Consider the following 106,903-nt stretch of genomic DNA (forward strand, 5'->3'; position numbering starts at 1 on the left):
TTACAGGCAAAGGGATTTCTTCTATGATTGTAACGGATATGAGACAAATCCAATCGAGAAATCCGTTCAGGAATTGCAGGCTGACCAGCCGGAGCCATCTGAACGAGAGATAGAAGCCGTGAAGGAAATACTGCATGCCTTTCGCTGGGTTCATGACAGCCAGTCTTTTGAAGAGCTGTGCAGCCAACTGAGGAAGCTCAGGCTGCCAGCTTCAAAACTGATGCAGCTGCTCTACGGTTTTATTGTGGATTGGTCCCGGCTATTTAAAGCTCTTGCGAAAACGGGGATCACGCTGCCCGACACATTCTTGTGCTGGAGTGAGGTTGTTGCATGGATGGGAGGCTTCAGAGAAGTGGCGGCCACGTTATCCGGTCACCTGCAGCTCAGCAGGGAAGTGACTGTCAGCATCATGTCTGCCGTAAAAATCGCACATGACGAGCTTGAATTTCCGCTGTTCGCGGTTGATGTCGCGAAACGGGTCAATCTGAGCCGCAGCTATTTTAACCAATGCTTCAAGGCGATTGTCGGGTATTCATTCAACGAATATCTGCGCAGGGTACGAATAGACAAGGCGCGGGAATATCTTGCGCAGACTGCTAAACCGATTGTGTGGATTGCCGAGCATACCGGATATGCAGACGAGAAATATTTCAGCAGGATCTTTCGTGAACAGACAGGCTTGCTGCCGAGCGAATACCGGAATCGGCACAGACAAAGGTAGAGTGATGAACGGCATATAGGGGGAGGAATGAATGGTAAGCGCTATCATTTCCGTTCATTTCTCCCCCTATGTTTCGTTCTTGGCTCTACTCATTCACGATTCAGAACATGTTATATTGATGTTGCTTGACAATACTGACAACGCGACAGAAGGGGGAAATCAGCTTGGCCAAGAAATTTGTCCTGATTGCAATGACTTTGCTGCTGATCATGTTAAGCGCTTGCAGCGGCACGAATGGCAAGGAGACCGAATCCGCTGCGGGCAGCACAACGCCCGGCACTTCAGATGGAGACAATGAACCCGGCGATCCGTTTGGTAAATACCCCGAGACGATTACCCTTACGTACGGTAAATCCGTAGATCCTACAGACAAAAGTTTGCCTGCCGGAGATACACCGGAAATTAATCAGTATTCCCGTTATGTCAAGGAACACCTGAATATTGACACCAAGGTGACCTGGCAGGCTGCAACCGGTACGAATTATGATCAGAAAGTGAATCTGGCCATCTCCAGCAATGACCTGCCGGACGCGCTCGTAGTCAAGGACACCCAGTTGAGAGCGATGGTGAAATCCGGCCAGCTTGCTGACCTTACAGATGTATTTAATAAATACGCTTCACCGGCGATGAAAAGCTATATGGAGAAGACAAATGGTGTCTCGAGCGAAGCGGTTACTTTTGACGGAAAAATGTATGCGATTCCAAGCATACAGGTGCAGTCCGATGGTGTCCACCAAATGTGGATTCGCAAGGATTGGCTCGACAAGCTCGGTCTGCAGCCCCCGAAGACGATGGAGGAGCTTGAGAAGGTCGCGAAGGCGTTTGTCGAGCAGGACCCGGACGGCAACGGGCAGAAGGATACGATCAGCATTGCCGGACAGCAGAACGGGGACCGGTTGTATGCGAATTTTCTTGAATCCACGAATAATACGTATGGTCTTGATCCGATCTTTGGCGCCTATAAATCCTATCCCGGCTTTTGGGTGAAGGATGCTTCCGGCAATCCAGTTTACGGCTCCACCCTTCCGGAGACGAAGCAGGCGCTGGCCAAGCTGCGCGATATGTACGCGAACGGGCTGATTGACAAAGAAATCGGCATCCGGAAAAGCGCTTCTGAACCCGTTGTCAACGGCAAGGCAGGCATATTCTTCGGCCCATGGTGGATGGGGTACGGACCGATTGGGGATGCGATCAAGAATGATCCCAAGGCCAACTGGCAGTCCTATCTGCTGCCGCTGGATGCAGACGGACAGTTCAATGCCCACATGGGTGCGCCGTCCACGGTATTTGTCGTTGTCCGCAAGGACTACGAGCATCCCGAGGCGGTTATTAAAATGCTGAATCTGCTGATCCGTGATGAATCGAAGCTCGATATTACCGTCCCCATCGGCTACTATCCGCTGCGCGTCCCCATGTCTTATACGGACGAAAGCGAATATTCCGCCAAAGCGCTGCAGGATATTTTATCAGGGGCGAAAAAACCGGAGGACTTCACAGATCCGGGCTACAAGCTGCTCGCGGCTGACATTCAGAACGTGAAGAAGGTCAAAAAAGAGCCGTATGACAATATGGACATTCAATATTGGGATCCGCAGGCAGATCTCGGGATCTGGAGCCGCATATACTCGCTCCTCGTTGGAGCCGCTCCGCTGCAGCAGGACTACAACAAGGTATACAGCGTGATCTATTCGCAGACAAGAACGATGGAGAGCCGCTGGTCCAATCTCAAGAAGATGGAAGATGAGACCTTTTTGAAGATTATTATGGGCGCAGCTCCCATCGATGATTTTGATAAGTTCGTTGACGATTGGAAAAGGCAGGGCGGTGACAGGATTACGGAGGAAGTGAAGGATTATATGAAATAAAAACGATGCTGGCAGGGACGCGGCGGGCCAATCCGGCGCGTCCTGCTGGTCATGCAGACTGAAGGAGGTGCGAAAAGGTGAGAAACAGAGGTTTTGCCAAGCATTATTACATCATGCTTCTGCCCGGTTTCGTCTGGTTGCTGCTGATCAATATCATTCCCATGTTCGGGATTGTCATCGCTTTTCAGGACTTTAATCCCGGACAGGGGTTCTTCAAATCGGAATGGATCGGACTTGAAAATTTTGATTATATGTTCAGCCTGAACGATACGCGAGTTATTTTCTTTAATACCGTATTTATTGCCGTCATGAAGATCGCGGGTAACCTCATTGTGCCGCTTTTGTTCGCCATTATGCTGAACGAGCTTCGCTTAATGGTGGTTAAACGGTGGATTCAGACGATTGTCTACCTGCCGCACTTTTTATCCTGGGTGATTCTTTCCGGCATCCTGCTGGATGTATTCTCCTACACAGGACCTGTGAATGGATTGTTAAAGCTGTTTGGCGTGGAGCCGGTGCTTTTTTTCGCCCGTGCGGACCTGTTTCCCTTTATCGTTGCAGGCAGCGATGTGTGGAAAGAGTTTGGTTTTAACACCATTATTTATTTGGCGGCATTAACGGGTATCAACCCATCTCTATATGAGGCTGCTTCCATCGATGGGGCGTCCCGGCTACGCCGGATTTGGCATGTCACGCTTCCGGGGCTGAGAACGACCATTGTGCTGCTTGCTGTATTAAGTCTCGGAAACGTGTTGAATGCGGGATTTGATCAAATTTTTAACATGTACAATCCGCTGCTCTATTCGACAGGTGACATTATCGATACATGGGTATACCGTGAAGGGCTGTTGAACATGCAATACGGGCTCGCGACAGCGGTCGGGTTGTTGAAATCGGTGGTCAGCTTTATTCTGATCATCGTGTCTTACGTGCTGGCGTCGAAGTTTGCAAATTACCGGATATTCTGACAAAGGAGTCACCATATGATAAGAGAAAAGACACTGCGCTCCAGACTGTTCGATACCCTTCTTCTGATCGTATTGCTCCTGATCGCTTTTGTTTGTATTCTGCCGCTGTGGTATACGCTGGCTGTCTCTCTCAGCGAGAAATCGGCTGCGGCGGCAGGGCAGGTGTGGCTGTGGCCGGTAGGCTTTAATTTTAATTCATACCGGCAAATTATCGGCGACAGCTCCTTTTTTAACTCCTTCTGGATCTCTATCCAGCGCGTTGTACTGGGTGCGTTGATCACTTTTGTTGTCACTACCTTGATGGCATATCCGCTGTCCCGCAGCACCCGGGAATTCCGGCTGCGCAATGTGTTCATGTGGATTCTCGTTTTCACGCTGCTGTTTAATGGAGGTTTAATTCCCTGGTATATGACGGTGAAGGCGCTTGGATTGTATGATACGATCTGGGCACTCGTGCTTGGGGGCGGTGTTCCGGTGTTCAACGTCATCCTCATTGTGAACTTCTTCCGTAATTTGCCGAAGGAGCTGGACGAGGCGGCGCTCGTTGACGGAGCCGGTCCGTGGCGGATGCTGATTATGATGTATATTCCTTTGGCGGTGCCGGTGCTGGCCACGGTTACACTGTTCACCATCGTATACCATTGGAATGAATTTTTTCACGGTCTTGTTTTGACTTCCGGACAGGATCACTACCCGCTGCAAACGTTAATCCAGCAATTCGTTGTGGTCATTGATTCTGCCAATATGACGGAGGATCAATACAAGCGGTTAAATGAGCTTTCCAATCAAACGCTTAACGCGGCGAAAATTTTTATCGCCATGCTTCCTGTGCTTGTGGTATACCCGTTCCTGCAACGTTTTTTCATTCATGGAATTACGCTGGGGTCAGTTAAGGAATAGAGGAAAAATATCAAGAGGATAGATGGTTAAGAGGCCGCGGCACTGCGGCTTTTTTTGTGCGACGGAACTCGGCTTCTTATTAAACTTCCGCTAACGGATAGTTATGTTTAGTTGAAGTTAACTGTGTTACAATGGAAAAAACAGTTAATCCAAAGGAGGGGATGAAGATGTGGAGGAAATTACTGATCGCCTCGTGCTCAGCGTTTTTGCTCATTGCGGGTTCTTCCGTTCACGCTGAAAGTGTCGATTCTGTCATCCTGGGATATCCAAATGGAGAGGAACAAACGCTGAGAAGTGAGGAATACATATTTTTAAAGGGGAGCATTATGGTAAGCCCATACAAAGTAACGGGTGTTCTCCCATTTAGTGTGCCAGGAAAAGGGATTTGGTGGCTGCATGATGAGCAAACTGTTATTTTTGCATTCACCGATCCGGATGACTTTATTAAGGCAAGATTATCGATAAAAGCAGGCGAAAAAGAATTGATAGATGACGGTAAGAGCTATACTTTGCGCCAAGAAGCTGTTCTGCAAGACGGACGTGTATATTTGCCCATCAGGGAGATTGCAGAAGCATATGGACACGATGTTCAGTACACAAAAAGTGATGGAAAAATCAATATTTCTATTGAGCAATGAAAAATGGCATTTACGGTCTGTCTAGTCCAGCTTTAATCTATAGTAATAGAATGGAACGCCGGCTTGGGATAAAACGTTTGATTCCAACACTTGCATACAAGTATAATAGTTTTATTCGCAGCACATTAGGTAAGGTGAAAATATGAATTTACCCAACATATCCAAAAAGAGGAACACCCTGTCCGATCATGCCTATCATGTTATTCGGGGGGCAATTGTTACATTGCAGCTGGAACCGGGGCAGCTTGTATTTGAGTCTGAATTGGGCAATACATTAGGGGTAAGCCGCACACCGATAAGGGAGGCTTTCCGCCGTTTGTTAACAGAAGAGCTAATCGAGATCCTGCCGCAGCGCGGCGCCCGCATCGCATATATGTCCAAGAAGAAGATTGAGGAGGCTCGCTTTGTACGGGTGAGTCTTGAGGTGAGCGCTTTTAAAGAAGTGGCCAGGAAGTGGAGTACAAACGATGCCAGCTTCGAGAAGCCATATCAGCAGATCAAGGGCATCCTGGAGGAGCATCGAAAAATGATTGATCAACAACACTTCGATAAGTTCCTTGAGCTTGATGAGAGCTTTCATAATACGGTTTTGGAGTTAACGGGAAATTCCACCTTGGTATCGATCATTAATCAAATGCGCGGTCATTTAAACCGTATGCGGTATTTGGAGCTGCTGGAAACGAAGCATATGAATCAGCTTGTAAACGAACACGAGTCCATTTTCGAGGCTATAACAGCTAATAACGAAAAGGAAACGGAACGGTTGCTCAGAGAGCACATTACATCACTTGAAAATTTTACGCCTGATTTAATTAATAAGTACTCGCATTTTTTCCAATCGTAAAGTGATTCCCTAATCATTTTACGATTTTTTTTGTTTTACAAGGAGGTGCGTCGGCAGCAAAATTACGGCAAATTTAAACTTGTATACTAGAATAATGTATGCTAGTATTTCATTTGTGGTCGACCCAAAGGATTTACAGTTGCAACATCTTGAAAAAAGAAAACGCTTTACTTTGATTGGAATGAGCAATAGCAAACTCGAAATTCCATTATTGAAGGGAGTCAACAGCTCATGTTATCTAAAGGGCGTGGCATCGTTCTGGTTCTGCTGTTTCTGGCGGGGGTTATCAATTATCTGGATCGCTCGGCCTTCTCCGTTGCAGCTCCATTAATTCAGGAAAATTTTCAGCTGGATGCGGCTCAAATGGGGCTATTATTCAGCAGCTTCTTTATTGGTTACGCTCTCTTTAACTTTATAGGCGGTTTCCTGTCTGACAAATTCGGCCCGAAAAAGGTACTCGGTTATTCCATGACATTATGGTCGCTATTTGCCGGTCTGACTGCGGCTACCTTCAACTTCTCCTCTTTGTTTATTGCGCGTGTATTGTTTGGGATGGGGGAAGGCCCGCTTTCCTCATCGCAAAGCAAAATGGTCAATAACTGGTTTCCGAAGAAATACCGGGCCAGAGCTTTATCGATCTCCATGGCCGGAACCTCGCTTGGCGGAGCCATTTCAGGTCCGATCGTTGGGATTATAGCCTTGACGTGGGGCTGGAAAGTTTCTTTTGTCCTCATTACGATTATTGGCCTGATTTGGACCGTGTTCTGGGTCAAATGCGTTAAGGATGCTCCGCAGAACGCTGCAGACGATGAAGCTGATGAGGAGGTGCAGCATGCCCCGGCCGGCAAAACCAAAACGCCGCTCTCCTACTATTTGAAGCATCCGACAGTTTTGTTCACGTCAGTAGCGTTTTTTGCCTACAACTATATCTTGTTTTTCTTCCTGACCTGGTTCCCGAGTTATTTAATACAGGCCAGAGGGCTTGACATCAAGGAGATGAGCTTTGCCACGATGATTCCGTGGACGGTTGGATTTCTTGGTTTTGCCCTGGGCGGCTTCATTATCGATTTTCTTTACAAAAAAACGGGAAATGCCATGTTCTCCCGCAAGGTTGTATTGGTCACATGTTTGCTTGGCGCTGCGGTCAGTATCGGTTGTGCGGGTCTCGTTAACACAACGACCGCTGCAGTTTCATTGATGGCATCGGCGGTATTCTTCCTGTATCTTACAGCGATTACATACTGGGCGATTATTCAAGATACGGTTGAAAAAGAACGGGTCGGCGGCGTCGGCGGTTTCATGCATTTTCTTGCGAATACATCAGGCATCATAGGGCCGACGGCTACGGGAATGCTCGTGCAAACGACAGGCCATTTTACAAGCGCTTTCATTCTGGCGGGTGGCTTGGCGGTGATCGGGGCGTTATGTGTTGCTTTCTTCGTTAAGCCCATTAAGGTCAAAAAGGCAAATGCCGCCGCAGAACAAACGATGGCTTAAATAAATAAACCCAAATCATAAGTGATGGAGTGAGTGGATTGAAAGCGATACAAGTTGCAGAACCAGGGAAAATGAGACTGATTGAGAAAGAAATGCCACGTATTGTTCACGCCAACGAGGTGCTGATTAAGGTTCGCATGGTAGGCATATGCGGCTCCGACATGCACATTTATCACGGGACCTCTCCGGTAGCGACCTATCCCCGGGTCATCGGACACGAGATGGTGGGGGAAATCGCAGAAATCGGCGCGGATGTCAGCCGGCTGACGCCTGGAGATAAGGTTGTCATGGAGCCGATCGATACCTGCGGGCAATGTTATGCCTGCAAGGCCGGCCGCCCAAATGTGTGTGTCAAGCTGCAGGTGTACGGAGTTCACAAAGATGGCTCCTTCCAGGAGTATATTGTTCTTCCCGAGCATTTAGTGCATAAAGTGGACAATCGCCTGGCTTGGGAGGAGGCGGTTTTGGTCGAACCGTTCACGATCGGCGCTCAAGCGAACTGGCGTGGTGATGTCCGGGCTGGGGATTATGTTTTTATTATGGGAGCTGGGCCGATTGGCTTGTGTGCGCTGCAGGTCGCCAAAATCAAAGGCGCGGTATGCATGATTTCCGACCTGAGCGATGAGAAGCTTGCTTACGCCAAGAAAGTTGGTGCCGACTATACATTGAATCCGCTTACGGATAATGTAGCCGACGAGATCAATCGCATTACGGGCGGATTAGGTCCGAACGTAACGATTGATGCCGTTTGTACGGAAAAAACCTTCGAGCAGGCGGTAGAGTTGACCTCGGTGGCCGGACGGGTCGTCGTTCTCGGCTTTGGCGTAACCCCTTCGCAAATACCGCAGTTCCTCATTACCAAGAAGGAATTGACTATAGCGGGTTCCCGATTGCAATCGGGTAAATTTCCTGAAGTGATAGAATGGTTTAACAGCGGGAAGATCGATGTGAATGCTTTTGTCAGTCATCGTTTTGCGTTGGAGAATTTTCATGAAGCGATCAAGCTCATCGAAACCAGCCCTAACCAGATTCGGAAAGTAGTTCTGGAACTCCATACGAATTAGAGAAGTCTATAGTTAAAACTAATGAATACGGGTTGGGGAGACGATCCCCAGCCCTTTTTTTTCAAGGGGGATACACAGTGCTTCCAAAAGATCCTAGAATGACGGGTTTAGTGTCTCGTCATATTTTTCCTTCAGTGCTTTAATGTCTGCTCGGGGTGGTGAGCCAAACATGCGTGAATATTCTCGGCTGAATTGAGATGCACTTTCATAACCTACCCGGAATGCGACATCAGCGGCTTCTGCCGACTCGGATAACAGGATTCGGCGCGCTTCCTGCAATCTCAACTGCTTTTGCAGCTGAATCGGACTCATAGCGGTTGCTTCTTTAAAGTTTCGATGAAATGACGAGACACTCATTTTGGCCATGTCTGCAAGCTCCTCAACCCGCAAAGGTTTATCGTAATTATGGATAATTTCTTCAATTGCTTCCCTGATGCGATAGGTGCTGCTTCGCTCCATGGCAATTTGCCCCAGTGTCACTCCAAACTCTCCCTGCAAAAGCATGTACAAAATTTCCTTGGTATAGAGAGGAGCAAGATACGGAATATCTTGCTGTTTATCCAGTAATCGGGCTAATCTGAGCACCGCATCCATGAGGGATGACTCCATGCGGCCAATAAACACAGCCAGCTTGGCACTTTCCTTCTGGTTGACTTGAATAGCTGTATCATTTAAAACTTCTAAAATTTGCGACCGCGTAAATTCAATCTTGAAGCCCAAATAGGGAACGTCGGGAGAAGCTTTGATCACCTGGCTGACCAGCGGCAGCTTCATGGATGTAATAAGGTAGTTTGCAGCACCATATTCAAAGCGCTCTTGTGCCAGCAGCATTTCTTTCACACCTTGAGCAGTGGCACAGAATGCAGGATTGTAAATCCTGTAGACCGGCTCGGTTACATCCGTAAAACGCATAAAAAACAGAGACGGGATAGCCGTTTCATGCACTCCGTCCCGGTCTGAATGACGCTCAATCAACTTGGCGAGCTCATTCTGCTGTTTCAGCATTTCCTCAAGCATAGCATCCTCCTTATAGAGGTAGTTCAAAAAGTCATCTTTTGATCACGAAGGAAGTCAGGAAGCGGACTCGACATCGAATCTTGAATTCAGCCGGGCCTAAGCGGATGCTTCCGAAGCATGTTTCCTGCGGAAACATTTCAGGTGCTCACGTACCCCAAGTACGCTCCGCTCCTCAGTCCCTAGTTTCATCCAACTCAAGCGTTTTGAAAAAACGCACTTCGGAAGCATACGCCTCGGTGCTGAAAACCTGACTTTTTGAACACGTAATTATAGTTTTATCCTTTTTTTATTATAAGGTATTACTGGTCTGCAAAGTTAGTGGCAATGAGAGAATCAGGCAATCATTTAAGACAATTATGGTACCGGTCTTGTTTTCCTTTGCTGCACAATAAGGCTGTATCCAAAACATATTTAAAACTGGAGGGTTTCAAATGCGGAAAGTAATGCTAAACAATGGTGTTGAAATGCCGATCATCGGTTTTGGCGTTTATCAGATCAATGACGAGAAGGAATGTGAACAGAGCGTTTATGACGCTATTATGGCAGGCTACCGTTTAATCGATACCGCTTCCGGTTATCAAAATGAAGAAGCCGTCGGCAGAGCCATCAAGCGCAGCGGTGTGCCAAGAGAAGAACTGTTTGTTACGACCAAGCTCTGGATACAGAATGCGGGCTATGATAGCACAAAGAAGGCCTTTGCAAAATCACTGGAAAGATTGCAACTGGATTATTTGGATCTGTATCTGATTCACCAGCCATTTGGCGATGTGTATGGTTCCTGGCGTGCCATGGAGGAGCTGTATCATGAGGGGAAAATCAGAGCCATTGGTGTGAGCAACTTCCATACGGACCGTCTCGTGGATTTGATTCTTCATAACGAAATCACTCCTGCCGTCAATCAGGTGGAAACACATCCTTTCTGCCAGCAAATTGAAAGTGCTGCTCTTATGAAGGAATATAATGTGCAGATCGAGTCCTGGGGGCCTTTTGCTGAAGGCAGAAATAATATGTTCCGGAACGAAGTTCTGATGTCGCTGGCTGAAAAGCATCATAAATCCGTAGCACAGGTGATTTTGCGCTGGTTGACACAAAGAGAAGTGGTCGTCATTCCAAAGTCCGTCCATAAAGAAAGAATTATCGAAAACTTCAATATTTTCGACTTTGAATTAAGCCAGGAGGATATGGAGACGATCGCCAAGCTGGATACGAAGCAAAGCAGCTTCCTCTCATATCATGATCCGGAAACGGTGAAAATGCTAAGCAGTATTAAGCTGGACAGTTTGAAACTCGATGTCTGATTTGATGTCTTCAGCAACTAGAAATTATGTTGACATATCGAAAAATACGATATAATGATAGCATGAAACCAATTGATCCCATTGAAGTGTTCAAGGCATTATCTAATGAGGCTCGTCTGCAAATCCTGGAGTGGCTGAAAGATCCTAAAGCTCATTTTGCTGGACTCCAGGAAGGGGTTGACCTTCTCGACGTAGGGGTATGCGTCAGCCAGATCACAGCCAAGTTGAAGATGACGCAATCGACAACATCTCAATATTTGTCCATATTGCAGCGGGCAGGGCTTGTACATGCGACCCGAGTGGGAAAATGGACATATTACAGAAGAGATGAAGAAGCAATACAGCAAATTGCCTCTTATATTCAGCAGGACCTGTAATAAAAACTGAATTCTATTCCATGAATTCAGTTTTTATATAAATAACATATCGACAATTCGCGAAATGTTACTTTTTCATCATTTATATCGACATATCCCGAATTGTATTGATAATTATCTGATAAGGAGCTGTTTCATATGTCCAACCATTCCAACCTGTCCGACAATGCCAAGACGCTTGTGATTGTTGTCCATCCGAATTTGGAGTCATCCCGGATTAACAAACGATTGGCAACAGAGCTTGAGCAAAGAGGCAATGTTACCGTTCACCGGCTGTACGAGACGTATCCGGACGAAAAGATCGACGTTGCTCATGAGCAGGCGCTGTTGCTGGCACATGACCGGATCGTGTTTCAATTTCCATTGCACTGGTATAGTTCTCCCTCGTTGCTGAAGAAATGGCTGGATGAAGTATTTGAGCTTGGGTTTGCGCACGGCCGAGGCGGCGATAAGCTGAGGGGCAAGGAGCTCCTTGTTGCTATTTCTTCGGGAGGAGCTGCGAGCATGTTCCAGGCTGGCGGACTGCACAATTATTCCTACAGCGAGCTGCTGCGGCCGTTCCAGCAGACCGCCAATTATACCGGAATGACCTACCGCAGACCTTTTGTCGTAAGTGGGATTCGCGAAGTGACCGATGAACAGCTTGAAAAATATGCCGTGGAATATGCCGAATATGTGGAGGGGTATTGAGCAGGGATATTGCCCAAATTGGAACCTTTCTTTCTAGCTATGCCTTATTCGACATTTTCTCTTCGGATTGCTCTCTTGTCCATACGAATATAACATTATAGTTGACGCATCAACTTAAGCGTGATAAATTATTCTCAGGTTGATACATCAACCAAATGCTGTATTACAAAAATCGAAGGCTTCATCACAATCATTCCAATCAAAGAAAGGAACATTTATTATGGAAATTCGTGACAAGGTTGTTCTTATTACTGGGGCATCTGCTGGTATCGGTTTAGCCACAGCACACCAATTTGCCACCGCTGGTGCCAAATTGGCATTGGTAGCTCGTTCTGCCGACGTACTCAATCATCTCGCGGAGGAGTTAAAGAGCCAGGGAAGAGACGCTATAGCTTTACCTGCTGACGTGAGCGATCCGAAGCAGATTCAACGAGTCATTGAGGAGACGGTGCGGCACTTTGGCCGCCTGGATGTGGTCATCAATAACGTAGGTCAAGCTGTAGTTGGCGCGATCGCCGATGTCAATCCTGATGACTTCCGTAGTATTTTTGAACTTAATGTGATGGGACCATTAGCGGCTATGCAAGCTGTGATCCCTATCATGAGAGAGCAAGGAGGAGGACTGATCATCAATGTAAGCTCGGTGGTCTCCAAGATGAATATTCCTGGAATCGGAACCTATGCAGCTACCAAATCCGCGTTAAATATGCTCTCCGATACAGCACGAGGTGAATTGGCCTCAGAGCATATCCGGGTAATTTCCGTCTATCCGCGCGCAACCGCAACAGGTTTTGGCAAAAACGCACTGGGCGTCCGAACGCAGCATGCACCAGGTTCTTCCGGTCCATCTGATACTCCTGAATATGTTGCAGAAAAAATCCTGGCAGCGGCTTTAAATGAGCCGGATGAGCAATATATGGATTAATGATATTCGACAAATGAATCCGGGGAGAGCTGCAGGCCCGCCAAAGTGGGCCCGTTATGGTTAATGTTTTTGCCCCTGAGGAGTTGAACAGCAGGCATCCGAATTTTATACAAGAACAAAGCAATCTGATCCGGGAGTGCTCGATAACAAAAGTAAGCTGTAATAATAGAGAATTCAAATTGATCGATTTTGCTAAAACAACCCACTTGCTTCTTTAATTAACGGATGCCACTTTTATGAGAACCAGCTGACTAGGCGTTTTCGATCAGCCGCGCGTACAGAATGTAATCCATGGGCGCCGGCTCGAAGCCGTCCGTGCGCAGCAAGGCGTTGATCTGGCCGCGGTGGTATTGACCGTGCAGGGCGGCATGCAGCAAAATGTCCCGGACGGATGATTCGAACGGTGCTCCCGATTGGCTGCGGTACGCGATGGGCTTATCCAGCGAGTCCTCTTGAAGAGCGTCAAACCAAGCCCGGAAGCCGTTTCCGTTTGCCTCAATCAGCGCTTCACAGGAGGCAAGATCCGCCTTATCCGCCCATAGTTCGATCCCCTCACTGCTCTCACCGCGCAGCCGGGTCAGCCAAATGTTCTCCGCCTGGAGCAAGTGCAGGAACAGCGTGGCTGCCTTGCTGGCTTCATCCACCGGCGCCGCTTGCAATGCTTCAAGCAGCCTGCGGTTGGCCCAATCCATATGCGCGAACAGCGCTCGCATCGTTTTCATTGTTTTCGACCTCCGCCATTTTTTTATGCTTCTTCTTTTGGATTGTATCACATTTTCAAAAACCACTTCCCGCACATGACAGGCATGTTTACCGTATTCGAAGATTGATTTCCGAATCAAATATATAACTTGCAGGACAGAGAACGCTGGGACGTTCCCTGTCCTTTTTGATCTGTATATAATCGCCTGTATAAGTGGATAAATAAATCTAAAGATTAGTATTGACAAAATAGAAATAAAGAAATATGATTATCTCATAATAAAAATACTTTAAATAAAGATAAATGATTTGAAGGTTGTTTTACCGAGTAAATGCAATTCTGCACTAACACTAATAAAAACAGGAGTGAATTGAAATGAGTAAAAAAACAATGGGAATTCACCACATTACAGCGATCGTCGGACATCCACAGGAAAATGTTGATTTTTATGCCGGAGTATTGGGGCTGCGTCTGGTTAAACAAACGGTCAATTTTGATGATCCGGGCACGTATCACCTTTATTTTGGCAATGAAGGCGGCAAGCCTGGGACGATCATTACGTTCTTCCCCTGGGCTAATGCGTATAAAGGAACCATTGGCGATGGCCAGGTGGGGGTTACCTCTTATGTTGTGCCTAAAGGGGCAATGAAGTTCTGGGAGGACCGGCTTGAGCATTTTAAAGTTCCGTCTACAAAAATGGAGCGCTTTGGCGAACAGTATTTGGAGTTTGATGACCCGCATGGACTTCACCTGGAAATTGTGGAACGGGAAGAAGGGGAGCCAAACTCATGGAGCTTTGGCGGCATCACCTCCGATGTGGCCATCAAAGGTTTTGGGGGAGCGACGCTGTTATCCGCACACCCTGAACAAACGGCTGAATTGTTGGAGAAAGTGATGGGGCTTGAATTTATAGCAAAAGAAGGAGATATTGCCCGTTACCGCTCTTCCGCTGATATTGGCAACATTGTAGATCTTAAACTTTCTTCAGTGGGTCACGGCCAGATGGGTGTCGGAACGGTTCATCATATTGCATGGCGGGCCAAAGATAATGAGGATCAATTGGAATGGCAAAAACATATTGCTGAAAATGGCTATGGAGTGACAGCGGTGCGGGACCGGAACTATTTCAATGCGGTATACTTTAGAGAGCATGGTGAAATTTTGTTTGAGATCGCTACAGATCCTCCGGGATTTGCTCATGATGAATCGTTTGAAACCATGGGGCAAGCTTTGAAACTGCCGGTTCAATATGAGCCTCATAGAGCTGAAATTGAAGGAGTTCTGCTTCCTTTTGAAGTAAGAGAGCTTGACTAAACTGCGAAAGAGGTTGATCGTATGCTTTCCATAGACCCTGCAGCCAATACGGACCGGGAAAACTATAAGCTGCTTATAGGCAGCATTGTTCCCAGACCGATTGCCTTTGTCACGACGCTTTCCAAGGATGGCGTATTGAACGGCGCTCCATTCAGTTATTTTAACATCGTATCCGCCAACCCTCCGATGATCTCGTTGTCCATTCAACGCTCGGAGGGTGTACAAAAAGACACGGCCAGAAATATCAGTGACTTAAAAGAATTTGTCGTTCATATCGTTGATGAAGACAATGTCCGCCAAATCAATGAAACGGCGGCAAAGCTGCCGCCTGATCAAAGCGAGGTTCAATTGGCCGGTCTGACTCCAACAGACAGTGTCAAAATTAATATTCCAGGTGTAGCCGAAGCAAAAATCCGCATGGAATGCGTTTTGGAGCATTCGCTTGAACTGGGCGGGACAGATTCAAACGGATGCGACCTTATTATAGGCAGAGTAGTTCACTTTCATATTCAGAAGGACATTTATGATCATGGGAGAATTGATCCAAGGCGCCTAGGGGCGGTCAGCAGGTTAGCCGGACATGATTATGCGAAAATTGGAGAAATTTTCACAATTGAGCGACCTGTCTAGAGTAGGTTGTGGTCAGGAGAAGCATTTCAAGTTATGGCGTAGCTGGTAAAAGCTCATCTATTGCGGCGTACAGGGGAATTCGGTACAATTTATTCATGCTAGCCAAGAGTAAGCGGAAGGGGGGAGTAAAGAATGAAGCATGAATATTGTACGCCGACTCAGCACCCAAAATGGTTCGGACTGGCTGTTCAAGCGCTTGCCATATTGTCGCAGGAGGACGTAAACATAGCTTGTCCAAGTGTTGAACTCGCCAAATATCTTCAGTCGGAGCCTTCCCTGTTGCGCCGCATTCTATCCGTTCTTGTTAAGGAAGGGTATATCGGAACCCGGGAAGGGCGTGACGGCGGGTACCATCTTAAAAAATCGGCTGAATCCATTCGTCTGGTTGATGTGTACGATGTATTTCGAGCAGGCAGCAGCATTTCCTGCGGCATTATCGAGACAGCGGGCACACACCCGCTTGGTAAAAGCATGAAATCTGCCCTTGAGGATATTACGCAAGAAATGGAAGACAGCATGCGTGGAGTATTAAGCAAATATTCGATTGCAGATATCGCCAAACAACTGGAAGCAAAGATTTAGGTGAGCCCGGAAAAAAAGACAGTTGACAGCGGTTTGCTTAGATTTTATACTGTGCAATATAAGAAACAGTTTAGAGCAAGCCGCAAACGGTGTTATTTTTTTGTGGTGTACTGTGCGGTAAATAACACAGTTATAACCCTGATCAGCAGCAGGAACAATTTGGTGATCTTGCTGCGATTTATTTACAAACACCGGCTCCGCATGCGGACTTGGGCGTTAACTGGATCGTTTAGCTTGAAATTAACTGTGTCGAATCAACAACAGTATCGATCTAAGGGAGGATTTATCATGTCAACTTCAACTCAAACCGGTCAAAGCTCCGCTTTATTCGCCGATGTCATCCGTGAGCGCCGTTCTGTACGTGTTTATGACAAGTCGGTTCGCCTGTCTCATGAGGAAATTAAGGAGCTGCTGAAGGAAGCAACGCTTGCTCCTTCCTCCAGCAACGTTCAGCCTTGGCGTTTCCTGGTCATCGAGACGGAAGAATTGAAAGCGAAGCTGCTGCCCATCGCCTACAATCAATCACAAGTCACTGAGGCAGCTGCGGTGATCGCTGTGCTGGGGGATACGGAAGGATACAAGAAGCTCGGTGATATTTTCGGCGAATCCGTGAAAAAGGGCTATATGGCGGAGGATACCGCTAAATCATTTGTGGAAAGATCGATTAATGCGTATGGTTCAATGCCGGAGGAGAGATTGCACAAAGTCCTCCATATTGACGGCGGTATCGTTTCCCAACAGCTCATGCTGGTCGCACGCGCTCACGGCTACGACACCGTGCCTATGGGCGGTTATGACGCAGATCAGTTTAAGCAAGCTTTCGGCGTCAGCGACCGGTACGTTCCAATCATGCTGATTGCACTCGGTAAAGCGGCCAAACCGGGCCATCCGACAACCCGGCTGCCTATTGACGACATCACTTTCTTCAACGAAATGCCTGCAAACTAATTATTAGTGCGTGTTCAAAAAGTCAGGTTTTCAGCACCGAGAAGGTTGGATGAAGCAGGGACTGAGGAGCGGAGCGTACTTGGGTACGTGAGCACCGGAAGTCCCGGCTGAATTCAAGATTCGATGTCGAGTCTGCTCCCTGACTTCCTTCGTGATCAAAAGATGACTTTTTGAACTACCTTTATTAGTAAACGAAAGCAGCCGGTCACTGAGCTGCACCCCAATTGTTGGACATAACTAACAATGGAGGTACAGTTCATCACCCGGCTGTTTTTTGTGCAGCCACAGTTTGCGACTTACGAAAAGCTGCTTCGCACACGCACAAGCTCCCGAAAAACCTGCATTGCTTTGGTCTGATAGGGATTAGCCTGGGTTACGAGAGAGAACTGGCGAATGATTGGAGTTCCCGTTACTTTGGCGATACTTAGGGAACCAAGTGTAAGCTCCTTCCGTGTCGCCCAATGCGAGAGAAGCGTAATCCCAAGTCCGGCTTCGACCGATTCCTTGATCAGCTGTGTGCTTCCGAACTCCAGAAGATGTGCAGGTCTAAACTGAAGTGCTGCAAACATACGCTCTGCCGCTTCTCTCGTTCCAGAACCCTGCTCACGTACGATCCACGTCTCCTCCTGTAATTGGGCTAAATCTACGCTTTCTTGCCGGGCAAATCGATGGTCAGCCGATACATAAACGAACATGGCGTCTTCCGCGAAAGGCTCTGCATGGATTTTTTCCCGGTGCTTATCATTCCCTTCCACGATTCCGATGTCCAAATGGCGTCCGGCAACCAGTTCGGCAATATCTTTCGTATTGCCTATGGTAATCCTGGGCTGGATACGGGGATACTGATTCCGCAAATCAGCTATGATATGTGGAAGCACATACTCTCCGTACGTATAGCTGGCCCCTATGGTCAGCTCTCCGCTTGCCGTATTGGACAAATCGTCCACCAAATCCTTCATTCTCGTATATAGGCCCAGGATTTCCTTGGCATGATGATACACCAGCTCTCCCGCTTTATTTAAACGGACAAACTTGCTGTTCCGCTCCAGCAGCCTGGCTCCTACCGTACGCTCAAGCGCCTGGATGTATTGGCTGACTGCAGGCTGAGTCATATGCAGCTCTTCGGCTGCACGTGAGAAGTTCCCCATTTCAACAGTTGTTACAAAGACGAGAAGATGCTGATCCATTCTGAGATTTTCACCTCCCGATTTTTGTTGCTTCGATTATATCATTTTACTTATTCTAAGTATTTTTATTATTTATTTCTCTTATGATTCTAAAAGTCTTATGCTCATCTTGTAAAGATGACGGAGGTGGGAAAAATGTCCGGACAGCAGCAAGGAGTGGTTGGCGGGAGCAGGAAGCAGCAGAGCAAGTCCTTGTCCTTCGGGCTTTGGATAGCAGGTCTTTTGTTTACGTTGATCATTGCACTCATCGGTTGGGGGTTATCCATGCTTCCCGTTCTCGATCATGTCGGGCCCATGGCCTGTGCCATTTTGCTGGCGGTTGCCTACAGGCAAATTTGGGGGTATCCGTTGGCCATGCGGTGCGGTATTCAATTTTCATCGAAAAAGCTGCTGCGTCTTGCGATCATTTTGTATGGATTGAAGCTGAATATTGAAGTTGTTCTCCGGCAAGGGCTGGGTTTACTGGCTCGCGATATCGGGGTGGTTGTGCTGGCTATTACTGTAACCGTCTTATTGGCAAAATGGCTGAAAGCGGAGCCGTCCTTGTCCTTGCTGTTAGGGATTGGAACGGGAGTTTGCGGTGCGGCCGCGATCGCTGCGGTCTCGCCCATTGTGAAGGCGAAGGATGAAGATACAGCCATTGGCGTTGGGATTATAGCTCTGGTCGGTACGATTTTTGCCGTGATGTATGCGATTCTGCGCCCCATTCTGCCGCTGACAGCGACTCAATATGGCATTTGGTCGGGCATCAGCCTTCATGAGCTCGCTCAGGTTGCACTGGCGGCAGCGCCAGCCGGACAGGATGCCTTGGCCATGGCTTTACTGGCCAAATTAGGACGGGTGTTTCTTATCGTGCCATTATGTTTCATTCTGATCTTCTGGATGAAGCGAAAGGGAGCTCCTCATATGGCGGATAAGCAGATTGAGTTTCCTTGGTTTCTTGCAGGCTTTTTGGTCATGAGCATCATTGGAACCTATGTTCTGGGGAAACATGTCGCCGTATCGGCTGCTGTATTGAATGGCGTATCCAATGTCACTTCCTTCATTTTAACGATGGCGATGACAGGGCTCGGCTTAAATGTAAACCTGCAGGATTTGCGGACCAGGGCGCTGCGTCCATTGATTGCGATGGTGATTGCTTCCGTTCTGCTATCCGTCGTAGCTTTTTTCATTAGTTAAGACTCAAACAACGGTGTCGTTGAAGCATCAGCCGGGAGGTCAAGAGTTATGGATTCAACAAAAGTAGTGGTTAGTGTCCATACATGAAAGTAAAGGAAAGCGACAGTAAGGAGCGTAAAAGTTCCTGACTGCCGCTTTGTTTATTTGTCAAAAGTGTAAAATCGTTTTCCACTCCTAATCATCAATATTTTTTTAATTTTATGATGAAATCGACTAAACTAGGGCGTGTCTTCAAACTCAAGCAAGCCAGATCATAATGGAAGCCAGCGTCAAAAAGGCCTTGAACGTACACGCAATTTATCATAGCGAGTCGCAGGCAACGATAGTGTTATACTTTGTTAAAAAAGCATTCCACCAAATGCCGCTCTTTGTAGAGATCCCGATCATATTCCGGCTGAACATCCCTGCTAACGGTTGGTGAAATATGGATTTTACTTGACTATTCACTAATTGTTTCAGACGTCCGATATACAAGTAATCTACATCATAGAAACGTACATTGGAGGCCACAAAATTGCTCACAGCAAGACGTATGAGGAAAGCTGCATTATTATTTTTTTCGTTACTGCTGGTAACAAATCTTCCTGTCGTATTTTTACCCTCAACAGCTGGGGCTGCGGTTGCTTCAATATCCTCCGCAGAGAATTATTCCTGGACCCAGAAGTATCCGGCTGCGGTCCCGCAGGCAAGAACAGCACCCTTGATGGCTTACGATCCAAAGAGCGGGAAAGTTCTGATGTTCGGAGGTTATGTAGGCGGCGCATACAATCAGTTAAATGATACATGGACATGGGACGGGGCGAATTGGGTTAAACTGACCCCAGCCACAACTCCTCCCAGACGAAGCGGCGGCGGCATGGCTTATGATCCGATTTCCGAGCGGATTATCATGTTCGGCGGAGATAGTCCAACCGGTACACTGGGGGATACCTGGGCCTGGACCGGTTCCGACTGGCAGCAGCTAAGCCCTTCTACTAACCCCGCCCGCCGTGGGACGCCATATATGGCTACGGATGAAGCGAGTGGAAACATTGTGCTGTTTGGCGGGTATACCCCTTCCGGCCATTCAAACGAAACATGGATATGGAACGGGTACAATTGGGTATTGCAGGCTCCCGCATCCAGTCCTTCTCCCCGCTCCTTTGGGCAAATGGCTTATGACCCGGTCAACCGCAATTTGCTGATGTTCGGCGGAAATTCCAGCACTGGATTTCTGAATGACACATGGACCTGGAATGGCAACACGTGGACTCAAAAAACAGCAAGCAACCCGCCCAATACCCGTATGGCATATGGTTTAGCCTTTGATGGGGCGCATATCATTCTGTTTGGGGGCGAAATTCTGGGCTCGGGCGGACAAATGACAAATGATACCTGGTTCTGGAGCGGTACGGACTGGAGCCAGCAGGATCTGCCGACGAGCAATCGGGGGCATGTTGGCATGGTATATGATGCCAAGCACGATCAGGTCCTGTCTTTTGGCGGATACAGAGCGGCAGGTTCAATCATTAATGAAACCTGGACGCTGCAATCAGCCCCGATTGTAGCTACGGGGAATGCAGGTATGATTACGTCCGGTTACGCTGAGCTCTCTGGTGAAGTGGTGGTGCAGGGGAAAACTGCTGTAACCGAACGGGGAATTGAGATTTACGATGTGCAGAATCGTCCTACCCGGTATGCAAGCACAGAAGGCGGGACAGGGACTTTTACAATAAAAGCGGCCAATCTGACGCCTGGCACCAGCTATCAATACCGGGCATACGCCATAGACGCATATGGGATCACATATGCCGATGAGATGAAGAGCTTCCAGACGAAGGAAAAGCCCCCTATCACGCTGGATAGCCAGAATTACAGCCTGCAGGTGAATAAAACGCATCAAACCGTCGTAACAGCTGTTTATGAGGAAGAAAATACTCTTTATAACGTAACCGACGGGGTAACGTTTAGTTCCTCCGAGCCGGAAATTGCTTCTGTAGACCGTGGCGGTCTGGTGACCGGTCTGGCGGAAGGAAGTTCTGTCATTACGGCAGTCTATAACGGGATGTCTGCTGAGGCCATGGTAAATGTGATCTACATTCCTCCTGCAGTAACCAACTTGTCTGTAGATACCGGAGCTTATACCCTTGAAAAGGGGATCACCCAGCAAACTGTAACCAAAGCGGTATACGATGATGGGACCTATAAGGTGGTCAATGAAGGTGTTGTTTATACCTCATCCAACCCTGATGTGGCGTCTGTAGACGGGAATGGATTGATTACTGCGGCAGGTAAAGGCAGTGCAGTAATTACGATTGAATATGCGGGCAAATCAATTGAAATATTAGTAACGGTTACGGAAACAGAGCTTCCGGATAATCCAGGTGATTCGAACGGTGGTTCGGGGAATTCAGATGATTCGGATGATGGCAGCAACGGAAGTTCCGAGTCTTCGACAGGATCAGGCACTGGCTCAAGTTCTGCTGATGACTCCTCGTCTGCCGATGATTCATCTGTTATTAAAGACCCGACTACGAATGAACCGATAGCTGCGATTACACTGCAGGATAAAGACGGCGAGCAGATAGCCGCTATCGAGGTTGATAGTGACAAAGCCATCCCTGTGCTGGAAAGATCCAGACAGAACAAACTGGTGATTTCCTATCCGAAGCGTGTGGATACCGTGACCGCTCAATTGGATGGCAAGCTTGCTCAGTGGCTGGATCGTCAAGATGGTTCTATTGAAATTCATACAGCTTCAGGCAAGACGATCGTTCCTGCCAAACAGCTGAATACGGATGCCTTGGCAGCTCAAAACAGCGCAGCGGATCACCTTCAAAAACTTCACTATAATGTAACGATTTCCGGTAACGCGTCCGCGCAAATGCAGGCCATTGAGAAGGCTGCAGCCGCCCGGAAATTGACTCTGGCAGGATCGGCAATCAACTTTGCCGTGACGGCGGAGTATGAAGGTCAGCAAGTAACTGTCGCAAACTTTGAGAGCTATGCACAGTCTCTGATTCCACTGCCTGCCGGCTATGACCCAAGCCGAATTACAACCGGAATTGTTTATGATGAAGCGCAAGCATCGTTTATGCATGTGCCGACGAAAGTGGTGCAGGCAGACGGCCAGTACTATGCTCAGATTAACAGCCTGCTTAGCAGCGGGACATATGCATTGATCTGGAACGAGAAAAGCTTTACCGACACAGCAAATCATTGGAGCAGCGCAGCCATTGATAACATGGCTTCCCGGCTTGTCATTGAAGGCGTGAGCGAGTCGGCATTTGAACCGGACCGTGAGATCACACGCGCCGAGTTTGCCGCAATTTCTGTCCGCGCTTTTGGCCTCCAGGACCAGGTCCGTGCAGGTGTGACATTTAAGGATGTGGACAGCGATGCCTGGTACCAGCCCTATGTTAAGACGGCCGCTGCCTATGGCCTCCTGACCGGCTATGAAGACGGATCCTTCAAGCCTGGCCGGAATATCAGCCGTCAGGAAGCGATTTCTATCCTCGTTCGCGCTGTAAAGCTTGCAAATGTGGATACGACCGCAAGCGAATCATCTTCTATGTTGTCGTCCTACAAGGACGGGGGTCTGACTTCGGCATGGGCCTCCAATGCGGTAAAGTTTGCAGTAGAGCACGAAATTGTACTGGGTAATCATGCAGGCCTGCTTCATGCCCAATCTCCCGTAAGCAGAGCGGAAACGGCTGCACTGATGGAGAGAATTCTCAAGTTTGCGAACTTAATCTAAATCAATGAAAATCCCTGAATTGCTTTGCGAGGTAAAGCAATCAGGGATTTTTATTAACGCTTTATTTCTGAAGGACAGAAACTACCCGCGCTGACTCTATGAATATATTGAAGCACACGCCCTATGTAAATGTAAAAAATTAATCTTTTATTTAGTGAGGAGGAATTAGGCTACTACGAATGCTTATTTGCTCTGGAAGGTGAAGATATGGATGATTATTTAACTATCCAATAAGTATGAATGTATTTATGGCTTTTTGGGTCAAATCTTGATTTGGTAGATGCAGTGTGAATTATTAATATTTTTGAGACCTTGAGGGCGTGTAATCCTCAAGGTCTTTTTTACTCGGTATGATGACCAAAGCCAAAGAGCCTGACAGCGCGTACAAGCGTGTCAGGCTTTTTATTTTGAATCAGATACTCCTAAACAAAGAGTTTAAGCAGCTAGCTTGGAACCATAAAAGTCAAAGGCTGGCAACCATTAATTGCTTTGCAGCGCAGTCGCGTTTGCTTTCTCAACCTCTGTTTTGCTCAGCAGCAGGTAGCAAATCGTAAAGGAGAGCGCAATGGCAATGGCCATTCCGGAAATAGCATAGATAAAGTACGGGCCGAAGTAGGCCGGGATGCTAAAGATGCTGGACAGTACATATCCGTACAATCTTACGCCGAAAAAGCTGATGAACGCGGAAGCAACCGAGCTGGCGATGATGGCGGCCAGAAAAGCCTTTTTGTACTTGGACAGTACACCGAACAATGCGGGTTCCGTAATGCCCAGCAGGCCGGAAACGGCGGCGGACACGATAATGGTTTTTTCTTTGGGTGTCTTTACTTTGTAGTACACGGCAAAGGTTGCACCCACGATCGAGAAGTTCGCCATACACATCATAGGCATCAGCATATCGTAGCCCTGTGTTGCAAAGTTTTGCAAAGCAATCGGAGTCATGGCATGGTGCATGCCCGTGAAGACGGCCAACGGACGAATGGCACCAACAACAACGCCGGCAAGGATGGGAGAGATGTCAAACAAGCCTTGCACAAGCCAAGCCAACCCATTGCCCAGGTAAATACCGATAGGACCGATCACGGACAGGGCAAGAAAACCGGAAATAAATAAGGTCAAGGTTGGTGTAACAACGGTTTTCAGTATTTCCGGCATAAAACGGTTAACCCACTTGTGAATATAGCTCATCGCCCAGACGGCAAAGATAATGGGGATGACTGTGCCGGTATAATTAAATACTGGGATAGGGATAATGCCTAGAAAATGAAACGACGAGAGCTCCCCGGCTTTGGCCGCATCCACCATCGTTGGAAACATTATGGTAGCGGCAATGGCGACGGCCAGATATTCATTGGTTTTAAAAATCTTGGCGGCCGAGGCAGCCAGGAAGAACGGCAGGAACGTAAACACCCCGCTCGCCATCATGTTAATGATTTGCACCGTTTCACTTTTATCCGAAATAATATCGAGAGCGATCAGCCCCGCGATAAGTCCTTTGATCAAGCCTGCCCCGGCAATAGCCGGAACGATAGGTCCGAACACGCCGGATACAATGTTCATGAAGAGGGTTACAAAGCCTTTCTTTTTCTCTTCGCTTTTTACCTCATTCTGTTGCACATCCGCCAGGTTGAGCTCACCGGCCAAAGCGTTATAATATTCCCCAACCTTGGGACCAAGAATGATCTGGAATTGGTCCTGGTTGAATTGCGCTCCCAAAACGGGATCCAATTGCTTAAGCTTTTCAATATCTACTTTGCTTTTATCTTTCAGATCAAACCTGAGTCTCGTCATACAGTGCCAAGCGTTTACAATATTGCCTTCTCCACCGACCCCGGTAATGATGTCTTGTACCGTTTTCACTTTGCTCATCAAAAATTCTCCTGTCCTCGAAATAAGTGTTGGTTCCGTTTACATTACTGAATGCTATCACAAAGGCTTCTCAAATAAAAGCAGTCCAAAATAAACCAGGTTTTTCGTGAATGCCTTGATACATAAGGATTTAATTAGATTTTCCTGATAAATTGGACTGATATTTTTTAATATTTTGACCTTTTACCTTGCCAAATTGCTTCCGCATTTCAAAACATGTTTCAATAAACCTAGATTTCTTAGAAAAGAGGAGACCTATGAACCCTTCCATTATCACGAACGTGGACTGTTTTGTGCTTAAGCCGGATCGGCATAATCTGGTAGTTGTGAAAGTGACTACAGACAATAATCTGGTCGGATATGGCTGCGCCACTTTCCAGCAGCGCCCGAAAGCCGTGCAGCTCGTCGTTGAAGAGTATCTTAAACCTATATTGCTTGGAAAAGACGCGAACAATATTGAGGACTTATGGCATCTGATGATGGTCAACTCTTATTGGCGTAATGGTCCCATCCTGAATAATGCAGTCTCTGGGGTGGACATGGCCCTATGGGATATCAAGGGGAAAATCGCTGGCATGCCTTTGTACCAGCTGTTTGGCGGCAAAGCGAGGGATGCCGTGCCTGCATATACGCATGCAGTTGCGGACAATATCGAAGATTTGTACCGGGAGATTGATGCCATTCTCGAACAGGGGTATAAGCATATCCGCTGCCAGCTTGGCTTTTATGGGGGGAATCCTTCACGCCTGCACACCCCGGAAAACAGCACCAAAGGGTCGTATTATGACCAGGATGAATATATGCAGACAACCATTGAGATGTTTGCCCAGTTAAGGTCCAAGTACCAGAACCGGTTTCATATCCTGCATGATGTGCATGAGCGGCTTTTCCCGAATCAGGCCGTACAGTTTGCCAAAGATTTGGAACGCTATAAGCCTTACTTTGTCGAGGACATTTTGCCGCCGGATCAGAACGAATGGTTGAGTCAGATTCGCTCCCAAACCTCAACGGCCATAGCCACCGGGGAGTTGTTCAACAATCCGCTGGAATGGAGAAGCCTGATTGCGGACAGGCAGATCGATTTTATCCGCTGCCATGTATCGCAAATCGGGGGGATTACACCCGCGCTTAAGCTGGGAGCGTTGTGCGAAGCATTTGGCGTCAGAATTGCCTGGCATACGCCGTCGGATATTACTCCAATTGGTATCGCCGTGAACACGCATCTGAATATTCATTTGCACAGTGCCGCTATCCAGGAAAATATTCCGATCAAGGAGAATACGCGCAGTGTCTTTTCGCCGATCATCGATGCCAGAAACGGCTACATTTACCCCCTGGAGGCACCGGGAATCGGGGTGGAGTTCAATGAAGAGCAGGCCAGAAAATATCCGGTGGAATACAGGCCCCATGAATGGACACAGGCCAGACTGCCGGACGGAACACTGATGACTCCTTGACAGCACAGAGGCTCCAGCACATAAGGCCTGTTCTGCGGGAGAAGCCGGCCTTATTGACTGAAGCCTTCTATGAGTTTCTTCTTTTATGATGCTCGTTATTAAACGCGGTTAAATACGTGCATCTATAGTCAATGGCTACGATCTCACTGATCTCAAAGATTCTTCCATTGCTGAGCAGGCCGCGGCTTGATATTTTCATGGCCGGACTCTTTCGCTTTTGCTGCAGGAGCATGGCCTGCTCTTTGTTAAGCGCGATCGCCTCATAGGTATTCAGATAGTGAGAAATCGTATATTTATGCTTTTGCACATAGGATTGAATGGAATTTTCGGCATCCTTGGGAGTGAACATGGGAAACAAAGCAACAGGCAGCCGGGACAGCTCGATTTGCACCGTTTGATAGTTCACGATTCTTACACGCTGAAGCACCCATACCTCGTCGCTGCTTGTGATTCCGAAAATCTGCTGATCCGCGGACGTGGCAGGCTGCTTTTGCAGCTCAATCACTTTGGATTGGATGTTGGAGTATGGATTTTCCGTCAAAGAGTTATAGATCAGCGGGCTCGTCTGGATGTTTTTGCCGATGAAAATGCCTGAACCCTGCACGACTTTAACGAGGCCCATGTATTTCAATTTTTTGATGGATTCCTGAATCGTGTATCTTGAAACATGATACTGCTCCGCAAGCTCCCGTTCTGTCGGCAGCTTCGAGTCGGGGTAGTGGTTTTGATAGATTTTGCTTAACAAGTCGTGGATTATAAATTCTGTTTTGTTCACATGCTTATCCCCCTGGTCGTTGGCTCATGACATTTATATTACTGTTATACAATCTATTTTCAAGTCATCGTAATCGTTATAGAAAAGGGCATTGTCCCGGATGGCCAGGATCATATCAAACGGGTTGAAGTGGATAGCTCCGTCCGGAAGCCTTCAGAGGATACGGTGCTGCGGGTTTATTTCTGAAGCTGCAATACAGCTCAATCGGATGAGTTGGCATACCAAGTCCTTTGCATCTCTTGAGCTTTTTGCGGATCGTCCATGAGCTGAATCCGATACTCCAGCATTTTGTTCAGGATGTCCAGCATTTGGTCGTATTCTTCCTTCTTGCTTTCGATCTCCTTTTTCTTACTGAGAATCCAGTCTATAATCTGCAAGTTCGTATGTGCATCGGCGTCGTGATCCTGCAGGATTTCCTTCAGTTCAGCCAGCGTACAGCCGATGGACTGGCACTTCTTGATGAGCTTCAATCGCTCGATAGCTTCTTCCGAATAGTTACGGTAATTGTTGCTTTCTCGCTGGACATGCCGATCATCCAGCAAGCCTTCCTTTTCATAAAAGCGGATCGTATGGATTGTTAATCCCATCTTGTCTGCCAGTTTCTGAATTTTCATCATCAATTCTCCTTTGGACCGCTTGCCATAGAGTTCACTTCATAGTTTATGCTTAACATGGTCAAGCAGTCAACCTATGAAGGAGGATATTATTATGCATGTTTTTGTTACAGGAGCAACAGGTTATGTCGGTTCCGCGGTCGTCCGGGAACTGATCGGCGCGGGACATACAGTAACGGGTCTTTGCCGTTCTGAAGAGAAAGCCGCGGAATTAAAGGCGGCGGGAGCTGAAGCGCTATACGGCACGCTGGAAGATCTCGATATTCTGCGCAGCGCAGCCGCGGCTGCGGACGGCGTGATTCATCTGGCGTTCACGTTCACCAACGATTTTTCCGACTTTCAAGGTGCGCTGGCTCTGGATATGCGGGTCGTTGAAGCCGTGGGGGCGGCGCTCGAAGGCTCCGGGAAGCCATTCATTACCACGGGTCACCCTCTCGAAAATGGACATACCGTGGACGATGTGGTGCTCGCAATGGCAGAGCGGGGTGTTCGGACCTCCATCGTCACGCTTGCACCGTCCGTGCACGGCGAAGGTGATAGGGCCTTTGTGCCGATGCTGATCAACATCGCCCGGGAGAAGGGCTTTGCCGCCTACATCGGCGACGGAACGAACCGCTGGCCGGCGATTCACCGCCTGGATGCGGCGGTTCTGTACCGGCGGGCGCTGGAATCCGCCCCGTCGGGCTCACAGCTGCTTGGTGTCGGCGAGGAAGGTATTCCGTTCCGCGATATCGCCGAGGTCATCGGGCGGCAATTGAACGTGCCGGCGGTCAGCATCACACCTGAAGAAGCAACCGCCCATTTCGGCTTCCTTGGCCACATGGCGGCATTCGACATCTCAGGCGTGTTCTACACTGGGCAGGAGAGTCTGGCAACACAGAAGCTTCTGGGCTGGAAACCGGTGCAGCCCGGACTGATCGCCGATCTCGAAGAAGGGCATTATTTTGCATAAAACCTTCCCATAAATTACGGCAAGTTTTATCGAGAAAACTATTGAAGAAAAACGAAAAACAGGTGAGGGCCATTGCTTGCGAAGAGCGGTGGCCCTCACCTGTTTAGCAGAAGGGTTCATTTTGCTAATGAATGTCCAAAACGCCTTTTTTTGCTTTAGCCAACTCTCTTGTATCTCTCGACCTTGCCCAGAAATACAGGGCTATTCCCGCGATGATGAGCATTCCCCCCAGGAACTGTGAGGCGGAAATAGGATTCTCCCAATCGGGATGCAAATCTATTCACCATGCAGATATTCTTTGCGTTAGATTTTCTCCCCTCATAAATTATCGAATTTTGTAACAAAAGCGTGAAAAAGATCAAACTCCCAGAAGTTTTGCGGTTGCGGAAAAAATGAAAGCGGTATATATTCGTTAAAAAAATGATGGAGAATTAGCTCCTGCAGTAATATGCCGAATATATAACATGAATTGTTAGTTATATCGGAAGTTTGGGATTGCCACCGACACCAGAACATACATCGCTTGGCTAGACAGAGAGGGGAAAGAACATGCGCAAATATCGGATTTTGGAGACGATTCGCCAGCTTGGGGCTTATAGCGAGAGCGAGGGGGTTACGGCGGAGGAAGCGGGACGAGCCGCGGGGATTCTGCGGCATAATGCCAGCGCCGACTTGAATGAACTGTTCCGGGATGGTCTGCTCCATAAAAGCGGAGGCCGGCCCGTCCGGTTTTGGCTTGCGGACCATGCGAATACAACAACAGGAATGGTAAACGATGATGAGGCTACAAGATGGGGACAAGCAGGTGCTGTTGCCAGGCTGACAGGGATGTCCGGAACATCCCGTACGGGAGGAACGCCAGGAACATACGGAAGGACGGATGCCTCTGTGCTGCAGCAAGCCCCCACAGCTCCCGCAATATCCAGGGCACCAGGAGCTCCCGTCTCCTGCTTCGATCAGATGATTGGAGCCCAGGGCAGCCTGCGGACAGTGGTGGAGCAGGCCAAAGCAGCGATGCTGTACCCGCCGACAGGGCTGCCTACCTTGATTGTGGGACCGACAGGTGCGGGGAAAAGCCATCTGGCCGAGATCATGTACAAATATGCGGTGCAGGCCGGGCGGATCGATGCGTCCGCACCTTTTAACGTGCTGAATTGCGCGGATTATGCCGCCAATCCGCAGCTTCTGCTCGCACAGCTGTTTGGTTATGTTAAAGGAGCTTTCACCGGAGCAGAGAAGAATACGCCCGGTCTTATCGCCGAGAGCGAGAACGGTATCCTGTTCCTGGACGAGATTCATCGTCTGCCTCCTGACGGGCAGGAAATGCTGTTTCTATTAATGGACCGCGGGGAGTATCGCATGCTGGGAGACGGAGGGGCTTTGCGCCGGGCGTCCATCACGCTCATCGCAGCTACCTCGGAGGATCCACATTCCGTGCTGTTGAAAACGATGCTGCGCCGCTTTCCAGTCATGATTACTATCCCCGATCTGAACGGACGTCCGCTGGAGGAAAGGCTGGAGCTGATCGAGTTGTTTTTTCAGGAAGAAGCCACGCGTGTGGGCGTAGGGATCTCTGTTAGCCCGCTCGTCATCGTGGCGTTGCTTACCTTCCGCACCGCAGGTAATATCGGGGAGCTGAGAAGTGCCGTGCTGCTCGGCTGCGCCAAAGCCTTTTTGAATTATATTGCAAATGGCAGTCATACGGAGACGATGCCCCTTTATCTGACCCATCTGGCTCCGCAAATTCAGTTGAATTATTTGCGTAATCATATGGATACCTCCCGCGCGGAAACGGTGATCGGTCTGGAGGATCGGATCTACCATCCCGAGAAGGGAGCGGCAGCGGGGGAGTCTGTCGGCCAACGACCAACTCTTGATCTGTACAGTGAGCTTCGTGCACGCATGAACGGTTATTTGAACAGCGGGCTGGACCACGAGGAGGTCCAGAAGCTGATTCAAGTGGATGTCGACTATTATTTGAGACGTCTCCTGGGCCGACAGGCGGATGCGCCCAGGCTGCAAGAGCAGTTTCTTGTGGTGGTGTCCGATTTCGTGGAAGAGGCGGGACGGCAGTTGGGCTGTGTCTTCGGGCCGCAGACGGTGACTGGCATTGCCCTGCATCTGGCTTCTGCCGACATGGGAAAGGGCCCGGATGCGGACCGGATTATGGATCTGGTGGGGCATTGTCCGCGGGAATACGGGGTTGTGCTCTCCTTGGCGGACCGGCTCGAGAAAGGTCTTGGCATTGCGCTCTCGCCGGGGGAAGCGGGATTCCTATCGCTGTTTCTGGCGACCCACCGCCGCAGTCGTCAAGAATCGCCGGATTTGAAGGTAATGGTCATTGCACATGGCGATCACACGGCGAGCAGTATGGCCGCAGTGGCCAACCAGCTGCTGGGGGAAAACCGGGTTATCGCCGTGGACATGCCACTAAATGTCAGCGTGGATGAGACGCTGCAGCGGGCCGCTCAGCAGCTGCAGGAAGCAGGCAAGGTCCGAGGCGTGCTGTTACTTGTTGACATGGGCTCTCTGACGGGCTTCGGCCGTTATCTTGAACGGGCTGCCGGGGTCCCCGTAGAGGTGGTGCCACTGGTAACGACGGCTTCGGTGATAGAAGCGGGGCACTTGGCGGGTCGCAGCGATGTGGATCTGGCGTATATGGTCAATGCGGTGAAACAGATATACCTGGAGGATGCGGACCAGCTGCCAACAGAGAACGGAAGACGAGTGATCATCACGACCTGCCTTACAGGTCAAGGGACAGCACGCAAGCTGGCTGCCTTTCTGGCGGAAGCACTGCCTGTCTCATTGCGCAACGAGGTGCATGTACAGCCCGTCAATCTGGACAATGGATCGGATATCCCCGAGCTGCTGGTGGAGGGCTGGCGCGGGTCCGTCATCGCCGCAGCAGGCACCGTGGACCCTTGTCTGCCCGGTGTGGCCTTTATCGGCATGGAGCAAATTTTGTTCGGTAAAGGCATCGAGACGCTGATATCTCTTGCCATGGGACATGTGGCTGAGGAAGAGGATACAGCAGCCATTACCCGGGAAGGGGCGGTGGAACTGGCCAAGCGTTATATCATCGATTCCGTGGAGGGACCGGAAGGTAAGATGTATGCCGACGATGCGGACAGGTCTCTGAGGGAGCTGGAGGATCTGCTCGGAAGCCGCGTCAGCCCGAGTCAAGCAGCACGCTGGACTATTCACTTTGCCTTCGCCCTGGAACGGCTGACGACGGACGGGCCGGTGCTTGACTGCGCTGAGCTGGCATTCCTGGAAGAGAAGCATGGGCTTCTGCTGGATATTCTGGACCAGGCGGTGCAGCCAGTCTGCAGGGATCGGCAGGTAGATATGCCACGGGATGAGATCGGGTTTTTGGCACAAATTATTTTGTCATAAGACACTAAACAGACGGCGGCCTTGTTAGTGTCTTGAACGGCGGGGACAATTGTCTTCGCCGTTTGTTTTTTGCTTACGGGAGAAGGTAGTTAGTGTCTTGGCACGATTCTTGCATCTATGTTAAGCGAGGGTAAAACAGCTATTTATTTTGCAAGGGATGGGGGAATTCAGATGAAAATTGTGCTGGTTCGGGTAGATGACCGTTTGATCCATGGCGAGGTGGCGGTAGGATGGACCAGAACGCTGGGAGCGACCCATATTGTGGTCGCCAACGATCAGGCATCGACGGATGCCACCCAGAAGATGCTGCTCAAAATGGCAACTCCTGTCGGGGTGAAGTCGACCGTATTAACTGTGGCGGATGCGGCTCTGCAGCTCTCCGCCGGAAAGTTCAGGAACGAAAAAGTGCTCGTGCTCGTGCGGGATCCACAATCGCTGCTCGGTCTGATGGAAGGCGGGTTCAAGCTGGATCAGGTAAATGTCGCCAATGTGCGTATGGCGGAAGGACGGCAGCGGATCACGAAACAGGTGGCGGCTACACCGGAGGAACTGCAGGCATGGAAAGAGCTGGACCGGATGGGCATTAAGCTCGAAGCACGGCTTCTTCCCGGCAATTCACCAACGGATTTTGGACAAATTATCAGAGCCTTGTAAGGCGGAGGTGTTGAGGTTTGATCGGCATATTGGTAGTAACGCATGGCGAGTTAAGTCAATATTTGCTGGAGACAGCTGCAATGTTTGTAAGCGATATCACACTAACACGAGCTGTAACGTTTCCAGCAGGGCAAGGAAGTGAAGACCTGGAAGCTGCGGTGCGGCAGGCGGTCGCTGGCATGGCACCGAATGACGGGATTCTGATTCTGGTGGATTTGCCTGGCGGAACACCGGCCAAAATGGCTGCATCTCTGCTCCAGGATAACGACAAGCTTGAGGTGGTCACCGGGGTGAATATTCCGATGCTGGCTGAGGCCTTAATGTATCGGGACAACATGAGCCTGTCCGAGCTGGCCGCACAGGCTGTGCTCTCGGGCACAGAAGGAATCCTTGATGTGAAGAAGATGCTTCAGCTGCACAAAAAGGAAGTGTAAACGAAACCGCCGTCAGGCGGTGTCCAAGGTTGGCAGTATTTTATATCGATTCAAGGAGTGATAGGACGAATGTCGATCATAACGGCGCTTTTATTATCCTTTGTAGCTGGTTTCGCATACTTTTCTCGCCGTTTTCTCGGGGACCTGTATCTCGAGCGCCCTATCGTTCTGGCGCCGATTGTTGGTCTCATTCTGGGAGACCTGCATACCGGTCTGATTGTCGGCGGAACGCTCGAATTGATTTTTATGGGCGTAACCAATGTCGGCAACTCCATCCCGCCCAACTATACGATTGGCGGCGTACTGGGTACGGCATTTGCCATCACCTCGGGGCAAGGGATTGAGACTGCGCTTCTGATTGCAATTCCTGCGGCGCTGCTGGGCGTATTTTTCGAAATGCTTGCCAAAACGATCTGCGTCATGCTGGTAGGTGTAGCTGACCGCTTGGCGGACCGCGGGGAGGACAGGAAGCTCGCGCGACTCCTGCACGTCGGGAACCTTGTGCATTTTCTGTCCAATGCGATTCCGACGTTCATCGCTCTCGTTCTGGGCAACACCATCGTTCAGGCGATCGTGGAAGGCATACCGGTGTGGCTGAAGGACGGCCTTACCGTTGCGGGCAACCTGCTTCCGGCCCTTGGTTTCGCTTTGCTGCTGAGCGTGCTGGCTACCCGCGCACTGTTCCCGTTTTTCTTCATTGGCTTCCTCATCGTCGCTTATATGAATATGGGAATCCTCGGCGTGGCGGCACTTGGGCTTTGTGTCGCGTTGGTTATGCAATATCGCCGCAATGATCTCGAGGAGTATAACGAGATGGAGAGCGAGGCCGCCGCAACTACTGCGGACTTAAGCGACATCTTTACCAAGTCCGATATCCGTCGTCTGTTCTTCCGGTCATTTGCGATCCAATCGGCGTTCAGCTTTGACCGGATGCAGGCTTATGGTTTTTTGTGGGGCATTCTGCCACTGCTCAGAAAGCTTTACAAGGATAAGCCGGAGCAGTTTAAGGCTGCACTGAAACGCCACTTGATCATTTACAATTCACACTCTTGGCTGCCCGGACCGGTGATGGCGTTGACTCTCGATCTGGAAGCAAGGAAAGCCAACGGAGAGGAAATCGACGATCAGGCGATCCAGGGCTTGAAATCCGGTTTGATGGGCCCTATCGCAGGCGTAGGCGATTCGATGTTCAACGGAACGCTGAAGCCCATGCTTGGCGGAGTCGCGGCGGCGCTTGCCTTGCAAGGTAATGTGGTTGCCCCGCTGCTGTTCTTCTTCGGCGTCAATATCGTGCATGTGCTCGTTCGCTGGTACACCCTGAACAGAGGTTTCGCGCTGCGTGAGCAGTTTCTGGCGGTTATGGCCTCCGGACAGATCAAAATGGTTATGGAAGCCGCGACGATCATGGGCTTGATGACGGTCGGCGCACTGACGGCTACCTGGCTGAAAGTATCGACCCCGATTGCTTACAACATGAAGGAAACCAGTGTATCGATTCAAACGATGCTGGACGGAATCATGCCGAAACTGCTGCCGCTCGCCTTTGTAATGATTGTCTTCTGGTTAATCCGCAAGCGGATGAAAACGACGACACTGATGTTTGGTTTGATTATTGTCGGCCTTGTACTTGGTGCTCTTAAAATCCTCAATTAGAAAGGGAGAATTAAAATGACAACAACTACGGAACTGATTGATTATGTATATGCCCAGCCTGCGATGCTGAAAGAGATTGTGAACAACAGGAAAGAACTGTTGAAATCATTTATGGACGGATTCCTGAAAAACAACGTGTCCAGAATCATTTTTACAGGCTCCGGCTCTTCCTACAATGCGGCAATGTCATCCAGACACTTTATCGAAAAAACACTGCAGGTGGAAGTGCAGGTGGAATTCGCGCATACCTTCGCCCAGTACTCTTGTGTCTATGATAAGCAAACGCTGGTATTCGCACTGTCGCAAAGCGGAGAAAGCACCGCTGCCGTCGAGTGTGTGCAAAAAGCGAATGAGCTCGGGCTGTTCACCGTTGCTGTTACTTCCCAGGAAGGAAGCCTGATTACGGAATTCGCGCAAAACCAGATTATTGTTCCGTCCGGAGAAGAAAAGGCCGGCGCAACCACGAAGGGCTTCACCGCAACAACGCTCACTCTGTACCTGATGGCGATCGAAACAGCATATGCTGCAAACAAGCTTGAGGAGAGCGAGTACAACCGTTACATTCAAACCCTGCTGAGCATCATCGACAACATGAAGAACACGATTGCTGCGGCCGAGGCATGGTACAATGAGCATAAAGATGAGCTGCTGGAAGCCAAAAGCTATGTATTCAGCGGAACAGGTGATCTGTACGGCACAGCGATGGAAGCGGGCCTAAAGTTTCTGGAGACCTCGCGCATTCCTGTCAGCATCTATGAGTTCGAAGAGTTCATGCACGGACCGTATAATGCGATTGATGAAAACAGCTATATTTTCTACTTTGCGGACCCGGGTCAGGATTATGAACGGATGCTCACGCTGGCGGATTATTTTGCGAAAATAACCCCGCACGGGTTTGTGGTGACCAAGAGCAGCGATCAGCCGCGTCCAGGCTCCTTGAGTCCGGAGTTTATCAACGACCCGGATTTGGCGCCGATCGAATATATCGTCCCCATGCAGGTGCTGTTCTTCCGCGCGGCTAAAGAACGGGGTGTCAACATGAGAACACCGAGATATGTCGATTTCCACCCATCCATGAAGAGCAAGAGACGCCTCAGATTTTTATAGATCGAAAACAGGGATTCGGAGTGGAAGAGAGACCTGATTCGGAATAATCTCGTGATCGGAAGGGGGAAGGTTAGGATGCTGTCACAGCCTAATTTCATGCAGGGGCAATCGATGAAGCTGAGCATGACACCACGGTTGATTCAAACCGTGAACATGCTGCAAATGTCCGCGATGGAGCTGTCGCAGTTTATTCAAGAACGGGCGCTTGAGAATCCGTTTCTGGACGTGGATTTTGGCTTTGAGCCGATGAAAGGCGCACGCCCGGTCGGTCCCCGTACCGGTGAAGCCGGCGGGGCCGAGAGGATCAGTGCGGACCGCGATACACTTGAAGCCGTCCTGCTCAGCCAGCTGCGTATTGCTGGCGTACAGGGACGCCGCTACCAGCTCGCCGCTTATTTGGCCGGCAATTTGAACGCGGCCGGATATTTGACGGTCACGCTGGAGGAAGCGGGTCATCAACTGGGCGTGCCCATGCTGGAAGTGGAAGCGGCGCTGCGGCTGCTGCAGGCTTTGGAGCCGGCCGGCATAGGCGCGCGTTCGCTGCAGGAATGCCTGCTGCTGCAGATGGCCCGGGACCCGGCTGCGGATAGTTTGGCTTCCGAGATGGTGTCCCGCTTCCTTGACGAGCTGGCGGGCGGAAGGCTGCAGCGGATTGCTGACGCCCTGGATATTCCCGCCGAACGAGTTAAACAGGCCCTTGCCTATATTCGGACACTGCATCCGCGCCCGGGGATGATGTACGACCACCACTCCCCAAAATATGTTACGCCGGACGCAGCTATCCGGTGGGAGCAGGATGATTGCAAGGTTGCCCTGGATGAGAAGAGTCAGCCGAAGATTACGATCAACCGTGTTCATGCCGGGCTGACAGGTCTGCATGAGCACCCGTCGGCCAGACGTTATGCGCGCGAACATTTGCGGGAGGCCCAGTGGCTCGTAAGGTCTGTTGCGCAGCGAAAAGCGACATTGCTGCGGGTTATCGAAGCCATAGCGCATGAGCAGCGCTCGTTCCTGGAGAAGGGGCGGTCGGAGCTGAAGCCCATGAATCTGAAAAAGATTGCCGGTCGGCTTGGTCTCGACGAATCTACGGTCAGCCGGGCCGTGAGCGGCAAATATGTGCAGACACCGCATGGGGTGTTTGAATTGAAAGCTTTTTTCACGAGTGGGTTGTCTACCTGCTCGGGAGAGGAGACGTCATCCGAGAGCATTAAGGTGCGCATCCGGCAGCTGATTGAAGCGGAAGATACGGCCCGTCCCCTGTCGGACCAGCAAATCACCGATCTGCTTGTACAGGAGGGTATCCGTATTTCACGCAGAACCGTGATGAAGTACAGGGAGGAGCTGCGCATATTATCTTCCAAGCTTCGGCGGTGCGTTACGTAAAAAGCCGGATTGCCGTTTTGCATGCCGGCTCAACTGGGGAAATCCCGTCCGATTTCCATTGAAGTTTGCGCATACTAAGAGGTTAGTCAGCTAGAAACTGGCTAACCTCTTTTTTTATCCAAGGAAACATGAAAGGAGTATTGATGTTAAGCATCCTATTACATATTATGTTGTCTTACAAATTTGTTGTATATATAATGATTATGTCAAGGTTGAAGGAAGCTATAGAAATTAATTGATATATACATATAAGATAAGGAAGTGATTCCGATACAATTTAATCGTGTGTCAAGCAACAAGCTGTACATACAGATCTATGACCAAATTCTCTCCCAGATTCAAACGGGAGCGTTTGCGATTGGTGATAAATTGCCCACCGAGCGGGAACTGTGCGCACAATTTGGGGTAAGCCGGGCCCCGATCAGACAGGCCCTGAGCGCTCTCGAAATGAAAGGTTACATCTACTCCCGTCAGGGAGAAGGAGTTTATGTCAAGAGTACCCAGGTCCCTGCCGAATCGCAGCCAGGCGAAACCTTTCTTGATTCCATCTCCCCGGAGGATATTGTTGAGGCAAGAATGAATATTGAACCGCTCATTGCCAGATATGCTGCTGAGAGAGCAACAGATGAGGACATCGAGGCGCTTCGCACAACAATTAAGCGGATGGAACAAGAGACGGAGAAGGGGAGCTATGTGCCGGAAACGGATGAGAGATTGCACATGGAGATCGCCAGGGCATCCCATAATGACCTGTTCATTCAATTCATGACAGTCATCACTCAAGCCATGAAGCAGCAGGAAATGTGGAAGTTTATCCGTGACCGGACTGTAACTCGTCCGGATTACCGGGATACCAATTTCAGCGAGCATGAGCAGATTATTCATGCCATTGAAAATCACCAGGATGAAGCAGCGGCCAGGCTTATGACCACCCACATGCAAAATTTATATGATCGATATTGGAAAGATTAAATGATAACGAGACTCCCTCTGTAGCCATATGAGCACAGGGGGACTTTTAGTTATGCTTTCTTTTCGATAATTAACATATTGACAACTAAAAAATAAGACATTATACTCGAACACAAGTTAACTTAGTATACAAGTTATCAAGTACACCAATTTTTTTAAAGGGGGTATTGTAAGCGTTTTATTATCTGCAGCAAGAATTTGTATCATCTTTTGGGGGGATGTCATTTGGATTTTCAGCAATTAGAGAAATCTACCGTTCGTAAAGTCACTCTGCGATTGATTCCCTTTTTATTTTTGTGCTTTACCATTTCCATCCTCGACCGTGTGAACATTGGCTTTGCCGCACTGCGCATGAATGAAGACCTTGGTTTTTCGGAGGCTGTTTACGGGTTTGGAGCTGGCATTTTCTTTATCGGTTATTTCCTGCTGGAGGTACCGGGCAGTGCCATGATGACGAGGATTGGTGCAAGAAGATGGATCAGCAGAATAATGGTCTCCTGGGGCGTGATTGCGATTATTATGGCGTTTATCCAGACGCCGCTCCAATTTTATATTGTCCGATTTTTGCTCGGTGTTGCAGAAGCAAGCTTTTATCCATGTATGGTGCATTATTTGAGCGGATTCTTCCAGACAAAGCATCATGCCAAAGCCATTGCAGGTTTTATGATCGCCATTCCGGCGGCTAATGCGGCAGGTTCCCCTCTTTCGACTTTTTTTCTGCAGCTTGATTGGCACGGGCTTGCCGGATGGCAGTGGCTATTTATTTTGGAAGCGATTCCAGCGGTCATTTTGGGGATCGTATGTTATTTCTACCTGACAGACCGGATTGAGGATGCCAAATGGCTAACACAGGACGAGAGAAACTGGCTGCTGGATGTTACCAATAAAGAAGCTTTGGAAAAGCAGAAGGTAAAGAAGCTCACGTTCATGGAGGTCCTGCGGGATCGGGATGTGCTGATTCTGGCCCTCGGATATTTCTTCTGGATGTTTGGCTATTACGGAATTAATATGTTTCTGCCGACGATTTCAAGAGGCTTGACCGAAAAGACCGGCCTGTCATTGCAAAATATTGGCTGGCTGCTGGGACTCATGTATCTGTGCGCCATGGTCGTCATGTATCTGGTTGGCAAAAGCTCCGACAAAACGAATGAGAGAAGATATCATGTGGCCTGCTGCTTAACTGTGAGCGCCATTGCCATGATCATCAGCGTTTATTTAGCGGAATCCAGTACCGTGGGAGCATTTGTTATGTTAACCATTAGCCTTTGCGGGGCTTTCGGGGCTTACTCTCCATTCTGGGCAATACCGCCTTCTTTCCTGACGGGAGCAGCCGCGGGCGGAGGAATCGCATTGATTAACAGCATAGGCAATCTTGGCGGTTTTTTCGGGCCGTATTTTGTAGGCTTTGTTAATGATTTAACAGGGTCGCACAATCTGGGCATGATCATTTTGGGAGTCAGCATGATTGTAAGCGCTTGTATTGTCGTTCTGCTGGTGAAGCAGTCGGGGAAAAACAAAACTGTAAAGGCATCTTCCACCTTGGAACAGACCGGTTAAGGCAAAGCGGATACAAACGAGATGATTCTGAATAAAAATTGAAGCGGGTATAACGACTTTAAACAGAGATATACTCGTTTTTATTTCAGTACACTTAGGATACAAGTTAACAAGTTTACAAATTTGACGGATTATAAAACCAAAATTGAGGTGATCCACATGGTAAACATCAGTGTTGAGGAGCTCAAGCAAAAGGCGGTGGAGTTAAGGCAGACCGCCCTTACGATGATTTACGAGGCGAAATCGGGACATCCCGGAGGTTCGCTATCCGCAGCAGATATCGTAACCGCCCTTTATTTTAAAGAAATGAACATTGATCCATCCAATCCAAAATGGGAGGATCGTGACCGCTTCGTGTTATCCAAAGGGCATGTCTGTCCGATCCAGTACGCTGCGCTGCTGCATCGTGGCTTTGTTCCCCAGGAAAGCATCCATACCCTGCGAAAGTACGGCTCTCCCTTTCAGGGGCATCCGGATATGAAAAAGTGTCCCGGCATTGACATTTCTACAGGCTCTCTCGGCCAGGGACTTTCCTGCGCAGTGGGCATGGCGATAGCCGGCAAGCGGGATGGAAAGGATTATCGGGTCTTCGCGATGCTGGGTGACGGTGAGTGCCAGGAAGGACAAATCTGGGAAGCGGCGCAGACCGCCAATAAATATCAGCTCGATAATCTGATCGTATTTATTGACGATAATAATCTGCAAATTGACGGTACATGTGACGAAATTATGCCCAACCTCGATCTGGAGCTCAAGTTTAAAGCCTTTGGTTTTGAAACAAGAAGAATTGATGGTCATGACATGCAGCAGATTGTGGATACACTGGACGAGATTCGGGAAGTGAAGAACGGCAAGCCTAAATGCATCGTGTGCAATACCGTTAAGGGAAGAGGCGTGTCTTTCATGGAAAATGTGTGCGGATGGCATGGAGCTGCCCCGAAGGAAGCTGAATATTTGCAGGCATTGGAAGAAATCGCGGGAGGTTTGAAATGATGAATGCACAGGAGAAAACTGCAGTTGCCAAGAAAATTGCAACCCGGGAAGCCTTTGGACATGAAATTCTGGAGCTTGGGAGAAAGAACAAGAGCATCTATGTAGTCGACGTGGATATCGGCAAGTCGTGCAAAACCACAGAGTTTGCCAATCAGCTCCCGGAGCAGCACATTAACGTGGGAATTGCCGAGCAGAATGCCGCAGGGCTTTCTGCCGGTCTGGCAACAACGGGCAAAATTCCTTTTATCAGCACCTATGCGGTATTCGGATCGCTGCGCATGGCCGAGCAGATTCGGCAGGAGGTCTGTTATCCCAATCTGAACGTGAAAATCGCCTGCTCCCATGGCGGGCTGACTCCGGCGAATGACGGGGGAAGCCACCAAGCCATTGAGGATATGGGCGTGCTGCGCACGATCCCTAACATGACAGTGATTATGGGAGCGGATTACTACTCCACCCGCAAGCTGGTGGCCCAGGCCGCTAAGCATTACGGACCGGTCTACCTCCGCTTTACCCGTGACGCTGTTCCTGTCATCTATGACGAGGAAGAGCAATTTGAAATCGGGAAGGCCAAAAGGCTGAAGGAAGGGAAGGATATCGCGATCATTGCGAATGGAGATACCGTGCATCTGGCGTTGAAGGCCGCCGAGGAGCTGGAACGGGAAGGGGTATCCGTAAAACTGCTTGATATGCACACACTTAAGCCGCTGGACCGTGAAGCAGTTGTCGAATGCCTGGATACCGGATTTATCATTACGGTCGAGGATCACAATATTTTGAATGGGCTGGGCAGCGCGGTCAGCGAGGTTGTGGCCGAGGAAGGCGGAGCGATTCTGCGCAGGATTGGAGTACAGGATCGATTCGGGGAATCGGCTCCTTACGAAAAGCTGCTTGAGCTTAACGGAATCACGGTTGAGAACATTGTACACACAGCCCGCAACTTGCTGAACACGAAAGCTGAATGATTGATTAATAATACAAATGAACAAGAGGGAGTGTCCATAGATGTTTGAATTGACAAATCGGGTAGCGATTGTAACCGGAAGCGGATCGAAAAGAGGGATCGGGCGCACTATTGCCTTAACGCTGGCCAAGCAAGGAGCGAAGCTCTGCATTGCGGACATCAACCGGGACGGAATTCAGGAGACGGTGGATGCCATTAAGGCTGCAGGGGGAGAGGCGATCGGGGTTGAGCTGAATGTAACCAGCGAGGAGTCTGCCCGGTCCATGGTCGAGCAGGTGCTGCAGGCCTACGGAAGAATAGACATTCTTATTAATAATGCGGGAATATCACAAAAGGCAACCGTTGAGGAAATGACCCTTGAAGATATGACCCGGATCTTTAACGTGAACATGTTCGGACTATTTTTGTGCACGCAAGCCGTGCTGGAGCCGATGAAAAAGCAGCGGTACGGCCGGATTGTGAACCTCTCTTCCGTCTCCGCCAAGCGGGGCGGAGGGGTATTCGGCGGAGCCCATTATTCCGCATCCAAGGCTGCAGTTCTGGGCTTCTCCAAAAATCTTGCGCGCGAGGTGGCACAGGATGGAATCACGGTAAACTGCGTTGCTCCTGGTCTGGTGAATACGGATATCTGGAAATCGCTGGACAAAAGCACGGCGGACGGAGTTATTGCGGGAATTCCCATGGGCCGGCCGGGTGAAACGGAGGAAATCGCATCAGCCATCGCTTTTCTGGCGTCCGAGGAAGCCTCGTATATTACCGGGGAAGAAATCGACATTAACGGCGGTTCACATATGGATTAAGCCATCATGCACGATGTTCTTCATATTCTGAAAGGACATGAATGTTTAACAGGCAGTTCCGGCATCCTCCCGGCACTGCCTTTTATTGATTGTGTGCCCAGTATGGGCGTTATCTGAGGCCAGGACTTATTCCCAGCAAGAGATTAATTGATTGATAAAATCATCGAAGTTATGCGTAGAAGATAACAGATTCACATTTTTGTCATCCGTTAATATGGTGGCCAATGCGTCGAATACGTCGCGGAATATTTTCCGATCCTCGCTGCTTATGGTGAGTAGTAATACAATTTTCACGATGGAATGATCCCATTTAATCCCTTCCGGATTCAAATAAATGAACATGCCTGTTTTGCGGGATTCCATTTTTATCGCATGAGGGATGGCAACGTGCCCGAACGCAGTAGACGACATGGCTTCCCGTTCCATAATTTTGTCCAAGAAATCATCGTCCGTATAACCATCTTGAACCATAATTTCACAGATAAAACGTAAAACGTCTTCTTTATTAGACCATTTCGTAGAGTTGTAAAAATGTCTTTTATCCAAAAAAGATGTTAAATTGGCCTTGAATTGATTTTTCTTTTTTTGCTCTTTTAATTCAAATATTTTGTCTGATACTTTTTCCCTGTCACTTTCGATAAAAAAGGGAGTAATCACGACATAGGGCACTTCCGGAATCTTATGCAGTTGGGCAGAAGAAATAATGAAATCACTGTTTACATGATTCAAATCGCTCTCATCGGTCACAATGGAATGAATGGAAATATCATCGCCAAAATACTGCTGTAATTTATTGATGATTTGCACATTCATATTGTAGTAAAGCGGGAACAGCACCGTGCATGAGATTTTTACATTCGATTGCCGCTGCAATTCAATGGCATATCCCAGGTGAAAAGCCAGATAAGCAATTTCGTCATCGCTAATGATATAACCGGTTTTTTCTTTAATGACATGTGAAGCATGAACAGCGCAATCATAAATGAGCGGGCATTCTCTTTTGATCGTACTGGTTAAAGGATTTTTCGTTGAATGATTGTTTTTTAACCGCATTAAAAGATTTTTGACATGCAGCGTAAAACGTGTAATAAAGTCAGAATCGGCAATACTGATGTAGTAATATTTATCCAGGTCAATGGCTATTTCACTTACCAAATCAATACAATCTTTGCCGGCGATGCTTTCCAGGTCGCTTACTTCAATCTGGGTAAAGTTCACATTCGTCCCATTACACGAAATTAAGATCGCCAAATCCGCGATTTCTTCCTCCGGATATTGTACATGAAAATAGGACTCTAATTTTAAGGCGATTTCTTCAGCAATTACATACGCATTGTTGTCCGTACTGTAGTTAACGTTCTTATTTAAAAATTGAAAATCATGCTTCATTCTGTCCAGTGCAATGGTGATGTGAATAATCACATTCGTTAAATAATAATCATTCGTAAAAAAGTGATGGGCAGAAAAGGTTTCCGCAACGACTTCCCGAATGTAATCGATATTTAATTCCTTATAAAACCCTTTTATTTTATCAATGTCAATAAAGCTCCCATTAGCCTCTTCGTACAAAATGCTGCTCATTAATTTGCGCTTATCTTTTTCTTTTCCTTGTAAGCCTACATGATCCTTGATCAAATGCAATTCCAAATTATTTTTGGCAAGCTTTTCTTTAATCAGCTTTAAATCCAGTCTAAGTGTTGACTCGCTGATAAAAAGATCGTCGCTTAAATCATAGATATGAATCGGTTGATGGGTCTGTACCAGTTTTTTCAGAATATAGGCAATTCGCTCGGATTGGGTTTGCGGGATCGCTTTTTGTTCTTTTGACAGAAATGAATTTACTTTATCGGTATTGACTTTATAACCTTTATTTGACGATATGATTAACCCTTGGTGAATATTATTAATCTCACTGATGTAAGATTTGATGGTACGTTTGGATACGTTGAATTTATCCGCCAAACTCTGCGATGGAATCCATTCATTGTTATAAGACATTAAAAATTGAATTAAATCAATATAATGCGCTTTCATTCATGATTCCTCCTTTTAAGCTATTCCACAAAATGTTGCACCATGGGGGTGCAGTTTTTTATTTGGCCCATTTTTAGGTTTGTAATATAGTTGGGTTGTAACAAATGATAGCGCTGTCACAACAAGATGAAAAGAAAAATTTATACCAATGCACAGCAAAGACAAGGAGGATTACCATGGGAAATTCAAGCGAAATGTTAAAGGTGTTGTTAGTTTGCGGGTCTGGTGCAAGTTCCGGTTTTATGGCTGCCAATATTAGAAAAGCCGCTAAAAATAGAAATTTGAACATGGATATTAAAGCGAGAGGGGAAGCGGAAATCGAAAATTATATCGATGATATCGATGCTTTGTTGGTGGGTCCCCACTTGGCTTATATCATGGATGATATCAACGACCTTACCAAAGATAACCAGAATGTCAAAGTAATCTTAATGAAGTCTTCTTATTATTCCACTTTAGATGGGGATGCCGCTTTAGATGATTTAATGAGTGAATTGAAAATTTAAAGGGGATAAGAACAATGAACACATTAATAGAATGGCTGAAAAACGACTTCTCTCCTAGGATGAATAAAGTTAATAACAATGTATGGGTAGTTGCGCTTAAGGATTCTGTCATGCAATTGCTGCCTTTTATTCTCTTAGGTTCGGTATTTTGCCTTCTAACTATACCCGGAGATGTGTACCATATCAAAAATTATCCTGATTTTTGGGTTCCTTTTGGATGGACGATGGGCATGCTTTCACTGCTGGTTTCTTTCCTGATTCCATTTAACTTGATGGAAAAAAAGAAGTTAAGAAAACAGCGCTTTATTGCCGGATGTACAAGTATGATTACTTTCTTGATCATCGTTACACCACAAGTCGTTAAAGACGGTACGGTTGGTTTTATGCATACCTCTTTGGGAACGGGTGGCATGTTTGTTGCCATCATAGCCGCTCTTTTTACCGGTTATATCATGAGTCTGTTCGGAAAATTCTCTTTCTTCAAAGAAGATTCCGTCATACCGGATTTTGTCAGATCGTGGTTTGATTCCATGCTTCCCATTGGCGTGACCTTGGTTCTGGCTTGGGTGTTGGTCGATCTCGTTCATATTGATATATACAACATTATTCTAAATATTTTCATGCCGTTGGCGAATGTAGTAGAGACCCCTTGGGGATTTATGTTAATTTTGTTTATCAGCTGTTTCTTGTATTCCATGGGGATTTCCAGCTGGATTTTGACCCCTGTCACCAAGCCGATTTTTCTGGCGGCCATTATGGCCAACGCTACCGCGGGGGCGCACAATATCGTAACGGCCGAAACGATTTATTCGGCATATCTGTGGGTAGGCGGTGTGGCCTGTACCATGCCGCTGGCCATTATGCATTTGCTTTCCAAGAGCACCAAGCTCAAAGCGCTGGGGCGGGCAAGTATTGTACCTTCCGTCTTTAATATCAACGAGCCTTTGGTGTTTGGTTCCATCGTATGGAATCCCATTATGATGCTGCCGATGTGGATCAATGGTTTAATCTTGCCGTTGATCGTTTGGATCGGAACTAAAGTCATTCCTTTTGCCCCCATACCGAAAGTGGTTTTCGATATGTGGTATGTTCCTTTTCCAATTGCCACGTGGATTACAACGGGAACCATTACAGGCATTATCCTGATGTTGATCGTTGTCGCGGCAGCCACATTGATCTGGTATCCATTTTTCAAAACGTACGAAAAGCAAGAGCTTGAAAAAGAAACGCCGCAAACCAATTAATCTATTTTTGAACAACCCTTATAAAGGAGACTTTATTATGACCTCGGAACAAGTAGCTCAGGATGCGATGCAAATCATTTTGCACGCAGGGGAAGCAAGAAAATATTGTACAGATGCATTAAAGGATATTGAAAAAAGCGACTTTGCTGCGGCGAAGGAAAAGATGAAATTAGCAAATTCGGAAATTGTCATCGCTCATCGTGTGCAAACGAATTGTATCCAAAAAGAAACAGAAGGGGAACAAGGAGAGTACTCCGTTTTATTTGCCCATGCACAAGACACGCTCATGACGGTCTATAGTGAGATTAATCTTGCCAAGCGTTTGATTGAAATTTTCGAGAGTTTTAATGAGAGACTGACCCAACTGGAAAAGATCAATAAATAAAGAAGGGGAGTAATTAAAAATGAAAAACATTCCAACAGGATTCCCATCCGACTTTTTATGGGGAGGGGCCGTCGCTGCCAATCAAATCGAAGGTGCTTATGATGTGGACGGAAAAGGTTTAAGTGTAGCGGATATTAATGAATATTTGGATGGCATTCCGTTAGATAAAAAGTCGAATTTGGAGCTGACCACGCACTATATTAAAGAAGCTATTCAGAGTGAAGGCCGCATTTTCCCGAAACGCTGGGGGATCGATTTCTATCACACATATAAAGAAGACTTGAAATTGTTAGGGGAGCTGGGACTCAAAACCTTTCGCACCTCGATCAACTGGACAAGAATTTTTCCCAATGGTGACGAAGAACAGCCGAACGAAGCAGGCCTGAAATTTTATGATGACCTGATTGACGAGATTATAGCGAACGGCATGGAACCCATGATCACCCTGTCGCATTATGAAATGCCGATTCATCTAACGACGGCTTATAAAGGGTGGTACTCCAGAGAATTGATTGACTTTTTTGTCCGCTTCGGCCAAGTGGTCTTTGACCGGTATCATAAAAAAGTGAAATATTGGATTATCGTGAATCAAATCAATTTGATCGATCATGAATCCTTTAACCACCTGGGTATTGCGGAGGATGTGGTGGATGATTTGGCCTCTGCCAAATACCAGGGCTTGCATCATGAATTTGTTGCCTGCGGCCTGATCACAAAGTATGCCAAAAGTCTGGATCCCAATTTGCAAATCGGCATGATGCTGTGTGGGGGACCGGCTTACCCGGCTACCTGCCGACCGGAAGACATCTTTGCCACCGTGCGCAGAAATCAGATGGAGTACTTTTTCTCCGATATTCTGCTTCGCGGATATTATCCGGGTTATGCTTTCCGTTATTTCGCCGACAATAACATCACGGTCGAATTTGCAGAGGGCGATGAAGAAGCACTGAAAAATACGGCGGACTTTATGTCCTTCTCTTACTACTATACCCGCATTTACGATGCGGAAAGCATGAAAAACAAAACAGGACCTTACCGCAATACCGAACTTCCGGCCAACCCTTGGGGATGGACGATTGATCCGATCGGTCTGCGTACTTTTCTCAACCTGTTCTATGACCGGTATCAGTGCCCTATTTATATCACGGAAAACGGGATCGGTTACCATGACACCCTGGAAGAAGACGGCTCCATCCATGATTCCTACCGGGTGGACTATTACCGGGCCCATATTGAGCAAATGAAAGAAGCTATTAAGGATGGGGTGGATTTAAGAGGTTATTATGCTTGGGGGCCTATCGATATTATTAGTTGTTCTTCCTCGGAAATGAGCAAACGATATGGATTTATTTACGTGGACCAAGATGATTATGGAAAAGGCAGCAAAAAGCGTCTCAAAAAAGACAGTTTTTCCTGGATGCAAAAAGTGATCGCTTCCAATGGAGAAGACTTGGACTAGAGGTTTCGTAAATGCCTGTTTATCTGAAATTTGGCGGACGATTATTGATATTAGTCGTTGCCATGGGTTTTACCGCGGTAGGAGTCAACTTATTTATCGAGTGTAATATCGGGTCCGATACGTTAACGGTTCTATTGGATGGATTGCATCAAAGTACCGGAATGAGTATAGGCCTGACCAGCTTTTTCGTAAATCTTGTTTTTCTTGCCGCGGGTCTTTTGTTAAATCGTAAATCGATAGGTTTTTCTTCTATTATTTATTCTTTCTTTGTAGGACCATTCATTAATTGGATTCATCCGTTCATTGCCAATATGGAGCTGTCGGATTCATCCCTATTCATAAAAATCGCCATCGTCATTCTGGCTAACTTTTGTTACTCCATCACTTATGTATTATTGATGAAATTTGGCAATGGAATGTATGCGATCGACGCTATTTTGCGATATACGGAGTCGAAATTCGGATTAAGGTATGATATCGGCAGAATAGGTGTGGATGCCATCTTTTTAAGTACCGGATTCTTTTTCGGGGGAATTGTAGGTATAGGAACAGTTATAGCATTTGCTTTAACCGGGCCGGGAACGCTGCTGCTTGAAAAGACCCTGTTTTTCCCTCTGCAAAAGAAATATGAGAATTCACTGAGATAGAGGGGAGTGGTGTGAAAGCTGCCGATCACATTGAAATTGGCATGCCTTTAATACCCCAAAATTTAAAGAACGCTATTCTTTCCGGAACATAGGAAAGGATAGCGTTTTTCTCTTGTTGGATTGGTAGTTTCCAATATTTCCTAAGTGCGAATTCGAAAAATAGTGGAACAATTTCAACGTTTTGAACGTCTATTTTATAAGCACTATTTTTAGTCTGTTTTTAGTCTGCTTATTTACCTGATGCCAAGAGAAAGGAATTTATCACGTGTCGGTTCAGAAGAAGGAAATTGGCCAACTGGATATGGAATTTCACCAGCAGCTTTTAGAGGAGCAATTTCGGCTGTCCGAAGGAAGCAACGGTGAGATGGACGAGAACCTGAAAGCCATTCTGTCCGAGCGGTACGGGGTGCTTCAGTCTCAGGTTCTAAACCGGAATAATTTGAATTTGCTGATCCGGTGCCAGGTCAACCGGAATAATCCCATATTGAAGGCTGAGCTGGTGGATGAGATCCTGTGGAGAATTCTGCAGAAGGTTAGCGGAACCTGGAGCTATACGGTGAGGCAAACGGCTCACAGTGTCCATTGTTACAGACTGATTCTGGAGCAGAATCATATTTTTATCGTAAAAAACGACGAGCACGTAGTGGAATTCAAGCCACCGGCTTTCCTATAAGACAACTACATATTTTTTTACAAAAGTGCATGATGCAAAAAAGCTTCATGCACTTTCTACTTGTACTCCGTATTCGAACAGTCTCAAAATATATTCTAAAAATTGTGGACACAGCTATTACATTAACTAATCTTGGGTTGTACAATAATGGTATCAAATACACGGATTTTGCCATGAAATTTACGCAAAAGATGCAGGTTAAATATGAGAAAAAATATTCACCAGCAATACTGGCCCGTGTTTTGAAAGCGCTATCGTAAAATAGGCGAAGGGCAATGCTCCTGATTGTTTGGCGGCAATGCCAAGATGTTTTCTGGGCATGTAAAAAGAGGTCCTTACCGGAGAGGAGAAGCTTGATGGATTTGGAAAAGACGCACAGATTGTGGTATGACCGGCCAGCGGCGGAATGGAACGAGGCGCTGCCGGTAGGAAACGGGCGGCTGGGAGCGATGATTTTCGGCGGCACGGCAGCGGAAAAGCTCCAATTGAACGAAGATACGGTATGGTATGGAGGGCCGCGCGACCGCAACAACCGTGATGCTCTTCCTCATTTGCCGCAGCTGCGTGAAATGATTAAGCAAGGGCGGCTGCGGGAGGCGGAGGAGCTGGCTTCCCTGACGCTGCCGGGGCTGCCGGAATGCCAGCGGCATTATTTGCCCTTGGGCGATCTGCTCCTGACCTTCAGCGATCATGACCAGCCCTGCACCGAATACATCCGCGAGCTTGATCTGAAGCAGGGCCTGTGCCGAATCCGTTACCGGATCGGGGAAGTGACATATACGAGGGAAATTTTCGCGAGCTATCCTGACCAGGCGATTGTTATTCGTCTTACAGCGGACAAGAAGCAGGCACTTTCATTGAAAGCCCGGTTTGACCGGGAACAGTGGAGATATCTGGAGAAGACGGAGAAATGGGAGCAGAACGGACTTGTGATGAAAGGAGAGTCCGGCGGGCAGGGTGGGAGCGCCTTTTGTGCTGTACTGAAGGCGGTCTGCGAAGGGGGAAGCTCCCGGACCATCGGTGAGCATCTGCTGGTGGAAGGAGCCGATTCGGTCACCCTGCTGCTTGCTGCAGGAACTACGTTCCGTTATGAGGACCCCGAGCAGTATTGCAAACAGCATTTGAGCGGATTGACCGGTCTGCCTTACGCCGAACTGCTGGAACGGCATGTTTCCGATTATTATAATCTGTACGGCCGGGTCAGTCTGACGCTGCCGGCGGAGCCGGATAAGAGCCATCTGCCTACAGACGCACGGCTGGAACTTGTCCGCCAAGGGGAAGAGGATCACGGGCTGGTTGCCCTCTATTTTCATTACGGCAGATATTTGCTGCTTTCATGCAGCCGTCCGGGATCGCTGCCCGCCAATTTGCAGGGAATATGGAATGACAGCTTCCTTCCTCCGTGGGACAGCAAATTTACAATCAACATCAACACCCAGATGAATTATTGGCCTGCCGAGCTCTGTAACCTGGCCGAATGCCATGAGCCTTTGTTTGACATGATCGAGCGGATGAGAGAGCCGGGAAGGGTTACGGCCAGGGTGATGTACGACTGCCGCGGGTTCACCGCGCACCACAATACGGATATATGGGCAGATACGGCGCCCCAGGACACCTATCTGCCGGCATCCTTCTGGCCCATGGGAGCGGCCTGGCTGTGCCTGCACTTATGGGAGCATTACCGGTATGGCCAGGACCGGGAGTTCCTGAAGCGGGCATACGAAACGATGAAGGAAGCTGCGGTGTTCCTGCTGGACTACCTGATTGAGGATCAGGAAGGCCGGCTGATTACTTGTCCATCCGTCTCACCCGAGAACCGGTATATTCTGCCCAACGGTGAGACAGGAGTTCTCTGTGCCGGGGCTTCCATGGATTTTCAGATTATTGAGGCCTTGTTCAAGGCCTGTATCCAAAGCGCGGAAATTCTGGGGAGCGATCAGGAATTCAGCGTAGAGCTGTCCTCAGCTCTGGAACGTCTGCCCAAGCCGAAAATCGGCAGGCACGGCCAAATTCAGGAGTGGATGGAGGATTATGAGGAGGCTGAGCCGGGCCATCGCCATATTTCGCATTTATTTGCTCTCTACCCCGGCGATGCCTTTACGACCAGGCCTTCCCCGGAGTTGACGGCCGCCGCCCGGGTTACGCTGGAACGCAGATTGGCCAGCGGCGGCGGGCATACCGGCTGGAGCCGGGCCTGGATCATTAACTTCTGGGCCCGCCTGCAGGATGGGGAGAAAGCTTATGAAAATGTGATGGCGTTGCTCGATCACTCCACCCTGCCCAACCTGTTCGATAATCATCCGCCTTTCCAGATCGACGGCAATTTCGGAGGCAGTGCGGGCATTGCCGAGATGCTGCTGCAGAGTCACACCGGTGTGCTCCGTTTGCTTCCCGCCCTGCCCGGCCAGTGGAGCGAGGGTGAAGTCACAGGCCTGCGCGCCAGGGGAGGCTTTACAGTCAGCTTCAAATGGTCTGGGGCGCTTGTTACAGAAGCAGTCATTGAGTGTGCAGCTGCGGGACCCTGCCGGATTGAGGCTCCGGGGCTCGCTCCCATCGATTTGATGGCTGAAAAGGGGAAAAGCTATTTCTTTTCTAGATAGACAACAGTGCTAGAGGAACTGACTGCGGCAAAAAGAAAGGAAGCCATTCAGGCCACCCGCTGTTCTTTAAACGGAAGTATATTGAATGGCTTTTTTTCAGTTATTTGGCTAACCGATCATCCGCAGATGAACCATTGCCGACATTCCCTTTTTCAAAAAAAATACTGGACTGATCATTTCGGAAAATGTATACTGTACTTAGCAAAGAGAAGGAAGGGATGATCATGGGCCGCACCAAGGAATTCGACCTTGAGCAGGTGCTCCATAAAGCGATGCTCGTTTTCTGGGAAAAAGGCTATGAAGCGACGAGCATACCGGATTTGGTCAAAGCCATGGGCATCAGCAGATCGAGCATGTATGAAACATTTGTAGACAAAGAAACGCTTTATGTGCAGGCCTTTAAGCATTATAAGAGAGTCTGGGAGAAAAAACGGACCCTACTGAGGCAAGCAACGTCTGTAAAAGAGGGAGTTCGCCAGTATTTTGAGATGCATATTGCCGGCGCATATGATGAAGCTTATCCCAAGGGCTGTCTCGTGACGAACACGATCGTCTCTGCCGATTCTCCTCATCAGGAGTTTCACCAATTGACCCGGGAAAGCCTGAATGAGCTTGAGCGGTTATTTTATGAGCTTCTCCAAAAGGGCCAACAGAGCGGAGAAATCAGTCCTGACAAAGACATCAAAGTGCTTGCAACCCTGCTGCTTCACTTGAACCATGGCATAAACGTCATGGCCAGATCCACAAGTGACAGGAAAGCGGCTGAAGACATGATAGCTGCGGTAATTGAAATGCTGTAGCTAAATTTTTTTAAGTTTTCCGGAACATTCATTCCTGTAAAATGAAATCAAAATGTAAAGGAGCCTTTTTTATGAGTTCAATAGGAAATCAAACGGTTGTGAAATCCATTCCGACGTGGCTGATACTTTTTCTGGCCATCTCGTGCGGCATCATTGTGGCTAATATATATTATGCCCAGCCTTTGGTCGGGGAAATCAGCTCGTCCATCGGGTTATCTTCGGGAGCGGCGGGCTTGATCGTTACCCTGACGCAAATCGGCTACGGCATCGGCCTGCTGTTTATCGTCCCATTGGGGGATATTCTTGAAAACAGGAAGCTGGTTGTAGGAGCTCTGCTGCTCACTACACTGTCTCTGCTTATCCTGGCGGTGGCTCCAAGCGCCGCACTGTTTCTCCTTGCGGCCGCAATGATCGGGATCGGATCGGTGGCAGCGCAGATTTTGGTGCCTTATGCGGCCCATCTTGCGCCTGACGAATCCCGCGGGCGTGTCGTGGGGAATGTGATGAGCGGCTTGCTGCTCGGTATTATGCTGGCCCGTCCGCTATCCAGCATGGTGGCTGACCTGCTGGGCTGGCGTTCCGTATTCGTGTTATCCGCTGTACTGATTCTCGTGCTGGCTCTGGTGCTGGCCAAGGCGCTTCCTACCAGAAAGCCGGAGACAAATGAATCCTATTCCGGGCTTATCGGCTCGATGTGGCATCTGCTGAAAACAACGCCAATCCTGCGGCGCCGGGCCATTTATCACGCCAGTGTCTTCGGAACCTTCAGCTTGTTCTGGACGACAGTTTCGCTGTTATTAACAGGTCCCGCATTTCATTTTACTCAGACGGAAGTGGCATTGTTTGCATTAGCCGGAGTATCCGGAGCAGTTGCTGCTCCCATTGCAGGCCGTCTGGCGGATCGGGGCTGGATTCGTCCGGCGACAGGGCTGGCTTTGGCAGCCGTCATTATTTCGATGGTGCTGCCTTTCATGGTTCATACCCGTTCGGTGCTTACCGTATCCATATTGGTCTTTTCAGCGATTCTCTTGGACATGGGCGTGTCGGCTAACCTGGTTCTTAGCCAGCGTGCGATTTTCGCCTTGGGAGCCGAGGCTCGCAGCCGGTTGAACGGTTTGTTTATGGCTATCTTTTTTGTGGGCGGGGCAGTGGGCTCCGCAGCTGGGGGGTGGGCTTATAACCTGGGTGGCTGGAAGGCCGCTTCCATTATCGGGATTGCCCTGCCGGTTATGGCACTGATTTATTACTTCACGGAGAGAAAACAGGGTGCCCGCTGAAAAAAATACAATAATTGTATACCCCTTCTCCCTAAGTGCTTTATCTTCCCAAATGGATGAGACTGGCGAGCGTTTCCTTATGCACAGGAAGCGGTCGCCGTTTTTTTGTATGTATGCTCGAATTAGTATACAGGGAACACTATCCCAAACTAACCAATACACGGGTATTGCGAGTAATGAGGAGATAGGATGGACCTTTGGAAACTCTGGAAAAAAACAACGTTAAAAACAACAGGAAAAAGAGAGCGATCACCAGAGCGAGACAGCGCATCGAAAAAGCTCATTACCATAGAGGCGCTAAAAAAGGAATTGGCGGATATTGACGATACTGTATTTGTACAAGTACCGGTATTGAATCAAACCGTAACGGTCGTTTACATCAATTCTTTGAGCAAGGTTGCTGATATCCACGATTTAGTCATCAGACCCTTAAGGGAAGCTAAGGAAAATCAGCTGCCCTCCGAGATTTTGCCGCTTTCTGAAGAAGTGGAGCTAACTGAATTACCGGCTGCGTTAATCGATATTGTAAGCGGATTTACTCTTATTCATTTCGAGAATCCCAATAAAGTAATCAAACTAAATACCTATAATCCGGCTCAACGGAGCATCACCCCTACGGATAACGAGTCGACTGTAATCGGACCGCAGGATGCATTTACGGAATCCCTTGAGACCAACGTATCCTTGATCAAACGACGCATATTAAATTCTAGCTTAAAGTACAAACAGCTTGTCCTTGGAACCGAAACACGGACATCTGTTGCTGTTTTATATATAGAGGATATAGCGAATCCCGATATCGTCAAAAGAGTTCTGGAACGGCTGCATCATGTGGAGTACCATGGTTACTTGTCCATGTCGCATCTTTCCAAAATGATTGAAGATCATCCTTTTTCACCTTTTCCACAGCTCGCAGTAACCCAGCGTCCGGATCATGTTACGGCAGCACTGCTCGACGGACGGATTGCAGTCATGTTGAACGGCAGCCCGGAAGCCACCATCTGTCCGGTAACTTTTCTGGAGCTGTTTATGAGCTCAGAGGATTATTATTTGCGCTGGACCGTTGCTTCTTTAATGAGAAGTCTTAGATTTTTCGGTTTTTTCGTCAGCGTATTTCTTACCTCGTCTTACGTATCCGTGCTGACCTATCATCAGGAAATGCTACCGCCGCAATTGCTGCTGCTTCTCTCGGAATCACGGGCAAGAGTTCCGTTTCCACCGGTGATTGAGGCGCTTGCAATCGAACTGGTTGTCGAAATTCTGCGTGAGGCAGGCTCAAGAATGCCTTCCAAGGTTGGCCAAACCATTGGTATCGTTGGCGGTATCGTAATTGGAACCGCCTCTGTGGAAGCGGGTTTGACCAGCAACGTTCTGATCGTTCTGGTTTCCGTTTCTGCACTCCTTTCTTTCCTTCCTGCAAGCTATTTGCTGAGTACCTCGGGGAGGTTTTTAAGGTATTTCTTTATCCTGGCTGCAAGCTTATTAGGTTTGTTCGGCCAAATGCTTGCTTTAGCCGCAGTGATGGTTCATCTTTTGAGACTGACTTCGGTGGGAGAGGTCTATATGACTCCGGTAATCCCCAGGAAATTAACAGATTTGGAGGACAGCATCTTTCTTGCACCGATAAAGTATATGCTATCACGTTCCGGTGCCTCTAAATCTCCAAGAAAACTAAGACGACCATTGGATGAGGAGTGAGGATGATGGAGACGGGTGTCATGAAACCCAAAGTCCTGAAACCAAGACACGTCATATTTCTGACGCAAAATGTAATGGTTGCATATAACCTGCTTGTATTTCCTCATACTTTAAGTCCTGCAGGCCATAATGAATGGATACCCTTGCTCCTCATGGCCATTGTATCCCAGCTTATGCTGATCCCCATGGTGCGGTTGGGCCTTAAGTATCCGGATTGGACACTGTATGAGATTAATGAAAATTTACTGGGTGTTTTCTTGGGCAAGGTTCTGAATCTGGCAATTACGCTGTTCGGAATTTTGCAGTTTGCCGGTGTAACGACGGGTTACTTCACGCTGATTTATACGGTGACTTTGCCAAAGGCAAGCCGTTTTCTTCCCGTACTTGCTCTTATTGCCGTGGCAACCTATATCGTTTTTGGAGGAATAAAGCTGATTGCCCGGACATGCATTCTGGCGTTCTTTTTCACGATCTGGACGATATACCTGCTGCGGTGGACCTGGACGGACGGGGAACTGGCCAATCTGTTCCCATTGTATGGCCTTCATTCCTTTCAAGACATCATGAAGGCATTTAATGACGGGTTTCCGGCCATGTTCGGGTATGAGCTCATCCCTTTTTTCTTTCCGTATATCATAAACCAAAAAAAGGCTCTTCTTCATGTATCCATCGGCATGTGGATCACTGTTTTGGTGTATTTAACTTTTGTATTGGCAAGCATCATCTTTTTTTCGGAATGGCAGTTAAGCCATGTCAGATACCCTATCTTGGATATTTTCAACTCTGTAGAACTGTCATTTGTAGAACGCATCGAAAACCTGGGGGTTGCATTATGGGTATTCCTTGTTTTATCGACCACGGCTGCTTATTTATGGTTAAGCGTAAAGGGAGTAAACCAGCTATTTAAGCGAAAACGAACCTGGCATGTCTACATTTGCGTTGTCATGGCTATGGTGCTGATCATTAGCGGCCTGTTTTCACCTGTGATTCTGAATGCAGCTTATGAAAGCATAGGGCGGTATGCCGGATATCTTCTTATTCTATGGCCCAGCTTGATGCTTGGGCTCCACAAATTAAAAAAACGGGGTAGTTAATATGTTGCTCAGATATCTTTTCCTATCCATGCTGGTGCTTGCTGCGCTATTTCCTGCTGGCTGCGAAAACAAGCGGGTGGAGACGCCTTCGCTTGAGGACCTTGAAATGGCAGGCGTGCTTGGATTTGATAAATCGCCGCAAGACCGGATCAAGGTTACAATTTCCGTGCCTCAGCCTACGAAGGGCGGTTTCAAAAAGGACAAGATCTATACAGCGAAAGGCATCTTAACTCATGAAGCCTTTTATAAAATATCCGCAATGTCTTCAAAAACCGTGAGCCTGCGCCAGACTCGGGTCATTCTGATCGGCGAAGAGCTGGCGCGCGGGAGCGGGTTAAGAGACATCCTCTTGGACTTGTACCGTGATCCCCAGGTCGGAAACAACGGAGTTCTGGCCATTGTTAAGGGATCTGCCGAATCTATATTAAAAAATACTGCGCCAAAACAGAATAGTGAATTTTTGAACGATTTATTAAGACCCCGAGAAGAAACCGCGTTTAGTCCGTACACTACCCTGAGGGATTTTATTTTTGTGCTCACCAATGATGTGAGTGACCCAATGATCCCCTACATTGAAGCTACCAAGCAATCGATCAAAATTTCGAAAATAGCATTGTTTAAAAAGGACCGTTTGGTGGGCTTTATGAATCCCGGCGAAGCTCAACTCGTTGAGATGCTCAGGAAAGAGAAACGTTTTCCAAGTATTACAGTTCCGTTTAACGCCTCACCTTCAAGGCATGGGGTTATATTATTAAATCTGATGAAAAGCCAGGTGCGCACCAAAGTGACAGGAGATCTGAATCATCCGGTGATCTTTTCCAGGCTGGAATTGGAAGCCGTGATCCAGGACTATAAAGGAAAGCTGAATCTGGAAAGCCAAAATGAGATCAAGCTGGTTGAACAAAACAGTGAGGAGTACATACGCGACCAAATTAGAGACGTTCTAAAGAAACTGCAAAGTATGCAGGTTGACCCTGTCGGATTTGGCCGTTATGCAAGAATGAGGTTTGGCCGGGATTGGCCGAAAATAAGACAGAAATTTGTGTCCACGGAGTCAGACGCCAAGATATCCGTCAAGGTTACACTAAGAAATATAGGAACAATGAAGTAAACCGTACCTGCCTGCAGCAACGGCGCCCCGAAGGGCGCCGTTTATTTTAAGATTCCAGGAAGTACAACCCCCTTGGTATAACCTTCCTGGAATCGCAAGAAAAACTACTGCTAAACGCGGTCTGTCTTCTGTGAATGTGCGTTGATAAGCGTTTTTCTTACTTTTGTTCCGGATCGGCTTCTTCTTTCACAGCACTATCCTTTTTCATGCTTGCCTCGTTAATTTCGCGGTCTGTTTCACTCCCGCCCTGAATTTGTGCTGCGGCCTCCGCCTGACGATTGAGCTGCTTTTCAATTTGCCCGATACCGTGCGCTTCCTGATGCTGTCTACTGGTAGCCATTGGATTTACCTCCTGATGTCATGGATTGGGTTTCCAGGCTTTAATATGTACCTCAATTCAGCTAACTATGCATTGGATGTTTACATTTTTGTTTCTTTTATGTTACTTTTGTGGACTGCAATTTTTTGTTGATATACAGCCATTATTGACTTCACTAGTAAGGGTTTTTCTTCCATTGACAAAGAGTATTCGGGTGTATTACCCTGATTAAGGTTACAAAATTTTAATATTTGCCGAATTTCAATGTGTTTGAAAACGGGGGAACCACTTCGGGTGAATTATTCTTGTGCGTAAGAGAGTAAAGGGAACCTTCTACCTAACCCTCAGCTAACTCCGTAGGCTTTGAAGGGAGAATATTTTTTTGAAAAAAGCGATTTTATCGATTTTTGGAGCCGCCGTACTGTTCACGTCCGGGGCTGCCACTACACATGCCAGTGAAGCGCAAATTAACAGCTATGTTGCTCAGGTTGCAGGCACTCCATACAAATACGGAGGCACGACAACCGCAGGTTTCGATTGTTCCGGGTTTATTTTGTACATATTCAACAAGTTTGGCTTGGATCTGCCCCGTACTTCCCAGCAGCAGGCGAACACAGGTGTAAAAGTCGCCAAGGACGATCTCAGGGTAGGAGACCTGGTGTTCTTTAATACAAGCGGACGGGGGATTTCCCATGCCGGTATCTATGTGGGGAATAATAAATTTGCCCATTCCGCAAGCAGCAAGGGTGTAACGGTCAGCAGTCTGTCGGAGCCTTATTATGCCAACAGATATGTTACAGCCCGCCGTGTCATCAGCGAGTACAGCTATACCAGAATGGTAAGCGAAGCACGTTGATGAAATTGAAGAGGACAAGCCTGAAGCTGTTTCGGGCTTGTCCTTTTTTTGCTGCCAGAACATTCACTTTGCACGAATTGGGTATACTGCATTGACAATCTTCTCCTTCACTACATATAATAAATTCATAACACATGAACAATTATTCATATATAGGTTTTTGGCTGTCAGGAAGGGGAGAAGTCTCATGGGTACAGCGGCTGAGAAGGTGAAACGGGAGCTCATACTGGAAGGGCTGGATTGTGCGAATTGCGCCATGAAGATTGAGAACGGTGTGAAGAAGCTCGATGGGGTCATGGACTGTTCTGTTAACTTCGTAAGCAAGACACTTACAATGGAAGTGGATAAAGAGCATGATCAGGCTGTCGTCACAGCGGCCAGGAAAAAAGTAAATCAGCTGGAGCCTCATATTCAGGTTGTGGAAAAGGGGAACGGGGCTGCCTCAAAGGCGGCTGTGCAGCACGGTCATAGCCACGATCATGGACACGCTCATGCACATGATCACGACCACAGTCATGGACACAGCCATGATCATGGTGCGGGCAATACGAAACGCATGATCATTCGCCTGATTGCAGGCGCGTTTTTGACAGGAATCGGGTTATTGGCGCCAATCACCGGGATAGCTGAGTTTGCACTGTTTGCCATCGCTTATCTTATTGTTGGCGGCGACATTGTACTTAGAGCCGTTAAGAATATCGTCAGAGGCCAGGTGTTCGACGAGCATTTTCTGATGTCCATCGCCACCATCGGCGCCTTTGTCATTCAGCAGTATCCCGAAGGCGTGGCCGTCATGCTGTTCTACCAGGTAGGGGAATTGTTCCAGAGCATCGCGGTGAACCGGTCGCGCAAATCCATCAGCAGCCTGATGGATATCCGGCCTGATTATGCCAATCTGCAGATGGGGAATGAGACGAAGCGAGTGACCCCGGAAGAGGTTCTCGTCGGCGATGTGATCGTCGTGAAGCCGGGCGAACGGGTGCCGCTCGACGGCAAGGTATTGGAGGGCAGGACCGCCATGGACACCTCGGCTTTAACAGGCGAATCCGTGCCGCGCGAGGTCGAGCCTGGGGATGAGGTATTAAGCGGCTTTATTAATAAAAACGGAGTATTGATCGTTGAAGTCACGAAAAGTTATGGAGAATCCACGGTTTCCAAAATTTTGGAGCTGGTGCAAAATGCAAGCAGCAAGAAAGCGCCGACAGAGCAGTTTATTACGAAGTTCGCACGCTATTATACGCCGGTTGTCGTCATCGTTGCCGCCCTGCTGGCGATTGTGCCGCCATTGCTGATCAGCGGCGCCACATTTTCCGAATGGGTCTACCGTGCTTTAGTGTTTCTGGTTATTTCATGCCCCTGCGCGTTGGTGGTATCCATTCCGCTCGGATTTTTCGGCGGGATCGGGGCGGCCTCCAGGCAGGGTGTGCTCGTGAAGGGCAGCAACTATCTTGAAGCGCTGAATGATGTAAAATATGTCGTATTCGATAAAACGGGCACGCTTACGAAAGGGGCATTTACCGTTACCGGGATTTATCCGGCCAATGGGGGAAGCCGTGAGGAACTGCTCCGCCTTGCTGCTTATGCCGAGCTTCATTCCAATCACCCTATCGCCGATTCCATTCGTGCAGCCTATGGACAGGAACTGCAGACGGCTGATGTTCAGGAGTATAACGAAATTGCGGGCCACGGTACCGAGGTGCGTTTTGAAGGAAAACAGATTCTGGCCGGTAATGCAAAGCTGATGAACCAGGAGCAGATTCCTTTTGCGACGCCAGAAGAACCTGGAACGGTCGTGCACATAGCCGTCGATGGAAGCTATGCGGGGTGTATCGTCATTGCGGACGAGATTAAGGAGGATTCGGCACAGGCCATCCGTTCCTTGAAAGAACTAGGCATCAAAAAGACGGTCATGCTTACCGGTGATGCGAAAGCCGTCGGCGAGGACGTAGGCCGGAAGCTTGGTCTGGATGAAGTGCATGCCGAGCTCCTGCCGCAGCATAAGGTTGAAGAGATTGAGAAGCTGGACCGGCAAAAAGCGCGTAAGGACAAAATTGCCTTTATCGGTGACGGCATGAATGACACTCCCGTACTGGCGCGGGCCGATGTCGGGATTGCCATGGGCGGTCTGGGCTCGGATGCGGCGATTGAGGCTGCAGACATCGTCATCATGACCGATGAGCCTTCCAAGCTGTCATCCGCGATCCATATCGCAAGACGCACACGCCGCATCGTATGGCAGAACATTCTGTTTGCCTTGGGGGTCAAAGCCGTATTCCTGCTGCTGGGAGCCTTCGGTATTGCTACGATGTGGGAGGCCGTGTTCTCCGATGTCGGGGTTACACTGCTGGCCGTGCTGAACGCTATGAGGGTCATGCGTACGAAGCAAGAAATAGCGTAGATGCAAAAACAGCGGCAGTCCGTTAAGGGCTGCCGCTGTTTTGCTTTAGGGGACCAGGAAGCGGAAGTAAGGATCATTCTCCTTGTTATCCCCGCAGCCTGTCAGTCTGTATTCTGTTCCATTACTGGATGATCTCGATTGCAGATCGGTGCAGTAGGATACCGTTTTGGTACGGTTTCCAAAAGCATCGTGGGTAGCATCATAGACAAACTTTATAGTTTGCCCGTCATAAGCGAGATCTTCGAAAATAGAACCGCCTTCAATGGTATAAGAAGTCAGATGTACCATGTCAGGAGTATGGCTTTTAAGGCTGTTATTAAACCGCTCCCAATGGTCCAAATTGTATATTTGTTCATCCAGCTTCACAATATCTCCGTTTTGCATAGCTTGCTCCGGGCTGTAATATGTCCCCCAGATCAATTCTTTTAACTGATCAGTTGCCTTTGAGGTCAATTGATATCCCGTGGATGTGTCGTCAACACTGGTGTACATCCCAAAATCCGCTTGAGAATCGAGCCAGAGATGAAGGGAGCCATAAGACCCGTCAGGGCTGAAACTGATATCATAATCCGCTACACTGACATCTAACTGACCCTCCATTTTCTCGGCGGTCAGGAACGCTTCCTCAAAAATCTGTACCTCCTCCGGTTGGACATAAATGGCAAATGGGGCGTCATTCACTTCGCCGAAGGTATACGTTCTGCTTACGATAACCGTTTCTGTGTCAGGAGGGACTTGGCTTTGCTGCCCCTGTAAGGGAATTTCATCCCCGCCGCCGGTTGAATCGTTAGCGGCAGGGCCGAATGTACAAGCTGTAACGGTTAGGCTACACAACCAAAGCAGGATAAGCAGCCATCCTTTTCTCATGCCTCTACCTCCACGGCAGTAAGTTACTGATGGGTAATATGCTGATGGGTTTGCAGAAAAATTTGCTCCACATGAGTATCGTCAAGCGAGTAAAACACCGTTTTCCCCACCTTCCGGCGTTTGACGATGCGCAAATTGCGCAAATAGCGGAGCTGGTGCGAGACGGCGGATTGCCCCATATCCAGCAGCACACACAGATCATGCACGCACAGCTCCCGCTCAATCAGGGCGTAGATCAGCCTGATCCGGGTCGGATCGCCAAGCGCCTTGAAAATCTCAGCCATTTCAGCGGCCGTTTGTGAATCAACCAGTTTATTTTTTATGCCATCAAGAACTTCCTTGGGTTGATGGCAGTCGTTATTCCAATCTTCCTCGTTTCTCAGTTCAGGTTCCACAATCATTCACCTTCCTCAGTTCAGCCGATACTTTTCATTATACCGAAAAGGCGTAGAAATTACGAATAATATCGAAACCTTGAGAGGAAGGGGCAATCAGGATTATTTATGCTTTTTGGCCCAGACCGAGAAAGCGATGCGAGCCCCTACAATAACCAGGATCAGGATAATGCCGATAATCAGGCCAGTGTAAGTGCGTTCAGGCTCATGATATACATAGTCCGTTGTCTGCTCCGTTGTGGTGCCGGACTCTGTTGTCCCCGTTTCCTGTTGTGCTGCTGTAAGCATGACAGACGCTTCTCCGCCGATGAACTTCATGAAATTCCCCTTTCTTTACTAGTAGATACTATCCATTGTAGTGGATCTTTGGGCGCCAGGACAGCAGGTTAGAAAAGGTGTCAAAAATAATTCAGGATTCTCTTATTTTGGGTGAAAATACGTATTGACCTAGAGTGCACTCTAGCAAATATGCTTTAGCTGTGCTTAGATTTTGCAACTTAAATAAGGGAGAGATGGATGATGAAATATAACCTGCTTGGCAATACAGGATTACTGGTCTCGGAGCTGTGCCTTGGCACGATGACTTTCGGTGGCAAGGATCCGATGAGTGCGGCCATGGGAGCAATCGATTATGAGACGGCGGAAAGACTGGTCCATGAAGCGCTTGGGGCGGGCATTAACTTTTTCGATACGGCCAATGTGTACGGCGGAGGAGAGTCTGAGGAAATGCTGGGCCGTTCTCTCAAGGGCAAAAGGCATGAAGTCGTGATTGCAACCAAGAGCGGCTTCCGTATGGGGCCAGGACCGAACCAGGTCGGGTTATCCAGGGTTCATATCATGCAGCAGGTCGAGGAGAGCCTGAAGCGTCTCGGCACCGATTATATCGATCTGTACCAGATTCACAGACCCGATCCGCTGACCGACTGGGAGGAGATTCTTCGCACGCTTGACGAACTTGTTCACAGCGGAAAGGTGCGTTATACCGGCTGCTCCAACCTGCAGGGCTGGCAGATCATGAAGGCGAACGGTATCTCCCGCCAGCTCGGAATGCATTCCTTCAAATCAAGCCAGTCTTACTATTCTCTCGCAGGACGGGATGTTGAACGGGATATCATCCCTGTGCTTCAGGATCAGAAGATGGGATTGCTGGTATGGAGTCCGATGGCTGGAGGATTTTTATCCGGTAAATATACAAGGGAAAACCAGGGCGGTGCTGAGGATCGACGCAGTAAATTCGATTTCCCTCCTGTAGACCGGGAGAAGGGATACGATATTATCGATGTGCTGCAGGGTATTGCAGCTGCGCGGGAAACAACGGCGGCCAGAATTGCCTTGGCATGGCTCTTGAATCAGCCGGCGGTCACGAGCGTCATTATCGGTGCGAAAAGGTCTGACCAGCTTCAGGATAATCTCGGGGCATCCGGCATGGTCCTCAGCGGGGACGAGTTGTCCCGTCTTGAAGAAATCAGCCGGTTAAAGCCGGAGTATCCGCTGTGGAACCCGCTGGCTTATACGGAGGACCGGTATCCGGGCACCGTATAAATGAGCAGGTCAACCATTACGGGCCGTGACAAAGAAGGGATGGGCCTTATTATTGGCTTATCCCTTTGGCATCGGCCGTCCGGGCTGACCCGGTTGACTGGTCAAGGCGCCGCTTTTGATTTGATGGTATAGATCCGCTTTGCGGTTAATCCGGTCCATATAACCCATTAGGGTCTCCACCTGGGCTTCGATTTTTTGCCGCTGATGATTTAAAATCTCGAGCCGCTCGTCTATAGTGTCGTCACCCTGCAGTGCAAGCTGTACGAAATCCTTCAACTGCGCAATGGACATGCCGGTTTCGCGCAGGGCACATACAAATTTCAGCCATTCGATATCCATATCCTCGTACACACGAATTCCGCTTGCATTGCGCCGGATGAACGGCAGAATGCCTTCCTTTTCATAATATCTCAGCGTATGTATGGACAATCCCGTTTTTTCGGCGATTTGGCCGATCGTATATTGGATTGTGCTTTCCACAGATTGATCTCCCCGTTCCATAACCGGATTTGAATTAATGATACTCATTATAGAACCTTGAATACGCTTCAGGTCAAGCCGGGCAGAGGGAAAACCCCGCCACACCTAGAATATTAAAAGAAAAGGAGAGTGAAGTTGTGAGCAGAAAATCATTGCAAGTGGCAGCCCTGCCGGGATATGAGCCCGAAATCGGACGCTGGCTGTGGAGCTTGGAGGATGTCCGCAGAACCATTTTGGAAAAGTTGAACGGCTTGGCCCCTGGCCTGTTGGATCAGCAATTGGAAGGACGGCACAGCATCGGCTCGCTATTGTATCATATTGCGCTTATTGAGGCGGATTGGCTGTATGTTGAGGTGCTTGAAGCCACCGAGTATGAACCGGAAATTCGTTCTCTATTTCTGCAGGAGGACAGGTCGGAGGACGGTTCTCTGGTTCATGTTGAAGGTCAAACCCTGGAGCAGCATCTTCACCGTCTGCAGGCCGTCCGTGGCAGGCTGCTCTTTCATTTTAAAGGCATGAGTCTTACGGACTGGAGAACCCCAAGACAGCTTGAAGCCTATGACGTAACTCCGGAATGGGTGATCTATCATTTGGTGGAGCACGAGGCGCATCACAGAGGGCAAATCTTCGAGCTTTTGCGGAATTTGCAGCCTGATCGGGTAAATGGTTAATAACATAAGGAAAGAAGGGGTGTTATGCTGAAACTGGTTGAAGCGGTGATTGAGGATATGGACAAGCAGCTTGAGCGGATCGTGAAAAGTTTGGATCCTTTAGATGATTCACTGGTGTGGAGCAGGCCCAAGGATACCATGAACAGCATTGGCAATCTGTGTCTCCATTTGGCAGGCAATGAACGCATGAATGTGATCAGCGGCATCGGCGGGCAGCCGTTTATCCGTGAAAGATCGAAGGAGTTTACTACAGAAGGCGGTATATCCAAGGAGGAGCTGATCCGCCATCTGACGGACACGAGAGCGGAAGCGAAAGATATACTGGCCCGGCTTACCGAAAAGGACCTGGACAGGGAGGTGGCCATTCATTACGGGCTGGAGGATTGGAACCGGATGCTGCGGGTGCAGGCCGAGGAGGGCAAAACCTACGAGATCAAGGTGGTTGGCAAGCTGATCGTTGCTGTTGCCGCACACTATGGATATCATGCGGGGCAAATCGTACTGCTTTCCAAGCTGCAGAAGGATACGGGAGAGCATGTAACAGGACAGTATCATTGAAAAATGCCAAACCGCCTGCTGCAGGCGGTTTTCACATTTTTTTGTATATGTTCAATGCTTCGTAGAGGAAATTTGTATCATACCCCGTTTTTTGATGGATTCTAACACACCATTGTTCAATAGACTCTGCTTCCGGATCGTTGAATAATCCTTCGGTTGTGCTCAGAAAGCTTTGCCAGTCATAAAACTCCCAATGAGCGGTTTCATTCTTATAGGGAATTCTGCATTCTAATAGAGGTGACTTATGGATTGCATTCTGGCATATTTCGGCGGCAAGCCAGAAGTCATCCATTTTAACCGGGGTAAGATTAAAGACTTGCTTGCTGGTTTTTCCGTTTGGCCTGTGGTATAGAACCGTGAATAAATCACCAGCCGATTGCACTTGTATCTCTGCCGCAGGAAAGAGGCCCTTTAATCTCTCTTCAGTATAATCTTCACTATCGGCATCTACCAGCACCGGATTGAGCCACTGATCCCCCAAATCGCAATAATAGCGGTGTCCTTCCTCATTTTTCGCAATAACGGCCACATGCGCATCCTCTGTTCCCATATCATGGCCGATCGGATAAGCTTCAATCCCTTCCTTTTCGAACTCATGCAGCAGCCACAAAGCGAGGTCAAAGCAATTGCCTGTAATGCCATACTGCTCGCGATGCTCCTTCATTTGAGCTACTTCTCTTTGCTTTTTTCCGGAATTCTTTTGAAAATACCATGCTTTGGTTAAGGTTTCCATCGGGAAATGATCGAATTTTCTCCATACGCTTAAAATATCCTTGGTAGCAAAAATACGCCATTCTCCTTTCACAGGGGCCCGTATTCAAAGGGACTGCTTCTTTCAGCGGGAAAGAAACAGTCCTTGTTTAAATACCATTATACAGCTTCCCCGGCAGGGACGTCTTTGTCTTTTCTGGCGAGCAGAAGGCTCCAGCCTGTTAAAATAACAGCGCCGACCACCATTAAACCGCCGATCCATGAGGTGTGAATCAGCCCCGGACCATCCACAATCAGGCCCCCAAAATAAGCGCCAAGAGCAATGCCGCCGTTAAAGGCCGCGATATTGATTGCGGATGCGACATCCACGGCCTGCGGCACAAAACGCTGGGCAAGGTTAACGACATACAGCTGAAGTCCGGGCACATTCATGAAGGCAAACAGGCCCATCAGAATAATCGTGATCAAACCCGCCACTTTAAACGGAGCCGTGAAGGCCAGAATAAACAGGACCACCGCCTGAATAATAAACATATACAGCAGCGCTGAAAGCGGCTTGCGGTTGGCGGCCTTGCCGCCGATGATGTTGCCGATGGCAATCGCAATGCCATACAGAAGCAGAAGGAAAGCTACGGTTGTCTCGCCAAAGCCGGTAATGTCATGCAGCAGAGGAGACAGATACGTAAAGACGACGAAGGTGCCACCGTATCCGAGAGCCGTTATCAGGAAAGCAAGCAGCAGCCGTCCGTTGGTAATGAGCCTGATCTGATCCCGTACCGGGGTTTTGACCCCCTTCCGCAGATTGCCGGGAACGAGAATCAAATTGGCGATCAGAGCAATGATGCCAATCACGGCTATGGTTAGAAAGGCTGCACGCCAGCCGAGCTGCTGGCCGATAAACGTGCCGAAGGGTACGCCGGTAATCGTGGCCACGGTCAATCCGGAGAACATAATGGCAATGGCGCTTGCCCGCCGGTTCGGCGCGACAAGGTCAGCCGCAATGGTTGAGCCGATCGACATAAATACGCCATGCGAGAACGCGGAAATAACCCGTGCCGTAAGCAGCAGCCCGATTCCGCTTGAGAAGGCCGCAAGCGAATTGCCAGCGATGAAGATGATCATAATCCAGATCAGCAGCGTTTTTCTTGGTATTCCTGAAGTTAAAGAGGTTAATACCGGAGCGCCAAAAGTAACGCCCAGCGCATATAAAGTGACCGTCAGTCCGGTCATCGTTACAGATATATTCAAGTCTTCAGCGATAAGGGGAAGCAGTCCCACGCTGATGAACTCAGTTGTCCCGATTGCAAAAGCGCTGATAGCGAGAGCCAGCAGCGACAAAGTACTGCGTTTAGTGTCCGAGGACATGTTCAGTTCCACTCCTATTTTTTTATTTTTATGCCGGCCGGCAAATGCTATTATGGATGCTTCACACGAAAAAGAATAGTACATACTTCGAAGTACTATAGGCACTTACAGGTACCTATAGGAGGAAACGGGGGAAAAAAAGCCGGAATCCTGAGTATCCAGGAGCCCGGCTCTTCCGTTTGCAGATCGTTTATGTGGATGGTTCAAAGTATTTGCTTTAAACCTCTACTGTTTGGCCTTCTTGTTCAATATGCTTTTCGCCCCAGGCACACATGGCATCCAGGACAGGCTTCAGGGACCAGCCGTAACCGGTCAGGGAATACACGACCTTGGGCGGAACCTGCTCAAATATTTGCCGCTTCACAAGTCCGTCATCTTCCAGTTCCCGCAGCTGCTGTGTGAGCATCTTCTGCGTAATGCCAGGCATTAGTCTCTTTAGTTCGCTGGTGCGTTTGTCGCCTTTATCCAGATGACACAAAATAACCGCCTTCCATTTGCCGCCCATCACCTCAAGGGTTGCTTCCACCGGGATATTGTAAGCCATATGTTTACCTCCTGAAAAAATATAGTGAGATGCTTTGATCTCTATAGGATCTGAAAGTATATAGGGTTCTTTCAGAGATGTACATATCCGTCAAGGAACTACAATCTATGATAACACTACAAGGGAAAAAGTAAACAAGTGTGAAGAATGGCGATTTTTACGGGATCATGTCGAAAAAACACGGAAAATATATTATATTATCTCAAGTGGATATTCCACCATTTATGCAAAGGGCAAACTTGCCGAAAGGCAAGGACGCAAAGCTGCAGGCCTAAGGAAACTATCATGGATCTATGGCGGCTGGGCTACCTTAAATCGGAGGGAGAAATAGCAGGGTGAGCAGTATTTATCAATCGGATGTGGAATTTGTATACAGACGTGGAGAAACCAGGCTTGAAGAGTGCCAAATTACTTGCGAAACGGGGAAAAGGCCTACGATTGGAGACTTCTCCGATAAGTTCAAAGAATACGGCATTGAGACGAGACTGCATGATTTATACAGCATGACTTTTAAACCCGTTGACCCGTTGACTACAGAGATCATATCGATCCGGGTGATTCGGACATTTCAAATGCGTTAATGATTAAGCATTGGAGGGATTTTCCTCCGGTGCTTTTTCATTTTCCGGTGGTCTTCAAAAGATCTTCACAAGTTTAGGATAAACAGAATGGTGAAAGTAATAGGCAGGAGGACTCTTACATATTCGGAATGGTATAATTCCGGTATAACTTGGGCGTACGGAGGGACAGGCCTTGAAAACCATTCTGGTGGTGGATGACGAACAGAAAATTCGCGAGGTACTCGCTTCTTATTTACAGAAGGAGCATTTTCACGTGCTGGAAAGTGTGAGCGGGGAGGAAGCGTTGGCTGTACTGCGCAGCCAGCGGGTTGACCTGTTGATATTGGATCTGATGCTGCCCGGCATGGAAGGGGAGACCGTCTGCCTGGAGGTGCGCAAATTCAGCCCGGTACCGATTCTTATGCTCACTGCCAAGGTAGCTCAGGCGGACCGCATCAGCGGATTATCCATCGGAGCAGATGACTACATGATCAAGCCCTTTGATCCGAATGAGGTGGTTGCCAGAGTAAAAGCAATCCTGCGCCGGACAGATGATTCGCAGCTATTGGCGGACGTCATCTCTTTTAATGGGGGGCATCTCCGTATCGATTCACTGAAAAATCAGGTGTACAGGTATGAAGAGCCGATCAGCCTTACACCTAGTGAGTACAAGCTGCTGCTTCTGCTCGCCAAATATCCGCAGCGCCGCTTTCCGCGGGAGGAGCTGGTCGACAGGGTGATGGGCTTCGGGTTTGACGGTGATATCCGCATTATCGATCAGCATGTTAAAAATGTACGGCAAAAGATCGAACAAGATCCACGCAATCCGCGCTATATTATTACGGTGTACGGCTTCGGCTACCGGTTTGGCGGTGAGGGCTGATGTTCAACCGGCTGTATATCCGGCTGGCTGTGATCATCGTCGGCATGGCTGCTGGTATCGTTGCCATTTTTGCCGTGATCAGCGTATTTGCCACTCATTATCATATCTCGATGTATATGGAGCAGGTCTCACCGGCGAGTAAAAGAATGTCCCCATTGATGGATCACCTGGAGAGTGCCCTGATTCAGTCGATCCTGCTGACAGGGTTGTTTTCGCTGCTGCTGGCGCTGATTATCGGGGTCTATTTTGCAAAACGCATCTCCCGCCCGCTTGTCCGCATGAAACAGGCCGCCGAACGGATCAGCAGTGGCAGCCTGGACGCCCGTGTCAGCACGGAAGGCCAGGATGAAATCGCGGAGCTCGGGACTTCCCTGAACCGACTGTCCGAGCAGCTGCAGCGACAGCAGTCACTCCGCATGTCCATGTCGCAGGACATTGCCCATGAGCTGCGCACACCGCTAACAACGTTGAAAAGCCACATGAGGGCCTTGGAGGACGGAGTCTGGGAGCCGACGCCCGCGCGGATTCACTCCTGCCTGGAGGAGGTGGAGCGCCTGATCCAGCTCGTCAGTGAACTGGAGGAGCTGAATGTAATGGATTCGCCGGAATTCCAGCTTTCACGGAAAGAGGAGAATCTGCGTTTGATTGTTGGAAAGGCTGCTGCACTGATGGAAGCTGCTTTTCTTGAGAAAGGGGTGCAGCTCCGATACGAGGGCGTTTCAGATGTCAGGCTGCTTATGGATGCGGACCGCATGAAACAGATTCTGGTGAACCTGTTGACCAATGCTCTTCACCATACGCCTGCCGAGGGGATTGTAAGAGTCGAGGAGCGTAAGGAAAAGTGGGCAGTGTGCCTTGTAATCAGCGATACAGGACCCGGAATTTCGGCGGAGGATTTGCCGTATATTTTTGAAAGGTTTTATCGGGGAGACAAGTCGAGGAATCGGCAGACAGGCGGAAGCGGCATGGGACTGGCGATTGTGAAAAAGCTGGTGGAGGCTCATGGCGGCGAGGTGTGGGCGCAAAGCGATAACAGCGGGGCGCGCTTTTATATTCGGTTGCCTATGTGATATTTTCAAATGAAGCGACAGGAGCTTTGAAGGGCGGGGAAATCGTTGGATATTCGCAGTATTGCTAAGGAAAGCGTCTGGCGTATCAGGCATGAGGTGATGTGGCCTGACAGGGAGCTTGCATTTGTTCAGCTGGAGGATGATGATATGGGGCGTCATTATGGTCTTTTTGTCGGGGAGCGGCTGGTGTCGGTCGTATCCTTGTTTATTGATCGGGACGAAGCCCAATTCCGTAAGTTTGCGACGCTGGAGGCGGAGCAGGGCAAGGGATACGGCAGCAGGCTGCTGCGGCATGTGATGGAAGAGGCAGAGCAGGCGGGGGTAAAACGGATCTGGTGCAACGCCCGCCGGGAAAAGGCGGCATTTTACCGCAAGTTTGGGTTGAGGGAAACAGATCGTACGTTTGTAAAGGGCGGCAAGGAGTATGTCATTATGGAATATCCGATTACATTTCTCCACGGAACTTCTTGATCCTTGTTCTTTGATTACGGATGGCCGAGATCATGGGCAATAACTTGGGTTCAAAATCTACCGCTCTTTTTTGTTTTTTATGGTATATTTATGTAACATGATCGAAATCGGCTAATGGACGGTTGGCAATCATCTCCGAAAGGAGGTGGTGCTAGTGGTCGAAGTAAAAGATGTATTCCTAATCCTATTCGCGTTTGGGAGTTTCATTTTAGCGCTTCTCACCTACTTAAAGAAAAAGTAGACCGTCCTGTACAGGGATAGCGGTCTACTTTTTCTGATTGTCACCTTGTCACAAGCAACCGTCTTTTACGCGGTCAGATCATGTGATGAGTCGGAGTGTACCACCACTTCGGCTCTTTGTTTATACATTACCACAATAAGGGCAAAATATTCAAGGATGTGAATGACTGGGGGCGGGGCTTAGTGTTAGCAATGAGAAAACCGCTATGTTACCGATGTAAATCATCAAGCGAAATCGGGGCTGAGCCGGAATTCAATTAACAAACTATACAGGGAAACGAACATAGAAACGGTAAAACTGGAAACCCTGTTTAAGCTTTGTGATACCTTCAATTGTGAATTGTCTGATTTGATTGAGTATATCCCAGAACACGCAGGAAAGGAAAGTATATGACCAACAAGCTGTATTACAATTCCACATACATAACGGAATGGGAGAGCAGAATCACGCAGAAGCTTGAACGAGACGGGCGGAAGCTGGTTGTGCTGGAAGAGACGGCATTTTACCCTGCCGGAGGGGGCCAGCCCTGCGACACTGGAACCTTGAACAGAATCCCTGTACTGGACGTATTCAGCGAGGGAGACACGGTATTCCATGAAGTTGAACGGTTGCCGGAAGAGGAGAATGCCGTTTGCAAGCTGGACTGGGGCCGCAGATGGGACCATATGCAGCACCACAGCGGCCAGCATTTGCTGTCAGCGGTCATTCTCAGGCTGCTTGGCGCAAAGACGCTCAGCTTTCATCTGGGCCAGGAGGAGTGCACCATCGATGTTGAACTGCCCGAGCTGACCCGAGCGCAGATGGAGGCGGTGGAACAGGAGGTTAACGCGGAAATTTACCGGAACCGTGCCATCAGCAGCTACTTTGTGACAGAAGAGCAATTGCAGAACATCACGCTGGTGAAACAGCCGAAGGTAACGGAAAATATCCGTATCGTCGAAATCGAAGGCATCGAGCACAACGCCTGTGGCGGTACGCATGTTAGCCGGACCGGTGAGCTGGGGCTCATCAAGCTCCTCAAGACGGACAAGCAAAAGGGAAATACCCGGATCTCTTTCAAATGTGGAGTCCGCGCGCTTCAGGATTATAATGAAAGCCTCCGTATCCTCGAAGTTGTAGCAGGGAAGTTTAACACAGGCCGTCAGGATATCTTGGGCCGATTTGAAAAATGGGAGCAGGAACAGACCCGGTTGCGGACTCGTGTGGATGAGCTGCAGCAGCGGCTTGACGAATATGAAATGAAGGAGCTGCATGCAGCGGCAGAAGGACCTGTCCTGGTGCATGTATTTGCGGACAAGCCCGCCAAGGAACTGCAGCCTTTCGCCGTCAAGCTGACCAGCGGCCGGGACATTCTCGTTCTGCTGGCAACCGAAGCGGACAACAAGCTCCTGCTGTTCCACAACGGATCGCTGGATGTCGCGTGTGGCGCTTTTTTCAAGCAGCATCTGAGCAGCTTCGGCGGCAAAGGCGGAGGCAATAACCAATCGGCTCAGGCCGGGTTTGCGTCTGCGGAGGACATGCGGCGTTTTATCGATTTTGCACGCAAGGAGCTTAACCACGCTGCTGCTCCGGATGCTCCACATACATCCTGAACAGCTGAATATATAACGCGGCACTGATGAGTGCAAACAACAATATGAGACTGAGTACGCCCATTGGCGGCACCCAGGTGGACAGGAACACGGTGATTGGCGCCAAAAACCTTCCGATCGTGGGCTGCAAGCTGTCCGCCGCCATGTACTGGGCTCTTGCGTGCTCCGGGGCATAACGGCTGATAAAGCTCTGTGTCACCGGAGAGCGCACCATTTCCCCGAAAGTAAAGATCACTGTAACGAAAAAGAGGTACCATATATTGCTGCCCAAGCCGAGAGCAAAGGTGCCCACCCCCGACAGCAGCGAAGACAGAATAAACACATTCCGCTCCTTCCAGCTTCCGAGCCATTTTGTAACCGGAAGGATAAAGAGAACAAATAACAGGCCGTTAAAGCCCAGCACCCACCCAAAAATATCCGTACCCGTAAGCACGGGCGAATCCGCAATCCACGGAAAAAAAGGCTGAGCCGGCACCTCATTGATGATATAAACCGGCAAATAGAGGTCCAACTGCAGGATCGACACCATCGCACAGATACCTGCCAGCGTATACACCAGGAATACCTTATCCCGAAAAATAATGCCATAGCTCTGCCACTGCTTCCTGAATACACTGGAGATTGAAGCGGAAGCTTCCGCTTTATTCCCGGATGGTGGCGATGTTTCATGAATCATGAAATAAATGGCGATAAAATACAGCAGCATAATGGCCGAGCAGGTCCACAGCAGCTCCTGCCGGTAATGGAAAAAGAAAACGGCTCCCAGCGCAGGCCCGAGCACGGCGCCAAGATTATTGGCTGTCGAAAATGTGGCGAATATCTCCCGGCGGTGTTCTGCGGGAACCAGGTCCGCAACCATGGCGGCGCTTGCAGGCCTGTAGATGGCCCCTCCCAGCCCAATGCCGATAAATGCGACATAATCGATCCAATGGGACGGCGACAGGGCGAAGCATGCGAACATTACCATTTGCAGCGACACACCCAGCAGCATGATGGGACGCCGTCCTGCCCGGTCCGCCATTGCTCCACCAAGCAGCGCGCCGAGGATGCTGAAGACCGGAGGAACAGTCATCAACATGCCGGCGATATCATTGCCTAATGCCTGGCCGAAATAAACGGTTATAAAGGGAAAGTACATCCAAAAGAGCATGTTAAACAAGGCTTCCCCGATTAACCGGACCTTCAAATTGCTATTCCATACACGAATTTGCACAATATCCTCCCCAAGTCTTACCTATTGCGTAAAGTATCCCGCGGGTAAAACAAACTATAGAACATTTCCCAGGAAAAATATAGACTAATGATATATCTGAAAGCGAATACAGGAAGGGGTCAAGCAATATGATCACGGAAAAGATTAAACTGAGCGAAGAAAACGAAGACGTTTACCTGCAAACTTATCTTTTACATAACTCCGGGCAGTTTGGTACAGACCAGCGGCGCCCTGCGGTGATTATCTGTCCCGGCGGCGGGTACAACCACACCTCCGACCGCGAAGCCGAGCCTGTTGCCCTGCGCTTTCTCGCCCAGGGCTTTCATGCTTTTGTACTTAGATATTCAGTGGGGCAGGCAGCGCGGTTTCCGCAGCCTTTTCTGGATACGGCGCGGGCGATTGCTCTCGTAAGGGACAGAGCGGAGGAATGGCTGGTGGATGCGGACCGGATCGCGGTATGCGGATTTTCGGCAGGAGGCCATGTGGCAGCGGCTTCAGGCGTTCTCTGGAACAAGCCGTTCATCCATGAGGCGCTGCAGGAAGAACCCGCCAAGCTCAAGCCGAACGCGCTGATCCTTGCCTATCCGGTCATTCATTTTAACGATTGGCCGCGCAGCGCCGTCTCGACGGCAGAAGAGGGCTTGACTGAAGCAGAGCGGACCTTTGCGAATATTTTCGGTACGCCGCATCCTGAACAGGAGTTGAGAGACCAGTACGGGTTCCACCTGCATGTCGATGCGTCGGTACCGCCATCCTTTCTATGGCATACGGCTGACGATCCGGTCGTAAGCGTCCGGAATTCACTGGATTTTGCTGCAGCGCTGACAGAGCATCAGGTTCCTTATGAGCTGCACGTATTTCCGCAAGGAGTGCACGGCTTGTCCCTGGCCGATGAGACGACCGCCACAGGACCCCAGCATGTGAATGAACGGTGTCAGATATGGATCGACCTTGCTACTACCTGGCTTAAGGACTTATACAGATAAAAGGGTAGGCACAGGAAGAAGCGCATGATGTTTAATAAAATTTCTCCTTTTTTTCGCGGAGGTTCAATGAAAAAAATAATACTTATAGGATCAGGAGGTTCCGGCAAATCAACATTGGCTCAAAAATTAGGAGAAATCTTATTCATAGAAGTTTATCATTTGGATGCAATCTTTTGGAAACCCGGCTGGATCGCTACACCCAAAGAGGAACAGAAAGCCGTTCAAAAGGAGCTGACAAGTCGCAAGAGTTGGATTATCGACGGCAACTATGGCTCTACAATGGACATTAGACTGCAGGCCGCTGACACGATTATTTTTTTGGATTTGTCAAAATGGGTATGCCTTTACCGTGTTCTCAAGAGGAGATTTCAATACCGCAATAAAAAGAGGGAAGACATGGGAGAAGGCTGCGAAGAAAGAATCGATTTTAGATTTTTGAGATGGGTCTGGGAATACCCTGAAAAACATAAGCCACAAATTTTAGAAAAGCTCAATCGATTATCAAAGGAAAAAGAGATAATCATTCTAAAGTCGCGAAATGACGTGCAGGAGCTGCTAGAAAGAGTGAAATTATTGAAGTAGGGAATGCATTGACTGATGTGAAACTACTCAAAAAAATGAGAGGAACATGGGACTATTGGGAGCGTAAAATATGAAGCACTGGCTGGCCCCGTACCCTGATGCATGTTCGTCCCCAGACCGCATACAGTAGTAGTAACACTATACTGCACATACGGCTGAGGGAGGAAATCATGAAGGTTCTTATTCTTGTAAGAGAAGATCAGGGAGCTGGAGACAGCGGAATGTCCGAAGAGGAACGCTGTCTCTCCTATGCTGAAGCACAGCAATGGGTTCAAGTTGGGGTGCGTGAGCTGGACGGGCAGGAAGGCGGGATGTGGGAGCCGCTGGGCAGACAGCTTGCGGAGACGGGTGCTGCTGCCCTGTTAACGGCTGACCTTTCACGGGTGACGGATAATATGCATGAGTTCATACGTTTTCTGAAAATGCTGGAGCAGCATCACGCCAAGCTGTATACGGTCAAGGACGGAGAGGTAGTAGACTTTTCTGCTGTCTAATCCTCTTCAAGCGCCCATGCGCCGCTGCGGAAAATCGGCTCCATGCGTCCGTCCCGCGTTTCCCCGTCGATGTCTATGGACGCGGATCCGACCATGAAATCGACATGGACCAGGCTTTGATTGATTCCCGCCGCCGCGAGCTGCTCATTGGAAAGCAGGCGGCCGTTCTCCAGGGAGGAAGCAAAGCCGCGGCCCAAGGCCAGATGGCAGGATGCATTTTCATCGAACAATGTATTATAGAAGATCAGATTTTCGCCGGAAATGGGAGAGCTATGCGGGACAAGTGCAATTTCGCCCAGATAACGCGCTCCTTCATCCATGTCTAATATGCTTTTTAATGCCTCATATCCTTCCTCCGCTTCAAAATCCACCACCCTGCCTTGCTCAAAACGGAGTGTGAAGTTATTGATCAGGCTGCCACGGTAGCTTAACGGCTTGGTGCTGCGAATGACACCGTTCGTTCCTTCTCTATGCGGCGTAACAAAGACCTCTTCGGTTGGCACATTGGGATTGAAGGCGTGCCCCTGCTCGTTATCGGCCACGCCGCCGCGCCAGATGTGGGAGTCAGGCAGCTCAACCGTCAGCTCTGTACCAGGGGCGCGGTAATGCAGCCTACGGTACTGCTTCGCAGTTAGCAGCTCTCTCTGCCGGCGCAGAGCTTCATTATGACGGTGCCACGCCTGCACGGGGTCTGGCTGGTCAATCCGGACGGAGCGGAAGATTGCCTGCCAAAGGGCACTCACGGCGTCTTCCGGTGCAAGCTGCGGATAAACCTTGCGCGCCCAGGCGAAGGATGGGACAGCAATAATGGACCAGGTCATTTTGTAGGAAACCACGTAATCTTCCCATTTCTTTAAGGCTTCGCCTGAAGCCTTCGAACGAAGGGCAATTCGCCGGGGATCAACGGAACGCAGCAGCTCCGGATCGCTGGATTGGATGGATAGAAAGGCCCCGTTTTTTTCCGCAATCTCTTCATAAGCCTGCACCTTCCAGCGCGGGAATTCCCGCAGCGCCTGTTCGGGAGCCAGCTCGTACATCAGCTTTGTGCTCGCTTCGTCAAGCCACTCAATATGCACCTGAAAAGCTCCCTTCTCATACGCCTTGCGGCTAATGAGCCGGACAAGCTCGGGTGAGTGGATGGGAGCCTGAATCCACAATTCCTGTCCAGGCTGTAGGTTCACCGCAATCTCCACCGCCAATTCCGCGTATTTCTCCAGACTGTGATCAAAATTCATAATTTATTGCCTCCTCACCGCCGGTTGAACCGGTGTTTGAAAATATCGGGAAGTATAATAATCGGAGTACGAACTTCCTGATTTCGCTGAAAACTTCCGCTAAATGTGGCCTGATTCTTGGAAGCACGTCGGCAGATGTTTTGCTTGTCTCGGCTGAAAGCGCTCGCACTGATGTATAATCTATACATTAACATATTGGGACGGAAAAATAGAATTAGCAACTGAAGATTGACAGGACCAAACCCGATTGGAGTGATGACATTGTATATGCAGGGGCGGGAGCCTTTTTTGCGGAAAATCGAGCTGGATCGAAGCCGTGTGCCGTCCTTTGGGCAATATCCGTTTCATCTCGGGCCGATCCGGAAGCTGAGTGAGCTGCCGTTTCACCCCGGTGTCACATATATCGTAGGTGAGAACGGAATGGGGAAATCCACTCTGCTGGAAGCCATCGCTGTCGCGTGGGGGTTCAATGCGGAGGGTGGGACGAAAAATTTTTCTTTCTCAACCCAGGCTACACACTCGGAGCTGCATGAGTATATCCGGCTGGTGCGGGGGACGCGCAGGGCGCGTGACGGTTTCTTTTTCAGGGCGGAAAGCTACTACAATGTAGCAACAAATATCGATGAGCTGGACAGGGAACTGGGCGGCCCTCCTATCATTGCGTCTTACGGCGGAAAATCGCTGCATGAGCAGTCGCATGGGGAGTCTTTTTTCGCGGCCTTCATGAACCGCTTCGGCGGCAACGGTCTATATATTCTGGATGAGCCGGAGGCCGCGTTATCCCCGTTAAGGCAGATGGCCATGCTGGCCCGTATTCATGAACTGGTCAGGCAGAATTCCCAGTTTATCATTTCCACGCATTCACCGATACTGATGGCCTACCCGGGGGCTCGTATTTATAATCTGCATCCGGAAGGCATCGAAATCAAGGCACTGGAGGAAACGGATCACTATATTATTATGAAAGAGTTTCTGAACAACAAGGATAAAATGATCAGAGAGCTGTTTGGAGAAAATGAGTGAATCGGACCGATTGTGACCATGCTAAATTTGGAAAATATGATACAATAAAGGTATCTTTAGAAAGGAGCTGAACTTATGACTATCTTATGGTTCGTCCTTTTTGCAGCATGTGCATGGGGGCCGCTCATCTGGCATAACATTGCGGTCAGCAAACGTATTGCCCACGAAGAAAAGAAAGCGGGACGTGACTTGACGAATGAGATTAATCCATTTACAGGCGGCCGGTAATGATTGCATACCCTTGAGGGCTCAAGCGAATTGAAGGGATTTCTGGAAAACAGAGTTTTTCAGAGTCCCTTTTTTGTCAGAATAGATAGAGAACATGATGGTAAAAGGAGACTTTGTCGTGCAAGCGCCATTACATACTCTTTTCCGCCCGATACAGGCTAATGGTAGAACCGCATCAAATAAATATACGGAAAGGCTGCCTTCCAGGCTGCTGGCCCCGTTTGTGGCCTGTTACTGGATGTCCGAGCCTGCGCCGGCAGAGGAGATGGAACCGGGAACTGCGTCCCTTTTAAAAATGCCTCGGCAGGGAGTAGTCGACCGGGTTATCCCGGACGGGTGCAGCGATATATTGTTTGTGCATGATGTCTGCAGAAATACATACAGCATCCTGTTTTCAGGTTTTATGGACAGGCCTTTATCATTGACTACGACTTTGATGATCCGAAACGGACATTCGGGGTAAGATTTTTTCCGGGTGGAGCTCACTTGCTGCTTGGTCTGCCTTTGGGGGATACGGCGAATTCTCATTTGGCTTTGGACGCCGTATGGCCTGAACTGGTCAGGGAAATCGGGGAGAGGGTATTTGAAGAAAACTCCTTTGCGGGCAAGGTTCGGCTCATGGAATCGTTTTTGTTAACCGGAGTCGGCAACGGAAAAACAACAAACGACAGTTTGGTGAGCAACCTGCTTTATCGGGTTTTTACCGGCAGAGGCAATACAAGCATACAAGAGCTGGCTGCGAGAGAGGTCATCAGCACAAGGCAGATGAACCGTATTTTTCAACAGTGGATCGGGACTACCCCGAAGAGATTCAGCGATGTGGTGCGGTTCCAGGCGGCCATGAACGGTATGAAAAAAGCGGGAAGGATCAGCGGTGCAGCCTTTGCATTGGATTATGGCTACTATGATCAGGCTCATATGATACGGGATTTCAACCGTTTTTACGGGGCTTCGCCGCTGGTGGCGCTTGGAGAGTTTGTCGGCATGTCCGATTAATACAATGAAAAATGAGAGATGATTGTTAATCTGAAAACGAAAACGGCAGCAAGAAAGAAATTTGAACAAGGGGGACTTTAATTATGAAACCGCGCTTTTCTGTACTTACATTGGGAGTGGATGATCTGGAGCGGGCCGTGGCCTTTTATCGTGACGGATTGGGGCTGCAGACGGAGGGGATTGTCGGGCAGGAGTTTGAGCATGGCGCTGTTGCCTTTTTTGATTTGCAGGCAGGGCTGAAGCTGGCTGTATGGCCGCGCAAGTCGCTCGCACATGATACCGGAATTCCGCTGCAGGCAGCCAGTCCCGGTGAATTTACAATCGGGCATAATGTCGGAAGCAAGGAAGAAGTGGATCAGGTCATGGAAGAAGCGAGGAAAGCAGGCGCAGTGATCAAGGTTCCTGCGCATGATGCTTTTTGGGGAGGGTATTCGGGTTATTTTCAAGACCCTGACGGTCATTTGTGGGAGGTAGTCTGGAATCCGGCGTGGGAATTCGCGGACTAAGTTTAAGGCTACGTGCAGCTCTTAAAGGTGAAATTGGCTGGGGAAGTTCTGGTTGGGCAACAACCTGACGACCAAGAATTAGTATAAGAACCAAAAATGGATGCATATGATGTACATCAGCACTTTCAGGCATTATGATTGGACAAAATCCTGGAGAAGGAGCGAAAGGATGAAGGGTCCAATGATAGATCAATGGAATGCTGTAGTCAGTCCGGTAACGGTGGAGCCTGCAGCCCAGGGAAAGCTCGGCGGAAGCAGCTTTATGGTCAAGGATGTGTTTGCGGTGCGCGGTTGCACGAACGGTGCAGGCAATCCGCGCTGGCTGGAGACACATGGTCCGGCTGAGGAGCATGCGGAAGTGGTGAGCCTGCTGCTGCAGGCAGGGGCACGGCTGACCGGCACGACACACACGGATGAGCTGATGTTCAGCCTGAACGGGGAAAATGTCCACTACGGGACCCCCGTGAACCCGAAGGCACCCGGCTGTATCCCCGGAGGGTCCTCCAGCGGCTCGGCGGTCGCGGTGGCCGCCGGGCTTGCCGATTTTGCCCTGGGTACGGATACCGGGGGATCGGTACGCGTCCCGGCTTCATACTGCGGCGTATACGGCATGCGTCCGACACATGGAAGCGTAAGCGCTGCGGGGGTGATCCCGCTTGCCGCCAGTTTCGACACGGTCGGCTGGATGGCGAGCGGTCCCGAGCTGCTGCGGAGCGCAGGAGATGTGCTTCTGCCGCCGTCGGCTTCCGGGAATTCCGGCTTCCGCAGGGTCATTACCGCCGAAGACGCCTGGGGGCGGGCGGACCGGGAGAGTGCGGAGGCGCTGGATCCGTATCTGAGTCTGCTCCGGGGAGCAGGAGGCAGCCATGAGTCTGTGCAGCTGGCGCAGGAGGGGCTGTCCGAATGGATGACGATGTTCAGAACGATCCAGGGCTATGAAATTTGGCAGCAGCACGGTCCCTGGATTGAACGCGAGCAGCCCGTATTTGGGCCGGATATCGCCCAGCGTTTCGCATGGGCCGGTACGATTGAGCGGGCGGACTATGAGAAAGCAGAAGGCCGCCGCCAGCAGGTACGGCAAGCGCTGGCAGATCTGCTGCGGGAGGACGGTGTGCTGGTCATCCCAACAACCACCGGGACGGCGCCGGCGTTGGGGCAGAAGGGACCGCAGCTGGAGGAGCGCAGATCCAATACAATGCAGCTGACCTGCATCGCCGGTCTGGCAGGGCTGCCGCAGATTACGATTCCCGCTGCCGAGGTGGGGGGCTGTCCTGTCGCCATTTCCGTCATCGCAGGCCCGGGGCAGGACCGCCGCCTGCTGGATTGGGTCGCCGCGCTGGTTCCGGCAGTAAGGGGGAACCTATGAGCATGACACCAGTCACGGGCACGCAGGCGATGGTCGTCAGCCCCCATTATCTGGCAAGCGCAGCCGGATCGCGCATCCTGCAGCAGGGCGGCAACGCTTTTGACGCGGCGGTGGCGGTAAGTGCCTGTCTTGCCGTTGTCTATCCCCATATGACAGGACTGGGAGGCGACGCCTTCTGGCTGACATACAGCAGCCGGGAGGGAGCGGTCAGGGCTTATAACGCGAGCGGCCGTGCGGGCGGCCGGATCACCGCCGCCTGCTTTGCGGGGGAAGCCGCCATCCCGCAGCGGGGCCCACGCAGCGTCATTACCGTGCCGGGCATGGTGGACGGCTGGGATGCCGTGCTGCGGGAATACGGCTCAATGACGCTGGCGGAGGTGCTTGAGCCCGCGATCCGCTATGCGCTGGAGGGCTTCCCGTTGTCGCCGGATCAGCATGCCACTACGGCCGAGCGGTTTGATGTGCTGGCGGCTTATCCGCAGACGGCCGCCATCTATCTGCCGGGAGGCAGGGTTCCGGAGCGGGGCAGCCGCTTTGTGCAGGCCGCGCTGGGCAGGAGCCTGCAGCAGCTCGCAGAGGAAGGCCGGGACGCGTTCTATATCGGCAGCATTGGCCAGGAGATTGTCCGTTCCCTTGCGGAAGTGGGCGGTCTGCTGCGGCTGGAGGATTTTGCGCGCCATACGGGGGAATGGGCAGAACCGATCAAAGGCAGCTACCGCGGTCTCGACCTGTACCAGGTCCCGCCGAATTCGCAGGGCTTTACGGGTATTATGGCGCTTCATATTCTTGAGCAGTTTGATTTGCGCAGCATCGAGCATGGCTCGTATGAATACTATCACCTGCTTGTGGAGGCGCTGAAGCTGAGCTTCCGCGACCGCAACCGGTATTTGACGGACCCGTGCTTCTCCTCCATCCCGCTGAAGCATCTGCTGTCCAAGTCGTACGCCGCCGAGCTGGCGGCTTGTATCGAGATGGAACGGTCGCTGCCGATGGATACGGAGCCGGTAGGCAATGATACGGCGTATGCGGCGGTGGTGGATGCGGAGGGCAATGCCGTCTCTTTTATCCAGAGCCTGTATTTTGAATTCGGCTCAGCCGTTATTGGAGGAGACACGGGCATTCTGCTGCAGAACCGGGGCTCGTTCTTTTCCCTTGATCCGTCACATGTGAACAGACTGGAGCCTGACAAGCGGACGTTTCATACGCTGATGCCCGCGATGGCCTGCCGCAACGGGAAGCCGTATATTTTGTACGGCACCCAGGGAGGGGAAGGCCAGCCCCAGACGCAAACCGCATTGCTGACACGTATGGTCGATTACGGCATGGATCCGCAGACGGCCGTTCATGAACCGCGCTGGGTGTGGGGCAGAACGTGGGGGGACGAGACGCAGGGGTTGAGACTGGAGGGCCGGATCGCCGAGGAAGTACGGCGGCGCTTGCAGCAGGCCGGGCACACGGTGAACACGGTTGCGGATTTCGCTGGAGTTATGGGACATGCACACGCTATAATGATCGACGAAAACGGCTTCCGCATCGGCGGTACGGACCCCCGCTGTGATGGAGCGGCCATCGGCTGGTAATCGACAGGTACGGGACACAGATTGTTGAAAATCGAATATTGGAAATGCCCTGATCAGGAAGGAAGCTGAGTATCTTTCTTGGATCAGGGCTTTTTTGCTGTTTTTTTGCCGCTGACGTGCAATTTTTTGCTCTTCGTAATACTTTCGCCATGTTCGCCGGGCTGGTAATAAGCGATGATGAAGGAGGTTGATGACACGAAAGGCATTACCGAGGCAGGGATTTCAGACGTCCCGCAGTGCCCGCCCCATTGGGCAGAGGTATCCTGTATGCTCTTTCGGCTCAATCCATCAGGGTTCGATTCCCACTCGCCTGTCACGCGACTTTGGTAAAGATTCGATTTGGTATCGAAAGAAAATTATTGAGAACCTGCACAGGAATCCCACACCTGGCCAAGACGGCAGGAGCCGGAATGCTGGCTATGCGGCTCGCGGATATCGGTTGGAGCGGGCGCTGCCACATTCCGCGAAAAAGTGGGTGAAACCCCGGGCTGCAATCTTGAGTGCGTGGTCCCGCTCGCATCCTTTCCCGGGAGACGGCAGCCGCCATTCCTCCCTCAAGCGCGGCCCCGCCCGCATTCCGGAGGGATTCCAGGCGCAGGTCCCACCAACAAGACGCAAACACACAAGTTGCATATCCGAAAGCACGGCGGCTTTTAGCGTCGGCTTTTACATAGAGGAGTGATGCATATGTTTAAGAAAATTACGATTACATCCGGCGAGCGCGGTCTGCTGTTCCGCAAAGGAAGCTACGTGAAAATGCTGCAGCCGGGGACATATCGCCTGAAAACCTTTCAGGAGGAAACGGTGACGGTCATGAGCACGGCTGAGCCATTTTTCGTACCTGAAATGGATTTGAATCTGTTTCTGCAGGACGAGGAGCTGCTGGGGCAGCTCGCCGTTGTCCAGGTGCAGGATTACGAATATGTCCTTCATTATGCGGATGATCGATTTGCAGAGCTGCTGACAGCTGGTAAATATGCCTTCTGGAATGTGCTGAAGGAACACAAATTCGTCACAGTGGATGTACGTGAGCCGGAGATCGTTCCCGGGGTCGAGCCTACGGTGTTGCCGAAAACGGCGGGCTTCTGGTACATGCAGGAGGTTGCGAGCTATGAGCGGGGTGTGCTCTATTACAACAATGTGCTGCAGCGTGAGCTTGAACCCGGCAAATATTATTTTTGGAAGGGGCCGGTGACGGCCGCAGTGCGGACGATTGATCTGCGCCAGCAGCAGCTGGACTTGATCGGGCAGGAGATCATGACGGAGGATAAAATCACGCTGCGTCTGAACTTCGTCTGCCAGTACCGGATCACCGATCCGATGGTCGCACTGGAGTTCAAGGATTTTGAGGACCAGATCTATATTTTGCTGCAGCTCATGCTGCGTGAATATGTCGGTACCCTGAAGCTGGATGATCTGCTGCGCAGAAAGCAGGAGATTGCGGATTTCATCCTGACCCGTCTGTCCGAGAAAAGCGGGGAATACGGCGTGCGGTTCCTTTCCGCGGGGGTGAAGGATATCGTTCTGCCGGGCGAGATCAAGGACATTCTGAACACGGTGCTGCTGGCGGAGAAAAAGGCGCAGGCCAACCTGATTATGCGCCGGGAGGAAACGGCTTCCACCCGCAGCCTGCTGAACACGGCGAAACTGATGGATGAGAACGTCACCCTGTACCGGCTGAAGGAGCTGGAGTTCCTGGAGAAAATCAGCGAGAACATCGGCAACATTTCGCTATCGGGCGGAAGCAATCTGCTGGAGCAGCTGAATGCGCTGGTGAGCTCCAAGGAAAACGGTTGACAGGTCAATCCAACGCTTGAACAGCTGCCGCTGTGAAAGCGTTGGATTTTTTGCGTCATAACAATTGACGAGCATCACATTACCGCTTAATATTAAAAAATCAACGCCTGTATGTTGTCGGTGTGCCCGGCAGCATTATGCATATTTTATCGCTTTGTCCGGTCAAAGCAACGATGCGTAGAAGCATTGAACAATCATGCTTTATAAGCTTGCAAGATGAACTTTTTTATACTATTGGTTTACTAAAGAGAGGGGTTATGCAAGATGAAAAAGATGTGGATGTCCCTGACGCTGACAGGTCTTCTGCTGATTGCAGCAGGCTGCGGAAGCAACGGCAGCAGTGGCAGTGGAGAAAAGGCTGCCGGAACAGAGCAAAGCGGCGGCAGTGCGGAAGGCAAAACGTATAAGGTTGCCATTTCGCAAATTGTGGAGCACCCGTCCCTGGATGAAACCCGCAAAGGTTTTCTGGCAGGCCTCAAAGATGCCGGCATTGAGGAAGGAAAGAACCTGACGGTGGATTATAACAATGCACAGGGGGATGCAACGACGAACCTGTCCATCGCACAGAAGATTGCGGACAGCGACAGTGATCTCGCGCTCGCCATTGCCACGGGGCCGGCACAGGCGCTTGTACAGCAGATTCAGGACAAACCGGTGCTGTTCGCGGCGGTGACTGATCCGCTTGGAGCCAAGATCGTAAGCGATTTGGAAAAGCCGGGCGCCAACGTTACGGGAGCCTCGGATACGAATCCGGAGGCGATCGTGCAGCTGATGGACTTCGTCGCTTCGGAGCTGCCTGATGTCAAAACCGTCGGCCTCATCCTCAACGAAGGAGAGCCAAATGCGGTCGTGATGGCGGACAATGCGGAGAAGGCTTTGGCGTCTCACGGCATCAAGCTGGTCAAAGCGTCTGTGACCAACACCTCCGAGGTGAAGCAGGCTGCGGACTCACTCGTCGGCAAGGCGGATGCCCTCTTCATCACGCTGGACAATACGGTGGTCAGCGCTGTGGATACGATCATCCAGGTAGCTAACGACAACGACATTCCTTTCTTCTCCAGCGACCGCGACACCGTTGAGAAGGGAGCCATGGCTACCGTTGGCTTCAAATATTATGATCACGGGTACCAGGTAGGGCAAATGGCTGCCAAAATTCTGAAAGACGGCGCTAATCCCGGGGATATGCCGGTCTCCTTCCCTGACAAGCTGGATCTGATCCTGAACGTGAAAGCAGCCAAAGAGCAGGGCGTTGAGGTGACGGATTCCATGAAGTCCAAGGTACAGGACCCGGACAACGACATTATTGAATAACTAAAGAGGTAGTTCAAAAAGTCATCTTTTAATCACGAAGTAAATCAGGCTGCGGATTCGACATCGAATCTTGAATTCAGCCGGGACTTCCGGTGCTCACGTACCCCAAGTACGCTCCGCTCCTCAGTCCCTATCTTCATCCAACCTTCTCGGTGCTGAAAACCTGACTTTTTGAACACGCACTTAAAAAGCTGGTCACGGCCTTCCATATGGGCCAAACAGAAAGTGAGTAACGAAATTCAGGGCGGCTCCTAGAGATTCGCCCTATCTTTTTTTGTACAAGGAGGTATCCACTGTGGGTGGGATATTGAATTCGCTGGACGGGGCGGTCATGCTTGGGCTGCTGTATGCGTTGATGGCGCTCGGCGTTTATATTACGTTCCGCATTCTTGATTTTCCCGATCTGACGGTAGACGGGAGCTTTACTACAGGAGCCGCCATTGCAGCGGTTATGATATCGAACGGCTCTTCACCTTGGGTCGCCTGCGTGGCGGCTTTTGTGGGCGGATTGGCGGCGGGGGCTTGCACAGGTCTGCTGCATACCAAAGGTAAAATTAACGGACTGTTGTCCGGGATTCTGATGATGATTGCGCTGTATTCTATCAATCTGCGTATTCTCGGCGGCAAGCCGAATATTTCGCTGCTGGGTGCGGATACGGTGTTCTCCGGCCTGCCCAGAAAGGTATGGGAAATTTCGTCGATTACGTTTGTCATGCTGGTCATTGTGATTATTTTTAAAATATTGCTGGATCTGTTCATGAAGACAGACCTGGGTCTGGCGCTGCGCGCCACAGGTGACAATAAGCGCATGATCCGCAGCTTTGGCGCGAATACGGATACGACCACGATCATCGGTGTCAGCCTGTCCAACGGGCTTGTGGCGCTGTCCGGCGCATTTATCGCCCAGCAGTCTGGTTTTGCCGATATTACGATGGGCATCGGCATGATTGTCATCGGTCTGGCTTCGGTCATTATCGGGGAAGCCATCTTTGGCGCCCGCACCGTGTTCCGGGCTACCTTGGCGGTCATCCTGGGCTCGATTGTATACCGTATCGTTATTACGTTTGCCCTGCGCATTGACTGGTTCGAAACGTCCGATCTGAAGCTGATTACGGCCATTATCGTCATTATCGCGCTCGTCTTCCCTACGGTGCGGCGTGTGCTGAAGCAGAAAAGCATGGCGAAGAAGCGCTCGGCGGAGCTGCTGGGAGCGGCAAATCATAGCACGGGAGGCGGACGCTGATGCTGAATATTATGAATGTGTCCAAGCTGTTCAACCCCGGCACGGTGGATGAGAAAATTGCACTCATCGGCGCAAATCTGCAGCTGAAGCCTGGTGATTTCGTAACGGTCATCGGCAGCAACGGGGCTGGCAAGTCTACGCTGATGAACATTATTTCAGGCGTGATGAAGCCGGATACCGGTGAGGTCCGCATCGACGGCCAAAACATCAGCCAGCTGCCTGAATTCAAGCGCAGCCGCTGGATCGGGCGAGTATTCCAGGACCCGATGGCCGGCACCGCGCCGACCATGTCCATTGAAGAAAACCTGGCCATGGCCTATGCGCGCGGCAAATCGCGCGGCTTCGGTTTTGGCATCACCGCCCCCAAGCGCAAGCTGTTCAAGGAGCAGCTGCAGCGCCTCGGCATCGGTCTGGAGAACCGGCTCGGCGCCAAGGTAGGGCTGCTCTCGGGCGGCGAACGGCAGGCGCTGAGCCTGCTGATGGCCACGTTTACGCGGCCGCAGATTCTGCTGCTGGATGAGCACACGGCTGCGCTGGATCCGGCCCGTGCTGAGCTGATCACCACACTGACGGAAAGCATCGTGCGCGAAATGGAGCTGACGACCCTGATGGTCACGCACAATATGGAGCAGGCGATTCGTCTGGGCAATCGACTGATCATGATGGACAAGGGCCGCATTATCCTCGACGTAAACGAGGAGCAGAAAAAGGACCTGACCGTGGAACGGCTGCTCGGCGAATTCGAGCGCATCAGCGGCGAGAAGCTGGCCGATGACCGGATCGTGCTGGGATAACGAATTGTGAAAGTGAACAAGAGGATGAATCATGGGGAATACCCGCTGCTTCATCCTCTTTCTTTTGCGCCGGACTCTGCAAAAGAATGTGGTAGCTACATAACGCTCCAATAAAAAGAACAAAAATTTATCATCACAGAGAAAAAATATAGTAAGATATGAAATGGGGATTTTTAAGAATAGAGTTTTAACTTTAGCAGATGAGGAGTTATTGAGCAAGTGAAAAAGTTATATTCAACATGGTTTGGGGGATACTGGAGCCCCTATCTCGTTATGGCCCTGGCGGGCATTCTCAGCGCCCTCTATTTCGGAATCACCAACACGGTATGGGCTGTAACGGGGGAGTTTACCCGTCTGGGAGGCCATATTCTGGAGTTCTTCGGGGTGGATGTATCGGACTGGGCGTATTTTGGCCTCATACATATGAACGGAACGACCTGGACGCGGACAGATGGCTGGATCGTGTGGGGCATGTTTATCGGCGCGCTCATTACGATTCTGCTGAGCGGCAACTTCAAGATCCGCATGCCGAGACAGAAACGGCGATATGTACAGGGATTTGCGGGCGGCATGATCGCCGGCTTCGGAGCCCGTCTCGCTCTGGGCTGCAATCTCGCAGCCTTTTTTACGGGAGTGCCTCAGTTCTCGCTTCATTCCTGGATTTTCATCGTTGCTACTGCCGGGGGCACTTTTCTGGGCGCCAAGCTGGTCAACACAAGATGGTGGAAGGGCAGGCCCATTTTAAAAACGGGTGGTACTATGCCGTCAGTTGAACGGGGCAAAAGTCGGCAGCCCCTCATGGGGGCGGTTCTGGGACTTGCCTACATCGGGCTGATTGTATATTTCTATGCAAATGGCAAGACCATGCTGGGGACTGCTGCCCTTTTCGGGGCTGCGTTCGGTATCCTGATCGAACGGGGGCAAATCTGCTTCACTTCCGCCTTCCGCGATCTGTGGATCAGCGGCCGGGCCACGATGACCAAAGCGATAGCCATCGGCATGGCGGTCAGCTCTGTCGCTACGCTTATCATTATTCTTGTATACGGTCTGGAGCCGATTACAAAAGTTGCCGCCCCAAGCACCTTTATCGGCGGACTGCTTTTCGGCCTGGGCATCGTTATGGCCGGCGGCTGCGAAACCGGCATGATGTACCGGTTGATGGAGGGGCAGGTTGTCTTTTTACCGGTGTTTATCGGCAATATCATCGGAGCTACCGTTTTGGCATATGCATGGGATCACATGGGGGTATATAATCTTCTTGTGAAGAGCGGCTCGCCTGTCAACCTGATCACTGCCATGGGTCCGGCGGCTGCATTGATTGTTACGCTGCTTGTACTCGGTGCGGGATTCGCCGTCGCCGCGTACTGGCAAAAAAACTACCGCTTCGGCGTGGGATTCAAGAAAGGGGATGCAACTTATGACCGTTGATTTCACACTGGATTTGCGGGGGGAATCCTGCCCATATCCTGTTATTTATACCTTGGAAACGTTGCGGGATATGAAAAAAGGACAAACCCTTCAGGTCGTTTCGGACTGCCCGTCCGCATTCCGGAACGTGCCGGAGGAAGTCGTCAAGCACGGTTACACCATGGCACAGGAGCCGGTCAAAAACGGCCAGGAATTCAGCCTGTTTATCCAGGTCTGAATTGAAGTGAAACCGGTGCCGTGCTGGCCAATACAATTGAATGAATCTGAACTGAAACACCCTGCGGGGTGTTTTTTCTGTTGTCATTAGCATTCACAAATTTCTCCGAAATGCCGATATATTTGGTAGATATGAAATCAGGCTTAAAACCGAAATCGGAGCTTGGTGCTTTCAGTCCGGTATCCATTATTCGCATTAAAGGACGGGATCGATAACGTGAACACAGTTGAATCTTTGCTTAAACACATGCCCCTGTTCAAGGAAGTAATCCGAGGGGATGCGTCAGTCATGCTGTTTGACCGTGAGCAAGTTTTATATTTTGCTCCCGGCAAGTTTATGGACCTGCCGTATAAAGCCGGAGATCCGCTGGAGGAAATCAACAGGGATTTCAAGGATTTGAAGGGCGGGAAGGTCAAGGTGTTGAACCGCTTTCCGAAGGAAGTGTTCGGCATTGCGCTGGATGCGCTGTTCATTCCGATTCTTGAGGACGACGGTGAGGTCGCCGCCGTATTAAGCGTGTCCTATAGTATGGAGAATGAAGTGATGCTGCGCGAAATGATGGATAAAACCGAGGAGATTGCGGCAAGGCTGATGGACAGCGTCCAGTCGGTGGCAGCCCATTCCCAGGAGCTCTCCGCGACCTCCGAGCAGATCCTGGAAAACTCCCGTCAGGCCGTACAAAATTCGGCGAATGTATCGCAGGTGGCCGGGTTCATCCGCGAAATTTCCGATCAGACCAATCTGCTCGGTTTGAACGCGGCGATTGAAGCGGCGCGAGTAGGTGAAGCGGGGGCCGGATTTGATGTCGTAGCCAAAGAGGTGCGCAAATTATCTGTCGATACCAAACAAGCAACCACTGAAATTGAACAATCGCTGCTGGATGTGAAAAATACTATTTTACGGATGCAAAGTGAGATTGCGGATATTGCTTCTTCATCCAATGAACAGGCCAAGCTGGTCACCGAATTTACGGAAGTGATCGATCAGTTGAATGAGACAAGCAGAAATCTGGCACAGTTTGTGAACAAGCTCATTACTTACGAAGTTTGATCAAAGGTATGGATAGCAGAATATGGGTGTCCTAAAAAGTCCATTGATTTAGGGCATCCCTTTCTCTTTGTCCACGAACAGCTGGTAAAAATGCACGTCATGCCATTCCCCGAACTTCAAACCAACCTCTTTAAAAACTCCTATGTAAGAAAAGCCGAATTTTTCGTGAAGCTTCCGGCTTGCCTCATTGCCTCCGACCAGTCCGCTGATGACCGTATGATAAACCAAGATCGGCAGCACGATTCAGAATATCGGTCATCAAGGTGCTGCCGATTCCGTGCCCGCGAAAGCCGGCATCGATATAGATCGATAATTCCGTGGAATAGGCGTATGCCGGCTTGGCCCGGAACGGGCTCAGGCAGGCATAACCGGCGACCTTGCCCTCGAGCTCTGCCACGATCAGCGGATATTTGCCGCCATGGATGTTAAACCATACCGTTCGCTCTTCCAGTGTCTGTGCCTCCAGATCAAAGGTGGCTGCGGAATTCAAAACGGCCTCGTTATAGATAGCGAGCATTTCAGGCAAGTCCTGCAGTATGGCCTCCCGAAGTCTAATCATATAGAAACTCCCCCGATAATATAAAAGTCTAAACCTCGGCTTTGGACAAAGCCAGCAGTGCATCGACATCCAGCAGCGGAATCATGCTGCCGCCGGCTGTCGCAAGCGTCGGAAACACCGCTGCATCCAGCTCTTGTTCCCCGTCATTTTCCTGGATATCTGTTTCCTCCACCATCAAGGTATCAGCAAATTCCTCAGCGAGAATGGCCACCTTATGTCGGCTCAGCAGAATCATTTTGTCCTGCTCCGGCTGCTCAAGCAGCGACAGGTTAAGCATGCTGCGGACATTCAGCACCGCGTACAGCGAGCCCCTTACCGTAATCATACCTTCATGCCATGGTTGTGCAAAGGGCATGGGAGTTCCTTTCTTAGCATTTTGGATTTCTTCCACTTCCTGAAAGTTGATGGCGAACGGCTTGCCGGCCAGCTTGAACATGAGATACGGCGTCATTTGTAGAACACTCCTTTGAAAAAAATGAAAATGGTTCCCGATTTCCGGTTCCCGGACATCATTCGGATACATGGGCTGCTTTTCTAAGTATATCGGCATTTTACTGCTTCCGGTTTATCCGGGTGAGTGTTATGATAACAGAGAAACCATATAATAGGAGAGTGAATGATCATGGCTCGCACCAAGACCCAAAAAGCCATAGCCCAAGCGGAGCGCGCGGGAAAGCGCAGCTTTGCGGACAACCGGAAAACAAACGACCAATACGGCGCTCTGTCGCAGCACATACGAACCACCCCCACCAAGCTGGAAAAACTTCATAAAATAAAGCATAAAAAGCGGATCGGAGACGATGGCGCTTTTTTTCGTTGTGGGGAAAATTTGGCGTTACTCTCCTACAGCAGGGTGGAAAGATGGTATTCTTATTGTAATTCATACCGTACAGGAGTGAGCCGTCATGACTTTAGCCCGCACCGGGGAGATCATTCCCAGAGAGAAAGTGAACCTGGACAAAAGATATCCGATTTATATCGCAGACACCATCGGCGTCAGCTCTCCTTATCAGAAGCTGCACTGGCATGATGTGCTGGAGATCAATTATATCAAGTCCGGCTCCGGATACTACGTGATCAACGGTAAAAGGTTTGAATTCCGGCAGGGAGACATTCTGCTGATTAATTCCAATGATCTGCACTGCGCGTATGAAGTAAAGGACCTTGTCATTATGGTCATTGAATTCGATATGTCCTGGTTTGTCAGCAGCCTGCGTTATGATCCGGAGATTCTTTCCCCGTACAAGGATATGGGCATCCATTTCACCAACCTGCTAGACCGCACCTCACCGCATATTGAGGAGCTGCGTACGCTTTTGCTGGAGATGCAGCAGGAGCATGAGCAAGCCCGTCCATCGTACATTTCCCTGGTGTATGCCCACTTGCTGCGCTTTCTTTCCTGTGTGAACCGCTATTTCCGTCTGGAAGATGCCAGACAGTGCAGCAGTACCAACGTCAGCTCGCTTCAGCTTGAGAAGATGCGTCAGGTCATCCACGCCATGGAAGAAAAGCTTTCCCACCCATGGACTTTGGAGGAGCTTGCTGCCATCGTCTACCTGAGTCCGTCCAGGTTCAGCGATATTTTTCGCCGGGCTGTCGGCACGTCCCCTCTGGAATACCTGATCCAGCTCCGTTTGGAACATGCGCTGATGCTGCTGGAGCAGACGCAGCTGAAGGTTATGGATGTCGCCATGGAATGCGGCTTCCGCAGCCTGTCCAATTTTAATCATTTGTTCAAAAAGCACATCGGTAAATCCCCGAAGCATGCCAGAATGCGGCAGCATAACACCCTTTCACTTAAAGAATAAGCATATCCTTACAAAATGTGACTCATAGTTGACGTCGAAAGATAGAATTCCCCCCTCATAGGCCAATGTAACCAAAAAACCAGTAAGATAGCGTAACTTTACAGATGTTTAACAGAAGAAATGCACTGTTTTCGCCATGTAAAATAGGAAAAAAAGACAGGTTGCCTGACGCGCTTCTGACAAGCGGAAGCCGTGCGGTTCCTGTTAAAGGGGGGACGTTTCTGCAAAGCGGCGTTCGTACGGAGCGGCAATCTGCGGCCAACCCGGACAGAGAAGTCGATCACAAGCCCGGTCGGCTGGTCAGATTTGCCCGGCAGTGGGAAATTCAGCTGATGGTTGTGCCTGCGCTGCTCTTCATTATCGTGTTCAGCTACGTCCCGATGTACGGGGTGCTGATGGCCTTTCAGGATTACAATATTTTCAAAGGCTTTCTGGCAAGTCCATGGGTAGGCTTCAAGCATTTCGAAATGTTCTTCCATGCCCCCGAGTTTTGGAAGGTTATAAGGAACACCATCGTCATCAGCCTGCTGAAGCTGCTGGTTGGGTTCCCGGCACCCATCATTCTGGCGTTGATGCTGAACGAAATTCGCAGCCGGATCTTCAAAAGGACGATTCAGACCATTAGCTATCTTCCTCATTTTCTGTCCTGGGTCATCGTCTCCGGTTTTGTCGTATCCATGCTGTCTACCGACAATGGCAGTCTCAATATTGCGCTTATGAAATTGAATCTGATTGAGGCTCCGGTTAATTTCCTGTCTCTACCCGAGTACTTCTGGACCATTCTGGTGACTACGGGCGTCTGGAAGGAGATTGGCTTCTCCTCCATCGTATATCTGGCGGCCATTGCGGGTGTAAATCCGCAGCTGTATGAAGCCGCAGCCATGGATGGGGCAAGCCGTCTGCGGCAAATCTTTTCAATCACGATTCCCTCTATCATGCCGGTCATTATCGTATTTATGATACTCGCCATCGGCAATCTACTGAATGCGGGCTTTGACGATATCCTGCTGCTTGGTGCAAATCCGGTGCTGCGGGATGTAGGGGATGTGATCGATACCTACGTATATCGGGTGGGTATTCAGAATTCGCGGTATTCGTATGCCACTGCTGTCGGATTATTCAAGGCGCTGATCAGTGTCGGTCTGCTGGCAGCCGCCAACTATGCCGCCCGCAAATCCGGCAACAGCTTGTGGTAATCCATACGTGATCCGAAAGAGCCGGCAGAGAGGAGGAGCCGCATGAAGCTGACCCTGGAAGACAAGGTTCTGACATTCATCATTTATGTTTTGCTGACATTGCTTGGATTTGCCGCCTTTTATCCGTTCTGGAACGCGGCGGTCATCTCGTTCAACGATGGGAACGATACGCTGCGGGGAGGGATTACCTTCTGGCCCAGAGCCTTTACGCTGGAGAACTACGCCGTCGTGTTCAAGGATAAGCGGCTGATCGACGGGTTTGTCATTTCGGTGCTGCGGACGGCGACCGGTACGGTTCTGTCCATACTTGCGACGGCTATCTTCGCTTATGGCATGACCAAGCGGGAGTTGATGGGGCGCAAATTTTATATGATCCTCTGTGTCATTACTATGTACTTTAGCGGGGGATTGATTCCTACTTATCTGCTTATCCGCGAGCTGCACCTGATCGATACGTTCTGGGTCATGATTATTCCCGGCATCATCAGCGTATGGAATATGATTATTTTCCGGACATTTTTTATGGGCATGCCAGACGGTCTGGATGAATCGGCACGGATTGATGGCTGCTCGCACTGGGGCGTATTTTTTCGCATTATTCTGCCGCTGTCGGGGCCGGTACTGGCAACCTTGTCCCTGTTCACCGCAGTCTATCACTGGAATGACTGGTTCGCCCCCAGCATTTATATCACCAATCTGGACCTGCTGCCCATTCAAACCAAGCTGCAGCAGATTCTCAATTCCAACATCATGAAAGAGCAGATGTCTCAAATGGATTCCGCGGCGGCTAGCCATTTGAATCAGATGAAGAGTGTAACGACCAAGTCGCTCTCCATGGCTACGATGATGGTGGCTACCGTACCGATCCTGCTTGTGTATCCGTTTGTACAGAAATATTTCGTTAAAGGGGTCATGATCGGATCGTTGAAGGAGTAGCCGGTCAACCGGCGGCGCTTCATTCGTTCTCTGCAAGTGCATACAAGGGGGAAGGTACCATGGATGGTTGGAAAAAGAACACGCTTCTGTCTTCTCTGTCAGTCCTGCTTGTCATGATGCTCGGTTTGACCGGATGCTCGGGTTCGGGCGGCGGTAAGGAGGGCTCCTCTGCAGCCGGGGGTGAACCGGTAACGCTGGGCACGGATCCATTAACCTTCTCGTTCTACGGTCATTACGACTGGTATACGATGCCGGTATGGGGCGAGGATATAGCCACCAAGTGGATTCAGGAGAACAAGAAAGTAATCGTTGAACCCGTCAGCTCAGGCGGCAATGCCAAACAGAAGCTGAGCACCATGATCGTATCGGGTGAACTGCCTGACGTCATTTGGCTGGAACGGGGGCCTGATGTAGAGAAGCTGCGTGCGGCGGGCATGCTGGTTCCGTTTGATGACTATCTCGATAAATATCCCAATCTGAAGAAATGGGCAGGTGAATCCACCCTGGATATGCTGCGCTCCCCGGACGGCAAGCTGTATCAGTTCCCGAACTGGTATACAACACAGCCAAACGGCAATGCGGGGTATGTGGTAAACAAGAAAATTTATAAAGAGCTGGGTTCGCCTCCGCTGGAAACCACGGATGATTTTTATGCCTATTTGAAAATGGTCAAGGAAAAATTCCCTGATGTTATTCCTTTTGAAGTGGGTGAGAAGGCGAACGGAGTGAGTATCCTCACCACTGCCTTTGCCGAAAAACGCCCGTACCTGTTTAACAGCATGATGGCCGTGCCAAACGGGGATCAGTTAACATCCATTTTCAAAGATCCGGCTTACCGTGAAGGCCTGCAGCTGGCGAATAAGCTGTACCGGGAAGGGTTGATCACCCAGGATGCCTTCACCCAGAAGCCGGAGCAAATTGAGCAAAAGATCCGCAACGGCCAGGTTGCCGTATATGCCGCGTCCAGTCCGACCGAGTATGGGGCGATCGGAAATGCAATATTGTCGGCGGAGGACCCGGAAGCAGGTTATTTCATGATCTGGCCCATTCGTAAGGAAGGGCTCGATAAAAATAAAATTTTCCCGGGAGATTATAAGCAGCAGGGCTGGAACGTAAGTGTTATTACCCAATCGGCGAAAAATCCGGAGGCTATCTTCGCTTTCCTTGACTGGATGACAGGACCAGAAGGGCAGCGGGTCATCATGTGGGGACCGGAGGGTACATTCTGGGACGGGGTCGACGAGGATGAGGCCCCCCTGTTTACGGAGAAGTATGTCAACGATACCAAGGCGCGTGACGAGTTCATGAACTCAACCGTGAATCTCCAATGGGTCGGCAATACGGTGTATGTAGACAATTCGAAGATGAAATTCGAGAAGACGCTGCCGCCTGAAAAACAAAATTGGGAGTCGCGCTGGCAGTCGGAGATTACATGGAAGACGCAGTATAATACAACGGAATTTACGAACCTTGATCCTGCGGGGGATTCGGACGAGGGCATTGTGGCGCAAAGCGTGCTGGATATTTATGATAAGGCATTTGCTGCTTCAGTCATGTCCGCCAAGTCCGAAGACGAGGTGCTTGCCATACTGGATCAGGCGGAAGCGGACGCGCAGCAGGCCGGGTATGAGCGGCTGCTGAAGTACAAGACAGAAAGATGGCAGGAGAATCTAAGCAAGCTGAAATAGGAGAGAGAGCATTGAACTATTACTTGGGTGTAGACGGCGGCGGCAGCAAAACCCTGGCTGTCGTGTCGGATGAGCAGGGACAGATCGTGGGCAGGGGAATGAGCGGCTGCGGCAACCATCAGGTAGGGGCTGAACTGGCCCGCCGCAGCATCCGTGAAGCGGTGGCAGAAGCCCTGTCCCACGCAGGGCTAGTGAGGGAGCAGATTGAGTTCGCCATGTTCGGGCTGGCAGGGGCGGACCGCGAAGCGGACTTTCGCATCCTGAGACCGATGATGGCCGAGCTGGATTTTCCCGCCCATGATATTGTGTGTGACACGGAGATTGGGCTTAGAGCGGGGACGCGGCAGCAGGATGGCGTGGTCATCGTGTGCGGCAGCGGCACGAATTGCTTTGGCGTCAACAAGCATGGAGAATCGCTGCAATGCGGCGGATTCGGTTATAACTACGGTGATTTTGGAGGAGGCAGCGGCCTCGCGATAGAGGTATTTCGTACCGTCATCCGGGCCTGGGAAGGAAGGGAACAGCCTACATTGCTGACCGGAGTTGTGCTGCAGACGCTGGGGTACTCGTCGGTGGAGCACATGTTCCATGATTTTCTGGATCATGGCAAGGTGATTCCGCGTCATCTGACCAAGGCGCTGTTCCAGGTAGCGGAGCATGACGAAGCGGCAAGGCGCATTCTTCAGCGCCAGGGAGAGGAGCTGGGCATCGCGGCAGCGGCGGTGATTCATAAGCTGGCTATGATGCAGGACAGCTTTGATCTTGTGCTCGTGGGCAGCGTGCTCACCCGCGGCGACAGCCGGTACATCATTCCTCATATCGAAAAAAACGTGAAGACAGCCGCGCCGGGCTGCAGTCTGCGCAGACTGGCCTTGGAGCCGGCGGCCGGAGCCGTTCTGCTCGCGATGGAGCGGGCGGGGCACCGGGTTGCCGAGTCGGTATATGAACGTCTGGATGACGGCTTGTCAGTCAAGGAGGTAGGAGCATGAGCGAGCAATTGAAAATCGCGGTGATTGGCGGAGGGTCGTCGTACACGCCAGAGCTGATTGAAGGATTTATACTTAATTATGAGACGCTCCCCGTAACGGAGATTGTGCTGGTGGATATTCCAGAGGGCTTTCACAAGCTGACCATTGTGGGGCAGCTGGCTGAGCGTATGATTGCCGCGTCCGGTCTGCCGATTAAGCTCAGAATGACTATGGATCGGCGTTCCGCGCTGGAAGGGGCCACCTTTGTTTCAACACAGATGAGGGTGGGGCTGCTTGATGCCCGTGCCCGTGATGAATCCATTCCGCTGAAGTATGGCATGATCGGGCAGGAAACGACCGGGCCGGGGGGCATGATGAAAGCCCTGCGCACGATTCCGGTGCTGCTGGATCTCTGCCGGGAGATGGAAGAGGTGTGCCCGGATGCCTGGCTTCTGAACTTCACCAATCCGGCAGGCATGGTGACAGAGGCCATCCTCAAGCATTCCCGCATTCGCTCAGTGGGCTTGTGCAATTCACCCATTGGAGCTTACAAGTGGCTGTCGTCACTGTACAATGTGCCGATTGATCGTATCCACTGTGAGTTTGTCGGGCTGAATCACTTGCACTGGATCAGCAGGATTACGGTGGATGGCCGATCGAAGCTGGAAGAGCTGCTGGACAACCGGGAAGGCTATTCGGCGAAAAATGTCCCCCAGTTTGCGTGGAACGGTACGCTGCTGCAATCTATCGGAGCGATTCCTTCCTATTATCTGAAATACTTCTATCTGCAGCGTGAAATGCTTGCTGAGCAGATGGAAGCCGCTGCAAAGGGAGAGAGCCGGGCTGAAACTGTGAAACGGCTGGAGAGCGAGCTGTTCGAGATTTATCAGAATCCGGATTTGAAGGAAAAGCCCAAGCAGCTGGAGCAGCGCGGTGGCGCCTACTATTCGGAAGCCGCAGTACACTTAATGAATTCCCTGTACAATGATTCCGGAGATACCCAAACCCTGAATGTTTCCAATCAAGGGATTTTAAGCTTTCTGCCCGACGACGCCTGCATTGAAGTGAACTGTACGGTTACGAAGGATGGACCGGTGCCACAGCCGGTTACAGTCATCCCGGATGCGGTCAAGGGATTGATCATGGCGGTCAAAACCTACGAACGGCTCGCTATCGAGGCTGCCGTCACCGGCGACCGGGGACTTGCGCTTTCGGCGCTGGCCCACCATCCCCTGGTCGGTTCCGTCAACGATGCCGAACGGATGCTTGAAGAGATGCTGGAGCAGAATCAGCAGTATCTCCCGAACTTTTTTCAACAAATCCATTAGGAAATGGGGCTGTTTGTGATGAAAAAGGACAACATTCACCAAAGATTGCGCAAAGGAATTGCAATGCTGTTGGCTTGCAGCAGTCTTCTGCTGGCTGTGCCGGCATCTGCCGCGGGTGCATTTAATGACCCGTTGAACGCATTTAATGATGGCAGATTTTATAAGTCAGACGGCTGGGGAAACGGCGATGACTTCGGGGTCTTTTGGAAGGCGAACAATGTGGAATTCAACAATGGCATTATGGCGCTCAGACTGGACAAATCGAACTGTCCTTCGGGCTGTGAAGGGAAGCCATATGCTTCAGGGGAGTATGCAACGAATGATAATACGTACGGCTACGGACGCGTGGAAGCGCGCATGAAGGTGGCCAAAGGGACGGGACTGGTGACCTCGCTGTTCACCTATTATGACCGTGACCCGGACCCGGACGTGGACAGAAATGACGAGATTGACATCGAAATTCTGGGCAAGGATACGACGAAGCTGGAGACCAATTATTATACGAACGGTGTGGGGGAGCACAGTACGGTGATCGATTTGGGGTTCGATGCATCGCTTGATTTCCATACCTATGCCTTTGAATGGTCTCCAACCTCCATAAAATGGTATGTGGACGGCAAGCTGGTTCATACCGAGAACGGTTCCAGGGGAGAGCTTCCTTCCCATCCGGGCCATATTATGGTGAACTTCTGGGCAGGGGCCAATGATGCGGCTAAATACTGGACGGAAGACTTCGTTTATCCGGGCTCGCCTGTGCGCGCCTATTATGACTATATTAAATACACACCGGCACCATAATTAGAAAGTCTTGATTAAGCTGATCATTTCGGACTGCTCTCCGCTCACTTATAGGACGCGGGGGGCAGTTTTTTTGCTGAAGATTATAGATAGCCGCTTTTCTTTCGATTCCACCGCTTCTATTATTTCTATAGGAGTTTGTATACCCTGTATGCTAAAATAGAGAACATGAGCAAGTGAGCATTCCTGTAACAAATTGCTCATCAGCTTAATTAACAGCTTTTCGCTTGCAGGATATGGAGGGGATAACATGCAGTTAATCGATCAGGAGCTGGTACAGCGCAAGATTGACGCCTTAAAGGATCAGGATATATATCTGCATCTTGAAATGACCACGGGAGCGTATGCCGCGCACCGGGACAGCACCAAGCATCCTGCAGCCAACTTTATTTCCAATGCCAAAATCCGTTACTCCCACGGATCTATAGCTGGAACACGGCCTTTCCGTGTCGGATTGAAGACCGAAGAAGGCTGGGTATATGCAGAGGGATTGACCCATTGGGACGAGCAGGAGACAGAGCGGCTTATTCTGGCCGGTCATGATGCCCAGGGCAAACTGGTTGTCGCGCTGCAGTTGAGCAGCACGCCGTTTTGAGAGGAGATGAAGCATTCTATGAATCAGCGTATTCTGGTTATACTTCCTCATCCGGATGATGAGGCTTTCGGCCTGTCGGGAACGCTGGCCAAGCGGATTGCCGAGGGATATCAGGTGACGTACGCCTGTCTGACCTTAGGGGAAATGGGCCGCAATATGGGAGTGCCTCCTTTTGCCAACAGGGTGACGCTTCCGCAGATCCGCAAGGTGGAGCTTGAGGAATCCGCCCGTGCCATCGGCATTCAGGACCTGCGCATGCTCGGTTTTCATGATAAAACGATTGAATTCGAGGACCAGGAGCGGCTGGACGGCATGATCCGCGATCTGCTGGAAGAGCTGAATCCATCGCTGGTGGTTACCTTTTATCCGGGATACAGTGTTCATCCCGATCATGATGCGACAGGGGCAGCGGTCATCCGCACCATCGAAAGCTTGCCAGCAGAACAGCGGCCGGTTGTGCACTGCCTCGCGTTCTCGCGAAACTGCCAGCAGGTGCTCGGTCCGCCTGATGTGCTTCATGACGTCAGCGATTACCTGGAACTCAAAATGAGATCCATTCAAGCTCACCGCTCCCAGTTCCAGTTCGAGGATTTCCTTGGCACCAAGAATCCGTCCGATGAGGAAATTAAGGCCCATTTTGGCAAGGAGCATTTTTGGACATATAGCTTCGAGGATTAAATTTAACCGACAGTGAGGGCAGCACAAAAAGGGGCGCTTCCGAGGTCAATGGACCCGGTGCGCCCTTTTTGCACTGTTATTAACCTCTGCGTTTGGAAATGGCCGCTTCCAGCCGCCGCATTGCTTCCTCAACAGTAGCGCGGGTACAGCCGAGATTCATGCGCATAAATCCGTCGCCATCCGTGCCGAAGGAATCACCGCTGTTCAAGCCGAGCTTTGCCTCCGCAATGAGGAAGGAGCTGAGCTCTTTGCCTTTCAAGCCAAGCGCGCGGAAATCCAGCCACAGTAAATAAGTACCTTCTGGCCGCCGTACTTTCACCTCAGGCAGATGCTCTTCACAAAAATCGCATACATAATCGATATTTCCGCGTACATGGTCCAGGAGCGCATCCAGCCATTCCGCCCCCTCGCGGTAGGCTGCTTCTGCGGCAGTCAGTCCAAGCGGTGTGGCTGAGCCCATCGCATGAATTTCAAGCGCTTTGCTGAACTTCACGCGGAGCTCCTTGTTCGGGATGATCAGATTTGCGGTGTTCAGACCGGCAATATTGAACGTCTTGCTAGGGGCGGTACAGATAATGCTGCGCTGGGCGGCATCCTCCGACAGGGAGGCGAACGGAGGATGGCTTCCTGCCTCGAAAACCAGGTCGGCATGAATTTCATCCGATACAACCAGCACATTCCACTTGGCGCAGATATCAGCCAGCCGCTGCAGTTCTTCCTTCGTCCAGACACGCCCTACAGGATTATGAGGACTGCACAGAATGAGCAGTTTGATTTTGCCCCCGGCCATTTTGCTTTCCATATCTTCAAAATCCATGCTGTAATAACCATCCTGCTCCAGCAGCGGGTTGAGTACCAGCTCACGGCCGTGATTTTTCACGACACTATGAAACGGCGGATACACCGGGGTTTGAATCATCACCTGATCCCCCGGCTCCGTAAACTTTTCGACGATCAGACTGAGTGCCGGGACAACGCCTGGACAGAACTGAATCCATTCCTTCTCAATGGTCCAATTGTGGCGGTTTTGCATCCAGTTGATGATCGACTCATAATATGATGGGGAGGGATATGTATAGCCGAATACCCCGTGCTCTATCCGTTCACGCACGGCGCGGACGACGGCCGGCGGCGCCTGAAAATCCATATCCGCCACCCACATGGGCAGAACGTCCTCTGTTCCAAATACAGCCGCTCTGTTATCCCATTTATAGGAATTGGTGCGGGTGCGGTCAATATGTAAATTAAAATCCATGTATAGTCCTCCCCTGTAATGTATGTAGGTCCTGTTATGTTTTTAAGTATAAAGGATTACGGGGCTTTATGAAAATTAAAACGGAAAAAGTTCTTTACACCATCCTGGGTTTTTCATACAATAGGCATATAACATACTAATCGGGTAGGAATTATAAATTATTAAGGTTCTCACCGTACAGACGGAGGAACTCCTTAGGCTGCACAGGACTGGCAGGATCGCAGAGATCGCCGGGATTGTCGTGCTGTCACGAGGAATTCTTCCGTCTTTTTTTCTGCCTGTACACAGCAAAATGAATTTTTTGTCAACCAAATCGGAGCAACCGGGGGAGAGAATTTGTATGAAAAAGGGGTACAGAAAAGGACTTTTAATCGGTTTGTCATTCGTATTAACCGCCATGCTGGCAGCCTGCGGCGGCAGTTCAACCGGGAACGACACTGCGGCGTCCAAGGGAGGCACCGGCGAAGCAGCGCCTAAAGAAGTGGAATTGCTGAATGTATCTTATGATCCTACACGCGAGCTTTATGAAGCTTACAACAAAGCTTTTGCAGCCCATTGGGAGCAGGAGGAAGGACAGAAGGTCACCATTAAACAGTCGCATGGCGGATCAGGCAAACAGAGCCGCTCGGTCCTCGACGGACTTCAGGCGGATGTGGTTACACTGGCGTTAGGATATGACATCGATGCGCTGCAGCAGAAGGGCCTTATCCAGGAAGGCTGGCAGAGCAAGTTTGAGCATAACAGCTCGCCCTACACATCAACGATTGTGCTGCTGGTCCGTAAGGGAAATCCGAAGGGCATCAAGGACTGGAATGATTTAATCAAGGACGGGGTCGAGGTAATCACGCCGAACCCCAAAACATCAGGCGGAGCCCGCTGGAACTATCTTGCAGCCTGGGGATATGCCTTGAAGCACAACAACAACGATGAAGCGAAGGCGCAGGAGTTTGTGAAGGAGCTGTTTACGCATGTGCCTGTTCTGGACAGCGGCGCGCGCGGCGCAACGACGACCTTCGTGGAACGGGGGATCGGGGATGTGCTGATTGCCTGGGAAAATGAGGCGCTGCTGTCGGTGAAGGAGCTTGGGCAAGACAAATTTGATATTGTCTATCCGTCTGTCAGCATTCTGGCAGAGCCGCCGGTGGCTGTTGTCGATAAAGTCGTTGATAAAAAAGGAACGCGCAAAGTGGCGGAGGCTTATCTGAAATACTTGTACAGCGAAGAAGGACAGACGATTGCCGCCGAAAACTTCTACCGCCCAACGCTGGAGAGTGTGGCTGAAAAGTTCAAGGACAGCTTCCCTGCGATTGAACTGTTCACGCTGCAGGATATATTCGGAACATGGCAGGAAACCCAGGAAAAGCATTTTAACGACGGAGGCATATTTGATCAAATTTATGCGCCGAAGTAAGGGGATTTTGTACCGTGAAGGAGTGGAGTGAGGATGGGAGGAGCTCAAGCTTCCGGCAAAAAGGTGCTGCCGGGCTTCGGTCTCACGATGGGATATACGGTGCTGTATCTCAGTCTGGTTGTGTTGCTCCCCTTGTCGGCGCTGCTGTTGAATTCAACAGGGCTGACATGGGCGAAGTTTTGGGAGGCTGCTCTGGATCCGAGAGTGATCGCATCCTATAAGGTAAGCTTTCTCTGCTCGGCAGCCGCCGCTTTGATCAATCTGTTTCTCGGCCTGCTGCTGGCATGGGTGCTTGTCCGTTATGATTTTCCCGGCAAACGGGTATTTGACGCGATTATAGATTTGCCGTTTGCGCTGCCTACCGCCGTGGCGGGGGTGGCGCTGACGGCACTCTATTCGCAAAACGGGTGGATCGGCTCCATTTTCGAGCCACTTAGCATCAGGTTGGCCTTTTCACAGATCGGCATTACGTTGGCGTTAATGTTCATTGGCATCCCCTTTGTAGTGCGCACCGTGCAGCCGGTGCTGGAGGAGCTGGAAGCGGACACGGAAGAGGCGGCTGCGACGCTCGGGGCCGGCAGATGGCGCACCTTCCGCAGCGTGACTATGCCTGAGCTTATCCCTCCGCTGATCACGGGATTTGCGTTAGCTTTTGCCAGAGGGATTGGGGAATACGGTTCGGTAGTATTTATTTCTGGCAACATGCCGATGAAGACGGAGATCGCTCCGCTGCTGATCATGTCCAAGCTGGAGCAGTATGACTACGCCGGTGCGACAGCGGTTGCGCTGATGCTGCTTGCGATATCCTTCATCCTGCTGCTCTGCATCAATATGGTGCAGCGCCTTTCAAGAAAACGGATGGCCTGAGAAAGAGGAGGCTCAAATATGACGGATTCCGCCCAAGTTTTGACTGGATCGCATGTACCGCCAAGGCTGTCCGGCAGAAGTGCAACCACGGAGGCCCCCTGGGTCAAATGGGCGCTTATCGGGGCTGCCTTGCTGGTGCTTTTGTGGCTGCTTGTGCTCCCGCTTGCGGTTGTAATGGCTGAGGCGCTCAAGCAGGGGTGGCAGGTGTATGTGGCAGCGCTGCGCGACCCGGATGCGCTGTCCGCCCTGCGGCTGACCTTGCTCGTAGCGGCGATTACGGTGCCGCTGAACACCATCTTTGGTACAGCGGCCGCCTGGCTGGTAACCAAATTTAAATTCCGCGGCAAAGGCATTCTCGTTACGCTGATTGATCTGCCTTTTGCCATTTCACCCGTGGTCGGGGGACTGATCTATGTCCTTGTCTTCGGGGCTCAAGGCTGGTTCGGTCCGTGGCTGGATGAGCATGATATCAAAATTATTTTTGCGGTTCCAGGCATCGTTCTTGCCACGCTGTTTATTACGTTCCCTTTTGTAGCCAGAGAGCTGATTCCTCTGATGGAGGAGCAGGGAACCCATGAAGAGGAAGCGGCTGTAACGCTTGGCGCCGGGGGATGGCAGGTGTTTTGGCGCGTTACGCTGCCCAATATCAAATGGGGGCTGCTCTATGGGATCATCCTGTGCAATGCAAGGGCCATGGGGGAATTCGGGGCGGTATCGGTCGTATCCGGCCATATCCGCGGCGAAACGAATACGCTGCCGCTGCATGTGGAGATTTTGTATAACGAATATCAATTTTCCGCTTCCTTTGCCGTGGCTTCCTTGCTGCTGCTGCTTGCCCTTGCCACCCTTGTGCTGAAAAGCTGGCTTCAGCGCAAAAAAGTTCACTTGTAAGGCTTGGAAACGATTGACGTCGGTTTTGGAAGCATGATAAATTATAAACCAAGTATATAGGTTGGATAACAATGTTTTATAAAGGTAGTTCAAAAAGTCATCTTTTGATCACGAAGGAAGTCAGGAAGCGGACTCGACATCGAATCTTGAATTCAGCCG

The 106,903-nt window shown here is 49.9% G+C and carries 104 protein-coding genes, 1 pseudogene and 2 riboswitches (1 of these 107 running past the window's edge); of the genes and pseudogenes, 85 read left to right on the top strand and 20 right to left on the bottom strand.

Features of this window, described 5'->3' with window-relative positions:
- The 8 genes from ACE5KN_RS22645 to ACE5KN_RS22680 form a co-directional block, all read left to right on the top strand.
- A protein-coding gene (locus ACE5KN_RS22645) for a response regulator transcription factor (protein WP_375527935.1) crosses the window boundary here: on the top strand, positions 1-721 show its 3' portion. Its footprint begins 701 nt before the window's first position; only the last 721 of its 1,422 coding nucleotides appear in the window; its start codon lies off the left edge, out of view; it ends in the stop codon at positions 719-721.
- A gap of 164 nt (positions 722-885) precedes the next feature.
- On the top strand, positions 886-2,586 hold the full coding sequence (locus ACE5KN_RS22650) for an extracellular solute-binding protein (protein ID WP_375527936.1): 1,701 nt from the start codon (positions 886-888) through the stop codon (positions 2,584-2,586).
- 77 nt (positions 2,587-2,663) lie between these two features.
- Positions 2,664-3,554, top strand: a complete 891-nt coding sequence (locus ACE5KN_RS22655) for an ABC transporter permease (protein ID WP_375527937.1) — start codon at positions 2,664-2,666, stop codon at positions 3,552-3,554.
- A gap of 15 nt (positions 3,555-3,569) precedes the next feature.
- On the top strand, positions 3,570-4,454 hold the full coding sequence (locus ACE5KN_RS22660) for a carbohydrate ABC transporter permease (protein WP_375527938.1): 885 nt from the start codon (positions 3,570-3,572) through the stop codon (positions 4,452-4,454).
- Between the two features lie 167 nt (positions 4,455-4,621).
- Positions 4,622-5,092: a stalk domain-containing protein gene (locus tag ACE5KN_RS22665; RefSeq protein ID WP_375533159.1), complete on the top strand. Its 471-nt coding sequence runs from the start codon at positions 4,622-4,624 to the stop codon at positions 5,090-5,092.
- Positions 5,093-5,234: 142 nt separating this feature from the next.
- The gene (locus ACE5KN_RS22670) at positions 5,235-5,936 is read left to right on the top strand and encodes a GntR family transcriptional regulator (RefSeq protein ID WP_375527940.1); all 702 of its coding nucleotides are present in this window, start codon (positions 5,235-5,237) and stop codon (positions 5,934-5,936) included.
- Positions 5,937-6,167: 231 nt separating this feature from the next.
- On the top strand, positions 6,168-7,433 hold the full coding sequence (locus tag ACE5KN_RS22675) for an MFS transporter (RefSeq protein WP_375527941.1): 1,266 nt from the start codon (positions 6,168-6,170) through the stop codon (positions 7,431-7,433).
- A 38-nt stretch (positions 7,434-7,471) separates the two neighbouring features.
- Complete coding sequence (locus ACE5KN_RS22680; RefSeq protein ID WP_375527942.1) at positions 7,472-8,497, top strand: zinc-binding alcohol dehydrogenase family protein; 1,026 nt, start codon at positions 7,472-7,474, stop codon at positions 8,495-8,497.
- 93 nt (positions 8,498-8,590) lie between these two features.
- Here ACE5KN_RS22680 and ACE5KN_RS22685 read toward each other — a convergent pair whose 3' ends face one another.
- Positions 8,591-9,514: an AraC family transcriptional regulator gene (locus tag ACE5KN_RS22685; protein ID WP_375527947.1), complete on the bottom strand. Its 924-nt coding sequence runs from the start codon at positions 9,512-9,514 to the stop codon at positions 8,591-8,593.
- Between the two features lie 431 nt (positions 9,515-9,945).
- Here ACE5KN_RS22685 and ACE5KN_RS22690 point away from each other — a divergent pair, with 431 nt between their 5' ends.
- The 4 genes from ACE5KN_RS22690 to ACE5KN_RS22705 all read left to right on the top strand — a co-directional run bounded on the left by ACE5KN_RS22690 (position 9,946) and on the right by ACE5KN_RS22705 (position 12,804).
- Positions 9,946-10,812, top strand: a complete 867-nt coding sequence (locus ACE5KN_RS22690) for an aldo/keto reductase (protein ID WP_375527278.1) — start codon at positions 9,946-9,948, stop codon at positions 10,810-10,812.
- A gap of 71 nt (positions 10,813-10,883) precedes the next feature.
- On the top strand, positions 10,884-11,189 hold the full coding sequence (locus ACE5KN_RS22695) for an ArsR/SmtB family transcription factor (RefSeq protein WP_375527287.1): 306 nt from the start codon (positions 10,884-10,886) through the stop codon (positions 11,187-11,189).
- A gap of 138 nt (positions 11,190-11,327) precedes the next feature.
- Positions 11,328-11,879, top strand: coding sequence for an NAD(P)H-dependent oxidoreductase (locus ACE5KN_RS22700; RefSeq protein WP_375527277.1), 552 nt, complete (start codon positions 11,328-11,330; stop codon positions 11,877-11,879).
- Between the two features lie 220 nt (positions 11,880-12,099).
- Positions 12,100-12,804, top strand: a complete 705-nt coding sequence (locus ACE5KN_RS22705) for an SDR family NAD(P)-dependent oxidoreductase (protein ID WP_375527276.1) — start codon at positions 12,100-12,102, stop codon at positions 12,802-12,804.
- 251 nt (positions 12,805-13,055) lie between these two features.
- Here the strand turns inward: ACE5KN_RS22705 and ACE5KN_RS22710 are convergent, their stop codons facing one another.
- Positions 13,056-13,526: a DinB family protein gene (locus ACE5KN_RS22710; protein ID WP_375527275.1), complete on the bottom strand. Its 471-nt coding sequence runs from the start codon at positions 13,524-13,526 to the stop codon at positions 13,056-13,058.
- 356 nt (positions 13,527-13,882) lie between these two features.
- Here ACE5KN_RS22710 and ACE5KN_RS22715 point away from each other — a divergent pair, with 356 nt between their 5' ends.
- The 4 genes from ACE5KN_RS22715 (at position 13,883) to ACE5KN_RS22730 (ending at position 16,981) form a co-directional block, all read left to right on the top strand.
- A complete protein-coding gene (locus tag ACE5KN_RS22715; protein ID WP_375527274.1) occupies positions 13,883-14,821 on the top strand; it encodes a ring-cleaving dioxygenase in 939 nt (312 codons plus the stop codon).
- 21 nt (positions 14,822-14,842) lie between these two features.
- Positions 14,843-15,451 carry a flavin reductase family protein gene (locus ACE5KN_RS22720; protein WP_375527273.1) on the top strand — a complete coding sequence of 203 codons (609 nt, stop codon included), beginning with the start codon at positions 14,843-14,845 and terminating at the stop codon, positions 15,449-15,451.
- 132 nt (positions 15,452-15,583) lie between these two features.
- Complete coding sequence (locus tag ACE5KN_RS22725) at positions 15,584-16,033, top strand: RrF2 family transcriptional regulator (protein WP_375527272.1); 450 nt, start codon at positions 15,584-15,586, stop codon at positions 16,031-16,033.
- Positions 16,034-16,321: 288 nt separating this feature from the next.
- Positions 16,322-16,981, top strand: coding sequence for a nitroreductase family protein (locus tag ACE5KN_RS22730; RefSeq protein WP_375527271.1), 660 nt, complete (start codon positions 16,322-16,324; stop codon positions 16,979-16,981).
- 296 nt (positions 16,982-17,277) lie between these two features.
- Here ACE5KN_RS22730 and ACE5KN_RS22735 read toward each other — a convergent pair whose 3' ends face one another.
- Positions 17,278-18,168: a LysR family transcriptional regulator gene (locus tag ACE5KN_RS22735; protein ID WP_375527270.1), complete on the bottom strand. Its 891-nt coding sequence runs from the start codon at positions 18,166-18,168 to the stop codon at positions 17,278-17,280.
- Between the two features lie 135 nt (positions 18,169-18,303).
- On the opposite strand from ACE5KN_RS22735, the gene ACE5KN_RS22740 reads away from it, so the two are divergent.
- A complete protein-coding gene (locus ACE5KN_RS22740; RefSeq protein WP_375527269.1) occupies positions 18,304-19,347 on the top strand; it encodes a YeiH family protein in 1,044 nt (347 codons plus the stop codon).
- Between the two features lie 703 nt (positions 19,348-20,050).
- Positions 20,051-23,083 carry an S-layer homology domain-containing protein gene (locus ACE5KN_RS22745; protein ID WP_375527268.1) on the top strand — a complete coding sequence of 1,011 codons (3,033 nt, stop codon included), beginning with the start codon at positions 20,051-20,053 and terminating at the stop codon, positions 23,081-23,083.
- Positions 23,084-23,563: 480 nt separating this feature from the next.
- Here ACE5KN_RS22745 and ACE5KN_RS22750 read toward each other — a convergent pair whose 3' ends face one another.
- A complete protein-coding gene (locus tag ACE5KN_RS22750; RefSeq protein ID WP_375527267.1) occupies positions 23,564-24,952 on the bottom strand; it encodes a PTS transporter subunit EIIC in 1,389 nt (462 codons plus the stop codon).
- A 257-nt stretch (positions 24,953-25,209) separates the two neighbouring features.
- Here ACE5KN_RS22750 and ACE5KN_RS22755 point away from each other — a divergent pair, with 257 nt between their 5' ends.
- The gene (locus tag ACE5KN_RS22755) at positions 25,210-26,409 is read left to right on the top strand and encodes an enolase C-terminal domain-like protein (RefSeq protein WP_375527266.1); all 1,200 of its coding nucleotides are present in this window, start codon (positions 25,210-25,212) and stop codon (positions 26,407-26,409) included.
- 67 nt (positions 26,410-26,476) lie between these two features.
- Here the strand turns inward: ACE5KN_RS22755 and ACE5KN_RS22760 are convergent, their stop codons facing one another.
- Entirely contained in the window at positions 26,477-27,184 is a 708-nt protein-coding gene (locus tag ACE5KN_RS22760) for a GntR family transcriptional regulator (RefSeq protein WP_375527265.1), read from the bottom strand.
- Between the two features lie 200 nt (positions 27,185-27,384).
- The gene (locus tag ACE5KN_RS22765; protein ID WP_375527264.1) at positions 27,385-27,798 is read right to left on the bottom strand and encodes a MerR family transcriptional regulator; all 414 of its coding nucleotides are present in this window, start codon (positions 27,796-27,798) and stop codon (positions 27,385-27,387) included.
- A gap of 94 nt (positions 27,799-27,892) precedes the next feature.
- On the opposite strand from ACE5KN_RS22765, the gene ACE5KN_RS22770 reads away from it, so the two are divergent.
- From ACE5KN_RS22770 to ACE5KN_RS22825, 12 genes are all read left to right on the top strand, one after another.
- The gene (locus ACE5KN_RS22770; RefSeq protein WP_375527263.1) at positions 27,893-28,750 is read left to right on the top strand and encodes an SDR family oxidoreductase; all 858 of its coding nucleotides are present in this window, start codon (positions 27,893-27,895) and stop codon (positions 28,748-28,750) included.
- A gap of 549 nt (positions 28,751-29,299) precedes the next feature.
- Complete coding sequence (locus tag ACE5KN_RS22775; RefSeq protein ID WP_375527262.1) at positions 29,300-32,149, top strand: sigma 54-interacting transcriptional regulator; 2,850 nt, start codon at positions 29,300-29,302, stop codon at positions 32,147-32,149.
- 171 nt (positions 32,150-32,320) lie between these two features.
- Positions 32,321-32,803, top strand: coding sequence for a PTS sugar transporter subunit IIB (locus ACE5KN_RS22780; protein ID WP_375527261.1), 483 nt, complete (start codon positions 32,321-32,323; stop codon positions 32,801-32,803).
- Between the two features lie 17 nt (positions 32,804-32,820).
- A complete protein-coding gene (locus ACE5KN_RS22785; RefSeq protein WP_375527260.1) occupies positions 32,821-33,237 on the top strand; it encodes a PTS sugar transporter subunit IIA in 417 nt (138 codons plus the stop codon).
- A gap of 69 nt (positions 33,238-33,306) precedes the next feature.
- Positions 33,307-34,890, top strand: a complete 1,584-nt coding sequence (locus ACE5KN_RS22790) for a PTS system mannose/fructose/sorbose family transporter subunit IID (protein WP_375527259.1) — start codon at positions 33,307-33,309, stop codon at positions 34,888-34,890.
- A 15-nt stretch (positions 34,891-34,905) separates the two neighbouring features.
- Positions 34,906-35,997 (top strand): SIS domain-containing protein, encoded by a 1,092-nt coding sequence (locus ACE5KN_RS22795; RefSeq protein WP_375527258.1) that lies wholly within the window; start codon positions 34,906-34,908, stop codon positions 35,995-35,997.
- A gap of 75 nt (positions 35,998-36,072) precedes the next feature.
- Entirely contained in the window at positions 36,073-37,380 is a 1,308-nt protein-coding gene (rpoN, locus tag ACE5KN_RS22800; RefSeq protein WP_375527257.1) for an RNA polymerase factor sigma-54, read from the top strand.
- 261 nt (positions 37,381-37,641) lie between these two features.
- Positions 37,642-38,352, top strand: coding sequence for a FadR/GntR family transcriptional regulator (locus tag ACE5KN_RS22805; RefSeq protein ID WP_375527256.1), 711 nt, complete (start codon positions 37,642-37,644; stop codon positions 38,350-38,352).
- A 225-nt stretch (positions 38,353-38,577) separates the two neighbouring features.
- Positions 38,578-39,909 carry an MFS transporter gene (locus ACE5KN_RS22810; protein WP_375527255.1) on the top strand — a complete coding sequence of 444 codons (1,332 nt, stop codon included), beginning with the start codon at positions 38,578-38,580 and terminating at the stop codon, positions 39,907-39,909.
- A 159-nt stretch (positions 39,910-40,068) separates the two neighbouring features.
- Positions 40,069-40,902: a transketolase gene (locus ACE5KN_RS22815; protein ID WP_375527286.1), complete on the top strand. Its 834-nt coding sequence runs from the start codon at positions 40,069-40,071 to the stop codon at positions 40,900-40,902.
- Entirely contained in the window at positions 40,902-41,867 is a 966-nt protein-coding gene (locus ACE5KN_RS22820) for a transketolase family protein (RefSeq protein ID WP_375527285.1), read from the top strand. Before ACE5KN_RS22815 ends, ACE5KN_RS22820 begins: the two co-directional genes overlap by 1 nt.
- Positions 41,868-41,907: 40 nt before the next feature.
- Entirely contained in the window at positions 41,908-42,666 is a 759-nt protein-coding gene (locus tag ACE5KN_RS22825; RefSeq protein WP_375527254.1) for an SDR family NAD(P)-dependent oxidoreductase, read from the top strand.
- A 126-nt stretch (positions 42,667-42,792) separates the two neighbouring features.
- Here the strand turns inward: ACE5KN_RS22825 and ACE5KN_RS22830 are convergent, their stop codons facing one another.
- Positions 42,793-44,700 carry a BglG family transcription antiterminator gene (locus tag ACE5KN_RS22830; RefSeq protein ID WP_375527253.1) on the bottom strand — a complete coding sequence of 636 codons (1,908 nt, stop codon included), beginning with the start codon at positions 44,698-44,700 and terminating at the stop codon, positions 42,793-42,795.
- A gap of 176 nt (positions 44,701-44,876) precedes the next feature.
- On the opposite strand from ACE5KN_RS22830, the gene ACE5KN_RS22835 reads away from it, so the two are divergent.
- The 12 genes from ACE5KN_RS22835 (at position 44,877) to ACE5KN_RS22890 (ending at position 58,194) form a co-directional block, all read left to right on the top strand.
- Positions 44,877-45,206 (top strand): PTS sugar transporter subunit IIB, encoded by a 330-nt coding sequence (locus tag ACE5KN_RS22835; protein ID WP_375527252.1) that lies wholly within the window; start codon positions 44,877-44,879, stop codon positions 45,204-45,206.
- A 59-nt stretch (positions 45,207-45,265) separates the two neighbouring features.
- Positions 45,266-46,450 carry a PTS sugar transporter subunit IIC gene (locus tag ACE5KN_RS22840; protein ID WP_375527251.1) on the top strand — a complete coding sequence of 395 codons (1,185 nt, stop codon included), beginning with the start codon at positions 45,266-45,268 and terminating at the stop codon, positions 46,448-46,450.
- 37 nt (positions 46,451-46,487) lie between these two features.
- On the top strand, positions 46,488-46,835 hold the full coding sequence (locus ACE5KN_RS22845; RefSeq protein ID WP_375527250.1) for a PTS lactose/cellobiose transporter subunit IIA: 348 nt from the start codon (positions 46,488-46,490) through the stop codon (positions 46,833-46,835).
- Between the two features lie 19 nt (positions 46,836-46,854).
- Positions 46,855-48,294 carry a glycoside hydrolase family 1 protein gene (locus tag ACE5KN_RS22850; protein ID WP_375527249.1) on the top strand — a complete coding sequence of 480 codons (1,440 nt, stop codon included), beginning with the start codon at positions 46,855-46,857 and terminating at the stop codon, positions 48,292-48,294.
- 11 nt (positions 48,295-48,305) lie between these two features.
- The gene (locus ACE5KN_RS22855) at positions 48,306-48,941 is read left to right on the top strand and encodes a YczE/YyaS/YitT family protein (RefSeq protein WP_375527248.1); all 636 of its coding nucleotides are present in this window, start codon (positions 48,306-48,308) and stop codon (positions 48,939-48,941) included.
- Between the two features lie 265 nt (positions 48,942-49,206).
- Positions 49,207-49,614, top strand: a complete 408-nt coding sequence (locus ACE5KN_RS22860; RefSeq protein WP_375527247.1) for a hypothetical protein — start codon at positions 49,207-49,209, stop codon at positions 49,612-49,614.
- 356 nt (positions 49,615-49,970) lie between these two features.
- Positions 49,971-52,214 carry a glycoside hydrolase family 95 protein gene (locus ACE5KN_RS22865; protein WP_375527246.1) on the top strand — a complete coding sequence of 748 codons (2,244 nt, stop codon included), beginning with the start codon at positions 49,971-49,973 and terminating at the stop codon, positions 52,212-52,214.
- A gap of 185 nt (positions 52,215-52,399) precedes the next feature.
- Complete coding sequence (locus tag ACE5KN_RS22870) at positions 52,400-53,014, top strand: TetR/AcrR family transcriptional regulator (RefSeq protein WP_375527245.1); 615 nt, start codon at positions 52,400-52,402, stop codon at positions 53,012-53,014.
- Positions 53,015-53,085: 71 nt separating this feature from the next.
- Complete coding sequence (locus ACE5KN_RS22875) at positions 53,086-54,291, top strand: MFS transporter (RefSeq protein ID WP_375527244.1); 1,206 nt, start codon at positions 53,086-53,088, stop codon at positions 54,289-54,291.
- Positions 54,292-54,480: 189 nt separating this feature from the next.
- The gene (locus ACE5KN_RS22880) at positions 54,481-55,989 is read left to right on the top strand and encodes a spore germination protein (RefSeq protein ID WP_375527243.1); all 1,509 of its coding nucleotides are present in this window, start codon (positions 54,481-54,483) and stop codon (positions 55,987-55,989) included.
- Positions 55,990-56,009: 20 nt separating this feature from the next.
- Positions 56,010-57,083: a GerAB/ArcD/ProY family transporter gene (locus tag ACE5KN_RS22885; RefSeq protein WP_375527242.1), complete on the top strand. Its 1,074-nt coding sequence runs from the start codon at positions 56,010-56,012 to the stop codon at positions 57,081-57,083.
- A 1-nt stretch (position 57,084) separates the two neighbouring features.
- The gene (locus tag ACE5KN_RS22890; protein WP_375527241.1) at positions 57,085-58,194 is read left to right on the top strand and encodes a Ger(x)C family spore germination protein; all 1,110 of its coding nucleotides are present in this window, start codon (positions 57,085-57,087) and stop codon (positions 58,192-58,194) included.
- A 157-nt stretch (positions 58,195-58,351) separates the two neighbouring features.
- Here the strand turns inward: ACE5KN_RS22890 and ACE5KN_RS22895 are convergent, their stop codons facing one another.
- Positions 58,352-58,534: a hypothetical protein gene (locus ACE5KN_RS22895; RefSeq protein WP_375527240.1), complete on the bottom strand. Its 183-nt coding sequence runs from the start codon at positions 58,532-58,534 to the stop codon at positions 58,352-58,354.
- 221 nt (positions 58,535-58,755) lie between these two features.
- Positions 58,756-58,891: riboswitch (cyclic di-AMP (ydaO/yuaA leader) on the top strand.
- Between the two features lie 4 nt (positions 58,892-58,895).
- Here ACE5KN_RS22895 and ACE5KN_RS22900 point away from each other — a divergent pair.
- Both ACE5KN_RS22900 and ACE5KN_RS22905 read left to right on the top strand, forming a co-directional pair.
- Positions 58,896-59,369, top strand: coding sequence for a C40 family peptidase (locus ACE5KN_RS22900; RefSeq protein ID WP_375527239.1), 474 nt, complete (start codon positions 58,896-58,898; stop codon positions 59,367-59,369).
- A gap of 187 nt (positions 59,370-59,556) precedes the next feature.
- Positions 59,557-61,767 carry a heavy metal translocating P-type ATPase gene (locus ACE5KN_RS22905; RefSeq protein ID WP_375527238.1) on the top strand — a complete coding sequence of 737 codons (2,211 nt, stop codon included), beginning with the start codon at positions 59,557-59,559 and terminating at the stop codon, positions 61,765-61,767.
- A gap of 45 nt (positions 61,768-61,812) precedes the next feature.
- Here ACE5KN_RS22905 and ACE5KN_RS22910 read toward each other — a convergent pair whose 3' ends face one another.
- The 3 genes from ACE5KN_RS22910 to ACE5KN_RS22920 all read right to left on the bottom strand — a co-directional run bounded on the left by ACE5KN_RS22910 (position 61,813) and on the right by ACE5KN_RS22920 (position 63,347).
- Entirely contained in the window at positions 61,813-62,634 is an 822-nt protein-coding gene (locus ACE5KN_RS22910) for a DUF4362 domain-containing protein (protein WP_375527237.1), read from the bottom strand.
- 23 nt (positions 62,635-62,657) lie between these two features.
- Positions 62,658-63,029: an ArsR/SmtB family transcription factor gene (locus ACE5KN_RS22915; RefSeq protein ID WP_375527236.1), complete on the bottom strand. Its 372-nt coding sequence runs from the start codon at positions 63,027-63,029 to the stop codon at positions 62,658-62,660.
- A 102-nt stretch (positions 63,030-63,131) separates the two neighbouring features.
- Entirely contained in the window at positions 63,132-63,347 is a 216-nt protein-coding gene (locus ACE5KN_RS22920) for a hypothetical protein (protein WP_375527235.1), read from the bottom strand.
- 201 nt (positions 63,348-63,548) lie between these two features.
- On the opposite strand from ACE5KN_RS22920, the gene ACE5KN_RS22925 reads away from it, so the two are divergent.
- Positions 63,549-64,571 carry an aldo/keto reductase gene (locus tag ACE5KN_RS22925; protein ID WP_375527234.1) on the top strand — a complete coding sequence of 341 codons (1,023 nt, stop codon included), beginning with the start codon at positions 63,549-63,551 and terminating at the stop codon, positions 64,569-64,571.
- A gap of 57 nt (positions 64,572-64,628) precedes the next feature.
- On the opposite strand, the gene ACE5KN_RS22930 is transcribed toward ACE5KN_RS22925, so the two are convergent.
- Positions 64,629-65,099: a MerR family transcriptional regulator gene (locus tag ACE5KN_RS22930; protein WP_375533160.1), complete on the bottom strand. Its 471-nt coding sequence runs from the start codon at positions 65,097-65,099 to the stop codon at positions 64,629-64,631.
- Between the two features lie 89 nt (positions 65,100-65,188).
- Between ACE5KN_RS22930 and ACE5KN_RS22935 the strand changes: the two genes are divergently transcribed.
- Positions 65,189-65,722, top strand: coding sequence for a DinB family protein (locus ACE5KN_RS22935; RefSeq protein WP_375527232.1), 534 nt, complete (start codon positions 65,189-65,191; stop codon positions 65,720-65,722).
- A gap of 24 nt (positions 65,723-65,746) precedes the next feature.
- Positions 65,747-66,280, top strand: a complete 534-nt coding sequence (locus ACE5KN_RS22940) for a DinB family protein (RefSeq protein WP_375527231.1) — start codon at positions 65,747-65,749, stop codon at positions 66,278-66,280.
- A 31-nt stretch (positions 66,281-66,311) separates the two neighbouring features.
- Here the strand turns inward: ACE5KN_RS22940 and ACE5KN_RS22945 are convergent, their stop codons facing one another.
- The 3 genes from ACE5KN_RS22945 to ACE5KN_RS22955 form a co-directional block, all read right to left on the bottom strand.
- Positions 66,312-67,067 carry a hypothetical protein gene (locus ACE5KN_RS22945; protein WP_375527284.1) on the bottom strand — a complete coding sequence of 252 codons (756 nt, stop codon included), beginning with the start codon at positions 67,065-67,067 and terminating at the stop codon, positions 66,312-66,314.
- A gap of 83 nt (positions 67,068-67,150) precedes the next feature.
- A complete protein-coding gene (locus ACE5KN_RS22950; protein ID WP_375527230.1) occupies positions 67,151-68,356 on the bottom strand; it encodes an MFS transporter in 1,206 nt (401 codons plus the stop codon).
- Between the two features lie 217 nt (positions 68,357-68,573).
- Positions 68,574-68,900, bottom strand: coding sequence for a winged helix-turn-helix transcriptional regulator (locus tag ACE5KN_RS22955; RefSeq protein WP_375527229.1), 327 nt, complete (start codon positions 68,898-68,900; stop codon positions 68,574-68,576).
- A 222-nt stretch (positions 68,901-69,122) separates the two neighbouring features.
- A riboswitch (cyclic di-GMP riboswitch) is annotated at positions 69,123-69,213 on the top strand.
- A 22-nt stretch (positions 69,214-69,235) separates the two neighbouring features.
- On the opposite strand from ACE5KN_RS22955, the gene ACE5KN_RS22960 reads away from it, so the two are divergent.
- The 7 genes and pseudogenes from ACE5KN_RS22960 (at position 69,236) to ACE5KN_RS22990 (ending at position 73,717) form a co-directional block, all read left to right on the top strand.
- A complete protein-coding gene (locus ACE5KN_RS22960) occupies positions 69,236-69,481 on the top strand; it encodes a hypothetical protein (protein ID WP_375527228.1) in 246 nt (81 codons plus the stop codon).
- A 172-nt stretch (positions 69,482-69,653) separates the two neighbouring features.
- Complete coding sequence (locus ACE5KN_RS22965; RefSeq protein ID WP_375527227.1) at positions 69,654-70,343, top strand: response regulator; 690 nt, start codon at positions 69,654-69,656, stop codon at positions 70,341-70,343.
- The gene (locus ACE5KN_RS22970; protein WP_375527226.1) at positions 70,343-71,413 is read left to right on the top strand and encodes a sensor histidine kinase; all 1,071 of its coding nucleotides are present in this window, start codon (positions 70,343-70,345) and stop codon (positions 71,411-71,413) included. Before ACE5KN_RS22965 ends, ACE5KN_RS22970 begins: the two co-directional genes overlap by 1 nt.
- 45 nt (positions 71,414-71,458) lie before the next feature.
- Entirely contained in the window at positions 71,459-71,884 is a 426-nt protein-coding gene (locus ACE5KN_RS22975; protein ID WP_375527225.1) for a GNAT family N-acetyltransferase, read from the top strand.
- A 154-nt stretch (positions 71,885-72,038) separates the two neighbouring features.
- Complete coding sequence (locus tag ACE5KN_RS22980; protein WP_375533162.1) at positions 72,039-72,125, top strand: putative holin-like toxin; 87 nt, start codon at positions 72,039-72,041, stop codon at positions 72,123-72,125.
- Between the two features lie 228 nt (positions 72,126-72,353).
- Positions 72,354-72,518, top strand: a pseudogene (locus ACE5KN_RS22985) (helix-turn-helix domain-containing protein); the annotation flags it as partial.
- A complete protein-coding gene (locus ACE5KN_RS22990; protein WP_375527224.1) occupies positions 72,515-73,717 on the top strand; it encodes an alanyl-tRNA editing protein in 1,203 nt (400 codons plus the stop codon). The pseudogene ACE5KN_RS22985 and the gene ACE5KN_RS22990, both read left to right, overlap by 4 nt.
- Here the strand turns inward: ACE5KN_RS22990 and ACE5KN_RS22995 are convergent.
- On the bottom strand, positions 73,677-74,930 hold the full coding sequence (locus tag ACE5KN_RS22995; protein ID WP_375527223.1) for an MDR family MFS transporter: 1,254 nt from the start codon (positions 74,928-74,930) through the stop codon (positions 73,677-73,679). The genes ACE5KN_RS22990 and ACE5KN_RS22995 overlap by 41 nt on opposite strands.
- A 128-nt stretch (positions 74,931-75,058) precedes the next feature.
- Here ACE5KN_RS22995 and ACE5KN_RS23000 point away from each other — a divergent pair, with 128 nt between their 5' ends.
- From ACE5KN_RS23000 to ACE5KN_RS23010, 3 genes are all read left to right on the top strand, one after another.
- Positions 75,059-75,916, top strand: coding sequence for an alpha/beta hydrolase (locus ACE5KN_RS23000; protein WP_375527222.1), 858 nt, complete (start codon positions 75,059-75,061; stop codon positions 75,914-75,916).
- Between the two features lie 66 nt (positions 75,917-75,982).
- On the top strand, positions 75,983-76,498 hold the full coding sequence (locus tag ACE5KN_RS23005; protein ID WP_375527283.1) for a DNA topology modulation protein: 516 nt from the start codon (positions 75,983-75,985) through the stop codon (positions 76,496-76,498).
- A gap of 170 nt (positions 76,499-76,668) precedes the next feature.
- Positions 76,669-76,992, top strand: coding sequence for a hypothetical protein (locus ACE5KN_RS23010; RefSeq protein WP_375527221.1), 324 nt, complete (start codon positions 76,669-76,671; stop codon positions 76,990-76,992).
- Here the strand turns inward: ACE5KN_RS23010 and ACE5KN_RS23015 are convergent.
- Positions 76,989-78,227: an aminopeptidase gene (locus ACE5KN_RS23015; RefSeq protein WP_375527220.1), complete on the bottom strand. Its 1,239-nt coding sequence runs from the start codon at positions 78,225-78,227 to the stop codon at positions 76,989-76,991. The genes ACE5KN_RS23010 and ACE5KN_RS23015 overlap by 4 nt on opposite strands.
- A 255-nt stretch (positions 78,228-78,482) precedes the next feature.
- Here ACE5KN_RS23015 and ACE5KN_RS23020 point away from each other — a divergent pair, with 255 nt between their 5' ends.
- From ACE5KN_RS23020 to ACE5KN_RS23085, 14 genes are all read left to right on the top strand, one after another.
- Complete coding sequence (locus ACE5KN_RS23020; RefSeq protein WP_375533163.1) at positions 78,483-79,250, top strand: AAA family ATPase; 768 nt, start codon at positions 78,483-78,485, stop codon at positions 79,248-79,250.
- Between the two features lie 75 nt (positions 79,251-79,325).
- Positions 79,326-79,478 (top strand): hypothetical protein, encoded by a 153-nt coding sequence (locus ACE5KN_RS23025; protein WP_375527219.1) that lies wholly within the window; start codon positions 79,326-79,328, stop codon positions 79,476-79,478.
- Positions 79,479-79,596: 118 nt separating this feature from the next.
- On the top strand, positions 79,597-79,941 hold the full coding sequence (locus ACE5KN_RS23030; protein WP_375527218.1) for a DUF6597 domain-containing transcriptional factor: 345 nt from the start codon (positions 79,597-79,599) through the stop codon (positions 79,939-79,941).
- 23 nt (positions 79,942-79,964) lie between these two features.
- Positions 79,965-80,474 carry a helix-turn-helix domain-containing protein gene (locus ACE5KN_RS23035; RefSeq protein WP_375527217.1) on the top strand — a complete coding sequence of 170 codons (510 nt, stop codon included), beginning with the start codon at positions 79,965-79,967 and terminating at the stop codon, positions 80,472-80,474.
- Positions 80,475-80,557: 83 nt separating this feature from the next.
- Positions 80,558-80,980 carry a VOC family protein gene (locus tag ACE5KN_RS23040; protein ID WP_375527216.1) on the top strand — a complete coding sequence of 141 codons (423 nt, stop codon included), beginning with the start codon at positions 80,558-80,560 and terminating at the stop codon, positions 80,978-80,980.
- A 181-nt stretch (positions 80,981-81,161) separates the two neighbouring features.
- On the top strand, positions 81,162-82,346 hold the full coding sequence (locus tag ACE5KN_RS23045) for an amidase (RefSeq protein WP_375527215.1): 1,185 nt from the start codon (positions 81,162-81,164) through the stop codon (positions 82,344-82,346).
- The gene (gene ggt / locus ACE5KN_RS23050; protein ID WP_375527214.1) at positions 82,343-83,926 is read left to right on the top strand and encodes a gamma-glutamyltransferase; all 1,584 of its coding nucleotides are present in this window, start codon (positions 82,343-82,345) and stop codon (positions 83,924-83,926) included. Before ACE5KN_RS23045 ends, ggt begins: the two co-directional genes overlap by 4 nt.
- A 687-nt stretch (positions 83,927-84,613) precedes the next feature.
- Positions 84,614-85,723, top strand: a complete 1,110-nt coding sequence (locus ACE5KN_RS23055) for a slipin family protein (protein WP_375527212.1) — start codon at positions 84,614-84,616, stop codon at positions 85,721-85,723.
- A gap of 264 nt (positions 85,724-85,987) precedes the next feature.
- A complete protein-coding gene (locus ACE5KN_RS23060) occupies positions 85,988-87,034 on the top strand; it encodes an ABC transporter substrate-binding protein (protein WP_375527211.1) in 1,047 nt (348 codons plus the stop codon).
- A 304-nt stretch (positions 87,035-87,338) separates the two neighbouring features.
- Positions 87,339-88,277, top strand: a complete 939-nt coding sequence (locus tag ACE5KN_RS23065) for an ABC transporter permease (protein ID WP_375527281.1) — start codon at positions 87,339-87,341, stop codon at positions 88,275-88,277.
- Positions 88,277-89,071 (top strand): ABC transporter ATP-binding protein, encoded by a 795-nt coding sequence (locus ACE5KN_RS23070; RefSeq protein WP_375527210.1) that lies wholly within the window; start codon positions 88,277-88,279, stop codon positions 89,069-89,071. The genes ACE5KN_RS23065 and ACE5KN_RS23070 overlap by 1 nt, the downstream gene beginning before the upstream one ends.
- Before the next feature lie 273 nt (positions 89,072-89,344).
- Positions 89,345-90,499: a selenium metabolism membrane protein YedE/FdhT gene (yedE, locus tag ACE5KN_RS23075; RefSeq protein ID WP_375527280.1), complete on the top strand. Its 1,155-nt coding sequence runs from the start codon at positions 89,345-89,347 to the stop codon at positions 90,497-90,499.
- Positions 90,489-90,716, top strand: a complete 228-nt coding sequence (gene yedF / locus ACE5KN_RS23080; protein ID WP_375527209.1) for a sulfurtransferase-like selenium metabolism protein YedF — start codon at positions 90,489-90,491, stop codon at positions 90,714-90,716. The genes yedE and yedF overlap by 11 nt, the downstream gene beginning before the upstream one ends.
- Positions 90,717-90,932: 216 nt before the next feature.
- Complete coding sequence (locus ACE5KN_RS23085) at positions 90,933-91,766, top strand: methyl-accepting chemotaxis protein (protein WP_375533161.1); 834 nt, start codon at positions 90,933-90,935, stop codon at positions 91,764-91,766.
- Between the two features lie 184 nt (positions 91,767-91,950).
- Here the strand turns inward: ACE5KN_RS23085 and ACE5KN_RS23090 are convergent, their stop codons facing one another.
- Positions 91,951-92,325: a GNAT family N-acetyltransferase gene (locus tag ACE5KN_RS23090; protein ID WP_375527207.1), complete on the bottom strand. Its 375-nt coding sequence runs from the start codon at positions 92,323-92,325 to the stop codon at positions 91,951-91,953.
- A 28-nt stretch (positions 92,326-92,353) separates the two neighbouring features.
- On the bottom strand, positions 92,354-92,776 hold the full coding sequence (locus ACE5KN_RS23095; protein ID WP_375527206.1) for a chemotaxis protein CheW: 423 nt from the start codon (positions 92,774-92,776) through the stop codon (positions 92,354-92,356).
- 171 nt (positions 92,777-92,947) lie between these two features.
- On the opposite strand from ACE5KN_RS23095, the gene brfA reads away from it, so the two are divergent.
- The 10 genes from brfA to bshB2 all read left to right on the top strand — a co-directional run bounded on the left by brfA (position 92,948) and on the right by bshB2 (position 102,320).
- On the top strand, positions 92,948-93,355 hold the full coding sequence (brfA, locus tag ACE5KN_RS31180) for a ribosome rescue factor BrfA (protein WP_511215706.1): 408 nt from the start codon (positions 92,948-92,950) through the stop codon (positions 93,353-93,355).
- The gene (locus ACE5KN_RS23105; protein ID WP_511215707.1) at positions 93,273-94,133 is read left to right on the top strand and encodes an AraC family transcriptional regulator; all 861 of its coding nucleotides are present in this window, start codon (positions 93,273-93,275) and stop codon (positions 94,131-94,133) included. Before brfA ends, ACE5KN_RS23105 begins: the two co-directional genes overlap by 83 nt.
- 332 nt (positions 94,134-94,465) lie before the next feature.
- Entirely contained in the window at positions 94,466-95,329 is an 864-nt protein-coding gene (locus ACE5KN_RS23110) for an ABC transporter permease (RefSeq protein ID WP_375527279.1), read from the top strand.
- A 42-nt stretch (positions 95,330-95,371) separates the two neighbouring features.
- Positions 95,372-96,265 carry a carbohydrate ABC transporter permease gene (locus tag ACE5KN_RS23115; RefSeq protein ID WP_375527203.1) on the top strand — a complete coding sequence of 298 codons (894 nt, stop codon included), beginning with the start codon at positions 95,372-95,374 and terminating at the stop codon, positions 96,263-96,265.
- 59 nt (positions 96,266-96,324) lie between these two features.
- The gene (locus tag ACE5KN_RS23120) at positions 96,325-97,953 is read left to right on the top strand and encodes an extracellular solute-binding protein (protein ID WP_375527202.1); all 1,629 of its coding nucleotides are present in this window, start codon (positions 96,325-96,327) and stop codon (positions 97,951-97,953) included.
- Between the two features lie 11 nt (positions 97,954-97,964).
- Entirely contained in the window at positions 97,965-98,942 is a 978-nt protein-coding gene (locus ACE5KN_RS23125; RefSeq protein WP_375527201.1) for an N-acetylglucosamine kinase, read from the top strand.
- Positions 98,939-100,249, top strand: coding sequence for a 6-phospho-beta-glucosidase (locus tag ACE5KN_RS23130; protein WP_375527200.1), 1,311 nt, complete (start codon positions 98,939-98,941; stop codon positions 100,247-100,249). The genes ACE5KN_RS23125 and ACE5KN_RS23130 overlap by 4 nt, the downstream gene beginning before the upstream one ends.
- Positions 100,250-100,312: 63 nt before the next feature.
- Positions 100,313-101,047, top strand: coding sequence for a beta-glucanase (gene bglS, locus ACE5KN_RS23135; RefSeq protein ID WP_445993925.1), 735 nt, complete (start codon positions 100,313-100,315; stop codon positions 101,045-101,047).
- Positions 101,048-101,297: 250 nt separating this feature from the next.
- Positions 101,298-101,642 carry a YojF family protein gene (locus ACE5KN_RS23140; RefSeq protein WP_355321921.1) on the top strand — a complete coding sequence of 115 codons (345 nt, stop codon included), beginning with the start codon at positions 101,298-101,300 and terminating at the stop codon, positions 101,640-101,642.
- 18 nt (positions 101,643-101,660) lie between these two features.
- A complete protein-coding gene (gene bshB2, locus ACE5KN_RS23145; RefSeq protein WP_375527198.1) occupies positions 101,661-102,320 on the top strand; it encodes a bacillithiol biosynthesis deacetylase BshB2 in 660 nt (219 codons plus the stop codon).
- Between the two features lie 79 nt (positions 102,321-102,399).
- On the opposite strand, the gene ACE5KN_RS23150 is transcribed toward bshB2, so the two are convergent.
- A complete protein-coding gene (locus ACE5KN_RS23150) occupies positions 102,400-103,575 on the bottom strand; it encodes a MalY/PatB family protein (RefSeq protein WP_375527197.1) in 1,176 nt (391 codons plus the stop codon).
- Between the two features lie 340 nt (positions 103,576-103,915).
- Between ACE5KN_RS23150 and ACE5KN_RS23155 the strand changes: the two genes are divergently transcribed.
- The 3 genes from ACE5KN_RS23155 to cysW are packed head-to-tail and all read left to right on the top strand — an operon-like array spanning position 103,916 to position 106,744.
- The gene (locus tag ACE5KN_RS23155; protein ID WP_375527196.1) at positions 103,916-104,986 is read left to right on the top strand and encodes a sulfate ABC transporter substrate-binding protein; all 1,071 of its coding nucleotides are present in this window, start codon (positions 103,916-103,918) and stop codon (positions 104,984-104,986) included.
- Positions 104,987-105,019: 33 nt separating this feature from the next.
- Positions 105,020-105,853: a sulfate ABC transporter permease subunit CysT gene (gene cysT, locus ACE5KN_RS23160; RefSeq protein WP_375527195.1), complete on the top strand. Its 834-nt coding sequence runs from the start codon at positions 105,020-105,022 to the stop codon at positions 105,851-105,853.
- 18 nt (positions 105,854-105,871) lie between these two features.
- Complete coding sequence (gene cysW, locus ACE5KN_RS23165) at positions 105,872-106,744, top strand: sulfate ABC transporter permease subunit CysW (protein WP_375527194.1); 873 nt, start codon at positions 105,872-105,874, stop codon at positions 106,742-106,744.
- Positions 106,745-106,903: the final 159 nt, after the last annotated feature.

Source organism: Paenibacillus terreus (assembly GCF_042138595.1).
GTDB classification, from domain to species: domain Bacteria; phylum Bacillota; class Bacilli; order Paenibacillales; family Paenibacillaceae; genus Paenibacillus; species Paenibacillus terreus.

Excerpts from the sequence above, each read along its gene's own strand:
- ACE5KN_RS22660 (WP_375527938.1), top strand. The coding sequence starts at position 3,570 with ATGATAAGAGAAAAGACACTGCGCTCCAGACTGTTCGATACCCTTCTT.
- ACE5KN_RS22665 (WP_375533159.1), top strand. The coding sequence starts at position 4,622 with ATGTGGAGGAAATTACTGATCGCCTCGTGCTCAGCGTTTTTGCTCATT.
- ACE5KN_RS22670 (WP_375527940.1), top strand. The coding sequence starts at position 5,235 with ATGAATTTACCCAACATATCCAAAAAGAGGAACACCCTGTCCGATCAT.
- ACE5KN_RS22675 (WP_375527941.1), top strand. The coding sequence starts at position 6,168 with ATGTTATCTAAAGGGCGTGGCATCGTTCTGGTTCTGCTGTTTCTGGCG.
- ACE5KN_RS22685 (WP_375527947.1), bottom strand. The coding sequence starts at position 9,514 with ATGCTTGAGGAAATGCTGAAACAGCAGAATGAGCTCGCCAAGTTGATT.
- ACE5KN_RS22690 (WP_375527278.1), top strand. The coding sequence starts at position 9,946 with ATGCGGAAAGTAATGCTAAACAATGGTGTTGAAATGCCGATCATCGGT.
- ACE5KN_RS22700 (WP_375527277.1), top strand. The coding sequence starts at position 11,328 with ATGTCCAACCATTCCAACCTGTCCGACAATGCCAAGACGCTTGTGATT.
- ACE5KN_RS22705 (WP_375527276.1), top strand. The coding sequence starts at position 12,100 with ATGGAAATTCGTGACAAGGTTGTTCTTATTACTGGGGCATCTGCTGGT.
- ACE5KN_RS22710 (WP_375527275.1), bottom strand. The coding sequence starts at position 13,526 with ATGAAAACGATGCGAGCGCTGTTCGCGCATATGGATTGGGCCAACCGC.
- ACE5KN_RS22715 (WP_375527274.1), top strand. The coding sequence starts at position 13,883 with ATGAGTAAAAAAACAATGGGAATTCACCACATTACAGCGATCGTCGGA.
- ACE5KN_RS22720 (WP_375527273.1), top strand. The coding sequence starts at position 14,843 with ATGCTTTCCATAGACCCTGCAGCCAATACGGACCGGGAAAACTATAAG.
- ACE5KN_RS22725 (WP_375527272.1), top strand. The coding sequence starts at position 15,584 with ATGAAGCATGAATATTGTACGCCGACTCAGCACCCAAAATGGTTCGGA.
- ACE5KN_RS22730 (WP_375527271.1), top strand. The coding sequence starts at position 16,322 with ATGTCAACTTCAACTCAAACCGGTCAAAGCTCCGCTTTATTCGCCGAT.
- ACE5KN_RS22735 (WP_375527270.1), bottom strand. The coding sequence starts at position 18,168 with ATGGATCAGCATCTTCTCGTCTTTGTAACAACTGTTGAAATGGGGAAC.
- ACE5KN_RS22740 (WP_375527269.1), top strand. The coding sequence starts at position 18,304 with ATGTCCGGACAGCAGCAAGGAGTGGTTGGCGGGAGCAGGAAGCAGCAG.
- ACE5KN_RS22745 (WP_375527268.1), top strand. The coding sequence starts at position 20,051 with ATGGCTTACGATCCAAAGAGCGGGAAAGTTCTGATGTTCGGAGGTTAT.
- ACE5KN_RS22750 (WP_375527267.1), bottom strand. The coding sequence starts at position 24,952 with ATGAGCAAAGTGAAAACGGTACAAGACATCATTACCGGGGTCGGTGGA.
- ACE5KN_RS22755 (WP_375527266.1), top strand. The coding sequence starts at position 25,210 with ATGAACCCTTCCATTATCACGAACGTGGACTGTTTTGTGCTTAAGCCG.
- ACE5KN_RS22765 (WP_375527264.1), bottom strand. The coding sequence starts at position 27,798 with ATGAAAATTCAGAAACTGGCAGACAAGATGGGATTAACAATCCATACG.
- ACE5KN_RS22770 (WP_375527263.1), top strand. The coding sequence starts at position 27,893 with ATGCATGTTTTTGTTACAGGAGCAACAGGTTATGTCGGTTCCGCGGTC.
- ACE5KN_RS22775 (WP_375527262.1), top strand. The coding sequence starts at position 29,300 with ATGCGCAAATATCGGATTTTGGAGACGATTCGCCAGCTTGGGGCTTAT.
- ACE5KN_RS22780 (WP_375527261.1), top strand. The coding sequence starts at position 32,321 with ATGAAAATTGTGCTGGTTCGGGTAGATGACCGTTTGATCCATGGCGAG.
- ACE5KN_RS22790 (WP_375527259.1), top strand. The coding sequence starts at position 33,307 with ATGTCGATCATAACGGCGCTTTTATTATCCTTTGTAGCTGGTTTCGCA.
- ACE5KN_RS22795 (WP_375527258.1), top strand. The coding sequence starts at position 34,906 with ATGACAACAACTACGGAACTGATTGATTATGTATATGCCCAGCCTGCG.
- rpoN (WP_375527257.1), top strand. The coding sequence starts at position 36,073 with ATGCTGTCACAGCCTAATTTCATGCAGGGGCAATCGATGAAGCTGAGC.
- ACE5KN_RS22815 (WP_375527286.1), top strand. The coding sequence starts at position 40,069 with ATGGTAAACATCAGTGTTGAGGAGCTCAAGCAAAAGGCGGTGGAGTTA.
- ACE5KN_RS22820 (WP_375527285.1), top strand. The coding sequence starts at position 40,902 with ATGAATGCACAGGAGAAAACTGCAGTTGCCAAGAAAATTGCAACCCGG.
- ACE5KN_RS22825 (WP_375527254.1), top strand. The coding sequence starts at position 41,908 with ATGTTTGAATTGACAAATCGGGTAGCGATTGTAACCGGAAGCGGATCG.
- ACE5KN_RS22830 (WP_375527253.1), bottom strand. The coding sequence starts at position 44,700 with ATGAAAGCGCATTATATTGATTTAATTCAATTTTTAATGTCTTATAAC.
- ACE5KN_RS22835 (WP_375527252.1), top strand. The coding sequence starts at position 44,877 with ATGGGAAATTCAAGCGAAATGTTAAAGGTGTTGTTAGTTTGCGGGTCT.
- ACE5KN_RS22840 (WP_375527251.1), top strand. The coding sequence starts at position 45,266 with ATGAATAAAGTTAATAACAATGTATGGGTAGTTGCGCTTAAGGATTCT.
- ACE5KN_RS22845 (WP_375527250.1), top strand. The coding sequence starts at position 46,488 with ATGACCTCGGAACAAGTAGCTCAGGATGCGATGCAAATCATTTTGCAC.
- ACE5KN_RS22850 (WP_375527249.1), top strand. The coding sequence starts at position 46,855 with ATGAAAAACATTCCAACAGGATTCCCATCCGACTTTTTATGGGGAGGG.
- ACE5KN_RS22855 (WP_375527248.1), top strand. The coding sequence starts at position 48,306 with ATGCCTGTTTATCTGAAATTTGGCGGACGATTATTGATATTAGTCGTT.
- ACE5KN_RS22865 (WP_375527246.1), top strand. The coding sequence starts at position 49,971 with ATGGATTTGGAAAAGACGCACAGATTGTGGTATGACCGGCCAGCGGCG.
- ACE5KN_RS22870 (WP_375527245.1), top strand. The coding sequence starts at position 52,400 with ATGTATACTGTACTTAGCAAAGAGAAGGAAGGGATGATCATGGGCCGC.
- ACE5KN_RS22875 (WP_375527244.1), top strand. The coding sequence starts at position 53,086 with ATGAGTTCAATAGGAAATCAAACGGTTGTGAAATCCATTCCGACGTGG.
- ACE5KN_RS22880 (WP_375527243.1), top strand. The coding sequence starts at position 54,481 with ATGGACCTTTGGAAACTCTGGAAAAAAACAACGTTAAAAACAACAGGA.
- ACE5KN_RS22885 (WP_375527242.1), top strand. The coding sequence starts at position 56,010 with ATGAAACCCAAAGTCCTGAAACCAAGACACGTCATATTTCTGACGCAA.
- ACE5KN_RS22890 (WP_375527241.1), top strand. The coding sequence starts at position 57,085 with ATGTTGCTCAGATATCTTTTCCTATCCATGCTGGTGCTTGCTGCGCTA.
- ACE5KN_RS22895 (WP_375527240.1), bottom strand. The coding sequence starts at position 58,534 with ATGGCTACCAGTAGACAGCATCAGGAAGCGCACGGTATCGGGCAAATT.
- ACE5KN_RS22905 (WP_375527238.1), top strand. The coding sequence starts at position 59,557 with ATGGGTACAGCGGCTGAGAAGGTGAAACGGGAGCTCATACTGGAAGGG.
- ACE5KN_RS22910 (WP_375527237.1), bottom strand. The coding sequence starts at position 62,634 with ATGAGAAAAGGATGGCTGCTTATCCTGCTTTGGTTGTGTAGCCTAACC.
- ACE5KN_RS22920 (WP_375527235.1), bottom strand. The coding sequence starts at position 63,347 with ATGAAGTTCATCGGCGGAGAAGCGTCTGTCATGCTTACAGCAGCACAA.
- ACE5KN_RS22925 (WP_375527234.1), top strand. The coding sequence starts at position 63,549 with ATGAAATATAACCTGCTTGGCAATACAGGATTACTGGTCTCGGAGCTG.
- ACE5KN_RS22930 (WP_375533160.1), bottom strand. The coding sequence starts at position 65,099 with ATGAGTATCATTAATTCAAATCCGGTTATGGAACGGGGAGATCAATCT.
- ACE5KN_RS22940 (WP_375527231.1), top strand. The coding sequence starts at position 65,747 with ATGCTGAAACTGGTTGAAGCGGTGATTGAGGATATGGACAAGCAGCTT.
- ACE5KN_RS22950 (WP_375527230.1), bottom strand. The coding sequence starts at position 68,356 with ATGTCCTCGGACACTAAACGCAGTACTTTGTCGCTGCTGGCTCTCGCT.
- ACE5KN_RS22955 (WP_375527229.1), bottom strand. The coding sequence starts at position 68,900 with ATGGCTTACAATATCCCGGTGGAAGCAACCCTTGAGGTGATGGGCGGC.
- ACE5KN_RS22970 (WP_375527226.1), top strand. The coding sequence starts at position 70,343 with ATGTTCAACCGGCTGTATATCCGGCTGGCTGTGATCATCGTCGGCATG.
- ACE5KN_RS22990 (WP_375527224.1), top strand. The coding sequence starts at position 72,515 with ATGACCAACAAGCTGTATTACAATTCCACATACATAACGGAATGGGAG.
- ACE5KN_RS23000 (WP_375527222.1), top strand. The coding sequence starts at position 75,059 with ATGATCACGGAAAAGATTAAACTGAGCGAAGAAAACGAAGACGTTTAC.
- ACE5KN_RS23005 (WP_375527283.1), top strand. The coding sequence starts at position 75,983 with ATGAAAAAAATAATACTTATAGGATCAGGAGGTTCCGGCAAATCAACA.
- ACE5KN_RS23010 (WP_375527221.1), top strand. The coding sequence starts at position 76,669 with ATGAAGGTTCTTATTCTTGTAAGAGAAGATCAGGGAGCTGGAGACAGC.
- ACE5KN_RS23015 (WP_375527220.1), bottom strand. The coding sequence starts at position 78,227 with ATGAATTTTGATCACAGTCTGGAGAAATACGCGGAATTGGCGGTGGAG.
- ACE5KN_RS23020 (WP_375533163.1), top strand. The coding sequence starts at position 78,483 with ATGACATTGTATATGCAGGGGCGGGAGCCTTTTTTGCGGAAAATCGAG.
- ACE5KN_RS23025 (WP_375527219.1), top strand. The coding sequence starts at position 79,326 with ATGACTATCTTATGGTTCGTCCTTTTTGCAGCATGTGCATGGGGGCCG.
- ACE5KN_RS23040 (WP_375527216.1), top strand. The coding sequence starts at position 80,558 with ATGAAACCGCGCTTTTCTGTACTTACATTGGGAGTGGATGATCTGGAG.
- ACE5KN_RS23045 (WP_375527215.1), top strand. The coding sequence starts at position 81,162 with ATGATAGATCAATGGAATGCTGTAGTCAGTCCGGTAACGGTGGAGCCT.
- ggt (WP_375527214.1), top strand. The coding sequence starts at position 82,343 with ATGAGCATGACACCAGTCACGGGCACGCAGGCGATGGTCGTCAGCCCC.
- ACE5KN_RS23055 (WP_375527212.1), top strand. The coding sequence starts at position 84,614 with ATGTTTAAGAAAATTACGATTACATCCGGCGAGCGCGGTCTGCTGTTC.
- ACE5KN_RS23060 (WP_375527211.1), top strand. The coding sequence starts at position 85,988 with ATGAAAAAGATGTGGATGTCCCTGACGCTGACAGGTCTTCTGCTGATT.
- ACE5KN_RS23070 (WP_375527210.1), top strand. The coding sequence starts at position 88,277 with ATGCTGAATATTATGAATGTGTCCAAGCTGTTCAACCCCGGCACGGTG.
- yedE (WP_375527280.1), top strand. The coding sequence starts at position 89,345 with ATGGCCCTGGCGGGCATTCTCAGCGCCCTCTATTTCGGAATCACCAAC.
- yedF (WP_375527209.1), top strand. The coding sequence starts at position 90,489 with ATGACCGTTGATTTCACACTGGATTTGCGGGGGGAATCCTGCCCATAT.
- ACE5KN_RS23090 (WP_375527207.1), bottom strand. The coding sequence starts at position 92,325 with ATGATTAGACTTCGGGAGGCCATACTGCAGGACTTGCCTGAAATGCTC.
- ACE5KN_RS23095 (WP_375527206.1), bottom strand. The coding sequence starts at position 92,776 with ATGACGCCGTATCTCATGTTCAAGCTGGCCGGCAAGCCGTTCGCCATC.
- brfA (WP_511215706.1), top strand. The coding sequence starts at position 92,948 with ATGGCTCGCACCAAGACCCAAAAAGCCATAGCCCAAGCGGAGCGCGCG.
- ACE5KN_RS23110 (WP_375527279.1), top strand. The coding sequence starts at position 94,466 with ATGGTTGTGCCTGCGCTGCTCTTCATTATCGTGTTCAGCTACGTCCCG.
- ACE5KN_RS23115 (WP_375527203.1), top strand. The coding sequence starts at position 95,372 with ATGAAGCTGACCCTGGAAGACAAGGTTCTGACATTCATCATTTATGTT.
- ACE5KN_RS23120 (WP_375527202.1), top strand. The coding sequence starts at position 96,325 with ATGGATGGTTGGAAAAAGAACACGCTTCTGTCTTCTCTGTCAGTCCTG.
- ACE5KN_RS23130 (WP_375527200.1), top strand. The coding sequence starts at position 98,939 with ATGAGCGAGCAATTGAAAATCGCGGTGATTGGCGGAGGGTCGTCGTAC.
- bglS (WP_445993925.1), top strand. The coding sequence starts at position 100,313 with ATGCTGTTGGCTTGCAGCAGTCTTCTGCTGGCTGTGCCGGCATCTGCC.
- ACE5KN_RS23140 (WP_355321921.1), top strand. The coding sequence starts at position 101,298 with ATGCAGTTAATCGATCAGGAGCTGGTACAGCGCAAGATTGACGCCTTA.
- bshB2 (WP_375527198.1), top strand. The coding sequence starts at position 101,661 with ATGAATCAGCGTATTCTGGTTATACTTCCTCATCCGGATGATGAGGCT.
- ACE5KN_RS23150 (WP_375527197.1), bottom strand. The coding sequence starts at position 103,575 with ATGGATTTTAATTTACATATTGACCGCACCCGCACCAATTCCTATAAA.
- ACE5KN_RS23155 (WP_375527196.1), top strand. The coding sequence starts at position 103,916 with ATGAAAAAGGGGTACAGAAAAGGACTTTTAATCGGTTTGTCATTCGTA.
- cysT (WP_375527195.1), top strand. The coding sequence starts at position 105,020 with ATGGGAGGAGCTCAAGCTTCCGGCAAAAAGGTGCTGCCGGGCTTCGGT.
- cysW (WP_375527194.1), top strand. The coding sequence starts at position 105,872 with ATGACGGATTCCGCCCAAGTTTTGACTGGATCGCATGTACCGCCAAGG.